Genomic DNA, 115,343 nt, shown 5'->3' on the forward strand with positions numbered 1-115,343 from the left:
ATCAATAACCAATTGAATTTGTTCGATAATTTAACCGGACACTAGTGATGGCAGTTATATCTTCGGCAAACCCAGGCAACGGTCGAAACGTAACCCTGCCCCACTACCCCAGAGCGTCGTGAAGCGACTTGCCCGACATCCCAGATATACCCAGAGACCGTCGCCCCGGAAAGGTGCGAAGCACCTTATCCGGGGTCCAGATTTCCGGCCGGGCATGGATCCTGGATAACCCCCGGATCGAGTCCGGGGCAGGCTTCTCCGCGGTTTCCGGGATGACGGGCGCGCGCTAAAGGGTTTGTCAGTTATATGATTGCCTTTTTTATGGGTATCCCGAATTTACTGTGCCTAGATTCAACTCGTAAGCGCCACTGTTTGAGTTCGGAGAGAGGGGGTGAGCTGGGCTGTTATTCATCCGTTCTCATTCGTGTGGATATCCGCAACGCAAGCCGGGCCACGGCAGGTCCGAGGATGTGGAAATTCAGAAGACCTATTCGGAATAATCCACTTCTGGAAGTCCACAGAGGGTAGGGATATGAGGACCGTACTCGACTAGCCGGCTCCCGGTCTTCATCGATACAGCGGCACGCGTGAATGTCATGTCATCAGTCACAGATTCGCAGCCACCCGGACACATCAAGGAGCGACGAGTGCCAACTTGGAAGTGCGGACCAAGTCGACAGGGGGCAATGATGCGGAGCATCATTCCGCCTTTCCGGCCAGTCGGATAGCTGATTGCAGCGCGCCATCGAGATGCCTGACCCCTGCGTGGCGATTCGTCTGGCCACCAACTGGGGACGCAAGGCTGGCGGCGGGCACAGCACTCAGGTGTTCTGGGGTAACATAGCCTGCCGTACGGCATCGCGGACCGCGTCCGGTCGCTCCATGGGCAGGAAATGGGTCGTTCCGGCGAGGACGTTCACGTCGGCGGAAGGCAACAAGGCGCGCAGGCGCTGGCGCGCCCTTGGCGAGAAGGTAGATGCGCGTTCCGCGGCCAACGCTATCACCGGACACTGCAACCGACGGATGCCGGGCCAGGGGTTGTGTTCGGTACGGGCGAAGGTGGTGCTTTCCCACTCCGGCGCACAGGCCAGACGAACATGACTGCCATGCTGCACGAGGCCGTGCTGGACATAGGCTTCAATCCATGCCTCGGGCCAGGTCTTGAAGCCACCGCGGCCGCGAAAGTTGTCCAGGGCGGCGGCGCGCGAGTCGAACACCCTGCGCCGGCGTGCCGCGCCGGCGGCCAGCGAAAACCGGTGGGACCGGCGTAGCAGCTTGGTCAGCCACAACATCCAGCCCTGCCAGCGATCCATGATCACGGGCTCCGCCAGGATCAGGCCCCGCACCTTGTCCGGCCGTCGGGCCGCGGCCATGATGCTGGTGGTGGCGCCGATGGAATGGCCGGCCAGCCAGATCGGTTCAGCCAGGTTGTCCAGAAAGGCGGTCAGGTCCCGATAGTAGGTTTCCCAGCCGCGGAAAGTCGCGAGATTCGCCGCCTCGGCGCTGGCCCCGTGGCCCCGCATGTCCCAGGCCAGCACATTGCAATCGTCCGCCAGCTCGTCGAGCAGCGGTCTGTACAGTTGTCCATGGAAGCCCGTCGCATGCGCCCAGTGCAGCGTGGGGCGTCCGGCCGATCCCGGCCAGCGCCACAGCACGATTTCCCGGCCGTCCGGGGCCGTGAATCCGTCGCGCTCGATCACGCCGGGGGACTCAGTAGGATTTGGGCAGGCCGAGGACATGTTCACCAATGTAATTGAGCAACATTTCGTTGTTGATTGGCGCGATCTCCATCAGCCGGGCCGAAGGCCATAGCGTGATGATGTCGTAGTCCCTGTCGAAGCCGTAGCCACCGTGGGTTTGCAGCGCAGCCTCGACGGCCTTGACCGCGGCGCGCGAGCCCAGCAACTTGGCCATGTTGGCATGGGCGCCGGCATTGCCGCCCTCATCGAAGGTCGCGGCGGCCTGGATCATCATCAGCCGTGCGGCCTCCAGTTCGGCCTTGGCCTCGGCCAGCCGGTGCTGCAAGGCTTGGTAGCTACCGATAGGCACGCCGAAAGGTTTGCGGTCGTTGGCGTAGGCCACGGCCTTTTTAAGCGCGTAGTTACCCATGCCCACGGACATGGCGGTAACCAGCAGGCGTTCCGAGTTCAGCGCCTCGAACATCCCGGCCAGGCCCTGTCCCGGATTGCCGATCAAGCGGTCCGCGCCGAGTTCGACGTCGTCGAAGAAAACCAGGTACTGACGCTCCGGCCAGCCGACGTCAATGTTCAGGGGCTGCAGCTCCACGCCGGGTGCGTCGGTATCCACCACGAACAGCGACATACCCTCGGTGCGGCGCTCGACCTCGCCGGCCTTCTGGGTGCGGGCCACGACCAGCATGCGATCGGCGTCCGCTGCGCCGGAAATGAATACCTTGCGCCCGGTCAGTCGGTAGCCTTCGCCATCCCGCGTCGCCAGCGAGGACATCGCGAAGCTGTTGGTGCCGGCATCCGGCTCGGTGATGGCGAAGCACAGCTTTTCGGCGCCGCTGATGGTTGGTTTGACGAAACGCTCGATCTGATCGGACGTGCCGTGGCGGATGATCGGCACCCGCGCGAAGCCGGTGAGCAACAGCATGGGCAGCACCAGTCCGGCCTCGGCCAGCGCTTCCATCAGCGCGACTAGTTCCACCTGGCCGCCGCCCGTACCGCCCAGTTCCTCGGGGATGGTGATGCCGAGCAGCCCGTATTCGCCCAGCGCCTCCCAGGCCTCCTGCGGGAAGCGATGGTTATCGATGCACTCGCGCATGTATTCCCGGCCAAAGCCTTCACTCACAACGCGGGTGGCCTCGCGAATATCGCGCATGCGCTGGGCAACGCTGGTCTGGTCGAATTCCAATTCGGGCACGGCATCCATTCTATCTTCTCCTCGCGTTTAATCGTCGGGGGTGAACAAATTGCGCTTGCCGTCGCTGTGTACGCGGCCCGTGCGATTGAGAAACTCCTCGTTGGTCATGGCATCGAGCAGGCCCGTTTCGGCGGGCGTGTTGGCGACAAAGCGCCGGCCATCGTCCAGCCGTCCCAGGACGATGCCCTGAACCGGCTGGTCGGCGCGGTCGTGCATGACGGTGTAGCTCTCGATGCGGCCATTGCCTTGCGCCTGTTCTGCGACATCGACGACGGGGCCGGCGTCGATCTCTGCTTGCAGACCGGCCTCGTCGATCGGCCGCCAACCGCCGGCCGGGGGCCGTCCGCCGTAGAGGCCCAGCGAATGCTTGCTCATATACCAGCCTACGCCACTGACCAGTCCGGTGGCGCTTCGGTCGGCGCGGATGCGGGCCATGATCTCGGCGATAGCATGGGTGCAATAGTTGTTGCCGGGTCCGCCGTGGTAAGCCAGCCCGCCCGTGACCGTCAGCGGCCGGGAATCTTCGGGCGCGATGCCCAGCGCGTCGCGGGCCATCTGCACCGCGCTGGGGAAACAGCTGTACAGGTCAAGGTGATCGACAGCGTCGATGGCCAGCCCGCTGGCCGCGAGCAACCGCTCGGCGCAGGCGGCGATAGCCGGCGAGCGGGACAGATCCGCCCTTTCGGACACCCACCAATGGTCGTGCGCGTTTGCGGCGGCCAGGGGGTAGACCCAGCGCTCGGGGTCGATGCCCAGGTCCCGGGCCTTGGCCGCGGACATCATCACCAGCGCGGCGGCCTGATCCACCGCGATGATGGCGTTCATGCGCTTGGTGTAGGGGGCGCCGACCATGCGGTTTTTCGGTGTGCGCTCGGCGATGTCGGCCGCCGAAAGCGGCTCACGGCGCCAGGCCTGCGGATTGTTCACCGCGACGGCATTGAGCCGGGCATACAATTCGCCCAGCATCTGTCGGTGCTCGATTGGGCCATGGCCGTAGCGGCCGCGCAGGGCCTGCTCGAACAACGGATAGATCTGGATGGGCAGTTCCAGCCCGTGGCGTTGTTCGGTCGCATTGGTCGGCTCGCGGTCGTCGCCGAGCAGCCGCGGGCCCTCGCCGGTCGCGTTGTCGATCACCCCGGACAGGCCGGCGCCCTTGCCGCGCATCTGCGTGGCCAGCGTCTCACCGCCCGCGATCAAGACACAATCGAGCTCACCGGCGGCGATGCGATCCGCGTAATAACCGACCAGCCATTGGCCCATATTCCCGCCGATGGGGGTGTAGAAGCGCTCGCCGGGTCCAATGCCCAGGCACTGCGTCAGGCTGGCCGGCGCATCGGGATAGGCCGGCGCCAGAATGTTCAGGCAGGTCAGTGACTGGATCTGCCCCAGCACGCCGGCCACGCCGCAGTCCGCGGCCGCGGCCCGGGCAGCCTCGGCGATCAAGCCGATCGGCGTGCGCTCGGCATCCGGCTCGCGCGCGGTGATCTGGCCGGCGCCGACGAGTACCGGCGTCGTCCTCTCCCTGTTCGTCATGCTAGTTCTCGTAGCCGTCGATCGGTGGACGGAAAAAGCAGTTGAACCCGTCCGCTGGAAATCGGCGCGCTGGCGCCTTCCTGCCGGCAGGTCACCTGCACCAGACTGGTACGGCGGCCCTGGCGAACAATCTCGGCCCTGGCGAAGGTGGATTGCGCCCGGGCCGAGCGCAGGTAGTCAATGTTGCAGTCCAGGATGCGCGGGCGGCGGGTCCCCGCGTCCTGACTTTGCGCAGCAATACGCGCGGTGATCTCGATAAGCGCCCCGAGCACGCCGCCGTGCAGGGCGGGCAGCATGATATTGCCGATCAGGGCTTCACGGTACGGCAGATGAACCTCCATGCCGGTCTGGCCCTGCTGGATTTCGAGCCCAAGATGGCGGGCGTAGGGGATGCGCTCCAGCATGGCCTGCCAGGCGGTGCCCGCGCTATGATCGGCTCTCGATTCCACCGGATTGGTGATGCCCCTCATGCGCCGTCTTTCCTTTCGTTGATCACCTTGAAGCGTTTGCCCGGGGTATTGCGCATGAAGGTGGCCGTGCCTGTGGCCACCGGCTGCTCCTCTCCCTCGGAGAGGATTTCACAATGGATGAACGCGACCTCGTCGGTGAGATGGCGACAGCAGGCGATCGCCAACAAGGCGCGGTCGCTGGCGGCCGGCCGCAGATAATCCATGCGCAAATCCAGCGTGGCGATCGGTGTCAGCTCCCGAGCCGCGGCGAATACCGCCAGCCCGGCGGCCGAGTCCGCCAGTGAATACAGCACGCTGCTGCAGATTTCCTCTGCGTCATCATCGGCGAGCAGCCACGGCTGCGGGACCAGGCGCATGCGGACCTGATCGGCTTCCACCGCAACCACCTGCAGGCCCAGATCCCGGCTGTGCGGCACTTGCTCGCCGAACTGCCGCGCCACCGCCACGGGATCATTGTCCGGCAAACCGCCTGCCCCGGACATCAGCTCTGCGCCTTTTCCCGTTCGATCTCCACCCCCATGTCGCCCCTGAGTTCATCGGGCGCAGCCAACAGACGCGGATAATGTTTGCGATAAACGGCTTCCAGCTCGGCTAACGGCAGGTCGGCGCGCGGGCCGTGATCGGCCAGATACTGCATGTGGCGACGCCCGGCGGTGTCGAACTCGTGCATCAGTGCATCCTCGCGGCCGTCGAATTCCAGCGCCTTGACGCCGAAGCGTTCGCACAGTTCGATGTTGAACGCCGGGGTGGCCTTGACCCAGCGCCCGCCCAGCCACAACTCGGTATAGCCGTGGTGATAGAAGATGTCGGTTTGCATCAACCTCAGCAGACGTTCACTGGCGAGGTGGTTTTTCACATCCGCCAGACCGATGCGCGCGGGGATACCGGCGGCCCGGGCGCAGGCCGCCAGGAGGCAGGCCTTGGGCACGCAATAGCCTCTGCCCGCGGCCAGGGTGGCGCTGGCACGCAGGTGAACGGGGTCAAGCGAGAACGTGTAGGGGTCGTAGCGGATTTCATCGCGCACCGCATAGTAGAGCCGCACGGCGCGTTGTCTGTCTTCGCCAACCCCGGCGCGGTCTCGGGCAAAGGCCTGAATGGCGGCTTGGCCGCTATCGATGAAATCACCGGGCGCCAGGTAGTCGTGGGTTTCTACATTCATGTGGCCATTCATTCGATTGAGTGCATTGACGGCCATAGCCGAGCGTGGATGAGCGCAGCAAGAGCCAGTTTAAACGTGCTGACAGTAGGCGGGCGGCGGCAGGCCGACGAGGACATTTTTTGCCAATACGAGGTCTGTTCAAGACACTGAGCCATGTTCCGGGGAGCAACTGTTGACCCGGCTAGGATGATGGGCCCGACCGATGCATGGCTCGCAAACTGGCACTTTGCCTGTATTGATCGGGCGGCTGACCGAACCAGCGCTTGAAGGCGCGCCTGAAGCTCGCGGTGTCATGGTAATTCAACAGCGAAGCGGTGGCCTCGATTGACAAGTGACTGTCACACAAATAGCTCACCGCCTGTCGGGACAGGATCTCGTCGCGAATTTGCCGAAAACCGCTGTTTTCTTGTTTGAGCTTGCGCGCCAGGGTGCGTTTGCTCATGAACAGAGAGGCCGCCGCCTCGTCTTCAGTGAGCGTTCCGGGCGGGCGGGACAGCATCATTTTCTTGAGCCGGGTCGGAAAGTCCAAATCACGGGTCTGAAGTCGCGCAAGCATGGATTCGCACTGCTGCAAGGCTAGACGATAGTTTTCATGATTGGCGGAGGCGTTCGGTTTTCGGCACAACGCCATCGGTAATTTGCACACCAACTGATTGCAGCCAAAGCGAATCCGCCCAGGCAAATAGTCCGGGTAGATGGCGTGGTATGCGGGCGCTGGATGGGCGAAACATACTTCGGACTCATACAAGGGCCGACCTACAATAAATTCGCCGAAGTCGAAAAGTACCTTGACCATCGTGTCCGCCAGGCAACGCTCGACATCCTCATCCAGCGGCACCTGGAAATTCACCAGGCATTCCAGGCTATCTTCAACCTGCCGCAAGTGCACTTGAATAAAGCTCGCGCGCGTGGGTAGGAACGTGTGAATCGCCTGCAGCGCGGCGAACAGATCCGGGCTGCTATTGGCGACAAAACCCATCGCACCGTGGGTCGCCGGGGTCAGCCGCGTACCCAGCCGTAATCCGAACTCCGGCTTGCCGGACAATTCCAGTGCATTGCGCAGAATCCGGATCTGCTGGGCCGCGGTGAGCAGGCTCTCCTCGCCCAACAACTGCGCAACGTCGAGCCCGGTGCCGCGCAACAGTCTGGGCAGTTGTCGCGCCGCCAAGCCAAGTTCTCGGGCAATCAGCCGCGAGTAATTCGACGGAATATCGGCTTTGGGGTTTTGCGAACCCTCAGCCTGCTGCGTCGTTGTCATGGGCGCCTCCACGGAGCGCCTAAGTGTCTTTAAATGTCCCCTCACTGTCAAGAAATGTCCTCGTCGGTGTGTCGACGCACTGCCAAGCTTCAGCGTGGATAGCCCTGACAGGAGAGAGGCAGTGGGCAAAATTACTTTTATCGAGCACGACGACACCGAACATGTCGCTGAATTCGAGGCGGGCGCCTCGCTGATGCAAGTCGCAGTTGATAACGCGATCCCCGGCATCGATGCGGACTGTGGCGGGGAGTGTGCCTGCGGCACATGCCACCTCATTGTCTCGGACGAGTGGTTCGACAAGACCGGCACGCCCGGTGATGACGAAGAGCAGATGCTGTCCATGACCCCGGAGCGGGCGAGAACCTCGCGTTTGGGCTGCCAGGTCAAGACCACCGAGGCGATGGACGGCATGACCGTTCGCCTTCCCGAATTCCAGATGTAAGCACTGGAGAACGCCATGTCAACGCAAATCCAAGCAATCGACGCAATCCAGACCCGAGTGGTCAATGCTACCTCCCGGGTGGTGCCTATGCATTGGCAGATCCGGGGGCTGAAGCTGTTGGTGAATGCCAAGAAGAAAATCATCGGCCCGCGGCGGCCCATGCCCAACTTCGTTGAAACGCCCATTCCTGATGTCAGCACACTGGCGCTCGAAGACATCGATCTCAGCAACCCTTTTTTGTACCGGCAAGATCAGTGGCGCGCCTACTTCAAACGGCTGCGTGACGAGGCGCCGGTGCACTACCAGAAGAACAGTGCATTCGGGCCATTCTGGTCTGTGACGCGCTATGAGGACATCCTGTTCGTGGACAAGAACCACGAACTCTTCTCCTCCGAACCGCTCATTGTGTTGGGCGACTTCCCGGAAGGGCTGCCGGTGGAAATGTTCATCGCGATGGACCCGCCCAAGCACGACGTGCAGCGTCGCTCAGTGCAGGGCGTAGTGGCGCCGCGGAACCTGAAGGAAATGGAAGGGCTGATCCGCGCGCGCACCGGGGAGGTGCTCGACAACCTGCCCTTGGACGAAGCCTTTAACTGGGTGTCGGCGGTATCGAAGGAGTTGACGGGCCGCATGCTGGCCACGCTACTGGATTTCCCTTACGAGGAACGTCACAAGCTGATCGACTGGTCGGATCGAATGGCCGGCACCGCAGCGGCGACCGGCGGCGAGTTTGCCGATGAAGAGAACATGTTTGACGCGGCCGCTGACATGGCCTGGTCTTTCTCGCAGCTGTGGCGTGACAAGGAGGCACGCCGCGCGGCGGGCGAGGCGCCTGGTTTTGACTTGATCAGCATGCTGCAGGGCAGTGAAGACACACAGGATATGATCAATCGGCCGATGGAGTTCATCGGCAATCTGGCGCTGCTCATCGTCGGTGGCAACGATACCACCCGCAACTCCATGAGCGGCGGCGTGCTGGCCATGAATCAGTTCCCGGGGGAATTCGCCAAACTGAAGGCAAACCCGGAGCTGATTCCGAACATGGTCTCGGAAATCATCCGCTGGCAAACCCCGCTGGCGCATATGCGCCGGGTCGCCACGCAGGACGTGGAACTGCGCGGTCAGACCATCAAGAAGGGCGACCGCGTGCTGATGTGGTACGCCTCGGGCAATCGGGACGAACGCAAGTTCGAAAATCCCGATGACTTCATCATCGACCGCGAGGGCGCGCGGCACCATATATCGTTCGGCTATGGTATCCACCGTTGCATGGGCAACCGTCTGGCCGAACTGCAACTGCGCATTCTGTGGGAGGAACTGCTCAAGCGTTTTGACAGCATTGAAGTCGTTGACGAGCCAGAACGGGTGCAGTCCAACTTCGTGCGGGGCTATTCCAGGTTGATGGTCAAACTGACGGCAAAAAGTTAACGAAACGTCTGACCAGGATGGCGTCCGAGCAATTCGATTATGTGGTGGTCGGTGCGGGCTCGGCCGGATTGCCATCGCCAACCGCCTGTCCGAGAGCGGCCGCAATCCATTTGTGAACATGCCACTGGGTTTCCTGCAGCTGATGTTCAGCCGCCGCTACAACTGGCAGCTCAATACGGAGCCGCGGCGTCACACGAGCAACGGTGCCGAGGCCGACGGGTTCATCCGGCCCCGCCGGAGGAGGCAATACCCGACCTGCAACTGCACTTCGCGCCCATGCTGTACGCCGATCACGGGCGCAAGCTGAAGACTGCGATGAGCGGTTAGGGCTACGCGACGATGATTTATCGGTCTGCACAGTACCGACCCGTTCGCGGCGCCGCTGATCGACCCCAGCTACATGGTCGAGTCCGTCGACGTCGAGCGACTCGTACGCGGGGTGCACCTGGTGCGCCGGATCCTGGCGCAGCCGACCTTCGCGCCGCACCACGAGGTCGAGATGTCCCCGGCCCGGCACTGCAGAATGACGACGACCTCGCCGCATGGATGCGGCGCAGCGGTGAATCGGCGTATCACCCGGTCGGCACCTGCAAGATGGGCGTCGATCCGCTGGCGGTGGTCGATCCGCGTCTGCGCGTGCATGGCCTGCAACGCCTGCGGGTGGTCGATGCCTCCATCATGCCGACGCTGGTCGGCGGCAACACCAATCAGCCGGCGATCATGATCGGCGAGAAGGGCGCCGCGATGCTGCTTGAGGATGCCGAGCCCCCGGCGGCTGAGCGCCGCGTGCGATAAATCGCGGGGCGTGCTTGACAGCACCATGCCGGCCGACCCGACCTTGTGCTCGTCCCGGTTGGCATTTGGAGGCCTGAACTATCCGATCCCGAGGCACAGCGAAAGAGAGAGGCTATGGCAAAAAAACCGCAAGATGCGACGGTCATCGTTGGAGGCGGGCACGCGGCAGGCACGCTCCTGACAACCTTGCTGCAAAAGAAATATCAACAGGAGGTGGTTCTGGTGGGCGAAGAATCTCATCCACCATACCAGCGACCGCCTCTGTCCAAGAATTACCTGGCAGGAGATGTTGATCAAGAGTCGCTGTACCTGAAACCGCGCTCGGTGTACGAGAACGCGGGCCACCAGTTGCGGCTCGGTGTGCGGGTCGAACAGATCGATCGAGACAACAAGACCATCAGGTTGTCGGATCAGGGCACGTTGAAATACGACCGACTCATCCTGGCCACGGGGTCACATGTTCGACGTCTGAATGCGCCCGGGGCTGACTTGAAGGGCATTCATTATCTGCACGACATAGCTGACTCAGATGCCCTGCGTGATCAATTTTCCCCGGGGCAACGCCTGGTCATCGTGGGTGGCGGCTATATCGGCCTGGAGGTGGCCGCCATCGCCGTAAAGGGAGGTCTCAAGGTCACGGTGCTGGAAGCCGCCGATCGCGTCATGCAACGTGTCACCGGCCCGGAAATCTCGGCATTCTTTCAGGCCAAGCACCGTAGTGCCGGTGTGGAAGTGCGCCTGGACACGGCGGTTATCGGCTTCGAGTCCGATGACGCCGGTCATGTGGCTGGCGTGGCGGTGGCGGACGGCTGCACCGTGCCGGCCGACCTTGTGCTCGTCTCGGTTGGCATCATGCCGGAAACGGCGCTGGCTGAATCCGCCGGTCTGCCCTGTGATGACGGTATTCTCGTCGACGAGTATGCGCGCAGCGACGACCCCGCCGTCCTAGCGATCGGTGACTGTACCCGCCACCGGAATCTTTTCTTCGAGCAGCCCCAGCGGATGGAGTCAGTCGCCAACGCGGTCGATCAAGCCCGTATCGCGGCGGCTACCCTGATGGGAGACTACAAACCCTACGATGCCGTTCCATGGTTCTGGTCGAACCAGTATGACGCACGCCTGCAGATGGCGGGGCTGTCCAAGGGTCATGATGAGCGGGTGGTGCGGGGTAACCCCCAGGACGGGGCATTTGCGGTGTTCTATATGCGCGGAGGCAATCTCATTGCTGTGGACGCGGCAAATATGCCTATAGCTTTTATGGTGGGTAAGAAGCTCATCTACCAACGCAGAGACATCGACGCTGAAGCATTGAGTGATCCCCACGTCGAATTGAAGTCTTTGGTCTGAAGCATGCCAAGACGGCCGTCCGTGACCATGGCGCCCTTCCGCGGCATGGCGGTATTACCTTCTTCTAAACCTTGTGCATCCTTCTAAACCTTGTGCATCGCTCCCTCGACAGCATCGGCTGAGTAAATCGAAGCGTATGCCGATATCCCGTGCGGCCTGGTCCACACTGCTATCTGCATGACGGAAAAAATCAACGGTTCGTACTTGAAATCGGAAATGAATCTTCTTCGCTGGGATATGAGCACTCTTTTCAACATTGTGGCCTGTTTCGTAAGCGTCCGTGCAACGGGGCGTACTCCACGCTGTGTTCCAGTTTACGAGCCGACACCCGCACAGGGAATGGCCACATGCCCTTCGTGGTTTACAGGTTGCATGTCACACTCGGCAAAGCCATCGAGCCCACTCTGCATTCCGGATACCCTGTTTATTGGCGGCACCGGGACGCGACCGGCTGTCCTACAATCGACCGGTCGCCACGAGACGCACAAGCACCGCGAGAACGAGGAGATAACCCATGACCACCGGATTCGTCTGGCACGAGCTCTACATGTGGCACGACACCGGCCGCGCCGCCGGCATCGTGCCGCCCGGCCTGACCGTGCAACCTTACGAGCACGCCGAAAACGAGCACACCAAGCGCCGCTTCAAGAGCCTTCTCGACGTGAGCGGGCTGACGCGCTCGCTGACCTTCGTCGAGCCGCGCCCGGCCACGGTCGAGGAGATCCTGCGGGTACACACCCGCGCCTACGTGGACAAGGTCCGCGGCCTCAACGAGACCGGCGGCGAGGCCGGGCCGTTCACGCCCATGGGCCCGGGCAGCTACGACATCGCACTGCTTTCGGCGGGCGGCGTGATCGCCCTCGCCGACGCCGTGGCCGACGGCAGCGTGGACAACGGCTACGCCCTGGTGCGGCCGCCGGGTCACCACGCCATGCCGGACCTGGGCATGGGCTTCTGCCTGTTCGGCAACGCCGCCATCGCCGGCCGCCACCTGCTCAGCGAACGCGGCCTGGGGCGCATCGCCTACGTCGACTGGGACGTGCACCACGGCAACGGCACCGAGGCCGCCTTCTACGACGACCCGCGGGCGCTGACCATCTCCATCCACCAGGATCGCTGCTTCCCGCAGGACACCGGGGCGGTGACCGACAACGGCAGCGGCAAGGGCGAGGGCTGCAACATCAACGTGCCGCTGCCGCCCGGGTCGGGACGCGGCGCCTACGAGGATGCCTTCGACCGGGTGGTGCTACCGGCGCTCAGGCGCTACCGGCCGGAATTCATCTTCGTGCCCTGCGGCTTCGACGGCGGCGCCTTCGATCCGCTGGGCCGGATGATGCTGTACGCGGAGGCCTACCGCGGCCTGACCGAGCGCCTGTGCACCGCCGCCGCCGAGCTCTGCGGCGGCCGGCTGCTGCTCTGCCACGAAGGCGGCTACAGCGCGCCGTCGGTGCCCTATCTGGGCCTGGCGGTGATGGAGACGCTGACGGGCGAGAGCACCGACATCGAGGATCCGTTCCACGAGTTCATGAGCGGCCTCGGCCAACAGGAACTGCAGCCGCACCAATCGGCCGCGGTGGACGCCGCCGTGGCACTGGTCGAACGGGTGCCCGCGGGCTGACGGGATCAGGTCCCGGCGTAGACCGACGCCGGGACCTCCGGCAGCGTCTCGAAGCCGGGGCGCGCGAACAGGAAGCCCTGGAAGCACGTGATGCCGAAGTCGCGCAGCGCGCGTAGTTCCCCGCGGGTCTCCACGCCCTCGGCGATCACGTCGATCCCCAGGTCGCGGCAGACCTGGAGCACGCCCCGCACGATGGCTTGGCGCCCTCGGTCGCGGTCGATGCCGCGTACGACCGCCATGTCCAGCTTGATCAGATCCGTCTGCAGGTCCGCGAGCAGATTGAGGCCGGAATAGCCGGCACCGAAATCGTCGATCGCGGTCAAAAACCCCTGGCGCTGGTACTCGCGTACGATCCCGCGCAGGTGGGCATGGTCGACGACCTGTTCGCCCTCGGTGATCTCGAAGATGATCCGGTCCACCGGGAAGCCGTGACGCTCGCAGGCCTCCAGGGTCGTGCGGATGCAGTGCTCCGGTTGGTAGACGGCATTGGGCAGGAAATTGATGCTGAGCCGGCCGGGCATGTCCAGTTCCGCCGCCATGCGCACGGCCCGCACGCGGCAGGCCTGGTCGAAGGCGTAGCGGTTGTCGGGACCGATCCGGTCCAGCACCGTCGGCGCCGGCTGGCCGGCCGGGCCGCGCACCAGGGCCTCGTGGGCGTACACGCCACCGGCCTCGATATCCACGATCGGCTGGAAAGCCATCGAGAATGCGATCTCCAGCCCCTCGCCGTCGCGGCAGAGGGGACAGGGTTCCCCGTTGCCGCAGCTCATCGGCCGTCGCCCTCGATCCGTATCGCGGCGCGGACAAGACGCCTCGCGCTCATGGTTTCCTTCACAACCCTTCCCGTCACCAGCACATGTGTCATGATGCCCCGACACGCACGCGGGCATCCAGCCCGGTGAGCGCCAAACAGGCGACTATCTCGCCGGCAACCCCGCCGACCGAGCCAATCAATCCGTCGTCCCGGATACCCGCTCCCCCGTGGTCCCGGACACCCCCTCCCCCGTCGTCCCGGAAAGGCGCTATGCGCCTTATCCGGGACCCAGGGAAACAGTCCAGGCGGGTCACGCCTTCGCGGCTTTGGCTAACCGGCCTGGACCCCGGATATGCGCTGATGCGCATTCCGGGGTGACGGGGCAAGTGGGCGTCACGATTGCCCCTGGAGGCCTCTGCATAACGTCACGAACGAAGGCGGGTTGATCGCCGCCGGAGCGCAAAACCGTGCAAAGGCCACCTCTGGGGTTTGTCGACGACCTAACGCCGTAAAAAAGCCCGCGCCGAGGCGCGGGCCAACGGCAAGGCGACCGCCCGGGCCGGGCGGCCCTGGCACGACCGGTCGTGCGCAGGCTCCTCCTCCAGCCTTGCCTTCGCGTACTACGGGCACGCGGCAGTGATCGGATGCGAATTCACAGAGGGTGTCTACAAAACGTAGCGAGCGAAGGCAGGTTGGGCGCCGCCGGAGCGCAGGGACCGCAGCGTATGCCGCAATACGTGAGGCTCCCGAGCACCGCCGGCGCCCAAGATGCCGAGCGCATTAGTTTTGTAGGCACCCTAGAGTCGCATGCCCAGCTCCTGCCAGTTAGCCGCCAACGTGTCCTGCGCGCTCTGGCGCCCGTCCATGCGCTGGAACCAGGGGCCGAGGTTCTTCAGGCCGGGATCCAGCGGCTGGCCGACGCTGCCGCAGAAGTCCACGCAGCAGTAGAGGATCAGGTCGGCCAGGGACAGGCGATCGCCGCAGATGTAGTCCTTGCCGTCCATGAGCCCGTCCAGCCACTGGAGGCCGTCGCGCGCGCAGGTCTTGAGGCCGTCCGCCGCCTCGGGCAGGCAACGCACACGGTCGCGGAACAGGTCCAGGCCTTCGGCATAGCGGAAGCCGCGATACATGTTCTCGGTGATCTCCAGCTCCACGCGGCGCACCCACATCCGAGTCTGCGCGCGCTCGACGGGGTTCGTGCCGATCAGGGCCGGCGTCGGATGCGTCTCCTCGATGTACTCGCAGATCGCCACGGTCTCGCCGATCACGGTGCCGTCGTCCAGTTCAAGCGCCGGGATCTGGCCGCCCGGATTCTTGTCGGTATAGGGCGGGCGGCGGTTCTCGGCGCTGAACAGGTCCACCGCCTCGGTCGGCAGCTCCACGCCCTTCTCCTGCAGGAACATGCGCACCATGCGGGGATTGGGGCCGGGCGAATCATACAGCTTCATGGGTATCTCCTCGGGCTTCGTTAATTTAATGTTCGTTCAGGACGAATCCGGCAATATACACGCCTGCCACACACGGGCAATCCGAGGACCAACGCGATGACCAACGCCCGACCCGACGCCGAGGATGTGCTTGTCCTGCGTCACGACCGCGAGGACGGCGTCACAACCCTGACGTTGAACCGGCCCGACCGCTTCAACGTGCTCTCCGAGGCAATGCTGGCGGCGCTGCGCGACGCTCTGGACGCCATCGCGGTATCATCCGACGTGCGCGTGGTGGTGATCGCCGGCGAGGGACGCGCCTTCTGTGCCGGGCACGACCTCAAGGAAATGCGCGCCCGGCCCGACGGCGACTATTACCGCTGGCTATTCGCCGAGTGCAGCCGCATGATGCTCGCGATCCGGGACATGCCGCAGCCGGTGATCGCCCGCGTGCACGGCGCCGCCGCCGCGGCCGGCTGCCAGCTCGTGGCCACCTGCGACCTCGCGGTGGCATCGACCGATGCCGTCTTCGGCACCACCGGCATCCGCTACGGCCTGTTCTGCTCCACGCCCGGCGTGGCGCTGTCGCGCAATGTCCCGCGCAAGAACGCCTTCGAGATGCTGGTGACCGGCGATACCGTCGACGCCGCGACCGCCCGCGAGCTGGGCCTGGTCAACCGCGCCGTGGCACCGACCGAGTTGAATGCCGAGATCGACCGCCTGGCCGCCGCCATCCTGGCCCGGCCGCGCGGCGCGGTCGCCTCCGGCAAGCACCTATTTTACCGCCAAGCCGAGCTCGGGCTGGAGGAGGCCTACGCCCTCGCCGCCGAGAACATGGCCTGCGACATGCTCTCGGACGAGGCCTGCGAGGGCATCGACGCCTTCCTGGAGAAGCGCCCGCCGGCGTGGGGACGCTAGCGCGAGGTCAGCCGATCGCCTCCGAGGCGGCCCGGCCGGCGGTGCGCCCCGAGAACAGGCAGCCCCCGAGGAAGGTGCCCTCCAGCGAGCGGTAGCCGTGCATGCCGCCGCCGCCGAAGCCGCTGGCCTCGCCTGCGGCGTACAGGCCCGGCAGCGGCTCGCCGTCAGCCTTCAGCACCCGGCCGGACAAGTCCGTTTCCAGGCCGCCCAGGGTCTTGCGGGTGAGGATGTTCAGGCGCACCGCGATCAGTGACCCGGCCTTGGGGTCCAGCAGCCGGTGCGGCTTAGCCACGCGCGAGACCTTGTCCGCGAAGTAGCGGCGCGCGCCGTGGATGGCCGTGACCTGCAGGTCCTTGGTGTAGGGGTTGGCCATCTCGCGGTCGCGCGCGACCACCTCACGCTCCACCTGCTCCGGGTCCAGCAGCGGCTCGTCGGTGAGCCCGTTCATGCCGCGGACCAGTTCGCCGAGATCGTCGGCCACGACGAAATCCGCGCCATGCTTCTTGAACGCCTCCACCGGCCCCGGCGCACCCGAGCCGATGCGGCCGAGAACCCCGCGCAGGCTCTTGCCCGTGAGATCCGGGTTCTGCTCCGAGCCGGACAGCGCGAACTCGCGCTCGATGATCTTCTGGGTGAGCACGAACCAAGTGTAGTCGTACCCGGTCTGCATGATGTGCTCGAGCGTGCCCAGGGTATCGAAGCCCGGGAACAGCGGCACCGGCAGGCGCCGGCCGCGGGCGTCGAGCCACAGGGACGACGGGCCGGGAAGGATACGGATACCGTGGCGGGTCCAGATGGGATCCCAGTTCTCGATGCCCTCGGTGTAGTGCCACATGCGGTCGCGATTGATCAGATGGGCGCCGGCGTCCTCGGCGATACCGAGCATACGCCCGTCGACGTGGTCCGGCACGCCGTGCAGCATGCGCGCCGGCGGCGCGCCCAGACGCTCGGGCCAGTTCTGCCGCACCAGCTCGGGATTGGCGCCGATGCCGCCGCTGGTGACGATCACCGCCTGCGCCCGCAACTCGAACCCGCCGGTCACCTCGCGGTTGCTGGGAGCCCCGCGCTCGGCGTCGCTGGGTGCCAGCACGTCCCCGCGCACGCCCACGACGGCACCGTTCTCGGTCAGCAGCCCGGTGACCCGGTGGCGGAACTTGAGGGTCGCCCGGCCGGCTTCCTCGGCCGCGCGCACCCGGCGCACGAAGGGTTCCAGCAGGCCGGGGCCGGTGCCCCAGGTGATGTGGAAGCGCGGTACGGAATTGCCCGGGCCGGTGGCATCGTAACCGCCGCGCTCGGCCCAGCCCACGATCGGGAAGAAACCCACGCCCTGCTCGCGCAGCCACGACCGCTTCTCGCCGGCGGCGAAATCCACGTAGGCCTCGGCCCAGCGCCGCGGCCAACGGTCCTCGTCACGGTCGAAGCCGGCGGTGCCCTCCCAGTCCTGCCAGGCGAGGGCGTGCGAGTCGCGGATGCCCATGCGCCGCTGCTCCGGCGAATCGACGAAGAACAGTCCGCCGAAGGACCAGAAGGCCTGTCCGCCCAGGCTCTGTGCCGGCTCCTGGTCGAGTAGGCACACCCGCCGGCCGGCGTCGGCCAGCTCCGCGGCGGCGGTCAGGCCGGCCAGCCCGCCGCCGACCACGATAACGTCGGCCTGTTCGCTCATGGGTTCCCCTCCCCGTCGGTCGTTGGTATGAACGATCTTTGCCGCGATCATGCCTGCCGCGGGCGGCGGGGACCATGGTAAATCCATACGCGGCGGCCACCACGCGGGCTCATGGGGTATTTAGCAAGTTGTCGCGAGCAGGAGGCCGGTTGGGCGCCGAGGTTTCATAGACGCCCTCTCAGAGGGTGTTTACAAAGGGCCCTCCCCTGCAAAGAGGGAGCACCGCCGGCACCCGAGATGCCGAGCGCAGTAGTTTTGTAAACACACTCTCAGGGCACGAGCATGACCGGGACTTGCGCCGCCGCCACCAGACCGGCGGCGCCCTCGCCGTGCAGGAGGGCCGGATGCCCGGCGGACAGGACCAGCACACGCGCGCGCTCGCGCGCGACCCGATCGGCGAGGTCGGCACCGCGGGCGGCGCCCGCCGCCGACACGCGGTGGGGAATGCCGCGTTCCGCCAGCCAGCGCATCGCCGCTTCGCCGTCGTCGCCCGCGCCGGCGGCACCGGCCAGCAGCACTACCGGCTCGTCGGCGGAGAGCCGCAGGGCGACCGCCAGCGGCAACAGCGTCTCGTCGGCCGCGCCGGATGCGACCGCGACCCCCGCGACACCCGCCGCCGGCGGCTCGGCGGGCACGAACAGGACCGGACAGGGCGGCGCCGTCGCGAGTCGGCGGGCGGTGCCGCCGAGGCGCACGCCCCGTGCCGACGACCAGCCCACCCGGCCGACCACCATCCAGTCTCCCGCGGCGGCCCGGGCATGAATCTCCGCGGGCAAGCGGCCGCGGGCCACGTCGAACTCCCAGGTCACCGCCTGCCGGGCCGCCGTCGCCGCCAGGTGCGCGCGCAGCCGGTCGGCACGCTCGCGCAGCCGGACGCTCAACCGATCGGCATCCAGGTGTCGCGCGGCACCGGTCGTCACCCCGATCTCGGTGGCGAACGGAAACCCGGCCGCATGCACGAGATCCAGCTCCTCCACGAACACCGCCTGCGCCGGCACGCGCCGGCGGCCGGCGAGCTCGACCGCGGTCTCCAGCGCGCGCAGGGCGCTTCCGGAGTCGTCCACGAAGGCCAACACGCGCGACCGGTCGGCCATGTCAGTCCCCTGCCCCGGCGCCGTTGCCGTTGCCGTTGCCGTTGCCGTTGCCGTTGTCACGCCGGGCGCGGTCGAAGGCGTCGAGACGTTCCCGCACGCGCCGGTTGAGCGTGCCCTCGGGGAAGACGCCGTTCGTGTCGGGCCCGCCGACGGTCAGGCCGGTGAGCAGGGCCAGGGCCTCGTCGACATGGCGCACGGCATGCACCCGGAAACGGCCCTCGGCCACCGCCTCCCGCACGTCCGCCCGCAGCATCAGGTGGGGCACGTTGCTGGCCGGGATCAGCACGCCCTGGTCGCCGGTCAGCCCCTGCCGGCGGCAGACATCGAAGAAACCCTCGATCTTCTCGTTGACGGCGCCGATCGCCTGGATCCGGCCGTGCTGGTTGATGGAGCCGGTGATCGCCAGGGCCTGGGAGATCGGCGCGCCGGCCAGCGCCGAGAGCAGGGCGCAGAGCTCGGCCGCGGAGGCGCTGTCGCCCTCCACGGGCCCGTAGGACTGCTCGAAGGTCAGGCTCGCCGACAGCGACAGGGACCGCTCGCCGCCGAAGCGCGCGCCCAGGAAACTGCTCAGGATCAGCACGCCCTTGGAGTGGATGGCGCCGCCCAGTTCGATCTCGCGCTCGATGTCGATCACGTGACCGCGACCGGCCCAGACATTGGCGGTGATCCGCGTCGGCCGGGCGAACCGGAAATCGTCCAGATCGTAGGCCGCCAGGCCGTTTACCTGACCGACCGCCGTCCCCGTCACAGCCACCAGCAGGACGCCGCGATCGATCTGGCGGTAGGTCGCGTCGCGCAGCCGGTCGGCGCGGCGGATACGCTCGTCGATCGCGCGCTCGACATCGGCGGCCGTGGTGGGTTCGTGCCCCGCCTCGCGGGCCCAATGATCCGCCTCGCGCAGCAGGTCGGTCAGGGCCTCGGCATTGGCGGTCAGGCGCTCGCCGTCGTCCGCCAGGCGACTGGCGTGCTCGACGATCCGGCCCACGGCCCCGCGGTCCAGGGCCTGCAGCCCCTCGCGCCGCACCAGGGTCGCGAGGAAGCGCGCGTACAGCGGCACGCTGTCCCCGTCCCGCGCCAGATCGTCCTCGAAGTCCACCTGGACCTTGAACAGGCCCGGGAAATCCGGGTCATGGGCGCTGAGCAGGTAATACAGGCTGCGGTCGCCGACCAGCACCACCTTAAGATCGAGCGGCATGGGCTCGGGCTGCAGGGAGACCGTGGACGCGAGGCCGAGCACCCGATCGATCGACTCGATGCGGACCTCGCCGGCCGCCAGCGTGCGCTTGAGCTCTTCCCAAGCCCAGGGCTGCATCAGCACCTTGCGCGCGTCCAGCACCAGGTAACCGCCGTTGGCCTCGTGCAGCGCGCCGGGACGCAGCAGCGTGAAATCGGTGAGCAGGGCACCGTTCTGCACCTGATGCTCGACCCGGCCGACCAGGTGCTGATGGCTCGGCAGGTCGGCATAGACCACGGGCGCGCCCTCGCGGCCGCTGTTGTCGACCAGGGTATTGACCCGGTAGCGGTTCAGGATCGCGTGCATCGCCTGCTGCTGGCCGACACCGGCGAGAAATGGCGCGGCCGGCCGCTCCTGGGCACGAAAGGCCTCGACGTTCTCGATCACGTCGTGCCGCACGGCGTCGAGATGGGCCACGACCTCGGCATGGGGGGCGTAACGGTCCTGGAGCTCGCGGATCAACGGCCCGACCGCGAATTCCGCCATCTCCTGGTTCAGTGTCTTGACGTCCTGGCGCTGCGCGCGCAGCCACTGCGGCATCTGCAGCAGCACCTTGCGCAGCCGTTCCTGCAGCTCGCCGATGGTCTCCTGCCAGCGTTGGCGCTCGGCCTCGTCCAGGCTGCGGAACTTCTCCGGGTCCATCACCTCGTCGCCGTCCCTGGGCGCGAACGTGAACCCTGACGGCGTGTGCAGGAGCGCCACGTTGCGGCGCTCGGCCTCGCGTTCCACCTCGGCGAAGGCCGCCTGCTGACGCTGCTGCAGCGACGACTGCATGTCCTGCAGCCGAGCCTGGTACTCCTCGCTCTCGAACACCGCCGGCACGGCCGACGCGAGTTCCTCGACCAACCGGTCCAAATCGCGCCGCAGCGCCGCGGCCCGGCCCGCGGGCAGCGACAGCAGGCGCGGCTGGGCGGGCTGATCGAAGTTGTAGACGTAGCACCAGTCGTCCGGCACCGGCTCCCCGGCGGCACGCGCCTCCAGCATGCGCCGCACGACCGAATGCTTGCCGGAGCCGCGCGGCCCGAGCACGAACAGGTTGTAGCCGTGATGCCGGATGCCGGTGCCGAAACGCACGGCATCCAGGGCGCGATCCTGGCCGACGGCGGCCCCGAGATCGGCGAGCTCGTCGGTCGTCTCGAAATCCAGCGCACCCGTGTCGCAGGGGCGGTACAGCGCCTCGGGCGCCAAGGGCTCGGTCATCGTCATGGTCCCGGCATGTTTCCGCGGGACCGGCCCGTCACCGATCCCGCCGACAAGGCTACCGCCGATACCGGCACCGCACCAATCGTCCGGCCCGACACGCGCTAAGATGGCGCAACGTCCCGACACGATTCCGGCATGCCCGCGCACGAGCCGACCGGCCCCATTCCGCTGAGCCGCCGCATCTCGCTGCCCCTGCTCGTGCTCTACGGCCTGGGCCAGACCATCGGCGCCGGCATCTATGCCCTGGTGGGCGAGGTCGCGGGCGCGGCCGGCTACGGGGCGCCGCTGTCATTCCTGCTGGCCGCGTTGCTGGCGGCCGTGACCGCCCTGTCCTACGCCGAGCTCTCCGGCCGGTATCCGCGCGCCGCCGGCGCCGCGCTCTACGTGCAGACCGGCCTGGGCTCGGCCCGGCTGGGCGCAGCGACCGGCCTGCTCGTGGTGCTGGCGGGGCTGGTCTCCAGCGCCGCCCTGATCAACGCCTTCATCGGTCAGCTCGCGGCGTTCGTACCGGTGGATCGCACCCTGGCGATCCTGCTGGTCGCGGCCGCGCTCGGCCTGATCGCGGCCTGGGGCATCCTGGAATCGCTGCTGATCGCGGGCCTGGTCACGCTCCTGGAGATCGGCGGCCTGCTGCTGGTGATCGGCGCGGCCTGGCCGGACCTGGCGACCCTGCCCGCGCGCTGGCCGGTGCTGCTCCCGGAGGCGGCGCCGGGCCCGTGGCTGGGCGTGCTCGGCGGCATGCTCCTGGCCTTCTACGCCTTCCTGGGATTCGAGGACATGGTGGACGTGGCCGAGGAGGTACGCGACGTCCGGCGCAACCTGCCGCTGGCGATCCTCGCGACCTTGGGCCTGACTACCGTGCTGTATGTCGCGATCATGGCCGCCGCCGTGCTCAGCCTGCCGCCGTCGGAGCTGGCGGCAAGCGCCGCGCCTCTGGCACGCCTGTACGCCCACCACGCGGGTATCGCGGGGCCCGCGATCTCGATCATCGGCCTGTTCGCGATCATCAACGGCGCCCTGATCTCGCTGATCATGGCCTCGCGCGTGCTCTACGGCCTCAGCCGCCGCGGCCAGCTCCCGGCCTGGCTCGGGCGGGTCCATCCGGGCAGGCGCACACCGGTGCTCGCCACGATCCTGGTCACCGCGATCTGCGCCGTCCTAGCCCTGATCGGGCGCCTGGCGTCGCTGGCGGAAACCACCTCCCTGCTGATGCTCGGCGTCTTCGCCCTGATCAACCTCAGCCTCTGGCGGATCAAGCGGCGGGAGCCGGCGGCGGCATCGGGCCTGCCGGCCTGGCTGCCGCTCACCGGCATGGCGCTCAATATCGGCCTGATCGGTTTCCGGCTGTTCAGCCTGACGACCGGCTGAGCGCGCCGGCGGCGTACAGAATGGGAACGGGTGGCCGATAACAATCCCACGCGCCGTGCGCCATGCCGGCGCTTGCGCGCGTGGCGCGGACCACACCGAACAATTTGCATGGATCGTTGGGCCGGAAGGGCGAACGGTGAGCAAGCATTCGACCGACACGATGGACAGCCCGGCATCGCGGAGCGCCGAGTCGTATTTCCGTGCGCTGCTGGAAACGGCGCCGGACGCCATGGTGATCGTCGACCACAACGGCCGTATCGCGCTGGTCAACACCCAGGTGGAGCGCCTGTTCGGCTATTCGCGCGACGAGCTGGTCGGCGGCACGGTGGAGTTGCTGATACCGGAGCGCTATCGCGGTCAGCACGTGTACCACCGCACGCAGTACCTGCGGCAGCCCAAGACCCGCGCGATGGGCGCCGAGGTGGATCTGCACGGCCGCCGCAAGGACGGCAGCGAATTCCCGGTGGACATCAGCCTGAGCCCGATGACCCTGCCGCAGGGCATCTGGACCACCGCCGCCATCCGCGACGTCACCGATCGCCGGCGCAAGGAACAGCAACTGCGCGCCAGCCACGCCCGGCTGCGGGAGCTCACGCGGCGCCTGGAACAGGAAACGACACGCCTGAAGGACGCCCAGGCCGTGGCCCATATCGGCAGCGGCGAAATGGACCTGCGCAGCGAACGCCTGACCTGGTCCGACGAGATCTACCGGATCTTCGAGGTGCCGCCGGGCAGCCTCAAGCGCTACGAGGATCTGCTCGCGCGCATCCACCCCGACGACCGCGAGGCGACCGACCGCGCGTATCGCGAGTCGATCGAGAGCCACGCCCCGTACTCGATCGTCCACCGCATCGTGATGCCGGACGGCCGCATCAAGCATGTCTGCACTCGCGGCAGCACCTTTTGCGACGATCACGGCCGTCCCCTGCGGTCGGTGGGCACGGTCCAGGACATCACCGAGAGCATGGCGCGCGAGCATGCGGTGCAGGAAAGCGAGACACGCTACCGGCGCCTGTTCGAGACCGCCCAAGACGGCATCCTCCTGATCGACGACGCCAGCGGCCGCGTGCTCGACGCCAACCCCTACCTGACCGACCTGATCGGCTACGACCTGGACGAACTGCTCGGCCGGACGCTCCCGGAGCTGCCCGCCTTCGGCAGCTCGCAGGTGGCCGACGACGTGCTCCGCGGGCTGGCCCATGCCGACTATGCCCGGCACGAAGCCCGGATCATCGCCAAGAACGGGCGCCTGATCGACGTCGAGTGCATCAGCAACCGTTACTGCGTCGGCGGCGACGCCGTCATCCAGTGCAACATCCGCGATATCACGGCCCGCAAGGAGACGGAGCGGTCCCTGGAACGCCTCAACCGCGTGCGGATGGTGCTCAGCGACATCAATACGCTGATCGTGCGCTCGCGCAGCCGGCAGGAACTGTTCCGGGACGTCTGCCGCATCGCGGTCGAGGTGGGCGGCTTCCGGCTGGCCTGGATCGGCCTGGTCGAACAGGACGGCCTGCGGCCGGTCGCGAGCCACGGCGTCGACGAGGGCTACCTCGAGGCACTGGTGTCGCCCCCGGGCGCGACCTGCCACGAAAGGCACGCGCCGACGGTCCGTGCGTACCGCGACCGCACGCGGGTCGTGGTCAACGATATCGAGCACGAGTCCGGCGCGAGCCCCTGGCGGGACGCGGCCCTGGCGCGCGGCTTGCGTTCGGTGCTGGCCTATCCGCTGATCGTCGGCGACGAGGTGGTGGGCGTGCTCGACCTGTACGCGCCGGAGCCGGGTTTCTTCGACGAGGGCGAGCTGAAGCTGCTGGACGTGCTCGCCGGCGACATCGTGTACGCGATGGAATTCATCTGGAACCGCGAGCAGATCGATTACCTCGCCTACTACGACCCGCTGACCCGGCTCGCCAACCGGCGGCTGTTCTCGGAGCGGGTGGAACAGTTCGTGAAGCTGGCGCGGCGCGACGACACCATGGTCGCCGTGCTGATCCTGGACCTGGCCCACTTCAAGTCGGTGAACGACGCCGTCGGCGCGGCCGCCGCCGACCGCATCCTGGAGGAGATGGCGCACCGGGTGGCGGAACTCGTGGGCGGCGAGGACCAGGTCGCGCGCCTGGGCGGCGACCTGTTCGCGGCGGTGGTGCCCCAGCTCAAGGACGCGGGCGACCTGTCGGCCCTGCTGCGCGACAGCGTGCGCGACCACCTGTGCCTGCCCTTCCGCGCCGGAGGTTCGGAACTGCGCCTGTCGGTCAAGATCGGGATCGCGGTATCCCCCGCCGACGGCAGCGATGCCCAGGCCCTGCTCCGGCATGCCGAATCCGCGCTCAAGCACGCCAAGGAAGCCGGCGAGCCGTACATGTTCTACGCGCACGAGATGAGCGAGACCCTCAAGCAGAAGCTCAATCTCGACAGCGAGCTGCGGCGCGCGGTGGAACAGCGCGAGTTCGTGCTGCACTACCAGCCCAAGGTGGACCTGCGGACCGGCACCGTCACCGGCGTCGAGGCCCTGCTGCGCTGGCGGCATCCCACGCGCGGCCTGTTGCCGCCGAGCGGCTTCGTGCCCCTGCTGGAGAAAAGCGGCCTGATCGTGGAAGTCGGCCGCTGGGTCCTGGGCCGGGCGGTGGCGGACTACCGGCGCTGGCGGGCCTGCGGCCTGCACGCGCCGCGCATCGCCGTCAACGTCTCCGCGGCACAGTTGCGGCAGCCGGATTTCGTGGCCCGGGTCGCCGAGGTCGTGGACGACGGCGGCACGCCGGGGGACAGCGGCATCGAGCTCGAGATCACCGAATCCATGCTGATGGCCGACATGGCGCCCAACTTCGAGAAACTGAACACCCTGCGCGAGCTGGGTGTCACCGCCACGATCGACGATTTCGGCACCGGCCACTCGTCGCTGGCCTACCTCGCGCGCCTGCCGGTGGACACGATCAAGATCGACCGTTCATTCATTTCCGGCATGGTCGGCAGCCCGGACATCCGCAACATCGTCACCACCATCGTCTCCCTGGCCCATTCGCTGAACCTGCGCGTGGTCGCCGAGGGCGTGGAGTCGCCGGAACAGGTGTCGCTGCTGCGCGCCCTGCACTGCGACGAGGCGCAAGGCTATCTCTTCAACAAGGCGCTGCCGGAGGAAGAACTGGTCGAACTTCTGCACGCCGGCAGGCCCTACCAAGTGGCATGACCGCCCGCCGGCCGGCCGCGGCCGCGCCTACGGCGCCGTCACCTCGGTGACGCCCTCGCCGTCGACCAGGCGGATGCCGCGATACTCGCAGCGGCCGTGACCGCGCTGGAACAGGCTGTTGGCGATCAGCCAGACGGCCCGGATCTCGCCGGCGGGGGCGCCGAGCGCGCGCACGCAGTCGTCGTGGACATTGCGCGCTTCGGAACGCCACCGGCCGAGACCCGCCGTGCCGGAGCGGATCACGATATGGGTCTCGCGTGCCCGCCAGGTCGGCAGCGGACAGCGGTACACGGTCTCCGGCGGCAACGCCGCGCTCCAGTGCCAGGTGATGTCCTGACCGTTGTCGAACTCCACCGCGATGCTCAGATAGTCGTGCGTCGGGACCGTGTCCTCGGCCAGCGTCGAAGGCAACTCGTCCACCTTCCATTGCCACTCCAGGCGGGTATCGGGACGCAGCGGCAGACGCAGCTCGCGACGCAGGATGCCGACGTCGGCATGGGTATGACAGCGCATACCCCCGTCGGCCGGCGCATAAATCTCCGCCGGCCCCAGGAACCAGAGGTAGCGCCAGTCCGCCGGCGGCTCGATCCGGTCGCGCAGCCGACCGGCCTCGGCGCGGGCCTGCGGGGGCGCTCCCTCGTGGGCGGCCAGGGCGGCGAGTGCCCCGCCGGGATCGACACCCTCGCGCCAGCGCAGCACCAGCACGGTCATGCCACCGGATGTCTTGCGGTACGCCTTCGCGTCGGTCGCGAGGCGACCCTGCCGGTCGGCCCACTCGCCGGGGAAATAGTTGCCCAGATAGAGCCGGCCACCACGCTCGGCGGTCACGGTATGGCCCTCGCGCGTGCCGCGGAAGACCTCGCCGGTCTCGCCGATACGGAACCAGAGCTGGAAGTGCGGCGCCACCCAGATATCCAGCAGACGCGACAGGTAGACCCGGCCGGCGGCGAGGAAGGTCACGGTCTCGCCGGCGGCGAGGTCCAGGCCCGTGTCGAGCCAGGGCAGGCGGTCGCCCGGCACCTCGACGACATGATGCCCGGCGAGCCTGTCGCCGGGCGCCGCCGCCAACCAGCGCTCGCAGCGTTGCCGGAAGGCGGCCCGGTCGGGCGGCGGCTCGACCCGGCCGGCCAGGCGTCGCGCCAGGGCGCGGCCGGCGAAGCGGGCCGTGACGGCGAGCTCATGGGCGATGCGCAGGGGCGACTTCATGGCGATCCTCCGGAAACGGTCCCGCGTGGTCTGCCGGACCTGTTCTCGCAGCGGCCAGCTTACACGCTCGATCGCGGGCCATCCGGATACCGCCGGACGGCCCGGGCCATGACCGGTGGCGCCGCGTGGCGTTATCCTTGCCGTGAACCCCGTGCCAGCATGCCGCCATGCCCGCGCTGATCTACTGGACCATTCCCGTTTTCCTCGCCTTCATCGCGCTCGAGCTGGCCGCGCTCGCCTGGCGCCGGCGGCGGGGCCTGGAAACACGCGGCTACGAGCGCACGGACACGGCGGCGAGCCTGGCCATGGGCGTCGGCAACCTGGTGGTGACGGCCGGGTGGAAGACCGTCGCCGTGGGTCTGCTCTTCGTGGTGTACGAGTTCCGGCTGTTCGAGATCAGTACCACAGCTTGGTGGGCCTGGGCCCTTCTCATTGTTGGCGACGACTTCTGCTACTACTGGTTCCACCGCTTCAGCCACCGCGTGCGCGCCGGCTGGGCGGGCCACGTGAACCACCATTCCAGCACCTACTACAACCTGAGCACGGCGCTACGCCAGTCCTGGACCAGCCCGCTGTTCAAGGTGTGGTTCTACCTGCCGCTGGCGTGGCTCGGCTTCCACCCGCTGATGATCGTGACCGCGCAGGCGATCAGCCTGCTCTACCAGTTTTGGATCCACACCGAGGCCATCGGCCGGCTCGGCCCGCTGGAATGGGTCCTGAACACGCCCTCGCACCATCGTGTCCACCACGGCGCGAACGACGAGTACGTGGACCGCAACTACGGCGGCATCCTGATCGTGTGGGACCGCCTGTTCGGCACCTTCGAGCCGGAGCGGGCGCCGGCCCGCTACGGTCTGCGCAAGACCTTCGACAGCCGCAACCCGTTCCGGATCGCCTTCCACGAGTGGACGGACCTGCTGCGGGAGGCACGCGCGACGCCACGCTGGCGCGACCGGCTGCTGCTCTTCGCCATGCCGCCGGGCTGGCGGCCGCACCGTGAAGACGGCAGCGGCGGCGGGCGGCCACTCAGAGGGCCTCTACAAAACGTCGCGAGCAAAGGTAGGCCATAGGCCGGGATAAGCGAAGAGTTCCCGGCACCCCCGGCGATTCGCCGGAACGGGCCTGGCCCTGCCAAAGTGAACCACAGAGACACAGAGGCACGGAGATAAAAGGGCATGAAGCTTCTTGAAGCTCCCCTGTCCCTGAATCTCTTGTCTCTTTTAGTTGTTGTTGTTCTTTAACTCTGTGCCTCTGTGTCTCTGTGGTTAAAAACTCTTCGCCTCCGTGCGCCTCTGTGGTTTCATCTCACGCCAACCAAAACCTGTGGGCCGGGAGAAGAGAGACGTTCTCGGCATCCCCCGTCGAAGAGGGCGCGCCGCCGGCGCCCAGGATGCCGGGCGCAGCAGTTTTTCAAACGCCCTCTCAGCCGGCGTTGGTGGCTACCGGCATCGCCCGACCCGCGGTCAGCGGCGCGCGCTCGTAGCGGGCCGCGTCGAAACGCCGGGTCATCAGTCGGAACTGCCAGGTGAAGCCCGGCCAGAGGGTGACGTTCTTGCCGTTGGCGTCCAGGTACCAGCTACGGCAGCCGCCGGTGTTCCAGATGGTGCCGGCCAGGCGGGCCTGGAGCCACTCGTTGTACTCGCGCTGGGCCTCCGGGCGCACGTCCAGGAACTTGAGATCCCGCCGCCGCAGGGTGCGCAGGGCGCCCAGGACGTATTCGATCTGGGACTCGATCATGAACACCATCGAGCTGTGCCCGAGGCCGGTGTTCGGGCCGGTCATGAGGTAGAAGTTGGGATAGCCGCTCACGGTGGTGCCCTTGTAAGCCTCGACGCCGTCGGCCCAGGCGTCGACGATGTCGCGCCCGCCGCGGCCGAAGATCATGCCGCGCGGCACCGGCTCGGTGGCCTGGAATCCGGTGCCGAAGATCATCACGTCCACCTCGATCTCGCGGCCGTCGCCGGTGACCAGGCCGGTCTCCGTGATCTCGCGGACACCCTCGGTCTCCAGGTCGACGTTCTCGCGCGACAGCGTCGGGTAGTAATCCTCGGAGATCAGCACGCGCTTGCAGCCCAGGGTGTAGTCGGGCGTGAGCTTCTCGCGCAGCACGGGATCGGGCACCTGCCGGCGCAGGTGGCGCCGTGCCTGGTGCTCCATCAGCTTCATCAGCCGCGGGCTGACCACGAAGCCCAGCACCCGAGCTTCCAGGAACCAGTAGATGAAGCGACGCAGGAACCGCTGCCGTCCCGGCCGGCGCCGGAAACGCTTGCGCATGCGGCGACCGATGGGATGGTCCGGCTTGGGCATGATCCAGGGCGGGGTGCGCTGGAACAGGTGCAGCCGCTGCACGTCGGGCGCGATCTGCGGCACGAACTGGATCGCGCTGGCGCCGGTGCCGATCACCGCCACCCGCTTGCCGGCCAGGTCGCAGTCGTGGTCCCACTGCTGGGAATGGAAGGTCTCGCCCCGGAAGCGTTCGATGCCGGGGATGTCCGGGTAGGCCGGCCGCGTCAACGGCCCCAGGCCGGCGACCACGCTGCGGGCGGTCACGCTACGGCCGCCCGCGCGCAGATGCCACAGGCCGGTGTCCTCGTCGAAGCGGGCCTCGCTCACCTCGCTGTCGAGACGGATGTGGTCGCGCAGGCCGTACTTGTCCACGCAGCGTTCCAGGTAGGCCCGGATCTCCGGCTGCGGCGCGAACAGCCGCGTCCAGTCGGGGTTGGGCTCGAACGAGAACGAGTACAGGTGCGACGGCACGTCGCAGGCGCAGCCCGGGTAATGGTTCAGGTACCAGGTTCCCCCGATCTCGGGCTCGCGCTCGAAGATGACGAAGTCGTCGCGACCCTGCTGCTTGAGGCGGACAGCCATGCCCAGCCCGGCGAAGCCGGTGCCGATGATGGCGATCTCGTGGTCGGGCGCCGCGGCACCCCCGTCCAGGATTTCTTCAGCGATGGCGGCACACATGCGGCGCTCCCCTCTCTATTTTTGACATCATGTGTTGTCACTTTATTTCTGACATCATTTGATGTCAACATTGCCGCATGGCCGCCGATACCGCCCCCAAACGCCGTCGCACCTACCGCGGCGAGAGCCTGCCGCAGCGCCGGGCGCGCCGGCGCGAGACCTTCCTGCGGGCCGGCAAGGCCGTGTTCGGCGACCGCGGCGTACAGGCGGCCACCCTGCGCGGTATCTGCCGCGAGGCCGGGCTCACGGAGCGCTATTTCTACGAGTCCTTCGACAACCCGCTGGACCTGTTCGCCACGGTCTACGACCGCGAACTGGACCGCCTGCGCGAGGTCCTGGCGCGGGCCCTGGCGGATGCGCCGCGCGACACCGAGGCGTTGACGCGCCGGGTGATCACCGCCTACTACGCGCAGCTACGCGACGACCCGCGGCTGACACGCATCCTGATCATCGAGGTGTACGGCACGGTCCGCGACATGCAGCGGCTCTACCGCCGCGGCATCCAGGACTTCGCGGACATGATCCGGGACCTGATCGCGGCGCGGATCGAACCGGACACGGACGACCGGCTCGATCCGGACCTGATCGCGACCTGCCTGGTGGGCGCGGCGATCCACTTGGCGACCCGCTGGTATCTCAGCGATTACGCGGAGCCGCTGGAGACCATCGTGGCCAACTGCATGGCGGTCGTGACCGGCGTCGGGCGGGGCGGCGCGGCGCCCCTGGGCGCGGCCGCCGACGATTGACGCAGATCAACCGCCGCCGCCGGACGCCGGGGGTATAGTCACCGTATTCGATCCCGTGGACCACATGGATGCGTTTGCGCCTTCCCGTCGTCGCCCGCACGCCCGCACTCCCGCCTTTGCTGCTGGGAGCGCTCCTTTGCGGCTGCGCCCTCGCCCCCGAGTACGAAAGGCCCGATCTGCCGGTGCCCGAACGCTTCGAGGACGCCGGACCGGCGACGACGCTCGACGCCACGGCGCTGCCCGGCTGGCGGCGTTTCTTCCCCGAACCCCGGCTACAGGCCCTGATCGCCGCCGCGCTCGAGCACAACCGCGACCTGCGCGTGGCCGTGTCGCGGGTCGCCGAGGCCCGCGCCCAGTTCCGTCTCCAGCAAGCGGCCGAGCTGCCGGAGATCGACGTTTCCGCGAGCGCGATCCGGGGCGAGTTGGCGGACCGGACGGCACCGCTGATCGGCGACACCCGCATCGAGCAGTACAGCGCCGCCCTGGCCGTACCCGCCTACGAACTCGATTTCTGGGGCCGGATCGCGAGCCTCAAGCGCGCGGCGCTGGAACGCTACCTGGCCACGGCCGAGGCCCAGCGGGCGTTCGCGCTGAGCCTGACCGCGCAGGTCGCCGACGCCTACCTCCAGGGCCGCGAGCTGGATGAGCGCATCGAACTCGCGCAACGCACACTGGCCTCGCGCGAGGAATCCTTCCGCATCGCCGAACGGCGCCTGGCACTGGGCGATACCTCGGAGTTGCAACTGCGCCAGGCCCAGAGCCTGCTGACCAGTGCCCGCGCGGAGCTGGCGGCATTGCAACAGGCCCGGGACCGCAACCGGCACGCCCTGCGTCAGCTCGTGGGGACCTGGCCGGCGGACCTGCCGGACGCCAAGTCCCTCGAGTCGCAGGGCATCGTGGGCGACCTGCCGCCCGGCCTGCCCGCCGAGCTGCTGGTGCGGCGCCCGGACCTGCGGGCCGCCGAGGCCCGACTGCGGGCGGCGAACGCCGACATCGGCGCGGCCCGCGCGGCCTTTCTGCCGCAGATCACCCTGACGGGGACCTACGGCACCGGCAGCGACGAGCTCGACGGGCTGTTCGACGCCGGCACCGATTCCTGGCTGTTCGTGCCGCGTCTGTCCCTGCCCCTGTTCGATCACGGCCGCCGCCGGGCCAACCTGGATCTGGCGGCCGCCCGGCGGAACACCGCCGTCGCCGAGTACGAGGCCGCGATCCAGCAGGCCTTCCGCGAGGTCCGCGACGCCCTGTCCAGCCGGTACTGGATCGAGGCGCGGATCGCCGCGCTGCGCGACACGGTGGCGGCGCAGGAGGCGCGGCTGCGCATCGCCGAGCTCAGTTACGAGAACGGCGCGGTGGCCTACCTGGAAGTCCTGGACGCGCAACGCCAACTGTTCGCCGTGCGGCAGACGCTGATCGAGGCCCGCCGGGCGGCCCTGTCCAACGCGGTGGCCCTCTACCTGGCCCTCGGCGGCGGGCCGTACGGTCCGCCCGGCAACGCAGAGAACGCATCATGACCCTGAAACTCGACAACCGTTGGTTGCTGCCCCTCGCAGCGGCGCTGGCGATCGCGGCGCTGGCGGCCTGGGGCTGGCAGCGCCTGCAATCGGACGGACCGGGGCCGGGATTCGCCTCCGGCAACGGCCGCATCGAGGCGGTGTCGGTGGATATCGCCGCCAAGCATCCGGGCCGGGTCGCGGAGATCCTGGTCGACGAGGGCGACTTCATCGAGGCCGGCCGGGTGGTGGCGCGCATGGACACGCTGTCGCTTGAGGCCCAGATCGCCCAGGCCCGGGCCCGCGTGCGGGAGGCCGAAAGCGCCCGCGCCACCGCGGTGTCCCAGGTCGCCCAGCGCCGGGCCGAGCACGCCACCGCCGAGGCCCTCGTGGTGCAGCGCCGGGCCGAGCGCGATGTCGCCGCCAAGCGCCTCAAGCGGGCGCGGGCGCTGCTGGCGGAGCGCGCCACGTCGCAACAGCAGGTGGAGAACGACGAGGCCGCCCTGCAACGGACGGAAGCGACGCTGCGCGCGGCCCGCGCCCAGGTGACGGCGGGCGAGGCGGCGATCGCCGCGGCCGAGGCCCTGGTCGGGCAGGCCGAGGCCTCGATCGAGGCGGCCGAGGCCGCCGTCCGCCAGCTCCAGACCGAGATCGACGACAGCAGCCTGACCTCGCCGCGCGCCGGGCGCGTCCAGTACCGGGTGGCCCAGCCCGGCGAGGTGATCGGCGCGGGGGCGCCGATACTCAACCTGGTGGATCTCAGCGATGTCTACATGACCTTCTTCCTGCCGACCGCCCAGGCGGGCCGCACGGCCCTGGGCGCCGAGGCACGGATCGTGCTCGACGCCGCTCCCGGCTACGTGATCCCGGCGCACGTCTCGTTCGTGGCGGACGTGTCCCAGTTCACGCCCAAGACCGTCGAGACCGAACTCGAGCGGCAGAAGCTGATGTTCCGGATCAAGGCCCGCATTCCACCCGAGCTGCTGCGCAAGCACTTGGCGCAGGTGAAGACGGGCCTGCCCGGCATGGTCCACGTGCGGCTGGACCCGGCGGCGCCCTGGCCCGACCAACTGCGCGTGAATCTGCCGCAATGACCGGGCACGCCGCTGACGCTTCGGCGGAGCCGCCGGCGACGGTCGCCCGGCTCGAAGGCATCGGCCTGCGCTACGGCGATCGCCGGGCGCTGGATGACGTGAGCCTCGAGGTGCCGGCCGGACGCATCGTCGGCCTGATCGGACCCGACGGCGTCGGCAAGTCCAGCCTGCTGAGCCTGCTGGCGGGGGCGCGCCGCATCCAGACCGGACGGGTGACGGTGCTCGGCCACGATCTGAGCGACGCCCGCCAACGGCGCCGCGTGCAGCCCCGCATCGCCTACATGCCGCAGGGCCTCGGGCACAACCTGTATCCGACGCTGTCGGTGGCCGAGAACATCGATTTCTTCGCCCGTTTGTTCGGGCACGGCCGCGCCGAGCGCGCGCACCGCATCGCCGAGCTGACCGCCGGCACCGGCCTGGCCCCGTTCATCGACCGGCCGGCCGGCAAGCTGTCGGGCGGCATGAAGCAGAAGCTGGGTTTGTGCTGTGCCCTGGTGCACGACCCGGACCTGCTGATCCTGGACGAGCCCACCACCGGCGTCGACCCGCTGTACCGGCGCCAGTTCTGGGAGTTGATCGAGCGTATCCGCGCCGACCGCCCGGCCATGAGCGTGGTGGTCGCGACCGCGTACATGGAGGAAGCCGCACGCTTCGACCGCCTCCTGGCCATGGACGATGGCCGGATTCTCGCCGCGGGCACGCCCGCCGAGCTGCTCACGCGCACCGGAACCGACTCCCTGGAAGCGGCCTTCATCGCCCTGCTGCCGGAGGCGAAACGGCGCGGACACGAGCCCCTGCGGATCACGCCGCCGCCCGACGACGGGGACGACAGCCCCGCCATCGAGGCACGGGACCTGACCATGCGATTCGGCGATTTCACGGCCGTGGATCACGTCAGCTTCCGCATCCGCCGGGGCGAGATATTCGGCTTCCTCGGCTCCAACGGCTGCGGCAAGACCACGACCATGAAAATGCTCACGGGCCTGCTGCCCGCGAGCGAGGGCCGGGCCTGGTTGTTCGGCCGCGAGATCGATCCCCACGATCTCGCCACCCGGCGCCGGGTCGGCTACATGTCGCAGTTCTTCTCGCTCTACGGCGAATTGACCGTGCGCCAGAACCTGCGGCTGCACGCGCGGCTGTTCCACGTGCCGCCGGACGAGCTGGACGGCCGGGTGCGGGAGATGGTGGCGCGTTTCGGCCTGGCGAACGTGCTCGACGAGCTGCCCGGATCACTGCCGCTGGGCCACCGGCAACGGCTGTCGCTGGCGGTGGCGACGATCCACAAGCCGGAGATGCTGATACTCGACGAGCCCACGTCCGGCGTCGATCCCGTGGCGCGCGACGCTTTCTGGCGACTGCTGATCGAGCTGTCCCGCGAGGATGGCGTGACCATCTTCATCTCCACCCATTTCATGAACGAGGCCGAGCGCTGCGACCGTATCTCGCTGATGCACGCGGGCCGGGTGCTGGTCACCGGCACACCCGCGGACATCGCCGACCGGCGCGGAACCGACAACCTGGAGGATGCGTTCCTCGCCTATCTCGAAGAGGCCGCGACGGCGCCGGAAACGGTCGCGGCACCACCCCCGGAGACCCGCAAGGCGCAGAACGGGCCCGCACGGCGACCCGGATTCGCGCCGGGGCGAATGCTCAGCTACGCCAATCGCGAGTCCCTGGAACTGCGGCGCGATCCGATCCGGCTGACGCTGGCCCTGGTGGGCAGCCTGATCCTGATGTTCGTGTTCGGCTACGGCATCAGCATGGACGTGGAGGGCCTGACCTTCGCGGTGCTCGACCGCGACCGCACCACCGTCAGCAGCGACTACACCCTGGCCCTCTCGGGATCGCGCTATTTCGTGGAGCAAGCGCCCCTCGAAAGCTACGCCGAGCTCGATCGCCGCATGCGCGCCGGCGAGATCGGTCTGGCCGTCGAAATCCCGCCCGGCTTCGCCCGCGACATCGCGCGCGGGGACCCGGTGTCGGTGGGGGCCTGGATCGACGGCGCCATGCCGAGCCGGGCCGAGACCATCCGGGGCTACGTGCAGGGCATGCACGCGCACTGGCTGGCCGAGAAGGCGCGCGAGACCGGCCACGGCGATGCCCTGGCCGGGCCGGTCAACGTGGAAGTGCGCTTCCGCTACAACCCCGACATCAGGAGCGTCGTGGCCATGGTGCCGGCGACGATCCCGATCCTGCTGATGCTCATCCCGGCCATGCTGGCCGCGCTCAGCGTGGTGCGCGAGAAGGAGCTGGGCTCGATCGTCAATTTCTACGTCACGCCCACCACGCGGCTCGAATTCCTGCTCGGCAAGCAGTTGCCGTACATCGCCCTGTCGATGCTCAGCTTCCTGTCCCTGGTGGCGGTGGCGGTCCTGCTGTTCGGGGTGCCGTTCAAGGGCAGCCTGCTCGCCCTGACCCTGGCGGCGGTGCCCTACGTCATGGCCGCCACCGCCATCGGCCTGTTGATCTCCAGCTTCATGAAAAGCCAGATCGCGGCGATCTTCGGCACCGCCATCCTCAGCATCCTGCCGGCGGTCAGCTTCTCGGGCATGATCGACCCGGTGTCGTCGCTGGAGGGCCTCGGCCGCCTGATCGGCGAGATCTATCCCACCACCCATTTCCTGACCATCTCGCGGGGCGCGTTCTCCAAGGGACTGGGGTTCGCCGAGCTGCTGCCGCAGTTCCCGCCGCTGCTGCTGGCCGTGCCGGTGCTGGTCGGCGCCGCCGCCCTGGCCCTGCGGAAGCAGTACCGATGAGGGGCACGGCCGGCAACATACTGCACCTCGGGATCAAGGAACTGCGGAGCCTGGCCCGCGACCCCGTGATGCTGGTGCTGCTGCTCTACTCGATGAGCGTCGCCATCTACATCGCCGCCACGGCGATGCCCGAAACGCTCAACCAGGCCCCGATCGCGATCGTGGACGACGACCGCTCGCCCCTGTCGGCACGCATCGCGGACGCCTTCTACCCGCCCTATTTCAAGTCGCCCGACCTGATCGACCGTTCCGGGATGGACCGCCGCATGGACCGGGGCCGGGATACCTTCGCGCTGGTCATACCCCCCGAATTCCAGCGCGACGTCCTGGCCGGCGCCCGCCCGACCGTCCAGCTCAACGTCGACGCCACGCGCATCTCGCAGGCCTTCACCGGCGCCGGCTACATCCAGAGCATCGTCGCGGACGAGACGCGCGCGTTCATCGAGCGGCACCACGGCAGCGTGGAACCGCCGGTGGGGCTCAACCTGCGGGCCCGCTTCAATCCGACGCTGGAACACGCCTGGTTCGGGGCCATGACCGAGCTCATCGACAACATCACCCTGCTGGCGATCGTGCTCACCGGCGCGGCCCTGATCCGCGAGCGCGAGCACGGCACCGTGGAGCATCTGCTGGTGATGCCGCTCACGCCGTTCCAGATCATGGTCAGCAAGGTGGCGGCCATGGCGCTGGTGGTCCTGACGGCCGGCGCGGCATCCCTCCTGCTCGTGGCGCACGGGCTGCTATCGGTACCCATCCAGGGGTCCATCACGCTGTTCCTGGCGGGCGCCGGCCTGCACCTGTTCGCGGCCACCTCCATGGGGATTTTCCTGGCGACCATGGCGCGCTCGATGCCGCAGTTCGGCCTGCTGATCATCCTGGTCCTGCTACCGCTGCAGATGCTGTCCGGCGGCGTCACCCCCCGCGAGAGCATGCCGGAGATGATCCGGACCCTCATGCTCGCCGCGCCCACCACGCATTTCGTGTCCCTGAGCCAAGCGGTCCTCTACCGCGGCGCCGGCCCGGGCACGGTCTGGCCACAACTCCTGGCCCTGGCCGCGATCGGCGGCACCCTGTTCACGGTCTCGCTGGCCCGTTTCCGACGGACCATCGGCAGCATGGCCTAGAATCGACGGGGCAGCGTTACCTATGCCGGATCGTAATAGAAATACCCATCCTCGAATTCGCCCGTGACACTACCGTCGCCGGCGGACACCACACGGCCCGAGACCAGCCCCTCGATAACGTCCCCGGCCTTGAGCACTTCCAGATAACAATCGCCCTCGCCGGTCGTGACGGTTTCCAGGCCGGCATCGTATTGCGTGCGAATGTAGGTGCCGGAATCGTCCTCGCTGCACTCGTAACGGCCCACCTCGGCCGGGAAACGCAGGGTCACGGTGCCGCTATACAAGCCGGCCTCCGACAGGGAGGCACTGAACGTCATGAACCCGGCGGCATCCGCTGCGGTCGTCTCGACGTCCTCGGTATGCACCAGCGCCCCGGCGCCGATGTTATAGGTCAGGCCGTTGGCCGCCTCGCCCAGCGCGAGGAAACCCATGTTGATGTGACCGTCGATCCAGCGATAGGTGGTGGTCGCCGCCTGCAGGGCCACAGTGCCGAAATCATCCGCAAGCTCGCGCACACCGCCGTCGACCTCGACGGCCAGATTCAGATCCGTATAGGGCGCAGATCCGTCGCCATCCAGGCGGCCGTCGCTGATATCGGACCGCATGTAATCCAATATCGCGAGCGAGGGCGACGGTTCACTCTCCGCCAGGCTCGCCAGCGCAGCGATCTTGAGCGCATATCGGCCCGGCCCATCGTCGTCGAGCGACCCCGAGGTCGTGCCGGCATCGAATACGGTGGGCGGTGTCAGTTGGCTGCCCAGCTCGGGGGCCAGGCTATGCCGGACTATCGCGTTGACGATCTCGGCCTCGCGCACGGACAAGGGAAACAGATTACGCTGCATCGCGATCCGATGGGCCAGGTCGGTAAGAATGCTCATGGCGAAGTCGCCTTCCGCACGCGGGTACACGGCATAAAGCGAGGCGCCCTCCGGAAACGGCGTCATGGTCAGGGTGCTTTCGTCGAAATACCGGGCATCCCCATCCCCCAGCACCTCGACCACCAGCGGCCCCCGATAGCCGTCGAGAGATACGCCGTCGGAAAGCTGCGCCGTCTCCAGGGTGGTTATCAGAGTGGCGCCGTCGCTGCGATAGAAATTGACCGTGGCATTCTCGAGCCGTCCGAGGGAGGGTGTCACCGTGACTGTGTCCGTACCGCCATCCGCGTCGTCACCCCCCGAGCCGCCACCGCCGCAGCCCGCCACCAACAAAACGGCCAGCCAAAAGTGCCGACTCGCCCCCACAATACGTCCCTGCATCGGTTCCCTCCGTAGATTCCGGGCGACGAAGCCATGCCGGCACACCATCGCTGTCAACTCAGTCGATGATAGCCACGTTCAGCCGCGATGGGAACCGACACGCGGGGCAAAGGTATCCCACCGCCGATCGATTACATAAGTGCCTGATCGGACGAAGCCTGGGGCAATCCTGCGTCAGGCTTAGCGCCGCGCCAGACTGCGGAATAACGCATCCAGCATGGGACGACTGTCCGCGGCCAGGTCGAAGGCGGCGGGGTCCCGCAGCCAGTCGTGATAAAGCCCCTGCATGAACACGTGCACGGTACGCGCGGCCAGCCGGGGCGTCAGACCCGGATGCAGGGCCTCGCGGTTCGCCGGCCGGCCGAAATAGCCCTCGACCGACGACAGGATGCGGGCCAGGTTCTCCGCGTGCGGACGCAGACAAGCCTCGACCTCCGTGACGCGCTCGCAACGGTGCTGGAGAATGGTGTAAACGCGGCGGTATTGGGGGTCCGTGGTCAAGTTGCGCAGCGACCGCTCGCACAGGTGACGCAAGGCCTCGAAAGGCCGCTCCTCGGGCTCCTCCGGCAGACGCTCCACGAGCTCGACCATCGGCATCTGGACCCGGTCCAGCATGGCCTTGAACAGATCGGCCTTGTTCTCGAAGTGCCAATAGAGTGCCCCGCGCGTCACCCCCGCGTCGGCGGCGATCTGTTCCAGGGTGGCGCGGGCCACGCCGCGCTCCAGGAAGACCCGCTCCGCCGCACAAAGCAGTTCGTCGCGCGTCGCCTCGGCCTCGGATTTCGTCTTTCTCGCCATAGCGGGCGATATCGTCCCGGCGTATTTGTCCGATCGTTCAGTATAACGGCACTTTACAGACATACATGCATGTATGTAAATTGAGCTGCTCGCGCAGGGCTTGCCCGCCCCGGCGTGTTACAGGGATGCCACCGCCAGCGGCTCACCCACACCGCACCGGCTCATCATCGGACGAACGAAGACATGACCAGACATCTTCCCGCACTGACCCTGGCCGCGGCGGCGATCCCGCTACTGGCCGGCTGCGGCCAGGCCACGACGGACACCGCGGGCTCGCCCCCGCCGCCCGAGGTCGGCGTGGTCGAACTGCAGCCGCAACGGGTGACTCTCTCGGCCGAGCTGCCGGGCCGCACCGCGGCCTACCGCATGGCCGAGGTGCGACCGCAGGTGACCGGCATCCTGCAGTCGCGTCTGTTCAAGCAGGGCGCCCGGGTCGAGGCGGGCGAGATGCTGTACCGGATCGACCCCAAGCCTTATCGCGCCGCGTATCAGCGGGCCCAGGCGGACCTCGCCAGCGCGCGGGCCACGGTCGGGGCGCTGCGTCAGCAGGCGGCACGCTACGAGTCCCTGGTCGCGGACAACGCGGTCAGCCGCCAGGAATACGACGATGTGAAGGCGGAACTGGACCGGCAACTCGCCGAGGTCCAGGTGGCCGAGGCGGCGCTTTCGACCGCGCGCATCGACCTGGACTACACCGAGGTCAAGGCCCCCATCGACGGTCGCATCGGACCCACGTTGGTCACCGTCGGTGCCCTGGCGACCGCGAACCAGGAACAGGTCCTGGCCCGGGTGACCCAGCTCGATCCCATCTATGTCGATATCCAGCGCTCGGTCGAGGAACTCATGCGCCTGCGCCGGGCCCTGGCCTCGGGCCGGCTGGACAAGGCCGCCCCCGGACAGGCCGAGGTCGAGCTGCTGCTGGGCGACGGCCGGGTCTACGAGCATCCCGGCCGCCTGGAAGTCTCGGACGTGACCGTGAGCCAGGGCACGGGCTCGGTGACCCTGCGTGCCGTGTTCCCGAATCCCGGGGAGGAGCTGCTGCCCGGCATGTATGTCCGCGCCCGGCTCAGCGAGGGCGTGCGCGAGCACGCGATCCTCGCCCCCCAGCAGGGCGTGACCCGCAACGCCCAGGGCGAAGCCACGGCCCTGGTGGTGGACGGCGACGGCAAGGTCGTGCAGCGCCGGCTGGAGGTCGCGCGCGCCATCGACAGCTTCTGGCTGGTCGAGGATGGCCTGGCCGCCGGCGACCGCCTGATCGTATCCGGCCTGCAGAAGATCCGGCCCGGCGCGACGGTCCGGGCCGTGCCCGCCGACATCCCGAACAAGCCCGCGCGCGGCCCCGACCCCGACGATCCGGACGCCGGCCCCGCGCCGTCCGGAAACTAGGCGCGAACAATGGTCAACTTCTTCCTGGCACGACCCGTCTTCGCGTGGGTGCTGGCCATCGTCACGATGCTGGCCGGCGTCATGGCGATCATGATCCTGCCGATCCAGCGCTATCCCACGGTGGCCCCGCCCGCGGTCGAGGTGTCGGCGGACTATCCGGGCGCGTCGGCGGACACGGTCTCCAGCACCGTGGTCCAGGTGATCGAGCAACAGATGACCGGCGTCGACAACCTGCTCTACATGAGTTCGACCGCCGACTCCTCGGGCCACGCGCAGATCACCCTGACCTTCGCCAGCGGCACCGATCCGGACATCGCCCAGGTGCAGGTGCAGAACAAGCTCAAGCTGGCCGAACCGCGGCTGCCGGAGATGGTGCGCCAACAGGGCATCAGCGTGGAGAAGGCCAGCACCAGCTTCCTGATGGTCATGGCATTCGTGTCCACGGACGGCCGGCTGACCAAGCAAGACCTGGCCGATTTCGTGGCCTCGAACCTGGCCGAGCCCATCGGCCGGGTGGCGGGCGTGGGCAGCGTGCAGGTGTTCGGCTCCGAGTACGCCATGCGCATTTGGCTGAAACCCGACGCGCTGGTCGAGTACGGCCTGACGGTGGCGGATGTCGCCGCCGCCATCGAGGCACAGAACGCGCAGGTGACCGCCGGCCAACTCGGCGGCCTGCCGGCGGTCGAGGGCCAGCAGCTCAATGCCACGGTCACCGCCCAGACCCTGTTGAACTCGCCCGGGCAGTTCCGCGAGATCCTGCTCAAGACCCAGCCGGACGGCTCGCGGGTACGCCTGGCGGATGTCGCCCGGATCGACCTGGGCACCGGCGCGGTGCAGATCGACACCTTCTACAACGGTGAGCCGGCGGCCGGCCTGGGCGTCAACCTCGCCCCGGGCGCCAATGCCCTGGCCGTGACCGAGCGGATCAAGGCCCGGCTGGAGGAACTCGAGCCCTATTTCCCCGAAGGCGTCGAGGTCCGCTATCCCTACCAGACGGCGCCGTTCGTGGAAGCCTCGCTGGAAGCGGTGGTTCACACCATCATCGAGGCCATCGTGCTGGTGGTGCTGGTGATGCTGTTGTTCCTGCAGAGCTGGCGCGCGACCCTGATCCCCGCGATCGCCATCCCCGTGGTGTTGCTGGGCGCCTTCGCGGTGATGGCCGCCTTCGGCTTCTCCATCAACATGCTGACCCTGTTCGGCCTGGTACTGGCCATCGGCCTGCTGGTGGACGACGCCATCGTGGTGGTGGAGAACGTCGAACGGGTGATGCACGAGGACGGCGTGGGCCCGATGGCGGCCACGCGCAAATCCATGGGCCAGATCACGAGCGCGCTGGTGGGCATCGGCGTGGTGCTGTCGGCCGTGTTCATCCCCATGGCGTTCTTTCCGGGCTCCACCGGTGCCATCTACCGGCAATTCTCGCTGAGCATCGCGGGCGCCATGGTGCTGTCGGTGCTGGTGGCGCTGATCCTGAGCCCGATCCTGTGCGCGCGCTTGCTGAAACCGCAGCATGAGGACCGCCGGACATTGTTCCAGCGGCTGTTCGGCTGGTTCGAACGGGGCCTGGGCCGGCTGACCCGCGGCTATGTCGCCATGGTGGGCCATACCGCCCGCCATGCCTGGTCCTACAGCCTGCTCTTCCTGGCTATCGTCGGCCTGGCGGCGGTGCTGTTCGCACGCCTGCCCGGCGGTTTCCTGCCGGCCGAGGATCAGGGCTTCGTCGTGGTCCAGTATCAGCTACCCGCCGGCGCGACGCAGCAGCGCACCATCGACACCATGGAGAAGATCAAGAGCTATTTCCTCGGCCGGGACGCGGTACGCGGCATCTTCACCATCGCCGGCTTCAGCTTCTCCGGCCGGGCGCAGAACGCCGGCCTGGCCTTCGTCAATCTCAAGCCCTGGGGCGAGCGCGACCCGGCGACCCAGAGCGCCGGCGCCATCATCCAGCAGGCCAACCAGGACCTGGCCGGTCTCGTGCGCGACGGCCAGGCGTTCGCCTTCAACCTGCCGCCGATCCCGGCCCTGGGCCGGGCGCTGGGCTTCGAGCTGCAATTGCAGGACCGGGGCGATATCGGTCACGACGCGCTGATGCGGGCGCAGGGGCAACTGATGCAGCTCGCCGGCCAGAGCGGAGTGCTGACCAACGTGCGCCCCAACGGCCTGGCCGACAATCCGCGTTACAAACTGGATATCGACCACGCCAAGGCGCAGGCCCTGGGCGTGCCGCTGGCATCGATCAACCAGTTGCTCACCGTGACCTGGGGATCCCGGTACCTCGGCGATTTCCTGCACAACGGCCGCATCAAGCGGGTTTACCTGCAGGGTGACGCCCCCTACCGCATGTTGCCGTCGGATTTCGACGCCTGGTATCTGCGCAATGCCGGCGGCGGCATGACGCCACTGAGCGAACTCACCGACGGTCACTGGACCTATGGCTCGCCGCGCCTGGAGCGCTTCAACGGCGTGCCGTCCCGGCAGATCCAGGGCGAGCCGGCGCCGGGCTACAGCAGCGGCGAGGCCATGGCCGAGATGGAGCGGTTGATGGCCGAGCTGCCGCCGGGCGTGAGCGCGGCCTGGAGCGGCATGTCCTACCAGGAGCGGCAGGCCGGCGCCCAGGCGCCGTTGCTCTATGCCCTGTCGGTCTTGGTGGTGTTCCTGGCGCTGGCCGCCCTGTACGAGAGTTGGACCATCCCGGTCTCGGTGATGCTGGCGGTGCCGCTCGGCGTGCTCGGCGCGGTGTTGGCGGCCATGGTGCGCGGCCTGCCCAACGACGTATTCTTCCAGATCGGCATCCTGACCACGGTGGGCGTGACCGCCCGCAACGCCATCCTCCTGGTGGAGTTCGCGCGGACGCTCGAATCGCAGGGACATGACCTGATCGAAGCGACCCGGGAGGCCGCCCGCGTGCGACTGCGGCCGATCCTTATGACCTCGGTCGCCTTCAGCATGGGCGTGGTACCGCTGGCCTTCGCCAGCGGCGCGGGCGCCACCACCCGCGCCGCCATCGGCACTGCGGTGCTCGGCGGCATGCTCTCGGCCACCGTGCTGGCCACCTTCTTCATCCCGCTGTTCTACGTGGTCGTGCGCCGCATCACGGACAGCACGGGGGCGCGTCCGCGCCGCGGCCGACCGGCCGCGGCCCACGACGCCGGGGAGCACTGACATGCGCCTTCGACACCTGGCCCTGCCGTTTCTCCTGGCCGCACTGGCCGGCTGCACGCTGGCGCCCGACTACCGGCGACCCGCCTCGCCGGTGCCGGCCGACTGGCCCGACGGTCCGGCCTATGCCGCCACCGGCGACGATACCGAGGCGGGCGACACCCTGCCCCCGGCCGAGATCGGTTGGCGCGAATTCTTCGCCGGCGACCCGGTGCTGATCGAGCTGATCGAACGATCGCTGGGCGGCAACCGCGATCTGCGCGCGGCCGTCCTGGACGTACAACGGGTACGGGCCCAATACCGCATCCAGCGCGCGGCGCTGCTGCCGCGGATCGACGCCAATGCCGGCTACACCCGCCAGGAGCAGCCCGCGACCGGCGGCGGCGTGGGCGAGACCGAATACTACGAGGTCAACGCCGGCGTCAGCGGCTACGAACTCGACCTGTTCGGGCGTGTGCGCAGCCTCGAGCGCCAGGCCCTGTACGAGTACCTGAGCACCTACGAGGCCCGGCGCAGCGCCCAGATCGCCCTGATCGCCGAGGTCGCGGATACCTATCTCACGCTCCTGGCGGACCGCGCGCTATTGCGGCTGTCGGAAAGCACGCTGGAGAACCGGCGCCGCTCGCTGGCCCTGATCCGGCGACGGTTCGAGAGCGGCATCGGTTCCGAACTGGACGTGCAGCAGGCGCGCACCACGGTCGAGACGGCCCGGGCGGACCGCGCCCGCTACCGGCGGCTGGTCGCACAGGACCTGAATGCGCTGCGCCTGCTGGTCGGCGGCGAGCTGCCGGCGGGACTGTCGCGTGAGCGCACGCTGGCGGATCTGGACCTGTCGCTGACGGTGCCGGCGGGACTGGACTCGCGCTTGCTCCTGCGCCGGCCCGACGTACGCGGGGCGGAACGCACGCTGCAGGCCGCCAACGCCAGGATCGGCGCCGCGCGGGCCGCGTTCTTCCCCACCATATCGCTCACCGGTAGCTACGGCACCCTGAGCGGCGACCTGGACGGACTCTTCGAATCCGGCTCCGAGGCCTGGCGCTTCACACCCGGCATCTCCCTGCCGATCTTCGATGCCGGAGAACGGCGGGCGAACCTGGACGTGGCCGAACTACGCAAGCGCATCGAGATCGCCAACTACGAGGACGCGATCCAGTCGGCCTTCCGGGAGGTGGCCGATGCCCTGGCCGCCCGCGGCACCCTGGACGAACAGCTCGATGCGCAGGCCGAGCGCGCCCGGGCCGCCGACGCCGGTCTGCGGCTATCGCGCAAGCGCTACGACGCCGGCATCGAGAATTACCTGACGGTGCTGGACTCGCAACGCACCGTCTATACTGCGCGTCAGGACGTGATCGACAGCCGGCGCGCGGTGCTGGGCAACCGCATCGAGCTCTACCGCGCCCTCGGCGGCGGCTGGCGCGAAGTGACGGCGTCCGCGCGGCCCGTCGCCGCCGGCGACTGAGCCCCGGCGCCGCCGCCCCTCAGCCAACGGGGCACCGCTGCCGATACCTGCTGTCTCAGCTTGGATTCCGGTAACGGCGAGACCCAACGGTGCAGCAACGCAGGAAACTCTATTTCGGACTCGCGCTCGCCGCGTTGCTGACCGTCGGATTCGTGGCCACCAGCCTGATCAGCTATTTCGTCGCCCACGACTCGCTCACCGACCGCATCGCCGAGGAGTCGCTGCCCCTGACCAGCGACAACATCTATTCCGAGATCCAGCGCGACCTGCTGCGGCCGATCCTGATCTCCTCGGTGATGGCCCACGACACCTTCGTGCGCGACTGGGCCATCGCCGGCGAGAACGACCCCGAGCGCATCATCCAGTACCTGCGCGAGATCCAGGCCAAGTACGGCACGATCACGGCCTTCTTCGTCTCCGAGAAGACGCGCCATTACTACCACCCCACCGGTATCCTCAAAACCGTGTCCCGCGACGATCCCGGCGACGCCTGGTATTTCCGCGTGCGCGGGATGAACGAGGCCTACGAGGTGAACGTGGACGCCGACACCGCGAACCGCGAGCGCCTGAGCATCTTCATCAACTACCGGGTGTACGACTACGACGGCGACTACATCGGCGCCACCGGCGTGGGCCTGTCGGTGAACGCCGTCACCCGGCTGATCGAGGCCTATCAGCGCCGCTACGGCCGGCGTATCTACTTCATCGATCGCGAGGGCGACGTCACCCTCCACGGCAGCGGCTTCGAGGGGGCGTTCCGCATCCAGGAGCGGCCCGGCCTCGCCCAGCACGCCACCCAGATCCTGACCAGCCCCAGCATGTCGCTGACCTACACCCGGCCCGACGGTCACACGGTGTTCGTGAACAGTCGGCTGGTACCCGAGTTCGACTGGTACCTGCTGGTGGAGCAGACCGAATCCCCGGCCGAGGCGCGGATCCAGAAGACCCTGGTCGTGAACCTGTTGGTGGCGCTGGGCATCACCATCCTGGTGCTGCTGGTCGCCCACTTCACCGTGCGCGGCTACCAGCGCCGGCTGGAGGAAATGGCCACCACCGACAAGCTCACCGGGGCCGCCAACCGCCAGGTGTTCGACATGATCTTCGACCACGAGATCAAGACCGCGCGGCGGCGCGGCAACGAGCCGGTCTGCGTGGTCAGCATCGACATCGACCATTTCAAGCACATCAACGACACCTACGGCCACCAGGGCGGCGACACCGTGCTGCGCGAGATCGCGGCCGTCATCCGCGAGTACATCCGCGAGAGCGACACCCTCTGCCGCTGGGGCGGCGAGGAGTTTCTGGTGCTGCTGGGCGACTGCTCGCTGGCGGCGGCGCGCGAGCGGGCCGAGACCATCCGCAACGCGGTGAAGAACCACCCGATCCGCTTCGGCCGCGACGACATCTTCGTCACCGTCAGCCTGGGCGTGGCCCAGCATCGCGCGAGCGAGGACCTGACCTCGCTGATCCACCGCGCGGACATGGCCATGTACGAGGCCAAGCGCGAGGGCCGCGACCGCGTCCGGCAATAGCCGCCTCCCGCGCCGGACAGGCGCAAATCCGTCCAACGATCCGCTGCCCTGCGTCCAATACACGCCGCCGGGGACCGGCGCATCTTGCCCTCATGCCCCGCGTGCGCGGGGCGGGCAACGACAGAACAGCGGCCCCCGAGGCCGCGGACGGAGGAGATCCATGCAGAAGTCCTACATCATGTCGATGGACGCCGGCGGCACGATGACCGACGTGTTCTTCGTCGACCGTGACGGCAAGTTCGTGGTGGGCAAGGCGCAGACGACGCCGGACGACGAATCCGAGGGATTCGCCCATTCCTGCGCCGACGCGCTCAAGCAGTGGGGCAAGACCCCGGAACAGGTGTTCCCCGAGGTGATCACGGGCATCTACTCCGGCACGTCGATGCTCAACCGCCTGCTGGAGCGCAAGGGCCAGAACCTGGGCGTGATCGTGACCGCCGGCCAGGAGGATTATTTCCGCCTGGAACGGGGTATCCAGACCTACCTCGGTTATTCCTACCAGGACCGGCTCAAGGTGGTGACCCACCGTCACAACGAGCCGATCGTGCCGCGCAGCCAGATGACGGGCGTGCGCGGCCGCATCGACTGCTTCGGCAACGAGGCCATCCCCCTCTACGAGAACGAGGTGCGCGACGCGGTCCGCAAGCTGATCGCGGCCAAGGTGCAGGGCATCGTGGTCAACCTGCTGTACTCGTACGCGAACTCGGCGCACGAGCAGCGGGTGCGCGAGATCGCGCTCGAGGAGATGGCCGAGGCCGGCGTCGAGATCCCCACCTACCTGTCCTCGGACCTGTATCCGGTGATGCAGGATTTCGCCCGCTTGAACACGGTCGCGGTGGAGGCCTACGCGGCCGAGCCCTCGCGCGGCCAGTTCCGCCGGATCGCGGACCGGGTGCAGAACTTCGGCGGCGACACCCAGCTGCGGGTGATGGCATCGCACGGCGGCACCATCTCCATCGACGCCAAGGAGCTCGCGCGCACGCTGATCTCGGGCCCCATCGGCGGCATGGTCGGCGCCCGCTACATCGCCGACAAGCTGGGCGAGAAGAACATCGTTTGCTCGGACATCGGCGGGACCTCGTTCGACCTGGGCCTGATCACCGACGGCGAGTTCACCATGAAGGCGCAGCCGGACATGGCGCGCTTCATGCTCAAGCTGCCCCTGATCGACATCGACTCGGTCGGGTCGGGCACCGGCTCCTACGCCCGGGTCAACCCGGTCTCCAACCGCATCGAGATCGGCCCGGACTCGGCCGGCTCCAAGGTGGGCATGTGCAACCCGCAGGCCAGCGAGACGGTACCGACGCTGTCCGACTGCAACGTCCTGCTGGGCAACCTCAACCCCTACAACTTCCTGGGCGGCGACGTGGTGCTGGACCCGGACGCCGCCTACCGGGGCATCAAGGAGCACATCGCCGATCCGCTCGGGCTCGACCCGTACGAGGCGGCCGAAGGCGTGCTGGAACTGTTCGAGGATCACCTGCGCAACGAGGTGTTCGCCCGCATCTTCGGCAAGGGTTACTCCCCGGACGACTACATCCTGTACGGCTACGGCGGCGGCGGTCCGCTGCACGTCTGCGGCTACACCAAGGGCCTGAAGTTCTCGGACGTCATCGTGCCGGCCTGGGCCGCGGGCTTCTCCGCCTTCGGCTGCGCCTGCGCGGACTTCGAGTACCGCATCGACCGCACGGTGAACGCCGCCTTCCCCGCGTCCGAGATCGATCCGGCCGGCTTCGAGGCCGCTTTCGAGGGCTACGCCAAGCCGGTGAACGCGGCCTGGGCCGAGCTGGAGAAGCGGGTCGCGGACGAATTCGACAAATCGGGCATCGACTCGTCGCAGGTCGAGTTCAAGCACTACGCCCGCGTGCAGTACGTCGGCCAGCTCAACGACGTCGAGGTGCTGGTGGACTTCGACCGCGTCAGCGGCCCCGAGGACATGCAGCAGATCATCGACCGCTTCGAGTACGCCTACGCCAAGGCCTACTCGCGGGCCGCGCGGTCGCCGGAGTTGGGCTACCAGACCACCAATGTCGTGGTGACCGGCACCGTGCCGGTGGAGAAACCGGAACTGCCCGTGGAGGAACTCGCCGGCGAGACCCCGCCGGAGGAGGCCCGCAAGGAAGGCCGCAAGGTGTTCCGGGGCGGCCAGTGGCTGGACGCCGACGTATTCGACATGGACAAGGTGCGGCCGGGCAACCGCTTCCGCGCCGTGACCATCCTCGAATCACCGGCGACCACCCTGGTGATCCCGCCGGGCTTCGAGGCCTACCTCGACGAGCACCGCCTGTTCCACCTGAAGGAAACCAAATAACCGGGCGCGACCGGAGGAGAGAGTCATGAGTCAACCCGCTGAGCAATTGAAACCCCGCCCGATCGGCTGGGACGGCAAGACACTGAAGGAGATGACCGAGGAGTCGGCGCGGCTGTTCGAGGAGACCGGGCGCTATTACGGCGTCGAGGATCTGACCCTGCTGCGCGAGCAACCGATCCTGTACGAGAAGATCTTCTCGCGGCTGCGCGGCGGCCTGGTGAACGCCCGCTCGACCGCCCTCAACATCTCGGCCTCGCCGATCGTGCGCGAGCTGGGCGAGCTGTCCTTCGCCCTGTACACGCCGGAGGGCGATTCCATCGCCCTGTCCACCGGCATCATCGTGCACGTGCACACGATGTCGGACGCGATCAAGTACATGATCCGCAACAACTACGAGGAAGTGCCCGGCATCCGCGAGGGCTACGTCTTCTGCAACAACAACTCCATGATCGGCGACGTGCACACCGCGGACGTGCACACCATCATCCCGATCTTCCACGAGGGCGAACTGCTGGGCTGGGCCGCGGGCGTCACCCACGAGGTCGATGTCGGCGGCATCAATCCGGGCTCCATGTGCTACGGCCACGCCGACCGCTACGGCGACGGCATCCTGGTGTCCTCGGAACTGGTGGGCGAGAACGACGAGTTCTACGAGCACTACCTGCAGCGCTGCCGCGAGTGCGTGCGCGGCGAGATGTACTGGGTGCTGGACGAAAAGACCCGCCTGACCGGCGCGCAGATGGCCCGGCGCCAGTTGCTGCGCACGGTCGAGGAGGTCGGCGTCGACACCTTCAAGACCTTCATGCGCGAGGCCATCGAGGAAGGCCGCCGCACGTTCCTGGAGCGCAGCAAGCTGATGCTGGTGCCCGGCCGCTACGAAGCCCCCAGTTTCACCGATCTGCCGTGGCAGGACGACGTCAACGTCCACAACAACGCCCGCAAGGACATGATGATGCACGCCCCGCTGTCGATGACGGTCAAGGGCGACGGCCAGGTGGAGATGTCCTTCGAGGGCGCCAACAAGTGGGACTACCACTCCTTCAACTGCGCGCCGTCGCCGATGCAGGGCGCCATGTGGGTGCAGCTCACCCAGACCCTCTGGAACTCGGACAAGATCAACGACGGCGCCTATTTCGCCACCGACCTGAAGCTGCCCTACGGCTCCTGGGCGAACCCGGACTGGGAGAAGGTATCCACCACGCTCACCTGGTTCTTCCTGATCCCGGGCTGGTCGGGCATGATCCGGTCGCTGGGGCGCTCCTATTTCGCCCGCGGCTACCTGGAGGACATCTCCGCCAGCTATTGCACGTCCTGGAACCTGATGCAGGGCGGCGGCCCCAACCAGTACGGCGTCGACGGCGCCTTCACCAACTTCGAGGTGTCCTGCGGCGGCACCGGCGCCCTGTACGTCAACGACGGGCAAACCGCTTGCGCCGCCATGTGGAACCCCGAGGGCGACATGGGCGAGGTCGAGTCCTGGGAGTCGATGGAGCCGCTGCTGTACCTGGGGCGCGGCGTCAAACCCAGCACCGGCGGTCCGGGCAAGTACCGCGGCGGCACCGGATCGGAGGCGGTGCGGATGCTGTACAACGCGCCGTACCAGACGATCTTCAACGGCGGCGAGGGCCACACCTTCTCCAGCTACGGCATCTTCGGCGGCTACCCCGGCTGCTCGGGCTATCGCCACAACATGCACGGCACCGACATGCGCGAGCGCATCGCCCGCCAGGAGGAACTGCCGACGCTGGACGGCGATCCCGAGGACAGCGGCATCAGCGCCCGCTGCAATGCCGAGGTCGAGAACTTCGACATGAAGGCGATCCAGGGACCGAAGCAGTTCGAGGAATACGATGTCTACCTGAGCATGAACCGCGGCGGCCCCGGTCTCGGCGACCCGCTGGAGCGCGACCCCGCGGCCGTGGTGGCGGACATCAACGCGGGCGAGGTCCTGGCGCGGTTCGCGCGTTCGCTGTACGGCGTGGAGATGGACCGCGGCGAGGACGGCAGCTATGTCCTGGACGCGGCGAAGACCGAACAGACCCGCCAGGCCATGCGCCAACAGCGGCTGGATCGGGCCGAGGACGCGAAGGACTTCTTCGACCGCCAGCGCCAACGGGTGCTGGACAAGGACTTCATCAAGCCGGTCCGCGACATGTACAAGTCGTCCATGGACCTGTCCGCGGAGTGGAACGAGAAGTTCCGCGAGTTCTGGGACCTGCCGGCCGACTGGTCGCTGTAAGCGCCGAGGAGAGACAGCCATGAGCACCTATACCATCGACCAACTGCGCCAGCTCAAGAACGGCACCATCGACGCCTACTCGCTGCACGACATGCAGTCCCACTTCAAGGACCCGGACCGGTTCTTCAAGATGCTGCAGGTCTGGCAGGAGAGCGTGGACTGGGACGACGAGATCATCCTGCCGCTGGCCGAGCACCTGTTCGTGGTGCGCAAGCCCGACGGCAAGCGGATCATCAAGTCGACCTGGGGCCACGAGTACTGCGAGGCGCACGAGAACTGGAAGCTCCACGCCAAGGTCTTCGTGCGCAACTCGGAGGCGCAGTTCGACGAGATCTATCCCCGGAAGATGGCCTGCCACCCGGACTGGATGGAAATCCGCGAGTACTACGACCCGATCAGCGGCGTGTTGCTGGAAGTCGAGGCGGTGCCGCCCGGCTACCCGGCGGTGCACGACTTCAAGCCCGATATCGACACCTTCTACCGGGACTGGCTCGGGCAACCGCTGAACTGATACGCCGGCCGCCCGCGTCCCCGGCGCTCCGGCACCGGGGCCGCGGCTTGTCGGTACGCTTGGCATCCCCACGGTACCTGCGTATATTCGGGACAGGGTTATTGGACATGCTCGCGCCCGCGCGCGTCGGCACCGTTCGTCGTGCCGCGGTCCGGGCCAGGACGTTCCCATGACCGACCCGATCAAACCGGAACAATTGCCCCGCTGGGTGCCGGGAGAAATCACGCTCGACAGCGGCGCCCTGGGCTGGCAAGGCATGTACCTGCGGGGCTACCGCTACGGCCCCTCGGATGTGCCGGTGCCGCCGATGCAGGACTACATGATCGTGGTCTACGGCCGCGGCGTGACACCCATGGCACGCCAGTGCGACAACCGCTGGCGCAACGAGCGCGTGGCCCCCGGCGACGTCTCCCTGCTCACCCACCGCGTGCACTCGCACTGGCGCTGGAGCGAGGGCATCGAGGTCAACCATCTCTACCTGTCGCCGGCCGAGCTGGCCCGCGTGGGCAGCGACGTCTTCGACCGCGACATCGAGGACGTCGAGCTGTTCGACGTCCTCAAGGCCGACGATCCCTGCCTGGCGCACATGGTCTGGAACCTGGCCGCCGAGGCCAGCGGCCCCGGCGTCGGCGGCCGTCTGTACGCCGATGCCGTGATGCTGCAGACCTGCGTGCATGTGCTGCGCAACTACGCCAACGTCGTGTTCCGCACCCGCGACCGGGCGGGCGGGCTGTCGCCCCGCCAGCGGCGGCAGTTGCTGGAATACATGCGCGAGAACCTGGGCGCCGCCATCACCCTGGCCGACCTGGCGGCGGTCGCGGGACTGAGTCTCTACTGTCTCGCCCGCCGGTTCCGGGCCGAGTTCGGCATGCCGCCGCACGAGTTCCTGGTACGCGAGCGCCTGGACGCCGCCATGCGCCTGCTGCGGCGCGGCGACCTGCCGCTCAAGGCCGTGGCCGCCCAGTGCGGCTTCTCCGACCAGAGCCACATGACCCGAGTCTTCCGTCGACTGACGGGCATCACGCCCGGCCGCTACCGCAGCGAACAGCGCCAGGCGCCGTAACCCACCCGGACGACCGCGCCGACGGCTCCACCTTGCCGCCCCGCCGGGAATCGCGCCTCAATCCCTCCTCCAAGGAATGCCGACAGGCGCCCGAGCGGGCGCGTTGCCGGATTGCAGCCGTATCCGCCGGACCGGGCGGAACACCGTCTTAATGATTCAGAAATCATCGACTGACCGCACCCTCGCATCATCCGTGGTATCCGGCTGTCGCTATATTTCCAAGCAATAACAAATTATTGCGACCGCGGTTGACACGGGCTTGTTAATGATAATATTGTCATTTAAAAGCGGGCCCAGGAGGAGATACCGTGACCCGGAAAATGCATCTGAACGCCTTTACCCAGTGCTCCATCTGCCACCATTCGAAGGGGCAATGGAAGCATCCCCTGGATCGGACCTCCACCGGGTACCGCGACGTCGGCTACTGGGTGGACCTCGCGCGAACGCTGGAACGGGGCTGCTTCGACAGCCTGTTCCTGGCCGACGTGCACGGCACCTACGATGTCTACAAGGGCTCGCGCGAGACCGCCGTCAAGCACGCCGTGCAGATACCGGGCAACGACCCCACGGTGATCATCCCGGCGATGGCCCATGCCACGTCGCACCTGGGCTTCGCCTGCACCTACAGCACCACTTACTTCCCGCCGTACCAGACGGCCAAGCTGTTCTCGAGCCTGGACCATCTGTCCGACGGCCGGGTGGCCTGGAACGTGGTGACGTCCTATCTCAACGACGCCAACAAGAATTTCGGCATCACCGAGCCGCTGCCGCACGACCAGCGCTACGATCGCGCCGACGAGTACATGGATGTGGTCTACAAGCTCTGGGAACATTCCTGGGAGGAGGACGCGATCGTGCGCGACGTTGAGGCGGACACGCACACCGACCCGGCCAAGGTGCACGAGATCAACCATGTCGGCGAGTGGTTCAACGTGCCCGGACCACACATGTGCGAGCCCTCGCCGCAGCGCACCCCGGTGATCTTCCAGGCCGGTCAGTCCGGCCGCGGCAACGAGTTCGCGGCGCGGCACGCGGAGGCCATCTTCTGCATCCACCCGAACACCGAGCTGGCGGCGCCCGGGGTGAAGTCGGTGCGCGAGGCGGTGGCCGCCGAGGGCCGGGCGCCGGACGACGTCAAGATCATCCAGGGCGTGGCGGTGATCGTGGCGCCCACCGACGAGGAGGCGCGGCTCAAGGAACGGACCTGCCGCCGTTACGCCAGCCCGGAAGGCGTGCTGGCGTTGTTCAGCGGCTGGGCCGGTATCGACATGTCGGAGTTGGCCTCCGGCAAGAACCTCGAGGAATACGAGTCGAACGCGATCCAGGGCGTGCTGAGCTTTTTCAGCAAGATCGCGCCCGACCGCGAATGGACCGTCGACGAGATCGGCGAGTTCATGGCCATCGGCAGCCTGATGCCGAAGATCGTCGGCAGCCCGGCGACGGTCGCCGACGAGCTGGAACGCTGGATGGCGGAGGCCGACGTGGACGGCTTCAACGTGCATGCCGTGACCCAGCCCGCCGGGTTCGAGGACTTCGTGGACCTGGTCGTGCCCGAGCTGCAGCGCCGGGGACGGCTGCGCACGGACTACGAGGGCAGCACCCTGCGCGAGAGCTTTTTCGGCGCCGGCCGCCGGCGGCTGCCCGAAACCCATGTCGCGCACCGGGCGCTTCCGCCGTGGCGGAAAGCCGGCGCCTGAGCGCGTCGCCGTTGAACTCGCGGCCCGGCGGCTTATGATGTCGGCAACGTCACAGCGGAACCCAGGATTCGATGCCAGCGCCGAAGCGACGGGTGCGCCTGTCCCAGGAAGAACGCCGGGCCCAGCTCATACGATGCGCCGTCAAGGTGGCCGCCGCGAAGGGGCTGGGCCGCTTCGTGCACGCGGACGTGGCCCGCGAGGCCGGGGTGTCGGTCCCCACCGCCTTTCTCTACTTCCGCAACCGCCAGGCCCTGCTGACCGCGGTGATCGAGGAGGTCGACCGCTTCTACATGCGCATGGCGCGCGAGCATCACAACTCGGGCGCGTCGCCGCTGGAAGCCGTATGCGATCACCTCCGGCACTTCGGCGATTCCGTGGACGAGGAGCCCGACTACGCCATGATCTGGCTCGAATGGAGCACCCTGGTCCGCAACGACTTCGGACTCTGGGACGCCTTTCTCGACTTCCACGAACGCGTGATCCGGATCCTGGCCCGGTCCATCCGACGCTGCCAGAGGGAAGGCACGGTGCCGGCCAGCATCTCGGCACCCGACAGTGCCCGCCTGCTGACGGCCTCGTCCCATGCTCTCGCCCAGCTCAAGTTCATGAAGCGCAACCGGCGGATCGTGCAGCGCTATATAGACCAATCCCTGCAGATGGCCTTGCAGCGGCAATCCTGATCTCCGACTCCGGGGCCCGGAGATGAGCGCGGCTCACGGCAACGCCGAGCGCGAGCGGCCCGCCTGGATCCTGCCGGTCATCGTGCTGTCGCAGTTCGCGGCGACCTCGCTCTGGTTCGCCGGCAACGCGGTCCTCCCGGACCTCCAGGCGAGCTGGGGCCTGCCGGCCACCGCCGTCGGCACCGTCACGGCCGCCGTCCAGATGGGCTTCGTGGCCGGAACACTGTGCTTCGCCATCCTCAGCGTCTCCGATCGCCACCCGCCGCCGACGGTTTTCCTGTGCTGCGCCCTGGCGGGCGCCGCCTGCAACCTGGCCATCCTGGCGATGCCGGCCGGGCTGGGGCCGCTGCTGGCGCTGCGTTTCGCCACCGGTTTCTTCCTCGCCGGCATCTATCCGGTGGGCATGAAGATCGCGGCATCCTGGTACCGGGACGGACTGGGCCGGGCCATCGGCTACCTGGTCGGCGCCCTGGTCGTGGGCACGGCATTCCCGCACCTGCTGCCGGGCCTGAGCGCCGGACTCGATTGGCAACGTGTCTTGATCACGGTGTCGGCGATCGCCGCCGCGGGCGGGCTGGCGATCTACCTCCTGGTACCCGCGGGACCGTACCTGCCGGGACGGACCCGTTTCGACATCCGCGCGATCCCGCGCATCTTCCGGTCCCGCGACCTGCGTTCCGCCGCCTTCGGCTATTTCGGCCATATGTGGGAGCTGTATGCCTTCTGGGCGTTCGTCCCGGTCGCGCTCGCCGCGTACGCGGCGAAGACCGGCCTGCCCGACCTCAACGTGCCGCTGTGGTCCTTCGCGGTGATCGCCGCGGGTGCCGCCGGGTGCGTCGTCGGGGGTCTGATCGCGCGCCGCAGGGGCAGCGCGCCGGTGGCGTTCTTCCAGCTCGCCTGCTCCGGGCTCGCCTGCCTGATATCGCCCCTGTTGTGGCATGCGCCGCCGGCCGTTTTCCTGGTCTTCCTGCTGTTCTGGGGCGTCACGGTGGTCGGGGATTCGCCCCAGTTCTCGGCCCTGACCGCACAGACGGCGCCGCGCGAATACGTCGGCACGGCGCTTACCATCGTCAACTGCATCGGCTTCACGATCACCGCGGTCAGCATCCAGGCACTGACGCTGCTGAGCACGGTCCTGGACCCCGCGTTCCTGTTCCTGGCGCTCCTGCCCGGACCACTTTTCGGGCTCGCCGCCAGCCGCCGTCTCCTGTGACCGGGTCCGGCCGGGCCGATTGACCGACCGCCCATTTCCTGATATTTCTATCATTAAAGCGCAAGCCATGGACAACGACATGCCCGCCGCCGATACGGACCGGTCCCCCGCCGCGGACGATCACCGTCCCGAATCGTCGCATCCTTGCCTGGATGCCGACGGCATGCGCGAATTCGCGGGCCAGTTCGCCACCGGCGTGAGCGTGATAACGGCCTGCGACGCCAGGGATGTCTGCTGCGGGCTCACGGTCAACGCGGTGACCAGCCTGTCGCTGGATCCCCCGCTCTACCTGGCATGCCTGGACAACGACTCCAACACGCTGGCCGCGGTGCGGGACAGCGGCGCGTTCGGCGTCAACCTGCTGCGCGCGGAGCAACGGGACGTGTCCGACCGCTTCGCCGGCAAGGGACCCGACAAGTTCGAGGGCATCGGGTACCGCCGGGGCCATCTCGGCGTGCCGGTGCTCACCGGCACCCTGGCGAGCGCGGTCTGCCGCGTGGCGTATCTCCTGCCCGGGGGCGACCATCACATCGTCGTGGGCACCCCGGAGACCTACGAGGTCGGGGGCGGGCGTCCCCTGCTCTATTTCCGCGGCCGCTATCTCGACGGCGAATCCTGAGCATGCCGATGAAGCGCGCGAAACCGGAAATCCTGAGCGTGGCGACGACGGCCGAGTCGCGGCTGTTCCGGATCGAATCGGTCAATCTGCGTTTCAGCAACGGCCGCGAGGTCGAATTCGAGCGTCTGGCCGGCGGCATGCCCGATCGCCGTGCGGTGGTGATACTGCCGCTGCTCGACGCCGATACCGTGTTGCTCGTGCGCGAATACGCCGTCGGCGTCGAGGACTATGTGCTCGGGCTGCCCCAGGGCATGACCCATGACGGCGAGGATGTCCTGGCCACGGCCAACCGCGAGCTCATGGAGGAAGTGGGCTACGGCGCCCGCCGTCTGCATCGGCTGAGCACGCTGAAACTCGCCCCCAACTGCCTGCCGTACCGGACCGACGTGGTCCTCGCCGAGGACCTGTATCCCCGCCGGCTGCCCGGCGACGAGCCGGAACCGCTGGAGGTCGTACCCTGGCCCCTCGCCCGGCTTCCCGACCTCCTCGGCCACGACGAGATCACCGAGGCACGCAGCGTGGCGGCGCTCTTCCTGGCGCAGGTGCACCTGCAGCAACGGGCATCCGCCGCCACCGGAAGCGACCGTCGGGCAACCGGCTGACGGGATGGGCGACCGGGCGCTTACGCGCCTCGAATATGACAAATATATCATTAAATGGTGCGAGGTGAACGGTGATGGCGGACTTGCATGAGCGGCGGACATCGGCCGGGACCGGCGACACCATCGCCACGGCGGCGATCATCGGCGCGGGGTTCTCGGGATTGGGCATGGCGATCCGGCTGCGGCAGGCCGGGATCGACGATTTCATCGTGTTCGAGCAGTCCGACGACATCGGCGGCACCTGGCACGACAACACCTATCCGGGCGTTGCCTGCGATGTCCCCTCCCACCTCTATTCCTACTCGTTCGAACCCAACGCCGAGTGGACACGGGCCTACGCGCCGCAGCGCGAGATCCACGCCTACCTGCACCGCTGCGCGGACAAATACGCCCTCCGGCCGCATATCCGCCTGGGCACGAAAGTGGTCCGGGCGGTCTTCGACGAGGAGAAGGGTCTCTGGGAGGTGACCGACGACGGCGGCGACCGTTACCGGGTCCGCGCCCTGATAGCGGGCATGGGCCCGTTGTCCGTGCCCTCGTATCCCGACCTGCCCGGACTGCACGAATTCGAGGGTACGTTCTTCCATACCGCCCGCTGGGATCACGACACCTCCCTGGCGGGCAAGCGCGTGGGTGTCATCGGCACCGGGGCGAGCGCGATCCAGGTCGTGCCCGCGCTCGCCGAACGGGCGGCCGGGATCACCGTTTTCCAGCGGTCGCCGCCCTGGATCGTGCCCAAGCCGGACCGCCAGATCACCGAACGCGAGCGCGAGCGTTTCCGCCGCTTCCCGTTCCTGATGAAACTGCTCAGACTCCGGCTCTACTGGCGCTACGAGGCCTTCGCGCCCCGGATCATCTGGACCCACGAGCGTCTCAAGCGGGGCGCCGAGAGAATGGCCCTGGATCATATCGAGCAGCAGGTCGCCGATCCGGCGTTGCGGGCGCGGGTCACCCCGGACTACCGCTTCGGCTGCAAGCGGGTGCTGTTCTCCGACGATTGGTACCCGACCCTGCAGCGCGACGACGTCATGCTGGTCGACCGGGCGGTCGAACGGGTCACGCCGACCGGCGTGGTCACCGCCGACGGTCGCGCACACGACCTGGACGCCATTGTTTCCGCGACCGGCTTCCGGGTCCCCCTGGCGGGGGCGCCCTTCGAGATCCGCGGCCTGGGCGGACGCCTGCTCGACCACGAATGGCGCGAGGGCGCTCAGGCCTACAAGGGCGTCAACGTCAGCGGCTTTCCGAACCTGTTCCTGCTGCTGGGCCCCAACAGCAACGCCGCCCACACCTCCATCCTGATCTGCATGGAGCAGCAGGCGGCGTACATCCTGCGGGCCCTGCGCCTGATGAAGCGGCGCCGGCTCAAGTATCTCGACGTCAAGGCGCCGGCCCAGGCACGCTTCAACGAACGACTGCAACGCCGCCTGGCCCGCACCGTCTGGGAGACCGGCGGCTGCCGCAACTACTACCTGGCGCCCAACGGCCGGAACACCGCCCTCTATCCGGGCTTCAACTGGGAATACGGCCTGCGCATGCGGCGCCTGCGGACCGCGGACTATCGTCTGGTCGCCGCCGGGTCGGCGAGCGGGTCGCAAACGGGGATGCCCGACTCGACCTGACGCCCCCGCCTCAGCCCGCCGCCGGCACGCCATCCCCCGGCGCCGGGACCGGCGCGTCCGGCGCCGGCTCGGTCGGCGAGCCGACCCGCTCCGCGCGGTTGGCGCCGGTCGCCGAGGTCGCGGCATCGGCCGTGCGGAAGGCCACCGCGAAGCTCTCCGCGAAATCCCGCGACTCGATGGTGTCCACGTACCAGAACTCGCCCTGGACGCGCTCGCGGGTGATATCGAGCAGCACGTAACCGTGGCTCTTGGACTCCACGTACTTGATGTGCATGTTCAGCAGGCGCACCGCATCGACGATGGGATCGACCTCGGGCAGGCCGCTGCTGGTCACCGAGGGCGTGACGAACTCCACGCCCACGCTGCCGCGGCCGGTGACCGGACCGTACTGCGTGACATCGCCCGGCGCCGGTGTCAGCTCGCTGACCCACGAGGTGTGGATATCGCCGGTGAGCATGATGTTGTTGCGCAGGCCGCGATTCCGCCACAGCTCGTGGATACGATCCCGGTTGGCGGCATAGCCGTCCCACTGATCGGCGTTGGCGGGCAGGTCCAGCAGGGACAGGTCCACGGTCTCGTTCTTGAGCAGCGTGTTCAGCACCTGGAGCTGCGCGAACATGGTCTGGTTGCCGTACAGGCGCCACTGCGCGGTCGAGGCGGTGAGCCGCCGCGCCAACCAATCCTCCTGCTCGAAGCCCATCATGCTGCGGCCGGGGTCCTGCGCGACGAGGGGGTTGAAGCTCTCCGTGGGCACGTCGCGCCCGAACAACCGCGTTTCCCACACGATCAGGTCCACGAGATTGCCCAGTCGGAATTCGCGAAAGATACGGGTGAGGTCGTTCATGTCCGGCGTGCGGATCGGGATCCACTCGTGGTAGGCCCGGATCGCGGCTGCCTTGCGTACCTCCCAGTCGCCTTCCGAATCGTCGTGGTTGGCGGCGCCGTCGCGATAGCTGTTGTTGGTGCTCTCGTGGTCGTCCCAGACGCAGATCCAGGGGTGCTGGCGGTGGCATTCCTGCAGATCGGGATCCGACCGGTACTGGGCATAGCGGGTACGGTAGTCCCGCAGCGTGACGATCTCGTGGTCCGGGGCATGATCCCGGCCGTCCACACCGGTGCCGCCGTACTCGTAGATGTAGTCACCCAGGTGCATGACCAGGTCGAGGTCCGCGCGCCGGGCCATCGCCCGATAGGCGTTGAAATAGCCGGACCGATAGTCCGAGCAGGACGTGAAGGCGATACGCAGGCGGTCGACCTCCCCCACCGGCAACGTGCGGGTACGTCCGATCGGCGAGTCCACGCCGCGCGCGCGGAACTGGTAGTAGTACGTGGTACCCGGCGCGAGTCCGGCGGGATCGACCTTGACGGTGTAATCCCGGTCGGCGTCGGTGACGGTGCTGCCCATGTACATCACCTGCCGCATGTCCGGGTCCATGCCGATGGCCCAGTCCACGCGCACCGGCAGATCCACGGTGGAGGTCACGCGGGTCCACAGGACCACGCGGTCGGACAACGGATCGCCGCTAGCGACCCCGTGCCGGAAGGCGACTTCGGCCCCGGCGGCACCGGAACCCGAGCCGTCGTTGCAGCCGGACAGCCACGGCAGGACGGCGGCGGTGCCGAGCAGGCCGGCGTCACGCAGGAAATGTCGTCGGGTGGGCGGGCTCACGGTGCGTCCTCGCACATGTCCAAGCCCGGCATCATCCGTGGCGATTGTTACGTCATCTTGTCAGCCTCTTCCTACGAGATGCCATCGGTTCCGGCCGGGTCTCGGTCCTGAACGCGCGTCACGGCCGCGCCACGCTACGACGGAATGGCGTTCGCCGCGGCACAGGATTAGTCTGGACCCGTACGGGTCGCATTCCGACCGGCACTCGACACCGAGGGAGCCATGGGCGAACGAGCGAGCTGGACCGAAACACTGGAAGACGGGGTATCGCACCTTTCGACGGCCTTTCTCGAATACCTTCCCCAGGTGGCCGGCGCGATACTGCTCCTACTGGCCGGCTGGGCGGTGGCGGCGTTGCTGCGGATGGCCACGGTGCGCGCCACGCGCGGCCTGGGCTGGTTCCTGCCGCGGATACTGCCGGGCGCGGCCGGCGTCCGTTCGCGCGGCGTGCTGCGGCCCGGCCTGTTGGGCGGCGTGGTCTTCTGGGTGACGATCCTGGCGTTCGTGGCCGCGGCCGCCCAGGTCCTGGGACTGGCCGTGTTCACCTCCTGGCTGGATGCGGTCTTCGGCCACCTGCCACTGATCGCGCTGGCGGGCCTGATCCTGATCGCGGGCGTGGTGGTCAGCCAACTCGTACGCGAGGCCGTGATCGGTGCCGCCGCCGCGGCCGGCCTGGAGTACAGGGCACTACTGGGTCACGCGGCGCAGGCGGCCGTCGTGGTGGCGGCGGCCGTGATCGGCCTGGATCTGGTGGGCCTCGACATCACCTTCCTGGTGGTGCTCGCGGGCATCCTGATCGGGGCGATATCCGGCGGCGCCGCGCTCGCCTTCGGGCTGGGCTCGCGGACGCTGGTGAGCAATCTCCTGGGCGTACGCGCCATCGGCCATCGCCTCCGGGAGGGCGACGCCATCCGCATCGACGGGATCGAGGGCCGTGTGGTCGAGCTCGGCCGACGCAACATCGTCCTCGAGACCGCCGAGGGCCGAGTAACGGTCCCCGGCCGCTACTTCAGCGAGCATCCCTGCACCCTGCTCATGCGCGAGGACGATCGTGGCTGAGGCGGCGGAGCTGACCTGGCGCTTCCTGCGGCGGCATCCGCAGGCGGCCGCCGAAGTGCTGGAGACGCTGGACGCCGATACCGCCGCGGCTTTCCTGTCGGGCGCACCGCCGCGACTGGCGGCCCCGGTGATGGCGGCGATGCTGCCGTACCACGCCGCTACCTGCCTCGTCCTGACCGACGAAACGTACGCGGTCGACCTGCTGTCGGCGATGCCGACGACGGCCGCGGCCGCCGTGCTCCGGCGGGTGCCGGTCGCCCTGACGAACCGTCTGCTGGAACGGCTGCCGGCGCGCACCACCTTCGCCCTGCGGCTGCTGCTGCGCTACCCCACGACCACGGTCGGTGCATGGATGGAGCCCGACATCACGCTGTTGCCGGCCGGCATCACGGTCTGCGACGCCTGGGACCGGCTGCGGCGCGAGGCCGCCTCGATCGACCGCTTCATCTACATCGTGGACCGCGAGCAGCGCCTGATAGGCCGCGTGGCCAGCGCCGAGTTGCTACGCGCCGACAACGATATGCTCGTCGACCGGCTGGCGGTGACAACGACCGCGAGCCTGGCGGCTCGCGACGACCTCCAGGCCGCGATCGATCTCGACGCCTGGCGCGAATGCGACCCACTGCCGGTGCTGTCCCGCGACCGGCGCCTGCTGGGCGTGGCGCGCCACGCCGCGCTCTACCGCGGCGCGGCGAGATTGGGGGACAGTCACGCCGACACCGTCTTCACGGACGCCCTCATGGCGCTGATGGAGGCCTACTGGACCGGCCTGTCGCGTCTGATCGAGGCACCTTTCTCCCTGTTGCCCCCGGCCCGGCGCGGCGGCAAGTACGAGGAGTAGGACATGACCGCCGAGTACGCCATCGAAACGCTCAACCGCTCCTTCCTGCGCGACTACCCGCGCGAGGCGGCGCGCGAGATCGAGGCCCTACCGCCCGAGAGCGTGGCGCCGGCGTTGGCGGATCAGTCGATCGCGGTGCTGACCCGCGTCTGGGACTACCTGCTGCCCGACGCCGCCGAGAACCTGCTGCTGCAACTGCCGGACGACGTGGCGTCCGGCTTGTTGACGTCCCTGGATCCGGCACGGGCCACGGCCGTGCTCGACCGCCTGGACGACGCCGAACGCGAACGCTACCTGGGCCTGCTCGACAACGCCGTGGCCCGGGAACTGCGCGAACTGCTGGAATATCCCGCGGACAGCGCCGGCCGCATGATGGACGCGCGGGTCATGGCGCTGCGCGGCGAGATGACCGCGGCCGAGGCCCTGGACCGCCTGCGGCGGGCCCGCCGTCCCGGCCGCGTCCGGCTGGTCTTTCTGGTGGACGACGCCGGGCGCCTGACGTCGGCCGTGGACCTGCAGGACCTGGCCACCGCGGAGCCGGACACGCCCCTGCGTGCCCTCGCCCGCCCGGTGGCGACCGCGGCCTCGGCGCTGGACCCCCGCGACGAGGTCGTCGAGCGCCTGGAGCAGTTCCGCAGCGAGGAGCTGCCGGTGCTGGATATCCACGGCGGCCTGCGCGGCGTGATCCGTTCCGAGGTCCTGCTGCAGACCCTGCAGGACGAGACCAGCGCCGACCTCCAGACCATGGTCGGCGTGAGCCGCGAGGAGCGGGCGCTGTCGCCGGTGACCTTCGCGGTGCGCAAGCGCCTGCTGTGGATGGAGATCAACCTGGTGACGGCGTTCCTGGCGGCCTCGGTGGTCGGCCTGTTCGAGAGCACCATCGCCCAGTTCACCGCCCTGGCGGTGCTGCTGCCGGTGGTCGCGGGCCAGTCGGGCAACGCCGGCGCCCAGGCCCTGGCCGTGACCATGCGCGGCCTGGCCCTGCGGGAGATCGGCATGCGCCAATGGCTGCGCCTGCTGTCCAAGGAAGTCCGGGTCGGTATGGTCAACGGCGTCGTGATCGCCCTGACCACGGCGGCCGGCGTCTACGTCTGGAGCGGCAGCGAGGGCTTGGCGCTGATCATCGCGCTTGCCATGGTGCTATCGATGAGCATCGCCTGCGCGGCCGGCGCGATGGTGCCAATCGTGCTCACGCGGCTCGGCCAGGACCCGGCCCAGTCCTCGTCCATCATCCTGACCACGGTGACCGACATCGCCGGCTTCTTCTCCTTCCTCGGCATCGCCGCGCTGCTGGCGGGGCTGTTGCTGGCGGGCTGAGGCGCCGCCGCGATCATCCCGCGGCAAGGCAGGATGACTCGGGACTGGCGGCCCTCGCCCTTCGGGCCAGCGTCGCTGCGCTCCGCTGTTCCGATCCGCTGACGCGGATCGGTCGAACTGCGTGTTTTTTATGGGTCGCAGGTTCGAATGCGACCAACCACCGCAAAGGGGCGTTCTGAGGTAGGAGATCTCTAAAGAATTATGGTGCGCCCGGCAGGATTACTCGGGACTGGCGGCCCTCGCCCTTCGGGCCAGCGTCGCTGCGCTCCGCTGTTCCGATCCGCGGCGCGGATCGGTCGAACTGCGTGTTTTTTATGGGTCGCAGGCTCGAATACGACCAACCAGCCATCGGTGGCTAATCAAAATGGGGAGTCATCGCAAGATTTGGTGCGCCCGGCAGGATTCGAACCTGCGACCTTCGGCTCCGGAGGCCGACGCTCTATCCAGCTGAGCTACGGGCGCGACGCGGGTTGTGCCGAACCGGGGCGCTGCCCGGATCGGGGCCGCAGAGGATACGCCGACGCGCGTTCCACGTCCATCTCGCGGGCGTCACCAAAGCGCCCTCGGAGCCGCACGACACAACCCGTCGATACCCGGCGTCCGCGTAAGCTTCGGACTTCGGTATAAATTTACCTACAAGAAAAGCGACATTTCCCTTATGCGCCGCCGCGCCTGCCGGTACCATAGCGCCCAAAGACCGGCGGCAGGCCGGCATTCCAGTGTGGGAGGATCATCCACGCCGCGAGCGCGGCCCCGCCTTGATCCATGCGGCCGGCATCGGCCATCTCCACCGGAATCGCCCGCGGCAATTGGCGGCGGGACCAACAGACTCGATACGAGAGCACCGGGCTAGCGCCGCCCGAACGGCGGCTATCGTCCGGCACCATCGGAGGGAAAGGGACATGATGACGATGCTCAGGGGGGGACGCGCGTTCGCCCGGATGGCGGCCGCGGCGACGCTGGCGGTCAGCGGCGGCGCCGGCGCCTACAGCTTCGACCTAGGCCCGTTCCAGGGCTCGCTGACCAACAGCGTATCGGTCGGCGCCGCGGTGCGGATGCAGGAACGCGACGACGACCTGATCGGCAAGAGCAACCTGAATCCGGGGCTGTGCCTGCGGCGCAACGACAGCGGCGACGTGGTCGGCAACACCTGCAATTCCACCACCGACCCGTCCCTGAACCAGGCCTACGTCGACGCCCCGGGCGCGTACTCGGTCAACGGCGACGACGGCAACCTGAACTATGACCAGTACGACCTGGTCTCGGCCACCGCCAAGCTGACCTCCGAGCTCAGCATCCGCTGGGGCCGTTTCAACTTCTTCACCCGCGGCCTGGGCTACTTCGACGAGGTCAACGCGGACTTCGACGAGTACCACCCGGACACCACCTTCCAACCCCGCCACACCGAACGGCCGAGCGGGACCGTGGACGTGATGGCCGCGGACGTCGACCTGCTGGACTACTACGTCTCCGGCAGCTTCCCGTTCATCGGCAACCGCGACGTGCTGTTCCGGATCGGCAACCAGGTGGTGAACTGGGGCGAGAGCTCGTTCCTGCTGCTCAACAGCATCAACACCATCAACCCGCCGGACGCCGCGCGTCTGCGCCTGCCCGGCTCGCAGATCGCCGAGGTGTTCAAGCCGCTGGGAATCGCCTCCTTCCAGACCACGATCACGCCGGATCTGACGGTGGAGGCGTTCTACAACTACGACTGGGAGCCGGTGACCCCCGATCCCGTGGGCAGCTTCTTCTCGACCTCGGACGTGGCGGGCGCCACCGACAACCGCTACGCCATGCTGTCCTTCGGCAAGGCGCCCGAGGATCCGGACGCGATCTACGACCCGGGAACCAACCCCTCGATCCCATTGGCGCGCGAGGGCGACCCCACCGGCCTGATCTCCAGTGCCAGCCGCACGGTCTACTTCGAGTCCGCGAACGAGCCCGAGGACGGCGGCCAGTACGGCGTATCGCTGCGCTACTTCGCGCCCTGGCTGAACAACGGCACCGAGCTGGGCTTCTATTTCATGAATTACCACTCGCGCTTCCCGCTGGCGAGCAGCTACGCCGCCGACGAGACCTGCCTCAACGGCGCCACGGGCAGCATCCTCGATCTGCTCGGCTGCGGCGTCGGCGGCGACAAAGGGTTCCTCGGCCTGGCCGAGGAGCCACTGCCGCTGGACACCATGCGCCTGCAGCTCGAATACCCCGAGGACATCCATCTCTACGGTCTGAGCTGGAACACCACCGTCGGCAACTGGTCCTTCCAGGGCGAGTACGCCTACCGGCCGAACCTGCCGCTGCAGATCCACACCACGGACCTGGTGTTCGCCTCGCTGCAGCCGGCGTTCCCGGACAACAACGTCGGCGTGACCGTCAACGGAGAACAAGGGCTTGTCGTGCCGAACAAGCGCGCGGCCGTGCCCGACTACGTGGAGACCCTGTACCGCGGCAACACCGTGACCGCCAACCAGTACATCCGCGGCTACGAGCGCATGAAGGTGGGTCAGTTCGACGCCGCCCTGACCCGCACGATCGGCGGCAGCAACTGGCTGAAGGCCGACCAGGTAATCGTGCTCCTGGAGGCCGGCTTCAATCACGTCATGGATTTCCCGGACAAGAGCGAACTACAGTTCGCCGGCCCCGGCACCAATACCCACGCCAGCGGCGGCGCCGACGGCACCGCCTCCAGCGTCGGTAACGACTCGGCGACCCTCAGCCCGAACGCCCTGCCCTGTACCGACGCCTGCCGCCAGAACCCCACGACCCAGGACGGCGGCTTCGCCGACGACTTCTCCTGGGGCTACCGGTTCCTGGTGGTGCCGCGCTACCAGAACGCGATCTTCGGCGCGAACCTCGCGCCGGTGCTGGGCATCTTCCACGACGTGGACGGAACCACGCCCGGCCCGGGCGGTCTGTTCGTCGAGGACCGCGTGCAACTGATCACGGCCCTGCGCTGGGATTACCAGAACCGTTGGAGCGGCGAGGTTCGCTACACTGCCTACACCACGGTCGGCGACGGCGACGACGAGTTCCACCAGGAGCGGGACCGCGATTACCTGAGCCTGTTCGTGGCCTACGATTTCTAGTCCCTTTGGAGTCCCACATCATGCAATTCCGCAGCCATCGCATCGTCCTGGCCGGCGTCCTCGCGGCGTTCGCGCTGGGCGCGCAAGCCAAGGTGCCCGAGAAAGAGGCCGCCAAGCTGGGCAACGAGCTGACCCCGCTGGGCGCCAAGCGCGCGGGCAACGCCGACGGCACCATCCCGGCCTGGGACGGCGGCATCACCGCCATCCCCGAGGCGGCCAAGCAGGCCGGCTACACCAGCGAGAAGGGCGCCCGCCTGGTCGACCCGTTCCCGGACGACGAGCCGCGCTTCACCATCACCAACGACAACCTGGATCAGTACCGGGACAAGCTGACACCGGGCCAGATCGCGCTGTTCGAGCGCTTCGAGGACTACAAGATGCCGGTCTATCAGACCCGGCGCACGGCGGCCAACGACGAATACATCTACAAGGCCACCAGGGAGAACGCCACGCGTGCCGAGCTGGTCGCGGACGGCGAGGGACTCGAAGGCGCGGCCGTGGGCATTCCCTTCCCCATCCCCCAGAACGGCCGCGAGGTCATCTGGAACCACAAGGTGCGTTACCGCGGCGTGGCGGTCCGGCGCTGGAACAACCAGTTCCCGGTCACCTCGGACGGCGACTTCAACGCGGTGAAGCTGCAGGAGGACGTCTTCTTCCCCTACAGCGCCCCGGGCACCACCCCCGAGCAGGTGGAGCGCAGCAACGTCATCATCTACTTCCTGCAGGTGGTGCGCGCGCCCGCGCGCCTGGCGGGCCAGATCCTGCTGGTGCACGACACCGCCAACCAGGTCCGCGAACCGCGCCGCGCGTGGCTTTACAATCCGGGCCAGCGCCGCGTGCGCCGGGCCCCGAACGTGGCCTACGACAACCCGGGCACCGCCTCGGACGGCCTGCGCACCAACGACCAGCTCGACATGTTCAACGGCGCCATGGACCGTTATACCTGGAAGCTGGAGGGCAAGCGCGAGATCTACGTGCCCTACAACGCTTACCGGCTGCATAGCGGCGACCTCTCGTACGACGACATCTTCAACGAGGGCCACATCGACCAGGACCTGACCCGTTACGAGCTGCACCGCGTGTGGGTCGTGGATTCCTTCGTGCGCGAGGGCACCAGCCACATCTACAAGCGGCGCACCTACTACGTGGACGAGGATTCCTGGCAAATCCTGGCCGTGGATGCCTACGACCAGCGCGACCAGCTCTGGCGAGTGCAGGAAGCCCACCCGATCGTCGCCTACGATCCGGCGTTCTACATCACCACGCTGTCGGCGGGCGAACTGGTCTACGACCTGCAGAACGAGCGCTATCTGGGCATGGCGTTCAACAACGACAGCGAAGAGGTCTACCCGATCGAGGACGAGATCGGCGATCCCGCTCGCTACTTCAACCCGCGCAACATCCAGCGCTTCGCGTTCAAGTAAGCGGACCGACGACGACCCCGGCGCGGTCCGCCGCGCCGGGGTCCGTCATGTGCGGCAGGGGCGAAGGCCGCGGCGTATGGGTTATACTACGCCGCGTTTCGCGCCAGCCGTCTTGAAAGTGGACCCCTATAAATGAGTGCTGATCACGACCGGACATTTGTGCGCACGTTCCTGGCGGTGCTGGGAGCGCTGGTCGCCTTCACCTTCGTCATCATCTTCATCGCCCGTACGATCATGTCGGCCGCCGGCCCCGACGAGATGCTGCCCGAGGAGCGGGCGCGCATAGAGCAGCGGGCCGAGCCGGTATTCGAGGTGGTGACCGATCCCGCCCAGGCACAGAAGGTCGCGCAAGCGTCCGCGCCGAGCGGCGGCGAGGAGACCGCGGCCGAGCCGAAATCCGGCGAAGAGGTCTACAACAGCGTTTGTTCCGCCTGTCATCAGGCGGGCGTGGCCGGCGCCCCGAAAACGACCGACACCGCCGCCTGGCAACAGCGCCTGGACGGCGGCGGCAAGAACACGCTCTACGATCACGCCATCAACGGCTTCAATGCCATGCCCGCGAAGGGCGGCAATCCCGGCCTCTCCGACGAGGAGGTCGAAAAGGCCGTCGATCACATGCTGGAGCAGGCCGGCGTCTAATACCCGCGTCGTTCCGGCACGACAAAGGCCGCCTCCAGGGCGGCCTTTTTCATGGCCATACCGTTCAATCCCCTGTGAATGCGTCACCGGCTAAAGCCGGTGGCTTCAGGTTACGGCTCAAAGCCGGGTCGGTCGGCCATACGGCCGACTTTCCCCTCTCCCCTCAGGGGAGAAGGAACCCAAAATTACCGCCTACAGGCGGGGGATTTACCGATCCCCTATTCATGACTTTAAACCGCAGTCGCCACGCGGCTGCGGGTTTAGCCCATCAGGTCGCTGGCGTCCGGGCCCGACCACGAACGCCCGGTCATGGCCCGGGCCCAGCCTTCCTCGGGCCGGATGCGGCGGCCGCTGAGCTCGCGCACCACGAACCGCACCAGATGCGGCCGGTCGCCGCCGGCCAGGGGCTCGGGCAGGTCGTCGAACCGGGCGCCGTCCGCGCTCTCGAGGTGCCCGCGCGCGATCACGCTCCAGGCCGAACGCCGGTCGGCGTCGACACCGTCCACCTCGAACGTGGCCGCGATCCCGCGCTCGGCAGCGATCTGCTTGACCCCCTCGGCCGTACGGAAGATCACGTCGCCCCCGCGCACGGCGTAGGTGACCGGCAGCACCTCGGGCGCGGGCTCGCCATTGATCGCCACCCGGCCCACGTCGTGGGAGGCCAGCAACTGACGGCAACTTGCCTCGTCGAGATGCGTCAGACGTGACGGTGTCGTGGAATCGCTCATGGCCGCCTCCTGCTGCGGTACGGCTCCACCATAAAAGAGGCGGGGCGACAGTAGAAGGGGCTTATCCCTCGTTGAGCAGCGCCTTCAGACCCGCCAGGTGCGCCCGGCCCCGCTCGCGGGCGTTCTCGGGCTGCGCCCCCGTGCCGCTGCGGCCTTCCCATTCCAGTTCGTCGGCGGGCAGTTCCTCCAGGAAACGGCTGGGCGCGCAGTCCACCGCCGAGCCCTGGCGCTGCCGCTGGCGGCAGAAGGTCAGGCTCAGACTCTTGCGGGCGCGGGTGATGCCCACGTAGAGCAACCGCCGCTCCTCTTCCAGGTTGTCGTCGGCCACGCTGTTGGCGTGCGGCAGCAGGCCCTCCTCGGCGCCCACCAGGTAGACGTGGTCGAACTCCAGGCCCTTGGCCGCGTGCAGGGTCAGCAGGTGGACCTTGTCGCGGTCCGGGGTATCGTCGCGCTGATCGAGAATGTTCAGCAATCCGAGCTGGGCCACCACCTCGTGCAGGTCGCGCGGTTTCCCGGTGTCGTCCTCGCCGCTGCGGGCCAGCCAGGCCTCCAGCTCGTCGACGTTCTCCAGCCGGCGCTGGGCCGCCTTGGGATTGGCGGCGGTCTCGCGCAGCCAGTCGCGATAGCCGATGTCGGCGATCAACTGCCGCAACACGGCGCCGGCGGGTTCGCTCTCGCCGCGGCGCATGAGTCCGCCGGCCCATTCCGTGAATTCCATCAGCCGCCGGCCGCTGCGATCCGGCAGGCGGCCGGCGAGGCCGATGCCGCGCGCCGCGTCGAACAGCGACAGGCCGCGCTCGCCGGCGTAGCGGCCGAGCTGCTCCAGGGTGGCCGGCCCGATCTCGCGGCGCGGCAGATTGATCACCCGCAGGAAGGCCGCGTCGTCGTCGGGATTCACCAGGAGGCGGAGATAGCCGACCAGGTCGCGTACCTCGGCCCGCTCGAAGAAGGAGCGGCCGCCGGACACGCGGTAACCGATACCGCGCTCCCGCAGGACCCGCTCGATCGGCCGCGACTGATGGTTGCTCCGGTAGAGCACCGCGTAGGCGCCGAGATCGTTGCCGGTGCGCACCCGGTGCGACAACAGCTCGCTGACCACCCGCTCGGCCTCGCCCGCCTCGTCGGCGCAGGGCAGCACCCGCAGGCGTTCGCCCGGCCCCAGGGCGCTCCAGAGGGTCTTGTCGAAGACGCGCTCGTTGCCCTCGATCAGCCGGTTGGCCGCATTGAGGATGTAGCCGCAGGAACGGTAGTTCTGCTCCAGCTTGATCACTTGCAGATGCGGGAAATCCCGTGAGAGCTGCGACAGGTTGCCCGGCCGCGCACCGCGCCAGGCATAGATCGACTGGTCGTCGTCGCCGACCACGGTGAAGGCCGCGCGCGGGCCCGTGAGCAGCTTGAGCAACTCGTACTGAGCGCCGTTGGTGTCCTGGTACTCGTCCACCAGGATATAGCCGAACCGGCTCTGCCAGCGCTCGCGCGCCTCCCGGTCCTCGGCCAGCAGACGCACGGGCCGGTACAGCAGGTCGTCGAAGTCCACCGCGTTGTACGCGGACAGGTGCCGCTGGTACTCGCCGTAGGCGCGCGCCGCCCGCGAGGTCGCTTCGTCCTCGGCCCCGGCCATGGCCGCCTCGGGTGACACCAGGGCGGATTTCCAGTTCGAGATCGCGAAACGCGCCGCCTTGCGCAGCTCGGCGTCACGGCCCAGCAGTTCCGCGAGCAGCTTGTCGGAATCCTCGGCGTCGAAGATCGAGAAGCCGGGCTTGAGCCCGACGGCGCGGTGTTCCTCGCGCAGCAGCCGCAGGCCCAGGCTGTGGAACGTGGAGACCTGCAGCCCGGCCGCCTCGCGCGCGCCCATGAGCGCGCTCACGCGGGTCTTCATCTCGCGCGCGGCCTTGTTGGTGAAGGTGACCGCCGCGATGCGGGAAGGCGCAAAGCCGGAGGCGGCCAGATGCGCGATCTTGTGGGTGATCACGCCGGTCTTGCCGGAACCGGCGCCGGCGAGCACCAGCAGCGGTCCGTCGAGGTGACGGACCGCCGCCCGCTGCTGGGGATTGAGTTTCGGGGTCGCTGCCATGGGCGGCGGAGTCTAGCAGCTAGACCTGCTTCAGTAACCGCGCTTGGACCGGTCCAGACGCTTGCCCCCTTTTTGTGCGCTCTCCTTGTCGGCCGCACTGAATTCGGGCATGAAGTCCTTCGTCTCGCGGCCTTTAACATCCTCGGGATCGCGCGCGGCAAGTTCGCCGCAGTTCGCGCCGGCCTCCGCCACCGAGGCTTCCAGTGTCGCCAATTGCTTGGCGATGCGGGGGGCATCGCCGCGAGCACGCGCGACGAGCAGGGCCTCCTGGGCGCTGCGGCTGGCGGACTCGATGCGTGCAAGCGTCTCGCGGCAATCGCCGGCGGCCGATGCCGCCGGCGCGGCGCCGGCCAGGAGTGCGGTCAATAGCAGGGTTCGCATGGTCTTTCACCTGTGTCGTTGTAGGGCCCCGGGAACGGTGCAAGGAGCATACCCGGAACAGCGGGCCCGCGTGACTGGCACGTCGATTGCATTATCCCTCTCGGGTCCGGCCCGAACGCATCGCGATCGAACCGGGCCGCCGGATCGGGACGCTCCGCCGCGACATTGGGCGGCGTCACGGGGTCCGGCGCAGCGCTGGCGGCGAAAGCCTCCGATAGGCGCTTACCTGACACGCAATTTAAGGGAGTACGAGGTAATGAAGACGATGAAGCATTTGGCGGTGGCCGGCCTCCTCGGGGGATCCGTCCTCGTTAGCACGCCCGCCATGGCCGAGCTCACGGGTAACGCCGGCGTGATGAGCGAATACCTGTTCCGCGGCCTGACGCAGGGTGACGGCGCCTCCGTGTACGGTGGTATCGACTACAGCCACGAGTCGGGTTTCTATGCCGGCACCTGGGCGGCGACCATCAACGACTTCGCCACCGGTAGCAACGGCGATTACGGCGGCGGCGGCGCCGGCGCCGAGATGGATTTCTATGCCGGCTTCGGCGGCGAAATCGACGCCCTTAGCTATGACCTGGGCGTAATCTACTACTGGTACTCGGAAGAGGACGAGGTCGACGACCCCAACGAGTCCTACAACACGGTCGAACTTTACGGTTCGGTGGGCATCAGCTACTTCACGCTGTCGACCTACTATGCGCCGGACTCCTATTTCGGCGTCGACGACTCTGCCTACGGCGTCTACGGCTCCGCCAGCTTTCCGCTGAACGACATCCTGGCCCTGGACGCGGCCGTGGGCTACAACGCGGGTGACGGCAATGAGGGCTTGATCGGGACCGGCGAAGACTCCTACATGGAGTACAACCTGGGCCTATCCGCTTCGCTGGACAACGGCTTCGGCTTCGGCTTCGGCTTCGTCACCACCGATATCGACAATGACGACCCGAAGATCGTGGTCGACGCCAGCTACAGCTTCGACCTGCAGTAAATCGCCGCCGCTCAGGCGATGACCTCCGGGGCCGCGTTCGCGCGGCCCCTTTTTTGTGCCCATGGTCAGGACGCCGCGGGCCGATCCAGATCCCGCAAGCCCACGGCCTCCGCCACGTGCGGCGCGCGCACGCGCGGGGATTCCGCGAGGTCCGCGATGGTGCGCGCCAGCTTGAGGATGCGGTGGTAGGCACGGGCCGACAGCCGCAACTGGTCCATCGCCTGTTCCAGCAGCGCCCGGCCTTCGGCGTCCGGCCTGCAGTCACGCTCCACCTCGCCGGGCCCGAGCAGCGCGTTGGGCCGGCCGTGCCGGGCCAGCGCGCGTTCCCGGGCGGCGGCGACGCGGGCACGCACCTCGACGCTGGCCTCCGCCGGCCGCGCGCCGCTCCCCAGGAGCTGCTCCCGCGGCACCCGGGCGACCGGGATATGCATGTCGATGCGATCCAGCAGCGGCCCCGAGATCCGTCGGCGATAACGGACGATCGCGTCCGGGGTGCAGTGACAGCGGCCGGAGGCATCGCCGGCATAGCCACAGGGACAGGGATTCATCGCCGCCACGAGCTGGAACCGGGCGGGAAAGTCCGCCTGGCGGGCCGCCCGCGAGATGGTGATCCGCCCCGCTTCCAGGGGCTCGCGCAGCACCTCCAGCACCCGGCGGTCGAACTCCGGCAACTCGTCCAGAAACAGCACCCCCTGGTGGGCCCGGGTGATCTCGCCGGGCATCGGGCCGGCGCCGCCGCCCACGAGCGCCACACCGGAAGCCGTGTGGTGCGGCGCCCGGAACGGCCGCCGGCCCCAGTCGGCCGGATCGAAGCCACCGCCGGCGACCGAGGCGACGGCCGCGGCTTCCAGCGCTTCCTCCGCGCTCATCGGCGGCAGGATGCCGGGCAGGCGCGCCGCCAGCATGCTCTTGCCGCTGCCCGGCGGCCCGGTCATGAGCAGGGAATGGCCGCCCGCCGCGGCGATCTCCAGCGCCCGTCGGGCCCGGTGCTGACCGCGGACATCGGCCAGGTCGGGCGTGTCCCCGCTATCACCGCCCGGCGTGTCCGGCGGTCGCGCCGCCGCCAGCCCGTCGCCGCCGGACAGGGCGCTGGCGACCTCGGCGAGGTGCCCGGCGCCGTAAGCCGCGCCGTCACCGGCCAGCGCCGCCTCCGCGGCGTTCGGGGCCGGCAGGACGAGGGTCCGATCGAGCGCGGCGGCCCGGATCGCGGCCGGCAGGGCACCGTGCACCGGGCGAAGCTCGCCGGACAGGGACAGCTCGCCCAGGAATTCGCGTTCCGACAGGCCCTCGGACGGTATCTGGCCGGCGGCGGCGAGGATACCCAGCGCGATCGCCAGGTCGAAGCGGCCGCCGCCCTTGGGCAGATCCGCGGGGGCGAGATTGACGGTGATCCGGCGGCTCGGGAAGCGGAAGCCGCTGTTGGCGATGGCCGCGCGCACGCGGTCGCGGCTTTCCTTCACCTCGGTGTCCGGCAGACCCACGATCGACAGCGCCGGCAGACCGCCGGCGATATGCACCTCGACCTGGACCTCGGGCGCCTCGACACCGGTTTGCGCCCGGCTGTGGACAGTGGCCAGCCCCATACGCCTCCCTGCGTGCCGGGGGTTCGTTCCTTCGTTCAGGCCGGGTTATTTAACCACAGAGACACAGAGCGCACAGAGATGAAGAAACCATGATTGATTGGTTCATCGGATAGGCCCAGGCGGGTCAAAGGACCGCGTCGCACCTATCGTGGTCATCCAATGACTTGTTGCTCTGTGCCCTCTGTGCCTCTGTGGTTAGCCTTCCTTGGGATTCACCGCCCGCGCACGCTCCAGTTCCCGGACACGGGTCTCCAGTTCGTCGATGCGCTCGCGGCTGCGGGCCAGCATCTCGCGGGCGGATTCGAATTCCTCGCGACCCACCAGACCGAGACGCGGCAACTGGCTCTGCAGCACCGCGCGGAAATTGCTCTCCAGCTCGCGGCGCACCGGTCCCAGACCGGGCGGCAGCACACGGGCGAGGCGTTCGGCGAGTTCCTCCATCGAGCGGGTGTCGATCACGGCTCTTCCTCCGGTTGCGGGACGCAGTGTCGAACCAACCGCCGCCGGTTGCAAGGCCCCGCGGCGGCGCCACGTCGCGCACCGATTTGGTGCGCACGAATGGGGCAGCCCCGCACGGGCCCGCAGGGGTTGCGGCAAGTCATTGATTTCAAATGTCGTAACGAACGTTGGCACGACGAATGCTTTTAATGCTCCCGCAACCATCAGGCTTGCCCGTCCCGAATGCGGCGCCGAGGCGCACCGGGACCGTGAAAACGCATGACAGGAGTGAACCGATGAAACTGATCGCAGCCGTCATTAAGCCCTTCAAGCTCGATGAGGTGCGCGAGGCTTTGTCCGAGGTCGGGGTGCAAGGCATCACGGTCACCGAGGTCAAGGGCTTCGGGCGCCAGAAGGGTCACACGGAGCTCTACCGCGGAGCTGAATACGTGGTGGACTTCCTGCCCAAGGTGAAGATCGAGGTCGCCGTCGACGACGACGCCGCCGACGCCGCCGTGGAGGCCATTTCCAAGGCCGCCCACACCGGCAAGATCGGCGACGGGAAGATCTTCGTCCTCCAGCTCGAGCAGGCCATCCGCATCCGTACCGGCGAGACCGGCAAGGATGCGCTCTAACTTCGCCGTACGAGGGAGACTATCGTGGAAATCGCAGAACTGAGCTACGCGCTCGATACATTTTACTTTCTGGTCATGGCCGCGTTCGTCATGTGGATGGCGGCCGGCTTCTCGATGCTCGAGTCCGGACTGGTGCGGGCGAAGAACACGACCGAGATTCTCACCAAGAACATCGGTCTCTATTCGATCGCCTGCATCATGTTCCTGATCGTCGGGTACAACCTGATGTATCCGGGCACGACCTTCAACACCTTCATTCCGGGGGTCGACTTCATCCTGAGCGCCGCTGACAACAGCGTCGAGGATGTGACGTCGGGGGCCGACGACGCGCCCTACTACTCCACCCTGTCGGACTTCATGTTCCAGGTGGTGTTCGTGGCAACGGCCATGTCGATCGTGTCCGGCGCGGTCGCCGAGCGCATGAAGCTGTGGGCGTTCTTCGTATTCGCCATCGTGATGACCTCGGTCATCTACCCGGTCCAGGGCTACTGGAACTGGGGCGGCGGCTTCCTGACCGACAGCTTCTCGTACTTCGACTACGCCGGCTCCGGCACGGTGCACCTGTGCGGTGCGGTCGCCGCCCTGGCGGGCGTACTGATGCTCGGTCCGCGCAAGGGCAAGTACCGCGCCGACGGCAGCGTCAGCGCCATGCCCGGCGCCAACCTGCCCCTGGCCACCCTCGGCACCTTCATCCTGTGGCTGGGCTGGTTCGGCTTCAACGGCGGTTCCGAGCTCGCCGTGGCCAGCGTCGAGAGCGCCAACAACGTGGCCCGGGTGTTCGTGAACACCAACATGGCCGCCGCCGGCGGCGTGGTCGCCGCGCTGCTGACCGCGCGGATCATGTTCGGCAAGGCCGACCTCACCATGGCCCTGAACGGCGCCATCGCCGGCCTGGTGGCGATCACCGCCAGTCCGCTGTCGCCGCTGCCCCTGGTCGCGACCGTGATCGGCGCGATCGGCGGTGTCCTGGTGGTGTTCTCGATCGTGACCCTGGACAAGCTCAAGCTGGACGATCCCGTCGGCGCCATCTCGGCGCACGGCACGGCCGGCGTCTGGGGCGTGATCGTGGTGCCCTTCACCAACGGTGACGCGGACTTCGGTTCGCAGATCGTGGGCATCCTGTCGATCGCCATCTGGACCTTCGTGACCAGCGCGATCGTGTGGGGCATCCTCAAGGCGGTCATGGGCATCCGCGTGACCGAGGAAGAGGAAGAGGAAGGCCTCGACGTCAGCGAGTGCGGCATGGAAGCGTACCCCGAGTTCACCTCGGGCGGCGCGCGCCGCACCTCGGCCTAGCGGCCGCAACGGACACCGGGCCCGCCCGCGGGCCCGGTTCCGAGCTCACCGGATCGGCGGTCGCGACAGCGGCCGCCGATCTCGGCGTTTAAGGGCCGGCACAGGCCCGCCGAAAAAACCAAGGGAGCGGCACGAACCGCCCCGTAACGGAGAGTAGCCCATGACAATTCGCAAGCTTTCCGCCCGCGCGGCCCTGGCCGCCGCGGGCTTTCTGCCGTGTACGGCCCTGGCCGCCGAGTCCGCCTCGGCAGCCGATACCGCCTGGATCATGACCGCGACCGCGCTGGTCCTGTTCATGACCCTGCCGGGGTTGTCCCTGTTCTATGCCGGACTCGTGCGCGTGCGCAACGTGCTCTCGGTGCTGATGCAGTGCTTCACCATCGCCTGCCTGGCCTCGTTGCTGTGGTTCGCGGTGGGCTACAGCCTCGCCTTCGAGGGAAGCGGCGCCTGGATCGGCAGCCTCGACAAGGCTTTCCTGGCCGGCGTCGGCCGCGACAGCCTCTCCGGCACACTGCCCGAAAGCGTCTTCGCGATGTTCCAGATGACCTTCGCGATCATCACCCCGGCCCTGGTGGTCGGCGGCTTCGCCGAGCGTTTCCGCTTCTCCGCACTGCTCGGTTTCACCGTGCTCTGGCTGTTGCTGGTGTACGTGCCCGTGACCCACTGGGTCTGGGGCGGCGGCTGGCTCGGCGAGATGGGCCTCCTGGATTTCGCGGGCGGCACGGTGGTGCACGTCACGGCCGGCGTCGCGGCCCTGGTGGCGGCGCTGGTGCTCGGTCCGCGCCGCGGCTTCCCGCGCACCGCGATGCCGCCCCACAACCTGACCATGACCGTCTCCGGGGCGGGCATGCTCTGGGTCGGCTGGTTCGGGTTCAACGGCGGCAGCGCCCTGGCCGCCGACGGCAACGCCGGGATGGCGATCCTGGTGACGCATCTGTCGGCCGCGACCGCCTCGCTGGCCTGGATGGCGGCCGAGTGGTGGCGTTACGGCAAGCCCAGCGTGCTCGGCATCGTCACGGGCATGGTCGCCGGCCTGGGTACGATCACGCCGGCCTCCGGCTTCGTCGGCCCGGGCGGCGCGGTCGTTATCGGTCTGGCGGCCGGTGTGGTCTGTTTCGCCGCCACCAACTTCCTGGAGCGGGTCCTGCGCATCGACGATTCGCTGGACGTGTTCCCGGTCCACGGCGTGGGCGGCATGCTCGGCACCCTGGCGGCGGGTATCTTCGCCTCGACCCAGCTCGGGGTGTTCAGCGGCTACGGCTTCGCCGACGGCATCGACTCCATCGGCGGTCAGCTCGGCGTCCAGGCCGTGGGCGTGCTCGCCACGGCGGCCTACACCGCCCTGCTCACCCTGGCGATCCTCAAGATCCTGAACTGGACCCTGGGCCTGCGGGTCACCGAGGAGCAGGAAACCATCGGTCTCGACATCGCCGAGCACGAGGAACGCGGCTACGACCTGTAGCCGGTATCGCGACCGCCGGGCCGGGCACGGCCCGGCGGTCCCGATGATAGACTCCGGGGTTGCTTCATCGAACAAGCCTAAGGGGGCGACCCATGAAGATGGTGACTGCGGTGATCAAGCCGTTCCGGCTCGACGACGTGCGCGAGGCGCTCGCGGAGGTCGGGGTCCACGGCACCACCATGACCGAGGTCAAGGGCTTCGGCCGGCAGAAGGGGCACACCGAACTGTACCGCGGGGCCGAATACGCCGTGGATTTCCTGCCCAAGGTCAAGCTGGAAATCGCGGTCGCCGACGAACTGGTCGACCGCGTGGTCGAGGCCATCATGGAGTCGGCCAAGACCGGCCAGATCGGCGACGGCAAGATCTTCGTGTCGCCCCTGGACCGGGTGGTGCGCATCCGCACCGGCGAGACCGACGCCGACGCGCTCTAGGGCCCTAGCACCCTAATATGACGGCGAAGGCCATCCTGGTCACGGGCGCCGGTTCCGGTATCGGCCGGGCCGTGGCCCAACGGTTTGCCGAGGCCGGCTGGTTGGTCGGCGCCTACGACGTCGACCCCGACGCCGCGGCCGCCACCGGCGAATGCCTCGCCGGCGGGCGTGGCCACAGCGGGGTGATGGACGTCACCGACGACGCCTCGGTGACGGCGGCACTGGACGAGTTCACCAATATCACCGGCGGCCGCCTGGATGTGCTGTTCAACTCGGCCGGCGTGCTGTCCATCGGCGCGTTCTCGGACCTGCCGCTGGCGCGCCATCTTCGCCACGTCGAAGTCAATCTCGCCGGCCTGATGCGCGTGACGCACGCGGCCTTCCCCGCCTTGCGCGCCACGCCGGGGGCACGGGTGATCAACATGTCCTCGGCATCCGCCGACTACGGCGTGCCCGATTTCGCCACCTACTCCGCCAGCAAGTTCGGGGTGCGCGGCCTCACCGAGGCGCTCAACCTGGAATGGCGCGGGCACGACATCCACGTCTGCGACATGATGCCGCCGTTCGTGCGCACGCCGATGCTCGCGGGCGGCCCCGAGCCCCGGAGCCTCCAGCGCCTGGGCGTGCGGCTGGAGGCCGACGATGTCGCCGCCGCGGTCTGGCGGGCCGCCACCGGCCGGCGCCGCAAGACCCACTGGCCGGTCAGCCGCCACTACCGCCTGCTCTATTACACCGGTCTGCTGCTGCCGCCGTGGCTCAAACGCTTGATCATGCGGACCATTAGCGGGTATTGATGGGGCATGAACCGATTCATCACCGGCATGATCCCGGCTCTCCTGGCGGCCGCCGGCGCCGCCGCCGGCGACGTCTATCGCTGGCAGGGCGCCGACGGCGGCCTGCACTACGGCGATAATCCGCCCGCCGGGAGCGATCCCGAACTCGTCCGGCCCGAGCAACGCGCGTTCGACGTCGGGGACAAGACCCCCGGCCGGGCGGCGACGGCCGGTGCCGCGGACACCGACGACGGGGCGGGACGTACCGAGCGCATCCGCCGAGAGCAGTGTGCCAAGGCGCGGGAACGCCTGGAGAGCTACCGCAATGCCGCCCGCATCCAGGTCCGCGAGGACGACGGCACCCGCGACATGAGCGCCGAGGAACGCGTGCAGGCGATCGCCCGGGCGGAGGCGGACGTGGCCGAACTCTGCGGGGACGGCGAAGACTGAGCCGGGAACTGTACCCGCCGTATTGAACTCGTTTAAGCTGGCTTCCGTGGGGGACCGGCTCGCAACGGAGTCGGCATCATGCCCGGTTGGGCCATACTGTTCCTCAGGGCTTGTTCGTCATCTTCCTGGTGCTGTTCGTCGTCAGCCTGGTCCTGCACCTGGCACGCGGCCGGCGCCCGCCCCTGTAACCCCGCAACATAGGAGACCCGCCATGGAACCGATAGGCGGCCTGCTCGGCCTGCTGATCCTGATCGCGGATATCTGGGCCATCGTGCAAGTGGTGAAAAGCGGCGCGGACGTCGCGATCAAGGTGATCTGGGTTCTGGTGATCGTGGTGCTGCCGGTGATCGGCCTGCTCGCCTGGCTGTTGTTCGGGCCGCGTTAGCGGCCCGGGGAGGCGCGGCCGTCGATACGGCGTAGCGCATCGCGCTCGCGCCAACGCCGCCACGGCGCCAGGAGACCCAGGCTGACCACCAGGGTCGCGGCGCCCACGAGCGCCCGCCCGGGCGGGTGTCGCACCAGGCGGTCGAGGCCGAGATCGTGCAGGGCGGTGACGGGCCGCCGGCCGCCCAGCGGCCGCGCCAACAGGAGCTCCAGGGCGAGGCAGGGCTGCCAGGTCTGCTCCGCCACGAAGCCGCCCACGGCATACCAACGGCGCAGGGCCTCGCGCGCGCCCATCTCCCGCATCAGCCGCCGGATCAGGCGAAAGTAGGGTGTGAGCAATACCCGATCGGTCTCGGCCTGCACGCGATAGACATCCGGCGCCCGCTCAAAGAAAGCGCGGAGGTCGGCAGCGTACAAACCCATGATGATCGCCATCAGCAGGTAGCGCCGCCCGGCACCCTCGCGTTCGAAGCGGCGTGCGGAGGTCGCCAGCCGACCCGGCAACAGGCGCCAGGTACCGTGTTCGCGCACCCGCGCGGCGAAGCGCTGGTCCTCCAGGAACGGCAGCGATTCGTCGAAGCCGCCCAGCGCCCGGAACCACGCGGCCGGGACCATCGTCCCCTGGTCGCCGTTGATGCTGTGGGGCCGGCCGGTGGCGCTCTTGGCCTCCATGTAACGGTAGAGGAAATCGTGGTCCGCGCCCGTGCGCTCGAAGCGCAGGGCGAAATGCCCGGCCGTGCGCCGGTCGGGCCGGGCCCGCAGGGTGTCCAGCGCCCGCCGCAATTGATCGTCCGCGGTCGGCCGGCAATCGGCGTGCAGGAACAACAGCCATTCGCCCGCGGCAACGGCGGCGCCGGCGTTCATCTGCGCCCCCCGACCGCGCGGTGCGGCCACGACCCGCGCGCCGTGCGCCGCCGCGATAGCCGGCGTCGCATCGGTCGAGCCGCCGTCGGCGACGATCGTCTCCAACGCGATCCCGCGCTGCGCGGCCAGCGCCGCCAGCAGCGCCGGCAGGGCTTCCGCCTCGTCCAGGGTCGGGACGACGACCGACAGGTCCGGGCGCGGCATCAGCGGCGGGACGGCGGCCGCCGGGTCAGCCCGGCGCGCACTCGGTCTGCGGCTCGGCGGCCTTCGCGGCCGTCAACCGCTCGCGCAGGAATGCCGGTATCCGCCGCTCCAGCCAGTAGACCGGCCGACCCAGCCGGTCGCCGGCGACGAAACCGACATGGCCGCCCTGTGCGGCCAGTTCCAGCCGCACGTCGGCCGAGAGTCGCGATTCGTCGGGTACCACGTCCGGCGACATGAAGGGATCGTCGCGCGCGTGCAGCACCAGCGTGGGCACCCGGATATCCTTGAGGAACGGGCCGCTGCTGGCGCGGGCATAGTAGTCGGCGGCGCCGTCGAAACCGTGCAGCGGCGCCGTCAACGCCTCGTCGAAGCTGTGGAAATCGCGCAGCCGGGTCAGGTCGGGCAGCTCGAACGGCGGCGTCACGACCGCGAACTTGCGCTCGGCCGCCCGCCGCATGTTACCCAGCAGGTGCCGTTGGTAGGCACGCGAGAGCCCCTGGTTGATGGCGCGTGCGCACAGTGCCAGGTCGAACGGCACCGACACCGCGCAGGCCGTCGTCAGCGGCGCCCGCGATCCACGCTCGCCGAGGTATTTGAGCAGCACGTTGCCGCCCAGCGAATACCCCACCGCCGCCAGCGGCGCCCGCGGGTAGCGCTCGCGCAGGCGTGTCAGCAACGTGGCGAAATCGCCGGTGTCGCCGGAATGGTAACCGCGCGGCAGGCGGTTGGGCTCGTGGCTCGCACCGCGGAAATGCATCAGCAGGCCCCGCCAGCCCAGGCCCCGCAATTCGCGCAACAGGCCGCGCGCATACTTGGATTCGATGGAGCCGGTAAGCCCGTGCAGGATCACCACCACGGGTGTGTCGTCCGCGGCCGTCGCCGGCTCGGGCAGCCAGGCCAGATCCAGGAAGTCGCCGTCGTCCAGCTCCAGGCGCTCGTGCCGCACATCCAGCGGCGCCGGACGGCGCACGACGGAGGCGAACACGGTCTGGGCGTGGGGACTCCGCAACAGGGGATGCGGACGGAATTCGCTGACGACGATCACGCGTTCGGCAAGGTGGCGGAATGTACCTCGCCAGGATACCGCAGACACCCGACCGGACCGTGAACGGCCCGGTCGGGCCGCGGACTCCTCCCCCAATGGAGTTGCCGTACAGGCAGCTCCCTGAGCGGGACGGGTCCGTCCCGCCGTCGATCAAGCGCCGAGGCGCTCGATCGGTCGAAACCGAATCCGGACCGAAGCCGGACTCGGCCTGCCGGCAAAGACACATGCCCTTTCCGGCAGCCCCCCTTGGGCCGGCGTGCCGCGATCCGCCGGTCTCTCCCCCCGACGGCCGTGGCTTATCGTCTGCCGATACCCCCCAGGAAACCGTTGCCGCAGGCCGGCGACCGCCAGGGCGGTCTCTCTCGCCGAATCAACGACCGTATTCCGGTAATCCTGTTTTCAACATATCAGGGAATGTAGGCAATAGACATGGCGCTGAGTAGGTAAATTCTTACTTCGCGACGTGGACAATCCCTTCCAGATGGCCCCGCCCGAGCCGGGCCATCTGTTCCAGGATCCAGTCCCGCTGCTGCCGGACATAGGCATCGGCCGGCGCCGGACTGTAGCGGGTGGGGGCCGGCAGGACGGCCGCCAGGGCCGCGGCCCGGGCAGGCGTCAACCGGTCGGCGGTCACGCCGAAATGATGCCGTGCCGCGGCCTCCGCGCCGAAAACGCGGTCATCGAACTGGGCAATATTGAGATAGACCTCGAGGATGCGGCGCTTGGGCCAAAGCAGCTCCAGCCACACCGTGAGATAGGCCTCGATCCCCTTGCGCAGATAGCTCTTTCCCGGCCACAGGAACAGGTTCTTGGCCACCTGCTGGGTGATCGAGCTGGCCCCGCGGACGCGGCCGCCCCGCGCATTCTCTTCCAGGGCGTCACCGATCGCCGACCACACGAAGCCGTGATGATCGGGAAAGGTCTGGTCCTCGGCGGCGACCGCCGCCAGCGCCAGCGACGGCGCGATCCGGTCCAGGTCGCGCCAGAGATAGCGGACGGACGGCCCCGAGGCGTCGCTTTGCCAGTGCACGCGCAGCATGAACGCCGTGACCGGCGGGTCGACCCAACGCAGGCAGAGAATGGCGGCGGCCGGCGTCAGCAGGAACGCGGCGACGACCGCCGCCGCCAGGCGGGGCCAACGTCGGCGCATCTCGTACGCCCCGGTCCGGGGCTACTCGGCCGGACGCGGCAGATAACGCTCCAGGGTTTCCATGAACCGCTCGCCCGCCGTCGGGATGTCGGTGTCGCTGCGGCCCAGAATCTCGTAGGCGGAGATGCCGGCTTCGCTGTAGAACTCGGCATTGGCGCCGTCGTCGATGGATAGCGCCGCGCCCTCCACCGACACGCCGGCGAACAAGCCCCGGGCACGCGAGTAGGAATAGACCTCCGCATCGAAACGGACGTTGGTCGCGGCGGACGCGCTGCGCCCGACCGGTCCCGCGGCCACCGAAGCGTCGCCGCCCAGGGTGATGTCGCCGCGCGCGATGCGGTCGATACTGCGGCGGGATTTGAAGACCAGGATGATATCGGTGCTGGAGGCGCCGATCTGCCAGCCGACGCTGCCGCCGGTCAGGGACACGAAACTCGGATTGCTCCATTTGCCGTTATCCCGGCGCACGGCCATCACGCCGGTGCCGTGCCGGCCACCGACGATGAAGCTCACCTTGACCACGGAGGGGATCACGGCGATGCCGTAGGCATCCCGGAGCAGGGTCGGCGGGATCGCGTTCTCCGGGATTTCCATGAAATCCCGGAGCACCGTGCGGGCGGTATCCAGCTTTTCCGGGGGGCCCGCGGACACCGCCAGCGGCAGCGCGAGCAACAAGGCGAGGCTCAGGCTACGGATGCATTGCGTCATGTTCGGCACTCCTGCATATCGTCGACGGCCCCTTCGACCCCGGCCCGCTGTCGCGGTTCACGCGCAGCCTACAGCATAACCGGCCGGCCACCTACAACCCGCACACCGCTAGAGTGCCGCCACCGCCTCGTCGATGGGCGTGTCACCGCCGATGCACTCGATCTGCCGACGCATGGCGCTGGGTGCCTCCAGCACCGCGGCCAGCACGGCGGCGGCATCGGCGCGCGGAATCTCGCCATACTCGCCGGCAAGGCTCTCCGCCGCGCGGACCCGCCCGCGCGGCGGCTCGTCGGTCAGCCGGCCCGGCTTGACGATCCGCCAGTCCAGATCCGTGCGCCGCAGGTAATCGTCCGCCGCCTTCTTGGCGCGCAGGTAGTGCCGGAGCTTTTCGGGAGCGGTCTCGATCGCCTCGGTGCGCATGGCCGACAGCATGATGAAGCGCGGCACGCCGGCGGCCACCGCGGCGTCGATCAGGCGCACGGCCCCGTCGCGGTCGACGTCGAGGGTCTTGTCGGGGCCCGTGTGCGGGCCCGAACCGGCACAGAAGAACACCGCATCGCAGCCGGCGACGGCTTCGCCGCAGTCGTCCTCGAGGTCGCCCGTCATCGGTTCGGCCCCGGCCTCGCGCATCGTCGGCGCCTGGACCGGGTCCCGGATCAAGGCCCGCACCGTGTGCCCGCGTTCCACGAGCAACGGCAACAACCGACGCGCCACCTTGCCGTTGGCGCCCGCTACCAGTATCCGCATCGCAAACTCCGGTGGATGTTGGTATAAATACGGAATTGACCGATAGGTTAACAATATCGGGATTCTTAGGTACTGGAGGAGAGATGGGCGACGACTTCGATTACGTCATCGTGGGCGCCGGCTCGGCCGGCTGCATCCTGGCCAACCGCCTCAGCGCGGACCCGCAGACCCGGGTCTGCCTGCTTGAGGCCGGCCCCAAGGACAACCGCCCCTGGGTGCACTGGCCCGTCGGCACCCTGTTCCTCCTGCGCGGCCGCAAGCGCAACTGGCAGTTCGATACCGCCCCCCAGGCCGAGCTGGGCGACCGCGAGCTGTACTGGCCCCGCGGCCGGATGCTGGGCGGCTCGTCGAGCATGAACGGCATGATCTATATCCGCGGTCACGCCCGCGACTACGACCACTGGGCGGAGCTGGGCAACCGCGGCTGGGGCTGGAACGACGTGCTCCCCCTGTTCAAGCGCGAGGAATGCTTCGAGGGCGGGGCCAACGACTATCACGGCGGCGAGGGCACCCTCCGCGTATCCGGCCCGCGCTACGTGAATCCCCTCTCCGAGGCCTTCGTGGCGGCCTGCGGCGAAGTCGGCATCCCCCACAACGACGACTTCAACGGTCCCGTCCAGGAAGGCGCCGGCTACTACCAGGTGACCATCCACGAGGGGAAACGCTGGAGCAGCGCCCGCGCCCACCTGACCGACGACGTCCTGGCCCGCCCCAACCTCACCGTGCTCACCGGCGCCCATGCGACCCGGGTGCTGTGCCGCGAGGGCCGCGCCACCGGCGTCGCCTACCGCCAGCGCGGGCGCGACCTGGAAGCCCGCGCCCGCCGCGAAGTGATCGTGGCGGCAGGCGCCGTGCAGTCGCCGCAGCTCCTGATGCTGTCCGGGATCGGCCCGGCCGCGGAACTCACGCCGCACGGCATTCCGCTGGTGCGCGAACTACCCGGCGTGGGCGGCAACCTCCAGGACCACCTGGACATCATGATCAACGTGCGCTCGCGAACCCGTCACTCGTTCGCCATCGCCGCGTCCGCGGTGCCCCGCGACACGCTGCACATGCTGCGCTACGCCTTCCGCAAGCGCGGGCTGTTCTCCTCCAACATCGCCGAGGCCGGCGCCTTCGTGCGCACGCGCGAGGATCTCGAGGTCCCCGACGTCCAATACCACATGATCTGCGCCCTGCTCGAAGACCACGGCCGCAAGCTGCATTACGGCTACGGCTACTCGCTGCACTGCTGCCCGCTGCGCCCGTATTCGCGCGGGCGCATCGGCCTGCGCAGCGCCGACCCCATGGCCTATCCCAACATCGACGCCGGCTATCTCAGCGACGACCGCGACATGGAGACCATGCTCGCCGGTCTCCGGATCGGGCGCCGCATCCTCGGTGCCACCCCCTTCGACCGCCACCGCAAGCGCGAGATCGCGCCCGGCGAGGAGGTGCAGGACGAAAGCGCCCTGCGCGAATTCGTGCGCCAGCGCGCCGAGACCATCTACCACCCGGTGGGCACCTGCAAGATGGGCCACGACGACATGGCGGTGGTCGACGACCGCCTCCGGGTGCACGGCCTCGAGGGGCTGCGGGTGGCCGACGCCTCGATCATGCCCACCCTGGTCGGCGGCAACACCAACGCCGCCTCGATCATGATCGGAGGCAAGGCTGCGGACATGATCCTGGAGGAACGCCGCGCCACGGACACACCGGAGCCCGCCGCCGCGGCCGCCGCCGGCTGAGACGTTCAACACCGCGTGACGCCGCCTCGTGCGCCCCACGGCGGGAAAGCCCGCACCCGCCGTGGGGATCACGTTCCTGGCGCCGACCGCAGCGCGAATTGGCGCAGCTCTGGAACGAAAGCCGTAGCCAAGCTACGGCTTGAGAGAAGAGCAAGCCAAGCGCATCGCCCCGAGAGGCGGAGCGGGGCCCCGCCGCGCAGCGGTGGGGTGCGACCCTCGGCGGGGCAAATCCGCCCTGTGTTGTCGCGAAGCGATATTCCGCCCGCCGGCGGTCGCATCCCGGCTACGCCGGGAACCCTGCTCCTCGCCTCGGGCGGACAGGGCAAGTCAGGTACGTGATAGCACGAGACAGCGATACCGGCCCGCAGGCAGGACGGGCATTGGGCGACCGCTTCAAATTTGTTTGACCTCCCAGCGTGACGCTGCCTCGTGCGCCCCACGGCGGGTGCGGGCTTGCTTAGAAGACCGGGCGGGCCGGATAGGCCCGCCCGGAAGCCGCGATTTGGCGGGAGAGGAGCCCAAAGGATGCGGGCCCGGGATTGCGACGGAATGACGTCGCCGGCCGCACACCCTTTTCGCTCGCCCATGGGATTGCAAATCGCGTGCCACCCATGACGGCCCGTATTACCGTGCCCGGGCGCCCTGCGCCGGGCCATTTCGGTGCGGCTGCACCGGCATCGCACCCAGCCGGCGGGCGGAATCAGGCGCGGGCAGCGGCCTGACGGGCCAGGATACGGTTGAGAATCACGCTGACGCCGATCGCCGCGACGCCGAGCACGGCCCCCACGGCACCGTTGTAGGCCAGCGTGCCGGTCATGGCGGCCACCCCACCCAGCATCGCGCCCAGGCCCTGCCCCAGAAAGACCGCCGAGGCGTTCAACGCCAAGGCGAGGTGGGCATGCTCGCCGGCCTGCTCGACCAGGCGGTACTGCTGCAGGGGCATGAAGGCAAAGCCCGGGAAGGCGGAAAAGAAGAGCACGGCCGCCACCGCGATACGGCTCGCCGTGCCGTGCCCGAGCGGCGCCGCCAGCGAGTAGCCAGCCGTGGCCAGGGTCATCATCACGAGAAAGATCGTGGCCATGCGCGCCGGATCGATGCGGTCGGCCAGCGTGCCGCCGACGTAGGTACCCGCGATGGCCGCGAAGCCGAATACCAGCAGCAGGCCGCCGATGGCGTCGTCCGCCAGGCCGGTCAGTTCGGAAAGCACCGGGCCGATGTAGCTGAATACGCTGAACCCGACCGCGATCGCCAGCACCGTGAGCACCAGGATCGGCGTGATGCCGGGCTCGCGCAGCACGGCGAAGGCCCCGAAACCGCCGTGCGTGGCGCCGGGCACCGGCGGCAGCACGCGATAGACCGCCGCCGCGGCCACCCAACTCAGGCCGCCCAGGCCCAGGAACATGGCGCGCCAGCCCGCCAGTGCGCTGACATAGGTGCCCAGCGGGATGCCCAGGGCGAAGGCCACGGTGATCCCGCCCATCACCAGGGCCAGCGCGGCGCCGCGCCGGTCCAGCGGCGTCAGACCCGCGCCCACCGCGAGCGCGATCGGGGTCGCCAGGGCCGCCGACAGGGCGCAGAGGACGCGACTGAGCAGCAGGACGCCGAAATCCGGCGCGACCGCGGCCAGCAGATTGGCCGCCCCGAATGTCACCAGCGCGGCACAGAGCAGCCCCCGTCGCGGCAGGCGCGCGGTGGTCGCCGCCAGCAGCGGCGCGGCCACGGCGTAGGCGATGGCGAACGCCGATACGAGCTGTCCGGCTACGCCCACCGAGACGCCCAGGTCGACGGCCATGGGGTTGAGCACCCCGGTCACGAAGTACGTGGAGGTACCGAGCACCAGCGTCGCGCAGGCCAGCGTGAGTGTGATTCGGTTCATGCTTCGGCGATCCTTATGGCGCGGTCGCGGGCCGTAGCTTGCCACGATATGCGTCCGCGGCCATGCTGCGCGGGTTCCCATCGCCGACAGGGGCCCCGTCATGATCCGACCCGCCGTTCTGGATCGACTGCTGTGGCGCATCCCGACCGACTTGCCGCCGCACGCCCAGACCCGGACCGTCGAGACGCACGGCAGCCGACTGCGCGTTCGCGATACCGGGGCCGGCAAGCCGGGCGTGGTCTTCATCTGCGACCCGCCGAACACCGTCGAGCACTACGACGACCTGATCGCCGAGCTCGGCGGCAACTATCGATTGCTGATCCTGGAATTGCCCGGCTTCGGCTTTTCCCGCGCCGACGATCTCGATGCCGTTACCTTCGCGGGCAGCGTGGCCGCCGTGGAGTCGGCCCTGGCGGCACTCGCGCCGGGGCCGGTCGTGCTCTGCGGACCCTGCGTCGGCGGTTTCGTCGCCGCGGCGGTTGCCCGGCGCGGGCGAATCCCGGTCGCCGGGCTCGTGCTCATGCAGACCCCGGACACCGAGGGCATGCGTGCCTGGACCGCGCGGATGGACGCTCGGGGCCATTTGCGCCGCCCCTGGCTGGGGCAACTCCTGACACGCCTGACCGCCAAGCGGCTGACGGCGTTATGGTATCGCTATGCCGTGGGCCGGGACACCGACCCGCGGCCGCTCGCCGATACGGCACTCGCCGTGCTGGAGCGGGGCGGCGCCTATCCGCTGGCCACCATGTTCCAGCTTTGGAGCCGGGACATGACGGACCAGCCGGTGGCTTGCCCCACCCTGGCGATCTGGGGCGAGCAGGACCGCAGCCACAAATACACCGACCGCGAGTCGTCGCGGCGACACGCGCCCGATGCGACGCTATGCCGCTTCGAGAATTGCGGCCACTTCCCCGATCTCGAGAATCCCGCCCGCTTCGCGGCGACCGTGCGGCCGTTCCTGGATACTCATCTCGGCAAATTCTAGAATAATATTCTATTCAATCGCCGGGACATGAGCATGAGCAGAAACACCTCCGAGCGCCGCGACCGTATCCTGGCGGCCGCCCTGCAATGCTTCAACGAGAAAGGAGTCGAAGCTACCGGCATCGGCGAGATATGCACCCGATCGGGTGCCAGCATCGGCAGTGTGTATCACCACTTCGGCAGCAAGGAAGGCATCGCTGCGACGCTACTGGCGGAAGGATTGCGTAGCAACACGCACCAGCTCGAGGAACGCCTGGAACGGACCCGTGGCGCCCAGCCGGGTATTCGGGCGGTCGTGGCGTCGCTAATCGACTGGATCGCCGCGCACCCCGATTGGGCGCGCTTCATCTATACCGTGACCCACGGCAGCCTGAACCAGGCCGGCGGCGCGGAACTTCGGACAGCCAACGATTATCACGCGCAACTGATCGAGCGCCACTTCGGACCGCATATCAAGGCCGGCGAGTTCCGCCGCCTGCCTAGCGAGTGTCTCGCCTCAATCGTCGTCGGACCGGTACACGACTTCGCGCGCCGGTGGCTGGGCGGGCAGATCTCGGGGGATATCAGGGACTACATCAACGTATTCGCGAACACAGCCTGGATATCCGTGCGCAACCCCCGCCAAGCATAACCGGCCGCGCCGGTTTGCATCGCACCCTCCATTGATCATCGCGTCAGCTCGCCGGGCGAAGCCGCCCGGCATCATTGCGACGGCGTCGAATAGAGCCCCGCTATCGCGCCTCTTTTCTTGACAAGTACTAGAATATTATTCTAGAAATATATTCTAGAACGTGCGATCACCTTAACCCATGCGGATCGCCGCCCGGATTCCGGAAATCAAGGAGAGAGACATGGCTCATGCCGCAACTTCCACGGCGCCCGGCAGCTACATGCTGCCGCCGCGTCAGGCCGAGATCCGCGGACAGGCGGAAACGTTGGCCGCCCATTTCGCCGAGCGCCAGCGCGAGATTCGACGGCACCCCTTCGAGCACGGCGAGCTGCATCCCGAGCTTTGGGCCGAGATCCGGGAACGGGGCTGGCCGGGCTTGCTCGTGCCGCCGGACCAGGGCGGGTGCGACGGCGGATTGTGGGGCATGGCCCTGGTGCTCGAAACGCTTGCCGCGTCCAATCTGGTCCTGTGGATGCCCGTGCTCACGGCCGCGATCGGACATGCCATTGCGCAAGTCGGTCCGGATACCGCGCGCGAACGCTGGCTCGAGCGCATCGCCGCCGGGGAGACGCTATTGGCCCTCGCCGCGACCGAGCCCGAGTGCGGTCACAATCTGTTCCGCGTTCAAACCACGGTGCGCCCGGCGGGCGATGGGTTCGTGGTAGACGGGGTGAAAGCGGTCACGTCCGGTATCGACCTCGCGGAGCGCGTTCTCGTGTTCGGACGGACGCCGGGCGAAAAGGAGGGCGATAAAGCCGGATTCACTGCGGTACTGATCGATCCCGAAGCTGCGGGCGTGGGATACGAGGAGTTGCCCATGCGGGGCCGTGAGGGCGTGCGACAGTTCCGACTGACACTCGACGGCGTGCGGGCGCCGGCCGAGGATCTCGTCGGCGGCACGGGCGGGGGCCTGCAGGTCCTGTGGCCATTCACCCACGTGGAACGGCTGCTCACGGCAGCGCTGTGTCTCGGCACCGCGCGCTACTGCCTGTCGCGTGCACTCGCTCGCGCCAAGGAGAGAACGATCTTCGGCAAGACCCCCATTGGCGCCGAGCAGGCGATCCAGCATCCACTGGCCCGGCTCTCGGCCCGCCTGGATGCGGCACAATTGCTCGTGTACAAGGCCGCGGCGGATTTCGACGCCGGGGGCGATCTCCTGACCATCGCGGGCGCGGCCAACAAAGCGAAGGTGCTCGCGTCGGACCTAGTCTACGATGCCGCCGACCACGTCGTGCAGACCCTGGGCGCGCCCGCCTGGGACGAGCGCGAGGGGATATTGGACGTCTTTCTGGACGCGCGCCTGTCACGGGCCGGGCCGGTCTCCCAGGAACTGGCTCTCAACTTCATCGCCCAGCACGTGCTGGGGCTGCCCAGTCACCGCTGAGAGGAGGCGCGAGACCACTCCCGGCGCATTGCGCGAGCCGTCGATAACGGCTCAGCGCAATGGCCGGCACCGAATGGGTTGGCGTCAGCGCGTGACCGCCAGGGCCACGCCCTGGCCGCCGCCGATGCACAGCGTGGCCAGGCCGCGCGAGACGTCGCGCTTGATCATCTCGTGGATCAGGGTCACCAGGATGCGGCAGCCGGAGGCGCCGATGGGATGGCCCAGTGCGATGGCGCCGCCGTTGACGTTGACCCGGTCCAGGTCCCAGCCCAGCTCGCGGGTGACCGCCAGCGACTGGGCGGCGAACGCCTCGTTGGCCTCGATCAGCTCGAGGTCGCCGACCTCCCAGCCGGCGCGCTTGAGGCAGCGCTTGGTCGCCGGCACCGGACCGATGCCCATGATCGCCGGGTCCACCGCGGCGTTGGCGTAGGCCGCGATCCGCGCCAGCGGCGTCAGACCCAGCTCGGCGGCCTTCTCGGCGGTGGTGACCAGCACCGCGGCGGCGCCGTCGTTGATGCCGGAGGCATTGGCCGCGGTCACGCTGCCGTCGCGCTTGAAGGCGGGCTTGAGCTTGGCCAGGCCCTCGGCGGTGACGCCGGCGCGCGGGAACTCGTCACGGGCGAAGGACACGGGATCGCCCTTCTTCTGCGGCACCTCGACCGGCAGCACCTCGTCCTCGAAGCGGCCGGTCTTCAGGGCCTCCTCGGCGCGCTGCTGGGAGCGGGCCGCGAACTCGTCCTGCTCGGCGCGGGAGATGTCGTACTTGGCGGCCAGATTCTCCGCCGTGATCCCCATGTGGTAATCGTTGAAGGCGTCCCAAAGGCCGTCGTGGATCATGCTGTCCACCAGCTTGGCGTCGCCCATCTTGGTGCCGGTGCGGGAATTGGGCAGCACGTGCGGCGCCGCCGACATGTTCTCCTGGCCGCCGGCGACCACGAGCTCGGCGTCGCCCAGGGCCACGGACTGGGCCGCCAGCATCACCGCGCGCAGGCCGCTGCCGCAGACCTTGTTGATGGTCATCGCGGGCACCGACTCGGGCAGGCCGGCCTTGATCGAGGCCTGGCGGGCGGGGTTCTGACCGCAGCCGCCGGTCAGCACCTGACCCATGACGACTTCGTCCACCGTCTTGGGCTCGATGCCCTGCTCGGCCAGCAGGCCGCGGATCACGTGCGCGCCCAGATCGGCCGCCGGAACCCCGGCCAGGGTACCGCCGAAGGCGCCGATCGCCGTGCGCTTCGCCGCCGCTATGACCACCTCTCGCGTCATTTCGTTCTCCAAATCCGAAACAGGATTGTCCTACAATTTGGCGCCACTATACCGCAGCGGACTGGCTTACAGAAGGAAAGCGCGCAGGGAAGGCCGCCTAAGACAGTCAACCACAGAGACACAGAGCGCACAGAGAAAATGAAGCGCGCGCAGGACGCGATGGCCAGAAGGAAAAATTGAATGCTTCCTGCGGCCCTTCAGGTTATTTAACTCTTAACACTCTGTGTTCTCTGTGCCTCTGTGGTTGATGATTTTCAATGCCCGGACGTCTGGAGCTGCTCCAGGATCTGCGGGTTCTCCAGGGTGGAGGTGTCCTGGGTGATCTCCTCGCCGCGGGCCACCGAGCGCAGCAGCCGGCGCATGATCTTGCCGGAGCGGGTCTTGGGCAGGCCGTCCGCGAAGCGGATCTCCTCCGGCTTGGCGATGGCGCCGAGTTGCTCGGCGACCCAGCCGCGCAGTTCCTCGGCAAGCCCCTCGGCCCCGCTGTCGCCCTTGAGGATGACGAAGGCGATGATCGCCTCGCCCTTGACCTCGTGCGGCCGGGAGACGACCGCCGCCTCGGCGACCGCGCTGTGCGCCACCAGGGCCGACTCCACCTCCATGGTGCCCAGCCGGTGACCGGAGACGTTCACGACGTCGTCGATGCGGCCGAGGATGCGGAAATAGCCCTCGTCGTCGCGCTCGGCGGCGTCGCCGGCGACGTAGACACGATCGCCGAACTTGCCGAAATAGGTCTGCTTGTAGCGGTCCGGATCGCCCCAGATGGTCCGCAGCATGGAGGGCCACGGCTCCTTGATCACCAAGTAGCCGCCCTTGTCCGACTCGGTCACGCTCTCGCCCGACTCGTCGACGATGTCGGCGGCGATGCCCGGCAGCGCGTGCGTGCAGGAGCCCGGCTTGGTGGCGGTCACGCCCGGGATCGGCGCGATCATCTGAGCGCCGGTCTCGGTCTGCCACCAGGTATCCACGATCGGGCAGCGCTCCTTGCCGATCACCCGGTGGTACCACATCCAGGCCTCGGGATTGATGGGCTCGCCCACGGTGCCGAGCAGGCGCAGCGAATCCAGGCTGTGCCGCTCCGGCAGTTCCTCGCCCAGCTTCATCAGGGCCCGGATGGCGGTGGGGGCGGTATAGAACACGCTCACCTTGTGCTCATCCACCATCTTCCAGAAGCGGTCGCCCTCGGGATAGGTCGGCACGCCCTCGAACACCACCTGGGTGGCGCCGATCGCGGTGGGGCCGTAGGTGATGTAGGTGTGGCCGGTGATCCAGCCGACGTCGGCCGTGCACCAGTGGACGTCGTTCTCCTGCAGGTCCATCACCCACTTGTTGGTGACGATGCTGCCCAGGAGATAGCCGGCGGACGAGTGCTGGATGCCCTTGGGCTTGCCGGTGGAGCCGGAGGTATAGAGGATGAACAGCGGGTGCTCGGCCTCCACCCATTCCGGCTCGCAATCGTCGCCCTGGCCGGCCTCGGCGTCGGTCCACCAGATATCGCGGCCGTCCTGCATCCGGACGTCGAGGCCGCCGCGCTTGTGCACGATCACGGTCTCGATGGAATCGCAGCCGTCGGCCAGCGCCTTGTCCGCGACCTCCTTGAGGGGCACGGCCTTGCCGCCGCGGTAGTTGCCGTCGGCGGTGATCAGCATGCGCGCCTGGGCGTCCTCGATCCGGTCCTTCAGCGACGGCGCGGAAAAGCCGCCGAACACCACCGAGTGGATCGCGCCGATACGCGCGCAGGCCAGCATCGCGACCACGGCGTGGGGGCCGTTGGGCATGTAGATGACCACGCGGTCGCCCTTGCCGATGCCCTTGGCCTTGAGGGCGTTGGCGAAACGGCAGACCCGCGCGTGCAACTCGCGGTAACTGATGTGCTCGACGTCGCCCTCGTCGCCCTCGAAGATCAGCGCGGTCTTGTCGCCGCGGGTCTCCAGGTGCCGGTCCAGGCAGTTGTAGGCGACGTTGAGCTTGCCGTCCGCGAACCACTTGAAGAACGGCGCCTCGCTGTCGTCCAGGGCCTGCGTGAACGGCTCGTGCCAGTCGATCTCCTCGCGCGCGAGATCCGCCCAGAAGCCGACATGGTCGGCCGCCGCCTTGTCCCGCAGCGCCTTCAGATCCTCGGGCTTGAGGCGGGCGCCGGCGGTGAAGGCGGACGGGGGCGGGAAGCTGCGGTTCTCGCGCAGGACGGATTCGATGCTGTCTTGCGCCATCTCTTCTCCTCCGGTTATCTCGATATGCACGCCAGGATAGTCAATGCCGGGCACTGCGTCATCCGACGAAAGTCGTAGTCGCGCGTCCGGCGGATCGATGATCTTGCCAGCTTAATGCCAATCATTCGCATTCAGGGACGGGCTGCGGCATAATGGCCGGCCACTCGTCAGCAAGCGGACACCGTTATGAATGCCCAGGCCCTGCCCTCCTTCGACCTGTTCGCGGCAGGCGAACTGCTCGCGCTCGGAGGCCCGGTCGTCGGCGTCCTGGCGATCCTGTCGGTATTCGCCCTGGCGATCGTCCTGCTCAAGTGCTGGCAATTCCACAGCGTGCGGATCGGCGACCGCGACTTCGTCGAGCCGACCCTGGACGCCTGGCGCGCCGGCCGCACCGACGAGGCGCTGGCCGAACTCGCGCGCCGGCACAACCCCATCGCGGCGACCCTGAGCGTGGTCCTGCGCGGGCGCCGCGCGGGCATCGCCGAGACCACGGTCCGCGAGGAGGCCGCGCGCGTGGGCGCGCTGCATCTCGCCGAGCTGCGCGGTTACCTGCGGCCCCTGGAGCTGATCGGCACCCTGTCGCCGCTGCTCGGCCTGCTCGGCACCGTCCTGGGCATGATCGAGGCCTTCCGGGCGCTGGAGAGCGCCGGCAACCGGGTCGATCCGGCGATCCTGTCGGGCGGCATCTGGGAAGCCCTGCTCACCACCGCCATCGGCCTGATCGTGGCGATCCCCGCGGTGGCCGCATTCAACTGGCTGGAGCGGCGCATCGAGCGCCTGCACCAGGACATGCAGGACGCCGTGACCCGGGCGTTCACCGTCGAGGCCTTCGGCCCGCAGGAAACGGTGTCGAGCGAACCCGCCGGGGTCGCCGCCCATGCACATTGACATCCCGGCACGCCGCCGCGCCGTGATCGGGCTCACGCCCCTGATCGACGTGGTCTTCATCCTGCTGGTGTTCTTCATGCTGGCCTCCAGTTTCCTGGACTGGCGCGCCATCGATCTCGCCACCGGTACCGGCGACGCCGACCCGGACTCGCCGCCGCCCGCGGTGGTGCGCGTGGACGCGGCCGGCGGCCTGCATTACGAGGGTCGGGCGCTGGCGCCGGAAACGCTCGCCGAACGCCTGCGGGCGCGACTCGCCGCGGGCGATGTGTCGTCGGTGGTGGTCCGGCCCGGGGCCGGTGTGGACCTGGCCACCGCCATCGACGCCCTGGACACGCTGACCGGGGCCGGCGTCGAGGCGCTGGCCCTCGGCCGCGGCGGGGACGGCTGAGCCATGTACCTGCCGCAGCCACGCCAGCGCCAGGGTATCGAGGAAAACATCCTGCCCATGATCAACGTGGTGTTCCTGCTGCTGATCTTCTTCATGATCGCCGGCGCCATGTACAAGCAGGACGCCTTCGCGGTGGATCCGCCCGCCACCCGCCATGCCGCCGAGGGCGAGCCCGTCGCGATGGTGGTGGCGGTGGCCGCCGACGGCCGCCTGTCGCTCGACGGCGATCTGGTCGACGAGCCGGCCCTGCTGGCGCGGGTGCGCGAGTGGCACCGGGCGCACCCGGACGAGATCCTGCGCATCAAGGCCGACGGGCGGCTGCCGGCGGACGATCTGATGGCACTGCTGGAGCGACTGCGCGGCACCGGCGTGCCCGAGGTCCGCCTGCTGACGCTGCACGAGCCCGGACGGTGAGGATCGGTGCCCGACACTGGCTGGCGGCCCTGCTGGTCGCCGGTATCGTGCACGGCGCGCTTTTCGTGCGCTATCAGGGTGTCGCCGAGCCGGCCGCCCAGGACCCCGGGGCACGGGCGGTGCGGATCGCGCTGGCGCCGGTCACGGCGGAGAATCCCGAACCCGAGGCCGAGCCCACGAAGGAGCCGGATCCCCGACCCGAACCCGAACCGGAGCCAGAACCAGAGCCGGAACCCGAACCTCAGCCGGAGCCGGAACCCGAACCCCGGCCGGAACCGGAACCCGAGCCCGAACCGGACCCCGAACCGACCCCGACCCCGAGCCCGGTGCCCGACCCCGAGCCCGCGCCGTCGCCGCCACCGCCCGAGAGCGAGCGGGCGTCGTCCCCGCCACCGCCGGCCGAAAGGGTCGCGGAGCATGTCGAGAAGGGGTCGACCGGCGGCCTGGCGAAGGCGCCGCCGGATTACCACAGCCGCCTGCGGGCATGGCTGGAGCGCAACAAGGAATACCCCCGGCGCGCCAAACGGCTGGGCCAGGAAGGCACGGTCACCCTGCACTTCGTGATCGACCGCGAGGGTCACGTGCTGGAATGGGAGATTCGGGAGTCTTCGGGCTACCGCCTGCTGGACGACGCCGTCGCTGAAATGATCCAGCGCGCCGACCCGGTACCGGCCGTGCCGGCGGAGGTCCGGGGGGACCGGTTCCCCTTCCTGATCCCCTTCGAGTTCAGGCTCCGCTGATATAATGCCCGCACGTACCGCCATGCTCCGCGCCCGCCGGCGCCGGGGCATTCGCCCATCCCGACCGTCGACGACGCATGAGTAACCTGCGACGAGAGCGCGTGCTCTCCGTACATCACTGGAACGACAGCCTGTTCAGCTTCACCACCACGCGTGATCCGGGCCTACGCTTCGAAAGCGGCCAGTTCATCATGGTGGGACTGATGGTCGACGGCAAACCGCTGATGCGCGCGTATTCCTTCGCCAGCGCGGCCTGGCAGGAGGAGTTGGAGTTCTTCAGCATCAAGGTGCCGGACGGCCCGCTGACCTCGCGTCTGCAGCACCTGGAGGTCGGGGACGAGGTCCTGCTGAGCAACAAGCCGACCGGCACGCTGCTCATCAGCGACCTGCGGCCGGGGCCGCGCCTTTACCTGCTGGGCACCGGCACCGGTCTGGCGCCGTTCCTGTCGATCATCAAGGATCCCGAGACCTACGAACGGTTCGAGCGGGTGATCGTCGCCCACGGCGTGCGTCACGTCGACGATCTCGCCTATCGCGACTACATCGAGAACGAGTTGCCCAATCACGAATTGCTGGGCGACATCGTGTCGCGGCAACTGCTGTATTACCCGAGCGTCACCCGCGAGCCGTTCCGCAACGAGGGGCGGCTGACGGACGCGATCGCCTCCGGTCGGATGCAGGAAACCCTGGGGCTGCCCGCGTTCGGCCCCGAGGAGGACCGGGTCATGCTCTGCGGCAGCCCGGGCATGCTGGCCGATTTCCGGCGCATGCTGGACGAGCGCGGTTTCCGCGCCTCCAAGCGGATCGGCGATATCGGCGACTACGTCTTCGAACGGGCCTTCGTCGAGCACTGACGCCCCGCGCACGCGCGTCAGTCGTCCTCGGACGGTCGCTTGATCCGGCTCTCCAGCTTCGCCTTGAGTTCGCGGGCATCGTAGATGTCGGCGCGGCCCTCGGCCGGACCGATGTCGGGGCCGACCATGATCTCCGCCACCGAACGGTAGCGGTTGTCGGCACGGGCGTTGGTGACACCCACGCTGGTGCCGAAGAAGGGATCGCCCCAGAAACCGCCGACGCCCAGGCCGCTGTTGATGCCGCTGTAATCGGTCACCGCCTCGGTGTCCCGCGAGACCAGCCGGAAGTAGTCGTAGCCGGCGTCGAGGGCGACCTCGGCGGCACGGTAGAGCACGTAGGTCTCCACCGTCTCGCGCGGCGTGTTGCTGTTACCGGCGAAACTGACGCGGTAGCGATCCGATGTCAGGCCGATGTCGCGATACCCGAAGTCCTCGGCCCCGGGAGCGGCCCGATAGGGCGTGCTGGTCGCGCACCCTGCCAGGAACAGGGCGGCGAGCAACGCCGAGAGCGCGATCTTCCAATGCATGGGACTCACCTCCCGTATCCGCGTCTGGCGGTACGTGTGTCTGTTTGGACCACCACGCGGCGCCGATGTTCAAGGCCCGGCGCCGCGGGCGTCCGGTCTCAGATCGGTACGCCGGCCGTCGAGATGGAGATGCACCGTCTCGATACCCGACACCCGCCGGGCCGTGTGCCGGATCTGGATCGCGGCGCGGGGATCGTCGCAGGTGCCCCGCAGGCCCGTGAGCGTGCCGGTCAGGTACACGTGCACGGCGTTCCCCTCATGGTCGACCCGCGCCAGCCGGAGTGTATCGCGCGTGCGCGCCAGGAAATGGCGGTGGCCGCGCACGCGCTCCGCCCGAAGGGCGAACAGCCGTTCCAGCGCCGCGGTCACGGGCGGTTCTCCGGCCGGTACCCGGAACGTCTCGTAGACCACCGTATCGCAGCCGGCATCCGGCTCGGCATCCGCGACGGGCGTCTCCAGGAAAGCGAGCTCGACCAGCCGGGTATCGTCGGGCGCCCGGTCGTTGCCGTCGCAGCCGGCGGCCAGGAGCGCGAGCGCGAGTGGCGCCGCGACCCGCCGCACCGTCATCCCAGGCGCCCGACCAGATGGTTGTCCCAGTGGCGGCGCTCGGCGGTGATCACGCGGCGCGCCCGGCCGTCCGGCGCCAATCGCGCGAGCTGGCCCGTGCCGGTGGTGATCATGAAGCCCTCGCCGTCCGGCGCCAGGTTGGCGCCGCCGGGATCGCGCAACCGCCTGGCACCCCGGAACTCGGCCCGGTCGGCGTCCCAGAAGGTGACGAGATCGCCGCGCGGGCAGGTCACGGCCGCCGTGCCGCTGGCGGCGTGGATGCAGATGCTGGCGGTGTAGCCCCGCATGCCGCGCTGTTCGGCCAGCGGCGCCAGGGCGGTTTGAAGGGTGTCGCCGCGGCGGTGAAAACCCACCAGCGGCACCCGGTCGGTGACCGGGCCCTGATACTGCATCGCCACGCCCACGCGGGCGTCGCGCGTGACCCAGAGATGGCGCACGGAGAGCTGGTGGTGCGGCGGTCGCACCCGCTCCAGGAGCGTGCCGTCCTCGCGGTCCAGGTAGACCAGCGACGGCTGCATGGTATCGAGGTTCAAGGCCTCGCGCGGGCTGTCGGGATGGGTCCGGATACCGCCGTTGGCGACCACCAGGGTGCGGCCGTCGGGCAGGAGCCGGACATCGTGGGGGCCGATGCCGTGGCTGGGCAGCTCGGCGATGCGGCGGTCGGCGGCCATGTCGTACACCCCGATCGCACCGCGCGCGTTGTCGTAGTCGTTCTCGCTGGCATAGAGCAGCCGTCCGTCCGGCGAGAACGCGCCGTGACCGTAGAAATGCCGGCCCGGCGCCGCCTCCCTGGTCCGCGCGATGCCGCCCGCGGCGAGATCGAGCTGCCAGGCCGCGCGGCCCGGCCGGCGCGCGAAGAACATCGCCGAGGTACCGTCGGGTGCCACCGCCACGCTGTGGGCGCGATCCTCGACCGGGGCCCGTGCCAGCTCGCGGCCGTCCGCGGCCAGGGCCGCGATGTAGTGCCGCCCGGCGCCGTCGTCCACCGCGGAGAAAAACACGGCCCGGGCGTCCCCGCCCGCGGCCCGACGCCAGAGCCAGGGGACCGCCGCGCCGGCGGCCACCGCGCCCATGCCCAGGATCGTCCCTCGTCTCGTTATCATCACGGCCTCCTGAATTACCCAAAGCCCGCCGTGATGGGCGGGCCTTCGCAGACTGACGAGGCTCGCAGCAAACCTCGTGACGCGCCTGGAGCACTCGTCGTAGCAGCGCTACGGCGAGCGTGAAGGCCCGGCGAGGCGCCGCGAGAGGCCGTCAGATGCGTAGGACCACCCATCCCGGCAGGTTCAATCACCGTCGTTGAAGTTGAAGCCCAAGGGCACATCCAATTGCTTGGGCAAACGCTCACCGAGGAGGTCGCCCAGCTCGCGTGTGGCGGTCAGCAGCTCGCGGTAACCATCCAGACCCTCTCGCTTTTGCAGTGCCTGGTAGAACGGCGTCTCCAGACTGCCCGCCAGGGATTCGGCCCGCGCCAGCGCGGCCAGGGTCTCATCGGCCAGGGCCCGCCCGGCCTCGCCGTGGCGCGTCCGCAGCAGGGCCGCGATGCCGCCGCGGCCGTCGGCGGTGAACAGGGTCTCGATGCCGGCCAGGTTGTCACGGATGTTGGCCAGGGAACGGCCGGAACGCCGCGACTCCACCCGCAGCGGCTGCGGCTCGCCCTCGCTGCGGGCGCCCAGCGGCCAGGCCAGCTTGCTGGCGTTCATGTCCTGGACGGTCTCGGCGAGGCTGCCGACCACGGCGGCCAGGGCGGCTTCCGCGTCGGCGAATACCGCTTCCTCGCCGTACTCGGTCAGTGCCGTCGCGTAGCCGCCGCCCTCGGGCGACCAGGCCCGCGCCAGCTCCGCGGTCGTGGCGGCGACGGCGGCGGTGACCGCCCGCAGCATCGCGCAACGTCGGACCTCGGACTCGAAGGCCGGCAAGGCGTCGCCGTCGTCGGGATACAGCAGATACTCGACGGCGGGGAGGCCCTGGACCGCGACCGACCCGGCGCTCACGCGGTCGGCATCGATCGCGCCGTCACCGTCGATCAGGGCCCGCGTCTGGGAGGCCACCAGGTCGCGCGGGTCCGGCCAGAACTGCATGCGGTAGTCACGGCTGGCCTGCCGGACGGGACCGAAACGCACCGGCTGGACCCGCATCCAGGCCGCCATGGTCGCATCCCAGGCTTCGCGGGCGGCCCTCAGGCCTTGCCTGTCGGGCGCCTCGCAGAAGCCGCCGGCGGCCGATTGCAGACTGTCCGCGGCGGCCGCCAGGGCCCGGTAATCGGCGACGATGGTCGCGGCCGTGTCCGACAGCGCGGTCACGCGCGGATTCTGGCCGCAGCCGGCCAGGACCGCCGCGGCGCACAACAGCAGGACGGCCCTCACAGCGACCTCAGGAACGCCATCAGGGCCTCGCGCTCGTTCTCGCTCATGTCTTTCACCTCGTCGCGTGCGGCGGCCGCCTCGCCGCCGTGCCAGAGCACCGCCTCCAGCAGGTCGCGGGCGCGACCGTCGTGCAGGAAACCGGCCTCCGGGGACACGGTCTTGGCCAGACCGACGCCCCAGAGCGGCGGCGTCCGCCATTCCCGTCCGCCGGCCTCGAACTCCGGCCGATGGTCGGCCAGCCCCTCGCCCATGTCGTGCAGCAGGAGATCGGTATAGGGATAGATGGTCTGCCCGGAAAGATAGGGCGCATCCGGGTCGTGACCGGTCGTGTGTCGGGGGGTGTGACAGCCCCCGCAGCCGCTGGCCATGAACAGGCGCCGCCCCTCGCGCACCCGCGGGTCGTCCATGTCGCGGCGGGCCGGGACCGCCAGGTGGCGCGAGTAGAACACGACCTCGTCCATGATCTCGGCGGAAACCTCGGGTTCGCCGCCGTTCGGGGCCTCGGCGCAGGCGGTCTGCGCGGCGGTGCAGTTGGCGGTCGGGAAACGCTGCGAGGTCAGGCCGATGTCGCCCACGAAGGCGGCCGCCGCCTGCTGGCGCACCGTGGGCTGGCCGGCCTTCCAGCCGAAACGGCCGAGCGCGGCGCGGTCGGCGGCGAAATCCCAGACCGTGTTGGCCCGGCCCGAGATACCGTCGCCGTCGGCATCGCCGGGATCGGCGGCGGCACGGATATCGGCCTCGGGGATCAGCCCGAGCAGGCCTAGACCGATCATGGGCGGCGCCACCCGCGCGGACGTCATCAGATCGTCGCCCGGCTCGCCGTAGCCCGGCCCGGCGATGCGCAGACGCGGCTCGCGCAGCTCGACCCCCGTGCCGTCCGCCAAGGTCACGGTGCGGGTGTCGTACCGGACCTCGACCCGACCCTCGGCGGGCACGCCGGGAATACCGCGGTCCTGGAGCTGGCCGCCGTAGACCGGATGCGGCACGGCGCCGAACTTGCCCACCATCTCGGCGTCGGCCTCGGTGGCCGGCACCGAGAGCCGCACCAGCATGGACAGGGCGTCGTCCTCCGGCCCGCGCGGGGCGTGGCCGCGCCCGTCCTTGATGTGGCAACCCTGGCAGGTGTTGGTGTTGTAGAGCGGCCCCAGACCGTCACGCGCCGCGGTGCTGGCCGGCGCGATCACCCACGGCTGCTTGAAGAAGGCGTTGCCGACGAAGAACCGGTCGCGCTCGGCGACCGGGATGTTCGCGGCCGGCAGCGAATAGGCCTCGCGGTCCGCGCGGAAAACCGTGGTCTCGCCGCCCGGGCGCGCCGGATCGCCACCGGCATCCGTGTCGCCCGACTGGCCGCAGGCCGCCAGACTGGCGGCCAGGACGGCGGCGGCGATGCGAAACGGGGCCCGCAAGATCAGAACGGGTGTCCGGCCGTTTCCGGGCGCAGCTCGCCGAGACCCAGTGCCTGCGCGGCCCGCTGGGTCGCCTCCGCCACGCCGACCAGTGCGTCGATGGCGGCGCGGATGCGCCGGTTGCCGGCCTGGTTGCCCGGCGCGATCATCTGGTCGAAGCGTTCACCCTCGCGACCCGCCTCGTAGATGGCGCGCAGGCGCTCGCCGGCGTCCGTCATCGCCCCGTCGACGGACGCGGCCGCCTCGGCACTGCGGGCGCGCAGCAGACCGGCGATCGCGGGACCGGTCAGCTCGTTGCCTTCGATGCCCCGGTAGTGGCCGCGGTAGACATTCCGGATGCCCACGAAATTGTAGTAGTGGGAGGCATGGGTGTTGTCCGAGAAGCAGTCGTGCTCGTCCTCGGTGGAATTCGCGATCAGGGCCACGCGCATGCGCTCGCCCGCCAGCTCGCCCAGGGCCAGGCTGCCCATGCCGAACAGGATCCGCCGCAGCGCCTCCTCCGCCGGCAACGCGAGGAACTCGGCGCGGTAATTGTCACCCTCGGCCGGGGCCCACTGTCCGGTCATGTATTCGAGATCCCGGACCAGCAGGTCCATGGCCGCCCGCAGGTACGCCGCGCGTCGGCGGCAATGCGCCACGGGGGCCTCGCGCTTGCCGTCGGTGCAGACGCCGGCCTCGGCGACGTAATCGGTATACGGGCGCTCGCCGGCACCGGGCCCGGTACCGTTGAGGTCCTGCCCCCAGAGCAGGAACTCGATCGCGTGATAACCGGTGGCGACGTTGGCCTCCGAGCCGCCGATCTCGTTCAGGCGCGCCAGCAACTCGGGCGTCAGCGAGGAGACATCCACGGCTTCGCCGCCGACCTGGATCTCGCGGCTCGCGATCAGGTTCGCGCGGGCCGCCGGATTGCCCTGCTCGTGCACATAGTCCGGGGCGACGTAATCGATCAGGCCCTCGTCCAGCGGCCAGGCGTTGACCTGGCCTTCCCAGGCGTCCACCGGCGGATTGCCGAAGCGGAACACCTCGCTCTGCATGTACGGAACCCGGGCCGCGCGCCAGGCCTCGCGGGCCGCATGCAGGGACTCGGGACCGGGCTCGTCGAGGAAGGCACGCACCCGCTCGCGCAGGGTGCGCGCCGCGGCGAGGCTGTCCCCGTAGACCGCGTGCGCCATGTCGGCGTAGTGCGCCGCCACCGCCTCGGGCGCCGGGCCGTCCGCCTCGCCGCGCGGCCCCACCCACCAGAGCAGGACACAGAGGGCGAGAACCAGCAGGGCGACGAGACTGAAACGGCTGAGGCGGGACATGAAGGACTCCGGAATGCGGGGCTGCGATTTTATTAAGAATGATTATTATTCACAAGCTGCCGCGAGCGATGCCGCATTCAGAACCTGCCGGGCGGGCGGCGGTTACGCCAATAGGTGATCATGCCGAAGCCGAAGGCCATGCCGCCCAGGTGGGCGAAGTGCGCCACCCCCGCCTGGGTACCGGTCACGCCGAAGAACAGCTCCAGGGCGCCGTAGCCGATCACCAGCCATTTCGCGGTCATGGGGATGGGCGGGAACAACAGCATCACGCGGGCGTTGGGGAACATCATGCCGAACGCCAGCAGGATGCCGAACAGCCCGCCGGAGGCCCCGACGGTGGGCACCGCCTCGCCCGGGTTCATGAGTTGCAGGGTCACGAGCTGGGTAATGCCCGCGCCCACGACGCAGACCAGGTAGTACACCAGGAACCGCTGCTGGCCCCAGACCTGCTCGACCACGCGCCCGAACATCCAGAGCCCGAACATGTTGAAGAACAGGTGCCCGAAACCGCCGTGCAGGAACCCGTACGTCAGCAACTGCCACACCTGGAAGGCCGGGGCGCCGTAGCCGCCGTCCAGGGGCCACAAGGCGAAGTTGATGAGCATCGACTCCATCGCATACATCTGCGCGAGGAACCCGAGACCGTTGGCGATCAGCAGCCACTTGATCATGGGCGGTATGGCGGTGACGGCGAAGGGGTCCTGGCGCATGACGACGGTGACGACGGTATGGCGGCGTGAGCATACCGCATCGCGGGGCCGCTTCGCTTCGTGGCCTTGATCGGTTAGGGTCGACGGGTCTGATTCGAGCCAGGGGGAGTCGCATGAGCAAAATGAGCAAGATCGCCCGATTCGGCGGTCCCCGGGACCAGCGCAATGCGCTCGGCATGATCGTGCACCCGGTGGTTTTCTATGCCTCCGCGGCGCTCATCATCGGCATCGTCTTCCTGACGATCCTCAATACCCAGCAGATCGACACCCTGTTCTCCAGCATCCAGGAGGGCATGTCGAACTACTTCGGCTGGCTCTACGTCCTGGCGATGAACCTGTTCCTGGTATTCACGGTGTTCCTGGGCTTCTCCCGCTACGGCAACATCCGGCTGGGCGGCCCGGACGCCGAGCCCGACTTCTCCATCTGGGGCTGGTTCGCCATGCTATTCTCGGCCGGCATGGGCATCGGCCTGCTGTTCTTCGGCGTCGCCGAGCCGATCTACCACTACGGCAACAACCCCCTGGGCGCGGATCAGAACGGTCTCGCGGCGCGGGACGCCATGACCATCACCTTCTATCACTGGGGCCTGCACGCCTGGGGCGTGTACGCCATGGTCGGCCTGTCGCTGGCGTTCTTCGGCTTCACGCGCAACCTGCCGCTGACCATCCGTTCGGCCTTCTACCCGATCCTGGGCGACCGGGTCCGCGGCTGGCTGGGCAACACCATCGATACCGTGGCGGTGGTGGCCACGCTGTTCGGCGTGGCGACATCGCTGGGTCTGGGCGTGCAACAGGTCTCGGCCGGCCTGGAGTACCTGTTCGACATCGAGCAGACCACGACGGTGATGGTGCTGCTGATCGCCGGGATCACCGGCATGGCGACGATCTCGGTGGTGCTGGGCCTGGATGCCGGCATCCAGTCGCTGTCCAAGCTCAACATCGTGCTCGCCGGCCTGTTGATGTTCTTCCTGCTGGCCGTGGGCCCGACATTGTTCCTGCTCGACAACTTCGTCCAGAACCTGGGCAACTACATCCAGCGCCTGCCGTCCCTGGCCTTCTGGACCGAGGGCCTGCGCGGCGAGGAGGAGGCCGGCTGGCAGAATAGCTGGACCATCTTCTACTGGGCCTGGTGGATCGCGTGGTCGCCGTTCGTGGGCATGTTCATCGCGCGCATCTCGCGCGGCCGCACCATCCGTGAATTCATCACCGGCGTGCTGCTGGTGCCGGTGGTCGTGAGCTTCCTGTGGCTGACGGTGTTCGGCGGCACCGCCCTGCACAACGAACTGTTCGGACCCGGCACCATCGCCGCGGCGGTGAGCGACAGCCTGGACACCTCGATCTACGTGCTGTTCGAAGGCTATCCCCTGGCGATCGTGACCTCGGTCCTGGCGATGATCGTGGTGATCGTGTTCTTCGTCACCAGCTCGGACTCGGGATCCTTCGTGATCGACATCATCACGTCGGGCGGCCACGAGAACCCGCCGGTGGGTCAACGCATCTTCTGGGCGCTGCTCGAGGGCGTGGTCGCGGCCGTGCTGCTGGTGGCCGGCGGTCTCGGCGCCCTGCAGACCGCCTCCATCACCGCAGGCCTACCGTTCGCGATCGTGTTGCTGGTGATGTGCTACAGCCTGATCAAGGGCCTGCGTCAGGAATACGTCCAGTTCGGCAGCATCTACGAGCGGCAGGCCGACCCGACGACCCCGGACCGGGAGACACACTGATCGGCCCGGAGGCCGCCCCCGGACCGGTCTAATCGCCGGTCCAGGGTGCCGGCTCGCCCCAGGCGGCGCCGAAGACGAAGCCGGACTGCGGCCGCCTCTGCCGCGGCCGCAGGTCCCGCTCGCGCAGCTTGTCCGTGAGCGTCTCCGGGGATGCGCGGTAGCCGATCGCCAGGGCGGTGAAGGCATCGTAGCCGTCGGGGATCGCCATCGCCTGCCGGGCCGTCTCCGGCTCGATCCCGATCATCTGGTGCACATGGAGCCCGCGCGCGGCGGCCTCGAACGTGAGGCTCGCCGAGGCCGCGCCGAGATCGTGCTCGGCGGCCCGGTTGGGTTCGCCATTGCCCTCGAAACGGCGCGCGACCACGCCCAGCGCCAGGACCGGCGCATCGACCGCCCAGGCGCGGTTGCCCGCTACCAGGCAATCCGCCAGACGCGCATGCGCCCGCGGCTCGTCCCGGGTCGCGACCAGATACCGCCAGGGCTGTTCGTTGTAGCTGGACGCCGCCCAGCGGGCCGCCTCGAACAGCGCCGCCAGGTCCGACGCCGGCGGCATGCGGGCAGTGAAGCCGTAGGGGCTCCAGCGTCCCGCCAGCAACGGGTGGATGGCGTGGTCGGCGTCCGCTTGCTTGGCATCATCAGCGTTCATGGCGCACCTCAGCCATGCAGTTTGTGGGCGATACCGGCGACGTGCCGCCCCTGGAATCGCGCGATCGCCAGTTCGGTGTCACTGGGCTGGCGGCTGCCGTCACCCCCGGCCACGGTCGCCGCGCCGTACGGGCCGCCGCCCCGGAACTCGGACAAGTCGGTGAGCTCGGGGATGCTATAGGGGACGCCGACGATCACCATCCCCTGGTGCGCCAGGGTGTGCCAGAAGGACGTGATGGTGGTCTCGTTGCCGCCGCCGGTACCGGTGGAAGTGAACACGCTGCCGACCTTGCCGACCAGCTTGCCGCCGGCCCACAGACCGCCGGTCTGGTCCAGGAAATTGCGCATCTGGGCGGCCATGTTGCCGAAGCGCGTCGGCGTCCCGAACACGATCGCGTCGTAGTCCGCGAGCTCGCCCGGCTCGGCCTCCGGGGCCGCCTGGTCGAGCTTGGCCCCGGCCTTCTCCGCCACCTCGCGCGGCATAAGCTCCGGGACCCGCTTGACCGCGACCTCGACCCCCTCGACGCCGCGGGCGCCCTCGGCGACCGCGGCGGCCAGGGTCTCCACATGACCGTACATCGAGTAGTAAAGCACCAACAGCTTGCTCATGATCCCGCCTCCGAATCCGGGCGCCGCCGATTCGCGGCTCTCGCCGCAGCCAACCGTTCAGCGCCGTTAATGTTACAACTCAAGATATATCGGTATTTTCGGAGATGAAAGCGGAATTTTTTGGCATACTCATTCAATAAATTCGAACGAACCGTGAAGCGCCGTGCTCGCCGGTCTCAGTCTCGACGCCCTGCGCACCCTGGACGCCATCGATCGCGGCGGCAGCTTCGCCGCGGCGGCGACCGAATTGCACCGAGTGCCCTCGGCGGTCTCCTACACCGTTTCGCGCCTGGAACGCGACCTGGGGGTGACGATATTCGACCGCAGCGGTCACCGCGCCCGCCTGACCGCGGCCGGACGGCTGCTCTTGGAGGAGGGCCGGCGCATCCTGGTGGCCGGCGACGAGCTCGCCGCCGCCGCCCGGCGCCTGGCCGAGGGCTGGGAACCCACCCTGCGCATCGCCGTGGACGGCCTCATCGACAGCGCGAGGCTATGGCCGCTGCTGGCCGATTTCACGGCCGCCCACCCGCGGGTGGACGTGCGCCTTCTGGACGAAGTGCTCGGCGGTACCGCGGAAGCCCTCGTCGACGGTCGCGCCGATCTGGCAATGGGCCTGTCCGAACGTCCCGCGGCCGGCATCTCGACGCGGCCGATCGGCGATGTCGACTTCGTGTTCGCCGCCGCCCCGCACCACCCGATCGCGGCCGAGCCGGCACCCCTGACGGCGGCGGCCGTGCGCCGCCACCGGGCGATCGCCGTCGCCGATTCCTCGCGCCGCAGCACGCCGCTGACCACCGGCCTGCTGGACGCCCAGCCGCGCCTGACGGTGGACTCGATGGCGGCCAAGATCGATGCCCAACGCCGCGGCCTGGGCATCGGCTTCCTGCCGCGCCACCGCGTGCGCCACCTGCTCGACAGTGGCGAGTTGCTGGCACTGGACCTGGCCGAGCCGCGCCCGCCGAGCCGGCTCCACCTGGCCTGGCGCACCGAGGCCGGCGGCAAGGCCCTCGCCTGGTTCCTGGACCGTCTCCGACGGCCCGCCGAACTCGCCGCGCTGCTCGCATCCGCGGACTGAGCGCCGGGCCCGCGGCCTGTCATGTTCCCGACATGAAAGTGTCATAGTCTGGCGCGAAACCAGTCGCCCGAGAGTCCGCCCATGCCTTTCCGACCCCTTGCCGCGGCCCTGCTCGCCGGCACCCTGTTCGGCACCGCCGGTTGCGCGGCCCGCATCGACCATGAGCTGGCGACGGCCGGCGCCGACAGCGCGCAGGTGATCCTGCCGGCGCACATCGTCGCCGTGTCGGTGGACGACCGCACGCTCAACGAGTCCACCTATGTCTTCGATAGCCGCGAGACACGGCTGGCGCTGCCTCCCGGCGAACACCGCCTGCGCCTGCGTTACATGGACATGCTCCCGGAAAACGACGGCCGCCAGGCCGACGACGTCAAGGTCTACTCCGAGCCCGTCGCCCTGGAGGCCACGCTGGCGGCCGGCACCGACTACCGGGTGGCCGCCGAGCGGCCCGCCACCCTGGCGGAGGCGCGGCGCTTCGCGGCGGTGCCCGTCATCGAACTGACGGCGGCCGACGGCCGTGTCCTGGCCGCCGCCGAGGCACCGCCGCCCAGGCCCGCGGCGCCGACTGCGCGCGGCGGCGGCACGGCGCCCGGTGCGCTCGAGATGCTGGAGTTCTGGTGGCAGCGCGCCGATGCCGCCGAACGCCGACGTTTCCTGGAGCGCCACGCGGCGCCCTGACCGGCCCCGGCCCTTGGGGGGTGTCTACAAAATCAACCGGCATGAGTGAGCCGTCTGGCCATTGGTTGGCGGGATATGAAACCACAGAGGCGCACGGAGGCGCGCAGAGGTTCTTGATGGGCGCCCTGGATCGTGTCCGGAGCAAACTTTCGTGCCGGACCCGGTTTCCAGGCAATCCCTGGGCCTCGATAGCCGCTGTCGCGGCTTCCGAGACAACAGTCATTGTCCTCTTTGTCCCTCTGTGCGCCTCTGTGGTTGATTTTCTGGCTGGCCGCTTGCCGAGGCGCTTTCCGCCGTCGTGCTCTTTGGCAGGGGAATGCCGGGAACGTGTCGCTTATCCCGGCCTACGGTCTGCATTCGCCCGCTACGTTTTGTAAACCCCCTCTCAGCCCCGCGCGATCAAGCGCAGCCCCCGCCGCCAGGCCAGGCCGCCGGCCACCAGGCCGGCGGCCGTGGCGGCGGCGAACACGCCGCCCAGGCTACCCCACGCCGCCGCGAGCCAGGCCAACGGCACGTACAGCACGAAGGTCCGCAGCGCCATGAGAGCGGTCGCCGCCAACGGCCGGCCGGCGGCGTTGAGGGCCGCGTTCACGCAGATCAGGACACCGTAGCCGGTGAAGCTGACCGGCACCAGCCACAGGTACAGCGTGGCCGCGCCGACGGTCTCCGGGTGGTCGTCGAACAACGCGGCGAGGCTCGGCGCTGCCAGCGCCAGCAGGCCGGCCACCAGCACGCCGTAACCCAGGCAGAAGACCGCCGCGCCGCGCAACGCGCGCGCCACCCGGTCCACGTGACCGCCGCCCCAGTTCTGGCCCACGACCGGACCGAGCCCCGCGGTCAGGGCAAGCAGCGGGATCAGCGCGAAGGCCTCGATCCGGGTGGCAACCCCGAAGCCGGCCACGGAGGCCGGCCCGAACCGGGCCACCAGGGCCGTGATCACGGCCACCGCGATCGGGTTGACCATGTTGGTGGCCGCGGCCGGCAGCGCCACGTGGAGGATCTCGCGCGCCGAGCGCCATAGATGCCCCGGCCGCGGCCAGCGCCAGGCGATCAGCCGCATGCGGTAATGCAGGATCGCGAGCGCCAGCACCAGCGTCGTGGCGCGCGCGGCCAGGGATGCCACGGCCGCGCCCTGGATACCCATCGCCGGCACCGGCCCCCAGCCGAAGATGAACAGGGGGTCGAGCAGGATGTTGAGCACGGCCGCCGCGGTCATGATCGCGCTGGGCAGACGCGCGTCGCCGCAGGCCCGGATGGCGTTGTTGCCCACCATCGGCACCACGATGAAGGGCATGCCCAGGTACCAGATCGTCATGTAGTCCGCGATCAGGACGCGGGTGGCGGCATCCGCGCCCAGCGCGGCGAACAGGGGATCGATAGTGGCCAGACCGAGGGCCACGAAGGCCAGCACGATCAGGGTCGCCAGCACCAGGCTGTCCGTGGTCAGGCGGCGGACCTCGTCCTCGCCGCGCGCCCCGATGGCCCGCGACAACACCGAGGCCACGCCGATCCCGAGCCCCAGGGCCAGGCTCATCACCGTCATCACCACGGGGAAGGTGAACGACAGCGCCGCGAGGGGCCCGGTCCCGAGCTGGCCCACGAAATAGGTGTCGGCGACGTTGAAGGAGATCACGGCCAGGATGCCCCAGGCCATGGGCACCGACATCGCCGCCAGGTGGCGGGTGACCGATCCGCTGGTCAGACGGGCCCGCGAGCCGGTCTCGCCCGGCGTGTCCCCGGCCGGCATCAGGCGACCCCGGCGCCGGGACGGGGGTAGTGGGAAACGGGTCGGGTCATGCCGGATCGGACACCATTCGCGCAACTGCCGGCATCCGGGCGGGCATGCCACGGCCGGCCGGCGAGAGGATACACGAAGCCCGCACGGAACCCCGCCCCTCAGCCGGGCCGATGCCGGCGCAGACGCCGCGAGAGCTTGGCCCGCCAGGCCCGGACGATGGCGAAGGTCCGCGGGTGCCGTCGGCGTGCATGGTCCAGCAGCCGCTGTATGAACGGCGAATAGGGCGCCAGCAGAAACCCGGCGACGAGCAGGAACAGGATCCCCTGGAGCACCGGCAGCACCAGCCCCAGCAGGCCCAGGAACAGCATCACCACGCCCGCGGTCACCCGCAGGCCGTCCCGCCAGGTCAGCACGGGGCGCGCGGTCATGCCCACGTCCCGCCCGGCGACGAGGCGGGCATGTCCTCGTCGCTCCCTGTCACCCCCGACGGCCGGCCGTGACGGGGCGTCGCCCGCTCGGGGTGCGTGGCGGCACGTGATTCAAGTAGGGTAAGAAACGACCTAGAAAAAGATAAGGGAGAGTCCGCGATGCCCACACGTCTCGTCGGCGGCGCGGTCGCCGCCATACTGCTCTCGCCGGCCGCGCTCGCGGCCCCCTCCGAGCGGGAGGCCCTGCGGGAAGAGCTGGACGCTCTCAAGGAACGCGTACAGGAGCTGGAAAAGCGTCTCGCGGAGACCGAGACGGAGGCGGAACGCGCCGGCGAAAGGGCCGCGGCGGCCGCGCCCGATATCCAGGTCGGCGGCGCCCTGCGCTTCCAGCTCCAGCGACGCGGTGGCGACCCCAACGACCGCGCCACGGCCGGCGAGATCGACATCGACACCTTCCGGCTCAATTTCGATGGCGAGATCAAGGACATCGTGTTCTCCGCCGAGTACCGTTTCTACCCGACCTTCGACAACGCGCATTTCATTCATCACGGCTGGCTCGGCTACGACTTCGCCGAGCATTGGCAGGGCCGCCTCGGCATCATGCAGGTGCCGTTCGGCATCCAACCCTACGCCTCGCACAACTTCTTCTTCTCGTCCAACTATTACGTGGGCCTGGAGGACGACTACGACACGGGTGTGAACTTCCTATACCGCCGCGGCCCCCACGATCTCCAGCTCGCGTTCTTCAAGAACGACGAGTACGCGGGCGGCGGCGGCTTCAAGCGCTATTCCTACGACCCGCTCAACATGATCTACCGTGGCACGGTCGCCGGCGAGGCGGTCACCGACAAGGTGGCCATCGAGGAAGCCAACACGCTCAACCTACGCTACGCCTACACTCTCGGCCAGGGCACCACCGCCGCCTCCGAGATCGGCGTGTCGGCCCAGGCGGGCCAGATCTACAACGGCCTGACCCAGGATACCGACGGCCATCACTGGGCGGGGGCGCTGCACCTCAACGGTGACTACGGTCCCTGGAATCTGATGCTGCAGCTCGCACGCTACGAGATCGAGGCCGACCTGCCGGGCGACCGCGCGTTCACCGATGACATGGGCAACACCGGTACGATCCGCCTCGACGAGGACATCGTCGGCACCGGCGCCTACGCATTCGAGTACACGATGCCGGCGGAGGCCTGGACCTACCTGTTCAATGTCGCGTACACGCAGAAAGTGGCGATCGGCCCCATCTCGGAGCTGACTTATTACAACGATTTCACCTACGTAGACAAGGATGACCCGCGCCTGGAGGCGACCGTCCAGAACGTTTCGGGCATGTCGATCCTGGCCGGGGCCTTCTTTACTTATGTAGACTTCGTGCTGGGCAAGAATCAGCCGTTCACCAACAGTTACGTGAACAGCGGGGGATTCGGCGGCGCCCAGATGACCGATCTGGGATCGGCGTCCGCCGACGACTGGAACACCCGGTTCAACATCAACGTCGGCTACTACTTCTGACGTGGCCGACTCGCGAGCGCGGCCGGGACCGCGCCCGCATCAAGCTCCCGCCGATCGGCCGTCGTTGCGGCCAGCGTTATTTTCGCGTTGCAGATTGCAACCGATTTGAACGCCACCGCGGCGGCGCACTATAGTCGTACGAATACCTATACGTAGCCGCCGCGACGATCGGGAGGAGCCCACTTCACGGTAATCTTGGAGCGTCAAAGGCATGAGTGACAAAGACCAACCCATCCTGGACCCGGAACAGGAACAGGACTTCGGCCACGATCCCCTGGAGGTCCGGGACTCGGACCACTACCAGGAGGAATACGTCGGTTCCTTCGTCGAACGCTGGGACGACCTGATCGACTGGGAGCGTCGGGCCAGCAGCGAAGGCGATTTCTTTATCCAGGTCCTGCGTGACTACGGTTGCGAGAACGTCCTGGATGTGGCCACCGGCACCGGCTTCCACTCGGTGCAGCTACTCAAGGCCGGCTTCAACGTGGCCAGCCTCGACGGCAGCGCCCACATGCTCGCCAAGGCGTTCGAGAACGCCCGCGAGCGGGGTATGGTGCTGAACACCGTGCTCGGCGACTGGCGCTGGCTGAGCAAGACCGTGGTCGGCCGCTACGACGCGGTGATCTGCCTCGGCAACTCCTTTACCCACCTGTTCGCCGAGCACGGCCGGCGGCGGGTGCTGGCCGAGTTCTATTCGGTGCTCAAGCACGACGGCATCCTGATCCTGGACCAGCGCAACTACGACGCGCTGCTCGACGGCAAGAGCGAACCCAGCCACTCGTACTACTACTGCGGGCAGAACGTCATCGCCGAGCCCGAGCACATGGACGAGGGCCTCGCCCGCTTCCGCTACGAGTTCCCCGGCGGCGACGTGTTCCACCTGAACATGTTCCCGCTGCGCCGCAATTACACCCGCGAGCTCATGCATCAGGTGGGCTTCCAGCGGATCGAGACCTA

Annotated in this window: 96 protein-coding genes, 1 tRNA gene, 1 other RNA gene and 1 pseudogene (1 of these 99 running past the window's edge); 56 read left to right on the plus strand and 43 right to left on the minus strand. The window is 68.4% G+C overall.

Annotation, left to right across the window (positions count from 1 at the left end; genetic code table 11):
* Positions 1 to 821: 821 nt before the first annotated feature.
* The 7 genes from PC39_RS11435 to cypR form a co-directional block, all read right to left on the minus strand.
* A complete protein-coding gene (locus PC39_RS11435; protein WP_353253524.1) occupies positions 822 to 1,739 on the minus strand; it encodes an alpha/beta fold hydrolase in 918 nt (305 codons plus the stop codon).
* Positions 1,711 to 2,895: an acyl-CoA dehydrogenase family protein gene (locus PC39_RS11440; protein WP_353253525.1), complete on the minus strand. Its 1,185-nt coding sequence runs from the start codon at positions 2,893 to 2,895 to the stop codon at positions 1,711 to 1,713. The genes PC39_RS11435 and PC39_RS11440 overlap by 29 nt, the downstream gene beginning before the upstream one ends.
* Before the next feature lie 18 nt (positions 2,896 to 2,913).
* Entirely contained in the window at positions 2,914 to 4,419 is a 1,506-nt protein-coding gene (locus tag PC39_RS11445) for an acetyl-CoA acetyltransferase (protein WP_353253526.1), read from the minus strand.
* Positions 4,416 to 4,889, minus strand: a complete 474-nt coding sequence (locus PC39_RS11450) for a PaaI family thioesterase (RefSeq protein WP_353253527.1) — start codon at positions 4,887 to 4,889, stop codon at positions 4,416 to 4,418. Before PC39_RS11450 ends, PC39_RS11445 begins: the two co-directional genes overlap by 4 nt.
* A complete protein-coding gene (locus PC39_RS11455; RefSeq protein WP_353253528.1) occupies positions 4,886 to 5,371 on the minus strand; it encodes a PaaI family thioesterase in 486 nt (161 codons plus the stop codon). Before PC39_RS11455 ends, PC39_RS11450 begins: the two co-directional genes overlap by 4 nt.
* A complete protein-coding gene (locus PC39_RS11460) occupies positions 5,371 to 6,084 on the minus strand; it encodes a transglutaminase-like domain-containing protein (protein ID WP_353253529.1) in 714 nt (237 codons plus the stop codon). The genes PC39_RS11455 and PC39_RS11460 overlap by 1 nt, the downstream gene beginning before the upstream one ends.
* Before the next feature lie 145 nt (positions 6,085 to 6,229).
* Positions 6,230 to 7,306, minus strand: a complete 1,077-nt coding sequence (gene cypR / locus PC39_RS11465) for a transcriptional regulator CypR (RefSeq protein WP_353253530.1) — start codon at positions 7,304 to 7,306, stop codon at positions 6,230 to 6,232.
* A 121-nt stretch (positions 7,307 to 7,427) separates the two neighbouring features.
* Here cypR and PC39_RS11470 point away from each other — a divergent pair, with 121 nt between their 5' ends.
* The 5 genes and pseudogenes from PC39_RS11470 to PC39_RS11490 all read left to right on the plus strand — a co-directional run bounded on the left by PC39_RS11470 (position 7,428) and on the right by PC39_RS11490 (position 12,936).
* A complete protein-coding gene (locus tag PC39_RS11470; protein ID WP_353253531.1) occupies positions 7,428 to 7,748 on the plus strand; it encodes a 2Fe-2S iron-sulfur cluster-binding protein in 321 nt (106 codons plus the stop codon).
* A gap of 87 nt (positions 7,749 to 7,835) precedes the next feature.
* Positions 7,836 to 9,176, plus strand: coding sequence for a cytochrome P450 (locus tag PC39_RS11475; RefSeq protein WP_502950880.1), 1,341 nt, complete (start codon positions 7,836 to 7,838; stop codon positions 9,174 to 9,176).
* Between the two features lie 193 nt (positions 9,177 to 9,369).
* Positions 9,370 to 9,971, plus strand: a pseudogene (locus PC39_RS11480) (GMC family oxidoreductase); the annotation flags it as partial.
* A 114-nt stretch (positions 9,972 to 10,085) separates the two neighbouring features.
* Positions 10,086 to 11,318, plus strand: a complete 1,233-nt coding sequence (locus PC39_RS11485) for an NAD(P)/FAD-dependent oxidoreductase (RefSeq protein WP_353253533.1) — start codon at positions 10,086 to 10,088, stop codon at positions 11,316 to 11,318.
* Positions 11,319 to 11,832: 514 nt separating this feature from the next.
* Complete coding sequence (locus tag PC39_RS11490) at positions 11,833 to 12,936, plus strand: histone deacetylase-like amidohydrolase (protein WP_353253534.1); 1,104 nt, start codon at positions 11,833 to 11,835, stop codon at positions 12,934 to 12,936.
* Positions 12,937 to 12,941: 5 nt separating this feature from the next.
* Here PC39_RS11490 and PC39_RS11495 read toward each other — a convergent pair whose 3' ends face one another.
* The 3 genes from PC39_RS11495 to PC39_RS11505 all read right to left on the minus strand — a co-directional run bounded on the left by PC39_RS11495 (position 12,942) and on the right by PC39_RS11505 (position 15,138).
* On the minus strand, positions 12,942 to 13,706 hold the full coding sequence (locus PC39_RS11495) for an EAL domain-containing protein (protein ID WP_353253535.1): 765 nt from the start codon (positions 13,704 to 13,706) through the stop codon (positions 12,942 to 12,944).
* Positions 13,707 to 14,352: 646 nt separating this feature from the next.
* A non-coding RNA gene (locus tag PC39_RS11500) (sX9 sRNA) lies at positions 14,353 to 14,429 on the minus strand.
* A gap of 58 nt (positions 14,430 to 14,487) precedes the next feature.
* Positions 14,488 to 15,138, minus strand: a complete 651-nt coding sequence (locus tag PC39_RS11505) for a glutathione S-transferase family protein (RefSeq protein WP_353253536.1) — start codon at positions 15,136 to 15,138, stop codon at positions 14,488 to 14,490.
* Between the two features lie 96 nt (positions 15,139 to 15,234).
* On the opposite strand from PC39_RS11505, the gene PC39_RS11510 reads away from it, so the two are divergent.
* Positions 15,235 to 16,035, plus strand: a complete 801-nt coding sequence (locus tag PC39_RS11510) for an enoyl-CoA hydratase (protein WP_353253537.1) — start codon at positions 15,235 to 15,237, stop codon at positions 16,033 to 16,035.
* A gap of 7 nt (positions 16,036 to 16,042) precedes the next feature.
* On the opposite strand, the gene PC39_RS11515 is transcribed toward PC39_RS11510, so the two are convergent.
* The 3 genes from PC39_RS11515 to PC39_RS11525 all read right to left on the minus strand — a co-directional run bounded on the left by PC39_RS11515 (position 16,043) and on the right by PC39_RS11525 (position 21,232).
* The gene (locus tag PC39_RS11515; RefSeq protein ID WP_353253538.1) at positions 16,043 to 17,698 is read right to left on the minus strand and encodes an FAD-binding dehydrogenase; all 1,656 of its coding nucleotides are present in this window, start codon (positions 17,696 to 17,698) and stop codon (positions 16,043 to 16,045) included.
* Between the two features lie 269 nt (positions 17,699 to 17,967).
* Positions 17,968 to 18,792: a universal stress protein gene (locus PC39_RS11520; RefSeq protein ID WP_353253539.1), complete on the minus strand. Its 825-nt coding sequence runs from the start codon at positions 18,790 to 18,792 to the stop codon at positions 17,968 to 17,970.
* 1 nt (position 18,793) lies between these two features.
* Positions 18,794 to 21,232: a Lon protease family protein gene (locus PC39_RS11525; RefSeq protein ID WP_353253540.1), complete on the minus strand. Its 2,439-nt coding sequence runs from the start codon at positions 21,230 to 21,232 to the stop codon at positions 18,794 to 18,796.
* A gap of 132 nt (positions 21,233 to 21,364) precedes the next feature.
* On the opposite strand from PC39_RS11525, the gene PC39_RS11530 reads away from it, so the two are divergent.
* The gene (locus PC39_RS11530) at positions 21,365 to 22,597 is read left to right on the plus strand and encodes an APC family permease (RefSeq protein ID WP_353253541.1); all 1,233 of its coding nucleotides are present in this window, start codon (positions 21,365 to 21,367) and stop codon (positions 22,595 to 22,597) included.
* Positions 22,598 to 22,733: 136 nt separating this feature from the next.
* Complete coding sequence (locus PC39_RS11535) at positions 22,734 to 25,784, plus strand: EAL domain-containing protein (RefSeq protein WP_353253542.1); 3,051 nt, start codon at positions 22,734 to 22,736, stop codon at positions 25,782 to 25,784.
* A 27-nt stretch (positions 25,785 to 25,811) separates the two neighbouring features.
* Here the strand turns inward: PC39_RS11535 and PC39_RS11540 are convergent, their stop codons facing one another.
* On the minus strand, positions 25,812 to 26,990 hold the full coding sequence (locus PC39_RS11540) for a DUF3047 domain-containing protein (RefSeq protein ID WP_353253543.1): 1,179 nt from the start codon (positions 26,988 to 26,990) through the stop codon (positions 25,812 to 25,814).
* 167 nt (positions 26,991 to 27,157) lie between these two features.
* On the opposite strand from PC39_RS11540, the gene PC39_RS11545 reads away from it, so the two are divergent.
* Complete coding sequence (locus PC39_RS11545) at positions 27,158 to 28,060, plus strand: sterol desaturase family protein (RefSeq protein WP_353253544.1); 903 nt, start codon at positions 27,158 to 27,160, stop codon at positions 28,058 to 28,060.
* A gap of 352 nt (positions 28,061 to 28,412) precedes the next feature.
* On the opposite strand, the gene PC39_RS11550 is transcribed toward PC39_RS11545, so the two are convergent.
* A complete protein-coding gene (locus PC39_RS11550) occupies positions 28,413 to 29,954 on the minus strand; it encodes a flavin-containing monooxygenase (RefSeq protein WP_353253545.1) in 1,542 nt (513 codons plus the stop codon).
* A gap of 77 nt (positions 29,955 to 30,031) precedes the next feature.
* Between PC39_RS11550 and PC39_RS11555 the strand changes: the two genes are divergently transcribed.
* The 5 genes from PC39_RS11555 (at position 30,032) to PC39_RS11575 (ending at position 37,167) form a co-directional block, all read left to right on the plus strand.
* Positions 30,032 to 30,700: a TetR/AcrR family transcriptional regulator gene (locus PC39_RS11555; protein WP_353253546.1), complete on the plus strand. Its 669-nt coding sequence runs from the start codon at positions 30,032 to 30,034 to the stop codon at positions 30,698 to 30,700.
* A 68-nt stretch (positions 30,701 to 30,768) separates the two neighbouring features.
* Entirely contained in the window at positions 30,769 to 32,214 is a 1,446-nt protein-coding gene (locus PC39_RS11560) for an efflux transporter outer membrane subunit (RefSeq protein WP_353253547.1), read from the plus strand.
* On the plus strand, positions 32,211 to 33,287 hold the full coding sequence (locus PC39_RS11565) for an HlyD family secretion protein (protein WP_353253548.1): 1,077 nt from the start codon (positions 32,211 to 32,213) through the stop codon (positions 33,285 to 33,287). Before PC39_RS11560 ends, PC39_RS11565 begins: the two co-directional genes overlap by 4 nt.
* The gene (rbbA, locus tag PC39_RS11570) at positions 33,284 to 36,043 is read left to right on the plus strand and encodes a ribosome-associated ATPase/putative transporter RbbA (RefSeq protein WP_353253549.1); all 2,760 of its coding nucleotides are present in this window, start codon (positions 33,284 to 33,286) and stop codon (positions 36,041 to 36,043) included. The genes PC39_RS11565 and rbbA overlap by 4 nt, the downstream gene beginning before the upstream one ends.
* On the plus strand, positions 36,040 to 37,167 hold the full coding sequence (locus tag PC39_RS11575) for an ABC transporter permease (RefSeq protein ID WP_353253550.1): 1,128 nt from the start codon (positions 36,040 to 36,042) through the stop codon (positions 37,165 to 37,167). Before rbbA ends, PC39_RS11575 begins: the two co-directional genes overlap by 4 nt.
* 20 nt (positions 37,168 to 37,187) lie before the next feature.
* On the opposite strand, the gene PC39_RS11580 is transcribed toward PC39_RS11575, so the two are convergent.
* Both PC39_RS11580 and PC39_RS11585 read right to left on the minus strand, forming a co-directional pair.
* Positions 37,188 to 38,303: a hypothetical protein gene (locus tag PC39_RS11580; RefSeq protein ID WP_353253551.1), complete on the minus strand. Its 1,116-nt coding sequence runs from the start codon at positions 38,301 to 38,303 to the stop codon at positions 37,188 to 37,190.
* A gap of 300 nt (positions 38,304 to 38,603) precedes the next feature.
* On the minus strand, positions 38,604 to 39,221 hold the full coding sequence (locus PC39_RS11585; protein WP_353253552.1) for a TetR family transcriptional regulator: 618 nt from the start codon (positions 39,219 to 39,221) through the stop codon (positions 38,604 to 38,606).
* 183 nt (positions 39,222 to 39,404) lie between these two features.
* Between PC39_RS11585 and PC39_RS11590 the strand changes: the two genes are divergently transcribed.
* From PC39_RS11590 to PC39_RS11655, 14 genes are all read left to right on the plus strand, one after another.
* Entirely contained in the window at positions 39,405 to 40,607 is a 1,203-nt protein-coding gene (locus tag PC39_RS11590; protein ID WP_353253553.1) for an efflux RND transporter periplasmic adaptor subunit, read from the plus strand.
* A 9-nt stretch (positions 40,608 to 40,616) separates the two neighbouring features.
* On the plus strand, positions 40,617 to 43,769 hold the full coding sequence (locus PC39_RS11595) for an efflux RND transporter permease subunit (RefSeq protein ID WP_353253554.1): 3,153 nt from the start codon (positions 40,617 to 40,619) through the stop codon (positions 43,767 to 43,769).
* Between the two features lies 1 nt (position 43,770).
* The gene (locus PC39_RS11600) at positions 43,771 to 45,225 is read left to right on the plus strand and encodes an efflux transporter outer membrane subunit (RefSeq protein ID WP_353253555.1); all 1,455 of its coding nucleotides are present in this window, start codon (positions 43,771 to 43,773) and stop codon (positions 45,223 to 45,225) included.
* A gap of 89 nt (positions 45,226 to 45,314) precedes the next feature.
* Positions 45,315 to 46,757 carry a sensor domain-containing diguanylate cyclase gene (locus PC39_RS11605; protein ID WP_353253556.1) on the plus strand — a complete coding sequence of 481 codons (1,443 nt, stop codon included), beginning with the start codon at positions 45,315 to 45,317 and terminating at the stop codon, positions 46,755 to 46,757.
* 160 nt (positions 46,758 to 46,917) lie between these two features.
* Positions 46,918 to 49,068 carry a hydantoinase/oxoprolinase family protein gene (locus tag PC39_RS11610; RefSeq protein ID WP_353253557.1) on the plus strand — a complete coding sequence of 717 codons (2,151 nt, stop codon included), beginning with the start codon at positions 46,918 to 46,920 and terminating at the stop codon, positions 49,066 to 49,068.
* 25 nt (positions 49,069 to 49,093) lie between these two features.
* A complete protein-coding gene (locus PC39_RS11615; protein WP_353253558.1) occupies positions 49,094 to 51,307 on the plus strand; it encodes a hydantoinase B/oxoprolinase family protein in 2,214 nt (737 codons plus the stop codon).
* A gap of 19 nt (positions 51,308 to 51,326) precedes the next feature.
* Positions 51,327 to 51,818, plus strand: a complete 492-nt coding sequence (locus PC39_RS11620) for an acetone carboxylase subunit gamma (RefSeq protein ID WP_353253559.1) — start codon at positions 51,327 to 51,329, stop codon at positions 51,816 to 51,818.
* A 169-nt stretch (positions 51,819 to 51,987) separates the two neighbouring features.
* Positions 51,988 to 52,881, plus strand: coding sequence for an AraC family transcriptional regulator (locus tag PC39_RS11625; RefSeq protein ID WP_353253560.1), 894 nt, complete (start codon positions 51,988 to 51,990; stop codon positions 52,879 to 52,881).
* A 308-nt stretch (positions 52,882 to 53,189) separates the two neighbouring features.
* Positions 53,190 to 54,578, plus strand: coding sequence for an LLM class flavin-dependent oxidoreductase (locus PC39_RS11630; RefSeq protein WP_353253561.1), 1,389 nt, complete (start codon positions 53,190 to 53,192; stop codon positions 54,576 to 54,578).
* Between the two features lie 71 nt (positions 54,579 to 54,649).
* Complete coding sequence (locus tag PC39_RS11635; protein ID WP_353253562.1) at positions 54,650 to 55,258, plus strand: TetR/AcrR family transcriptional regulator; 609 nt, start codon at positions 54,650 to 54,652, stop codon at positions 55,256 to 55,258.
* Between the two features lie 22 nt (positions 55,259 to 55,280).
* A complete protein-coding gene (locus PC39_RS11640; RefSeq protein WP_353253563.1) occupies positions 55,281 to 56,471 on the plus strand; it encodes an MFS transporter in 1,191 nt (396 codons plus the stop codon).
* A gap of 79 nt (positions 56,472 to 56,550) precedes the next feature.
* Positions 56,551 to 57,090, plus strand: coding sequence for a flavin reductase family protein (locus PC39_RS11645; protein WP_353253564.1), 540 nt, complete (start codon positions 56,551 to 56,553; stop codon positions 57,088 to 57,090).
* 8 nt (positions 57,091 to 57,098) lie between these two features.
* A complete protein-coding gene (gene nudE / locus PC39_RS11650) occupies positions 57,099 to 57,692 on the plus strand; it encodes an ADP compounds hydrolase NudE (RefSeq protein WP_502950878.1) in 594 nt (197 codons plus the stop codon).
* A 74-nt stretch (positions 57,693 to 57,766) separates the two neighbouring features.
* Entirely contained in the window at positions 57,767 to 59,314 is a 1,548-nt protein-coding gene (locus tag PC39_RS11655; protein ID WP_353253566.1) for a flavin-containing monooxygenase, read from the plus strand.
* A 10-nt stretch (positions 59,315 to 59,324) separates the two neighbouring features.
* On the opposite strand, the gene PC39_RS11660 is transcribed toward PC39_RS11655, so the two are convergent.
* The gene (locus PC39_RS11660; RefSeq protein ID WP_353253567.1) at positions 59,325 to 60,983 is read right to left on the minus strand and encodes an alkaline phosphatase D family protein; all 1,659 of its coding nucleotides are present in this window, start codon (positions 60,981 to 60,983) and stop codon (positions 59,325 to 59,327) included.
* A gap of 222 nt (positions 60,984 to 61,205) precedes the next feature.
* Here PC39_RS11660 and PC39_RS11665 point away from each other — a divergent pair, with 222 nt between their 5' ends.
* The 3 genes from PC39_RS11665 to PC39_RS11675 are packed head-to-tail and all read left to right on the plus strand — an operon-like array spanning position 61,206 to position 64,200.
* Positions 61,206 to 62,042: a mechanosensitive ion channel family protein gene (locus tag PC39_RS11665; RefSeq protein ID WP_353253568.1), complete on the plus strand. Its 837-nt coding sequence runs from the start codon at positions 61,206 to 61,208 to the stop codon at positions 62,040 to 62,042.
* Positions 62,035 to 62,883 (plus strand): magnesium transporter MgtE N-terminal domain-containing protein, encoded by an 849-nt coding sequence (locus PC39_RS11670; protein WP_353253569.1) that lies wholly within the window; start codon positions 62,035 to 62,037, stop codon positions 62,881 to 62,883. Before PC39_RS11665 ends, PC39_RS11670 begins: the two co-directional genes overlap by 8 nt.
* Before the next feature lie 3 nt (positions 62,884 to 62,886).
* A complete protein-coding gene (locus PC39_RS11675) occupies positions 62,887 to 64,200 on the plus strand; it encodes a magnesium transporter (RefSeq protein WP_353253570.1) in 1,314 nt (437 codons plus the stop codon).
* Between the two features lie 385 nt (positions 64,201 to 64,585).
* On the opposite strand, the gene PC39_RS11680 is transcribed toward PC39_RS11675, so the two are convergent.
* Positions 64,586 to 64,662, minus strand: a tRNA-Arg gene (locus PC39_RS11680).
* 440 nt (positions 64,663 to 65,102) lie between these two features.
* Here PC39_RS11680 and PC39_RS11685 point away from each other — a divergent pair.
* The 3 genes from PC39_RS11685 to PC39_RS11695 all read left to right on the plus strand — a co-directional run bounded on the left by PC39_RS11685 (position 65,103) and on the right by PC39_RS11695 (position 69,349).
* Entirely contained in the window at positions 65,103 to 67,286 is a 2,184-nt protein-coding gene (locus tag PC39_RS11685; RefSeq protein WP_353253571.1) for a DUF1302 domain-containing protein, read from the plus strand.
* A gap of 20 nt (positions 67,287 to 67,306) precedes the next feature.
* Positions 67,307 to 68,710, plus strand: coding sequence for a DUF1329 domain-containing protein (locus tag PC39_RS11690; RefSeq protein ID WP_353253572.1), 1,404 nt, complete (start codon positions 67,307 to 67,309; stop codon positions 68,708 to 68,710).
* 132 nt (positions 68,711 to 68,842) lie between these two features.
* Positions 68,843 to 69,349: a c-type cytochrome gene (locus tag PC39_RS11695; RefSeq protein WP_353253573.1), complete on the plus strand. Its 507-nt coding sequence runs from the start codon at positions 68,843 to 68,845 to the stop codon at positions 69,347 to 69,349.
* A 260-nt stretch (positions 69,350 to 69,609) separates the two neighbouring features.
* Here PC39_RS11695 and PC39_RS11700 read toward each other — a convergent pair whose 3' ends face one another.
* From PC39_RS11700 to PC39_RS11710, 3 genes are all read right to left on the minus strand, one after another.
* Entirely contained in the window at positions 69,610 to 70,077 is a 468-nt protein-coding gene (locus PC39_RS11700; RefSeq protein WP_353253574.1) for a pyridoxamine 5'-phosphate oxidase family protein, read from the minus strand.
* A gap of 61 nt (positions 70,078 to 70,138) precedes the next feature.
* Positions 70,139 to 72,151 (minus strand): UvrD-helicase domain-containing protein, encoded by a 2,013-nt coding sequence (locus PC39_RS11705; protein WP_353253575.1) that lies wholly within the window; start codon positions 72,149 to 72,151, stop codon positions 70,139 to 70,141.
* 30 nt (positions 72,152 to 72,181) lie between these two features.
* On the minus strand, positions 72,182 to 72,532 hold the full coding sequence (locus PC39_RS11710) for a hypothetical protein (protein WP_353253576.1): 351 nt from the start codon (positions 72,530 to 72,532) through the stop codon (positions 72,182 to 72,184).
* Positions 72,533 to 72,797: 265 nt separating this feature from the next.
* On the opposite strand from PC39_RS11710, the gene PC39_RS11715 reads away from it, so the two are divergent.
* The gene (locus tag PC39_RS11715; RefSeq protein ID WP_353253577.1) at positions 72,798 to 73,523 is read left to right on the plus strand and encodes a TorF family putative porin; all 726 of its coding nucleotides are present in this window, start codon (positions 72,798 to 72,800) and stop codon (positions 73,521 to 73,523) included.
* A 65-nt stretch (positions 73,524 to 73,588) separates the two neighbouring features.
* On the opposite strand, the gene PC39_RS11720 is transcribed toward PC39_RS11715, so the two are convergent.
* Positions 73,589 to 75,106: a YifB family Mg chelatase-like AAA ATPase gene (locus PC39_RS11720; RefSeq protein ID WP_353253578.1), complete on the minus strand. Its 1,518-nt coding sequence runs from the start codon at positions 75,104 to 75,106 to the stop codon at positions 73,589 to 73,591.
* Positions 75,107 to 75,301: 195 nt separating this feature from the next.
* Positions 75,302 to 75,565 (minus strand): accessory factor UbiK family protein, encoded by a 264-nt coding sequence (locus tag PC39_RS11725; protein ID WP_353253579.1) that lies wholly within the window; start codon positions 75,563 to 75,565, stop codon positions 75,302 to 75,304.
* A 275-nt stretch (positions 75,566 to 75,840) separates the two neighbouring features.
* On the opposite strand from PC39_RS11725, the gene glnK reads away from it, so the two are divergent.
* The 7 genes from glnK (at position 75,841) to PC39_RS11760 (ending at position 80,976) form a co-directional block, all read left to right on the plus strand.
* Positions 75,841 to 76,179 (plus strand): P-II family nitrogen regulator, encoded by a 339-nt coding sequence (glnK, locus tag PC39_RS11730; protein ID WP_353253580.1) that lies wholly within the window; start codon positions 75,841 to 75,843, stop codon positions 76,177 to 76,179.
* 21 nt (positions 76,180 to 76,200) lie between these two features.
* Positions 76,201 to 77,475: an ammonium transporter AmtB gene (locus PC39_RS11735; RefSeq protein ID WP_353253637.1), complete on the plus strand. Its 1,275-nt coding sequence runs from the start codon at positions 76,201 to 76,203 to the stop codon at positions 77,473 to 77,475.
* Positions 77,476 to 77,635: 160 nt separating this feature from the next.
* On the plus strand, positions 77,636 to 78,937 hold the full coding sequence (locus PC39_RS11740) for an ammonium transporter (RefSeq protein WP_353253581.1): 1,302 nt from the start codon (positions 77,636 to 77,638) through the stop codon (positions 78,935 to 78,937).
* 92 nt (positions 78,938 to 79,029) lie between these two features.
* Positions 79,030 to 79,368, plus strand: coding sequence for a P-II family nitrogen regulator (locus tag PC39_RS11745; protein WP_353253582.1), 339 nt, complete (start codon positions 79,030 to 79,032; stop codon positions 79,366 to 79,368).
* Positions 79,369 to 79,385: 17 nt separating this feature from the next.
* Complete coding sequence (locus PC39_RS11750; protein ID WP_353253583.1) at positions 79,386 to 80,162, plus strand: SDR family oxidoreductase; 777 nt, start codon at positions 79,386 to 79,388, stop codon at positions 80,160 to 80,162.
* A gap of 6 nt (positions 80,163 to 80,168) precedes the next feature.
* Complete coding sequence (locus PC39_RS11755) at positions 80,169 to 80,591, plus strand: DUF4124 domain-containing protein (RefSeq protein ID WP_353253584.1); 423 nt, start codon at positions 80,169 to 80,171, stop codon at positions 80,589 to 80,591.
* Between the two features lie 211 nt (positions 80,592 to 80,802).
* Positions 80,803 to 80,976 carry a PLDc N-terminal domain-containing protein gene (locus PC39_RS11760; RefSeq protein WP_353253585.1) on the plus strand — a complete coding sequence of 58 codons (174 nt, stop codon included), beginning with the start codon at positions 80,803 to 80,805 and terminating at the stop codon, positions 80,974 to 80,976.
* On the opposite strand, the gene PC39_RS11765 is transcribed toward PC39_RS11760, so the two are convergent.
* From PC39_RS11765 to PC39_RS11785, 5 genes are all read right to left on the minus strand, one after another.
* Complete coding sequence (locus tag PC39_RS11765; RefSeq protein WP_353253586.1) at positions 80,973 to 82,043, minus strand: TIGR04283 family arsenosugar biosynthesis glycosyltransferase; 1,071 nt, start codon at positions 82,041 to 82,043, stop codon at positions 80,973 to 80,975. The two genes, PC39_RS11760 and PC39_RS11765, sit on opposite strands and share 4 nt — an antisense overlap.
* A 25-nt stretch (positions 82,044 to 82,068) precedes the next feature.
* Complete coding sequence (locus tag PC39_RS11770) at positions 82,069 to 83,088, minus strand: hydrolase (protein WP_353253587.1); 1,020 nt, start codon at positions 83,086 to 83,088, stop codon at positions 82,069 to 82,071.
* A 451-nt stretch (positions 83,089 to 83,539) separates the two neighbouring features.
* Positions 83,540 to 84,238 (minus strand): monofunctional biosynthetic peptidoglycan transglycosylase, encoded by a 699-nt coding sequence (gene mtgA, locus PC39_RS11775; RefSeq protein WP_353253588.1) that lies wholly within the window; start codon positions 84,236 to 84,238, stop codon positions 83,540 to 83,542.
* Between the two features lie 21 nt (positions 84,239 to 84,259).
* On the minus strand, positions 84,260 to 84,946 hold the full coding sequence (locus PC39_RS11780) for a lipid-binding SYLF domain-containing protein (protein ID WP_353253589.1): 687 nt from the start codon (positions 84,944 to 84,946) through the stop codon (positions 84,260 to 84,262).
* A 108-nt stretch (positions 84,947 to 85,054) separates the two neighbouring features.
* Positions 85,055 to 85,693 carry an SDR family oxidoreductase gene (locus tag PC39_RS11785; protein ID WP_353253590.1) on the minus strand — a complete coding sequence of 213 codons (639 nt, stop codon included), beginning with the start codon at positions 85,691 to 85,693 and terminating at the stop codon, positions 85,055 to 85,057.
* An 83-nt stretch (positions 85,694 to 85,776) separates the two neighbouring features.
* Here PC39_RS11785 and PC39_RS11790 point away from each other — a divergent pair, with 83 nt between their 5' ends.
* Positions 85,777 to 87,420, plus strand: a complete 1,644-nt coding sequence (locus PC39_RS11790; protein WP_353253591.1) for a GMC family oxidoreductase — start codon at positions 85,777 to 85,779, stop codon at positions 87,418 to 87,420.
* Between the two features lie 700 nt (positions 87,421 to 88,120).
* On the opposite strand, the gene PC39_RS11795 is transcribed toward PC39_RS11790, so the two are convergent.
* On the minus strand, positions 88,121 to 89,296 hold the full coding sequence (locus tag PC39_RS11795; protein ID WP_353253592.1) for an MFS transporter: 1,176 nt from the start codon (positions 89,294 to 89,296) through the stop codon (positions 88,121 to 88,123).
* A gap of 100 nt (positions 89,297 to 89,396) precedes the next feature.
* On the opposite strand from PC39_RS11795, the gene PC39_RS11800 reads away from it, so the two are divergent.
* The 3 genes from PC39_RS11800 to PC39_RS11810 all read left to right on the plus strand — a co-directional run bounded on the left by PC39_RS11800 (position 89,397) and on the right by PC39_RS11810 (position 92,334).
* Positions 89,397 to 90,281 carry an alpha/beta fold hydrolase gene (locus PC39_RS11800; protein ID WP_353253593.1) on the plus strand — a complete coding sequence of 295 codons (885 nt, stop codon included), beginning with the start codon at positions 89,397 to 89,399 and terminating at the stop codon, positions 90,279 to 90,281.
* Positions 90,282 to 90,314: 33 nt separating this feature from the next.
* Complete coding sequence (locus PC39_RS11805; protein WP_353253594.1) at positions 90,315 to 90,911, plus strand: TetR/AcrR family transcriptional regulator; 597 nt, start codon at positions 90,315 to 90,317, stop codon at positions 90,909 to 90,911.
* 178 nt (positions 90,912 to 91,089) lie between these two features.
* Complete coding sequence (locus tag PC39_RS11810; protein WP_353253595.1) at positions 91,090 to 92,334, plus strand: acyl-CoA dehydrogenase family protein; 1,245 nt, start codon at positions 91,090 to 91,092, stop codon at positions 92,332 to 92,334.
* A gap of 84 nt (positions 92,335 to 92,418) precedes the next feature.
* Here the strand turns inward: PC39_RS11810 and PC39_RS11815 are convergent, their stop codons facing one another.
* Together PC39_RS11815 and acs are read right to left on the minus strand one after the other, a co-directional pair.
* Complete coding sequence (locus PC39_RS11815) at positions 92,419 to 93,600, minus strand: acetyl-CoA C-acetyltransferase (protein WP_353253596.1); 1,182 nt, start codon at positions 93,598 to 93,600, stop codon at positions 92,419 to 92,421.
* Between the two features lie 254 nt (positions 93,601 to 93,854).
* Positions 93,855 to 95,810, minus strand: a complete 1,956-nt coding sequence (gene acs / locus PC39_RS11820) for an acetate--CoA ligase (RefSeq protein ID WP_353253597.1) — start codon at positions 95,808 to 95,810, stop codon at positions 93,855 to 93,857.
* A 186-nt stretch (positions 95,811 to 95,996) separates the two neighbouring features.
* Here acs and PC39_RS11825 point away from each other — a divergent pair, with 186 nt between their 5' ends.
* The 5 genes from PC39_RS11825 (at position 95,997) to PC39_RS11845 (ending at position 99,094) form a co-directional block, all read left to right on the plus strand.
* Complete coding sequence (locus PC39_RS11825) at positions 95,997 to 96,698, plus strand: MotA/TolQ/ExbB proton channel family protein (protein WP_353253598.1); 702 nt, start codon at positions 95,997 to 95,999, stop codon at positions 96,696 to 96,698.
* A complete protein-coding gene (locus tag PC39_RS11830; protein WP_353253599.1) occupies positions 96,688 to 97,086 on the plus strand; it encodes an ExbD/TolR family protein in 399 nt (132 codons plus the stop codon). The genes PC39_RS11825 and PC39_RS11830 overlap by 11 nt, the downstream gene beginning before the upstream one ends.
* A 3-nt stretch (positions 97,087 to 97,089) precedes the next feature.
* The gene (locus tag PC39_RS11835) at positions 97,090 to 97,500 is read left to right on the plus strand and encodes an ExbD/TolR family protein (RefSeq protein WP_353253600.1); all 411 of its coding nucleotides are present in this window, start codon (positions 97,090 to 97,092) and stop codon (positions 97,498 to 97,500) included.
* The gene (locus tag PC39_RS11840; protein WP_353253601.1) at positions 97,497 to 98,240 is read left to right on the plus strand and encodes an energy transducer TonB; all 744 of its coding nucleotides are present in this window, start codon (positions 97,497 to 97,499) and stop codon (positions 98,238 to 98,240) included. The genes PC39_RS11835 and PC39_RS11840 overlap by 4 nt, the downstream gene beginning before the upstream one ends.
* A gap of 77 nt (positions 98,241 to 98,317) precedes the next feature.
* Positions 98,318 to 99,094 carry a ferredoxin--NADP reductase gene (locus PC39_RS11845; protein WP_353253602.1) on the plus strand — a complete coding sequence of 259 codons (777 nt, stop codon included), beginning with the start codon at positions 98,318 to 98,320 and terminating at the stop codon, positions 99,092 to 99,094.
* 17 nt (positions 99,095 to 99,111) lie between these two features.
* Here the strand turns inward: PC39_RS11845 and PC39_RS11850 are convergent, their stop codons facing one another.
* The 7 genes from PC39_RS11850 to PC39_RS11880 form a co-directional block, all read right to left on the minus strand.
* A complete protein-coding gene (locus tag PC39_RS11850) occupies positions 99,112 to 99,621 on the minus strand; it encodes a CC0125/CC1285 family lipoprotein (protein ID WP_353253603.1) in 510 nt (169 codons plus the stop codon).
* A gap of 69 nt (positions 99,622 to 99,690) precedes the next feature.
* Positions 99,691 to 100,188: a hypothetical protein gene (locus PC39_RS11855; protein ID WP_353253604.1), complete on the minus strand. Its 498-nt coding sequence runs from the start codon at positions 100,186 to 100,188 to the stop codon at positions 99,691 to 99,693.
* On the minus strand, positions 100,185 to 101,291 hold the full coding sequence (locus PC39_RS11860) for a DUF1513 domain-containing protein (protein WP_353253605.1): 1,107 nt from the start codon (positions 101,289 to 101,291) through the stop codon (positions 100,185 to 100,187). The genes PC39_RS11855 and PC39_RS11860 overlap by 4 nt, the downstream gene beginning before the upstream one ends.
* 183 nt (positions 101,292 to 101,474) lie before the next feature.
* Entirely contained in the window at positions 101,475 to 102,554 is a 1,080-nt protein-coding gene (locus PC39_RS11865) for an imelysin family protein (RefSeq protein ID WP_353253606.1), read from the minus strand.
* Positions 102,551 to 103,960, minus strand: a complete 1,410-nt coding sequence (locus tag PC39_RS11870; protein ID WP_502950879.1) for a di-heme oxidoreductase family protein — start codon at positions 103,958 to 103,960, stop codon at positions 102,551 to 102,553. The genes PC39_RS11865 and PC39_RS11870 overlap by 4 nt, the downstream gene beginning before the upstream one ends.
* A gap of 2 nt (positions 103,961 to 103,962) precedes the next feature.
* Complete coding sequence (locus tag PC39_RS11875; protein ID WP_353253607.1) at positions 103,963 to 105,264, minus strand: imelysin family protein; 1,302 nt, start codon at positions 105,262 to 105,264, stop codon at positions 103,963 to 103,965.
* A gap of 77 nt (positions 105,265 to 105,341) precedes the next feature.
* Positions 105,342 to 105,974, minus strand: coding sequence for a rhomboid family intramembrane serine protease (locus PC39_RS11880; RefSeq protein ID WP_353253608.1), 633 nt, complete (start codon positions 105,972 to 105,974; stop codon positions 105,342 to 105,344).
* A gap of 122 nt (positions 105,975 to 106,096) precedes the next feature.
* Here PC39_RS11880 and PC39_RS11885 point away from each other — a divergent pair, with 122 nt between their 5' ends.
* Entirely contained in the window at positions 106,097 to 107,695 is a 1,599-nt protein-coding gene (locus tag PC39_RS11885) for a BCCT family transporter (RefSeq protein ID WP_502950881.1), read from the plus strand.
* Positions 107,696 to 107,723: 28 nt separating this feature from the next.
* Here the strand turns inward: PC39_RS11885 and PC39_RS11890 are convergent, their stop codons facing one another.
* Both PC39_RS11890 and wrbA read right to left on the minus strand, forming a co-directional pair.
* A complete protein-coding gene (locus PC39_RS11890) occupies positions 107,724 to 108,341 on the minus strand; it encodes a nitroreductase family protein (protein ID WP_353253610.1) in 618 nt (205 codons plus the stop codon).
* An 8-nt stretch (positions 108,342 to 108,349) separates the two neighbouring features.
* Positions 108,350 to 108,949 carry an NAD(P)H:quinone oxidoreductase gene (gene wrbA / locus PC39_RS11895; protein WP_353253611.1) on the minus strand — a complete coding sequence of 200 codons (600 nt, stop codon included), beginning with the start codon at positions 108,947 to 108,949 and terminating at the stop codon, positions 108,350 to 108,352.
* 163 nt (positions 108,950 to 109,112) lie between these two features.
* On the opposite strand from wrbA, the gene PC39_RS11900 reads away from it, so the two are divergent.
* A complete protein-coding gene (locus tag PC39_RS11900; RefSeq protein ID WP_353253612.1) occupies positions 109,113 to 110,024 on the plus strand; it encodes a LysR family transcriptional regulator in 912 nt (303 codons plus the stop codon).
* 81 nt (positions 110,025 to 110,105) lie between these two features.
* Entirely contained in the window at positions 110,106 to 110,702 is a 597-nt protein-coding gene (locus tag PC39_RS11905; RefSeq protein ID WP_353253613.1) for a DUF2057 family protein, read from the plus strand.
* A 385-nt stretch (positions 110,703 to 111,087) separates the two neighbouring features.
* Here PC39_RS11905 and PC39_RS11910 read toward each other — a convergent pair whose 3' ends face one another.
* Both PC39_RS11910 and PC39_RS11915 read right to left on the minus strand, forming a co-directional pair.
* Entirely contained in the window at positions 111,088 to 112,449 is a 1,362-nt protein-coding gene (locus PC39_RS11910) for an MATE family efflux transporter (protein WP_353253614.1), read from the minus strand.
* A gap of 149 nt (positions 112,450 to 112,598) precedes the next feature.
* Positions 112,599 to 112,868 carry a hypothetical protein gene (locus PC39_RS11915; RefSeq protein WP_353253615.1) on the minus strand — a complete coding sequence of 90 codons (270 nt, stop codon included), beginning with the start codon at positions 112,866 to 112,868 and terminating at the stop codon, positions 112,599 to 112,601.
* 159 nt (positions 112,869 to 113,027) lie between these two features.
* On the opposite strand from PC39_RS11915, the gene PC39_RS11920 reads away from it, so the two are divergent.
* Together PC39_RS11920 and PC39_RS11925 are read left to right on the plus strand one after the other, a co-directional pair.
* Positions 113,028 to 114,386, plus strand: a complete 1,359-nt coding sequence (locus PC39_RS11920) for a carbohydrate porin (RefSeq protein WP_353253616.1) — start codon at positions 113,028 to 113,030, stop codon at positions 114,384 to 114,386.
* A 211-nt stretch (positions 114,387 to 114,597) separates the two neighbouring features.
* Positions 114,598 to 115,343 carry the 5' portion of a glycine/sarcosine N-methyltransferase gene (locus PC39_RS11925; RefSeq protein ID WP_353253617.1) on the plus strand. It continues 88 nt past the right edge of the window, so only the first 746 of its 834 coding nucleotides appear in the window; it begins with the start codon at positions 114,598 to 114,600; its stop codon lies beyond the right edge, outside the window.

This window comes from Salinisphaera sp. PC39 (assembly GCF_040361335.1).
Taxonomy (GTDB): domain Bacteria; phylum Pseudomonadota; class Gammaproteobacteria; order Nevskiales; family Salinisphaeraceae; genus APNM01.

Bases quoted from the DNA above. Each gene is read 5' to 3' on its own strand.
- PC39_RS11475 (WP_502950880.1), top strand. From the start codon at position 7,836: ATGCATTGGCAGATCCGGGGGCTGAAGCTGTTGGTGAATGCCAAGAAG.
- PC39_RS11635 (WP_353253562.1), top strand. From the start codon at position 54,650: ATGCCAGCGCCGAAGCGACGGGTGCGCCTGTCCCAGGAAGAACGCCGG.
- PC39_RS11885 (WP_502950881.1), top strand. From the start codon at position 106,097: ATGAGCAAGATCGCCCGATTCGGCGGTCCCCGGGACCAGCGCAATGCG.
- PC39_RS11835 (WP_353253600.1), top strand. From the start codon at position 97,090: ATGTACCTGCCGCAGCCACGCCAGCGCCAGGGTATCGAGGAAAACATC.
- PC39_RS11690 (WP_353253572.1), top strand. From the start codon at position 67,307: ATGCAATTCCGCAGCCATCGCATCGTCCTGGCCGGCGTCCTCGCGGCG.
- PC39_RS11590 (WP_353253553.1), top strand. From the start codon at position 39,405: ATGACCAGACATCTTCCCGCACTGACCCTGGCCGCGGCGGCGATCCCG.
- PC39_RS11435 (WP_353253524.1), bottom strand. From the start codon at position 1,739: ATGTCCTCGGCCTGCCCAAATCCTACTGAGTCCCCCGGCGTGATCGAG.
- PC39_RS11545 (WP_353253544.1), top strand. From the start codon at position 27,158: ATGCCCGCGCTGATCTACTGGACCATTCCCGTTTTCCTCGCCTTCATC.
- PC39_RS11860 (WP_353253605.1), bottom strand. From the start codon at position 101,291: ATGATAACGAGACGAGGGACGATCCTGGGCATGGGCGCGGTGGCCGCC.
- PC39_RS11565 (WP_353253548.1), top strand. From the start codon at position 32,211: ATGACCCTGAAACTCGACAACCGTTGGTTGCTGCCCCTCGCAGCGGCG.
- PC39_RS11530 (WP_353253541.1), top strand. From the start codon at position 21,365: ATGCCCGCGCACGAGCCGACCGGCCCCATTCCGCTGAGCCGCCGCATC.
- PC39_RS11800 (WP_353253593.1), top strand. From the start codon at position 89,397: ATGATCCGACCCGCCGTTCTGGATCGACTGCTGTGGCGCATCCCGACC.
- PC39_RS11665 (WP_353253568.1), top strand. From the start codon at position 61,206: ATGGGCGAACGAGCGAGCTGGACCGAAACACTGGAAGACGGGGTATCG.
- PC39_RS11640 (WP_353253563.1), top strand. From the start codon at position 55,281: ATGAGCGCGGCTCACGGCAACGCCGAGCGCGAGCGGCCCGCCTGGATC.
- PC39_RS11655 (WP_353253566.1), top strand. From the start codon at position 57,767: ATGGCGGACTTGCATGAGCGGCGGACATCGGCCGGGACCGGCGACACC.
- PC39_RS11485 (WP_353253533.1), top strand. From the start codon at position 10,086: ATGGCAAAAAAACCGCAAGATGCGACGGTCATCGTTGGAGGCGGGCAC.
- PC39_RS11625 (WP_353253560.1), top strand. From the start codon at position 51,988: ATGACCGACCCGATCAAACCGGAACAATTGCCCCGCTGGGTGCCGGGA.
- PC39_RS11855 (WP_353253604.1), bottom strand. From the start codon at position 100,188: ATGACGGTGCGGCGGGTCGCGGCGCCACTCGCGCTCGCGCTCCTGGCC.
- PC39_RS11715 (WP_353253577.1), top strand. From the start codon at position 72,798: ATGAAGCATTTGGCGGTGGCCGGCCTCCTCGGGGGATCCGTCCTCGTT.
- PC39_RS11525 (WP_353253540.1), bottom strand. From the start codon at position 21,232: ATGACGATGACCGAGCCCTTGGCGCCCGAGGCGCTGTACCGCCCCTGC.
- glnK (WP_353253580.1), top strand. From the start codon at position 75,841: ATGAAACTGATCGCAGCCGTCATTAAGCCCTTCAAGCTCGATGAGGTG.
- PC39_RS11685 (WP_353253571.1), top strand. From the start codon at position 65,103: ATGATGACGATGCTCAGGGGGGGACGCGCGTTCGCCCGGATGGCGGCC.
- PC39_RS11700 (WP_353253574.1), bottom strand. From the start codon at position 70,077: ATGAGCGATTCCACGACACCGTCACGTCTGACGCATCTCGACGAGGCA.
- PC39_RS11550 (WP_353253545.1), bottom strand. From the start codon at position 29,954: ATGTGTGCCGCCATCGCTGAAGAAATCCTGGACGGGGGTGCCGCGGCG.
- PC39_RS11645 (WP_353253564.1), top strand. From the start codon at position 56,551: ATGCCCGCCGCCGATACGGACCGGTCCCCCGCCGCGGACGATCACCGT.
- PC39_RS11575 (WP_353253550.1), top strand. From the start codon at position 36,040: ATGAGGGGCACGGCCGGCAACATACTGCACCTCGGGATCAAGGAACTG.
- PC39_RS11805 (WP_353253594.1), top strand. From the start codon at position 90,315: ATGAGCAGAAACACCTCCGAGCGCCGCGACCGTATCCTGGCGGCCGCC.
- PC39_RS11515 (WP_353253538.1), bottom strand. From the start codon at position 17,698: ATGAGCGAACAGGCCGACGTTATCGTGGTCGGCGGCGGGCTGGCCGGC.
- PC39_RS11850 (WP_353253603.1), bottom strand. From the start codon at position 99,621: ATGCATTGGAAGATCGCGCTCTCGGCGTTGCTCGCCGCCCTGTTCCTG.
- PC39_RS11910 (WP_353253614.1), bottom strand. From the start codon at position 112,449: ATGCCGGCCGGGGACACGCCGGGCGAGACCGGCTCGCGGGCCCGTCTG.
- PC39_RS11750 (WP_353253583.1), top strand. From the start codon at position 79,386: ATGACGGCGAAGGCCATCCTGGTCACGGGCGCCGGTTCCGGTATCGGC.
- PC39_RS11815 (WP_353253596.1), bottom strand. From the start codon at position 93,600: ATGACGCGAGAGGTGGTCATAGCGGCGGCGAAGCGCACGGCGATCGGC.
- PC39_RS11510 (WP_353253537.1), top strand. From the start codon at position 15,235: ATGACCAACGCCCGACCCGACGCCGAGGATGTGCTTGTCCTGCGTCAC.
- PC39_RS11585 (WP_353253552.1), bottom strand. From the start codon at position 39,221: ATGGCGAGAAAGACGAAATCCGAGGCCGAGGCGACGCGCGACGAACTG.
- PC39_RS11520 (WP_353253539.1), bottom strand. From the start codon at position 18,792: ATGGCCGACCGGTCGCGCGTGTTGGCCTTCGTGGACGACTCCGGAAGC.
- PC39_RS11505 (WP_353253536.1), bottom strand. From the start codon at position 15,138: ATGAAGCTGTATGATTCGCCCGGCCCCAATCCCCGCATGGTGCGCATG.
- PC39_RS11440 (WP_353253525.1), bottom strand. From the start codon at position 2,895: ATGGATGCCGTGCCCGAATTGGAATTCGACCAGACCAGCGTTGCCCAG.
- PC39_RS11760 (WP_353253585.1), top strand. From the start codon at position 80,803: ATGGAACCGATAGGCGGCCTGCTCGGCCTGCTGATCCTGATCGCGGAT.
- PC39_RS11445 (WP_353253526.1), bottom strand. From the start codon at position 4,419: ATGACGAACAGGGAGAGGACGACGCCGGTACTCGTCGGCGCCGGCCAG.
- PC39_RS11790 (WP_353253591.1), top strand. From the start codon at position 85,777: ATGGGCGACGACTTCGATTACGTCATCGTGGGCGCCGGCTCGGCCGGC.
- PC39_RS11845 (WP_353253602.1), top strand. From the start codon at position 98,318: ATGAGTAACCTGCGACGAGAGCGCGTGCTCTCCGTACATCACTGGAAC.
- PC39_RS11765 (WP_353253586.1), bottom strand. From the start codon at position 82,043: ATGCCGCGCCCGGACCTGTCGGTCGTCGTCCCGACCCTGGACGAGGCG.
- PC39_RS11600 (WP_353253555.1), top strand. From the start codon at position 43,771: ATGCGCCTTCGACACCTGGCCCTGCCGTTTCTCCTGGCCGCACTGGCC.
- PC39_RS11615 (WP_353253558.1), top strand. From the start codon at position 49,094: ATGAGTCAACCCGCTGAGCAATTGAAACCCCGCCCGATCGGCTGGGAC.
- PC39_RS11740 (WP_353253581.1), top strand. From the start codon at position 77,636: ATGACAATTCGCAAGCTTTCCGCCCGCGCGGCCCTGGCCGCCGCGGGC.
- PC39_RS11745 (WP_353253582.1), top strand. From the start codon at position 79,030: ATGAAGATGGTGACTGCGGTGATCAAGCCGTTCCGGCTCGACGACGTG.
- PC39_RS11490 (WP_353253534.1), top strand. From the start codon at position 11,833: ATGACCACCGGATTCGTCTGGCACGAGCTCTACATGTGGCACGACACC.
- PC39_RS11455 (WP_353253528.1), bottom strand. From the start codon at position 5,371: ATGTCCGGGGCAGGCGGTTTGCCGGACAATGATCCCGTGGCGGTGGCG.
- PC39_RS11705 (WP_353253575.1), bottom strand. From the start codon at position 72,151: ATGGCAGCGACCCCGAAACTCAATCCCCAGCAGCGGGCGGCGGTCCGT.
- PC39_RS11905 (WP_353253613.1), top strand. From the start codon at position 110,106: ATGCCTTTCCGACCCCTTGCCGCGGCCCTGCTCGCCGGCACCCTGTTC.
- PC39_RS11675 (WP_353253570.1), top strand. From the start codon at position 62,887: ATGACCGCCGAGTACGCCATCGAAACGCTCAACCGCTCCTTCCTGCGC.
- PC39_RS11795 (WP_353253592.1), bottom strand. From the start codon at position 89,296: ATGAACCGAATCACACTCACGCTGGCCTGCGCGACGCTGGTGCTCGGT.
- cypR (WP_353253530.1), bottom strand. From the start codon at position 7,306: ATGACAACGACGCAGCAGGCTGAGGGTTCGCAAAACCCCAAAGCCGAT.
- PC39_RS11555 (WP_353253546.1), top strand. From the start codon at position 30,032: ATGGCCGCCGATACCGCCCCCAAACGCCGTCGCACCTACCGCGGCGAG.
- PC39_RS11560 (WP_353253547.1), top strand. From the start codon at position 30,769: ATGCGTTTGCGCCTTCCCGTCGTCGCCCGCACGCCCGCACTCCCGCCT.
- PC39_RS11620 (WP_353253559.1), top strand. From the start codon at position 51,327: ATGAGCACCTATACCATCGACCAACTGCGCCAGCTCAAGAACGGCACC.
- PC39_RS11495 (WP_353253535.1), bottom strand. From the start codon at position 13,706: ATGAGCTGCGGCAACGGGGAACCCTGTCCCCTCTGCCGCGACGGCGAG.
- nudE (WP_502950878.1), top strand. From the start codon at position 57,099: ATGAAGCGCGCGAAACCGGAAATCCTGAGCGTGGCGACGACGGCCGAG.
- PC39_RS11825 (WP_353253598.1), top strand. From the start codon at position 95,997: ATGAATGCCCAGGCCCTGCCCTCCTTCGACCTGTTCGCGGCAGGCGAA.
- PC39_RS11920 (WP_353253616.1), top strand. From the start codon at position 113,028: ATGCCCACACGTCTCGTCGGCGGCGCGGTCGCCGCCATACTGCTCTCG.
- PC39_RS11720 (WP_353253578.1), bottom strand. From the start codon at position 75,106: ATGGGGCTGGCCACTGTCCACAGCCGGGCGCAAACCGGTGTCGAGGCG.
- mtgA (WP_353253588.1), bottom strand. From the start codon at position 84,238: ATGCGCCGACGTTGGCCCCGCCTGGCGGCGGCGGTCGTCGCCGCGTTC.
- PC39_RS11755 (WP_353253584.1), top strand. From the start codon at position 80,169: ATGAACCGATTCATCACCGGCATGATCCCGGCTCTCCTGGCGGCCGCC.
- wrbA (WP_353253611.1), bottom strand. From the start codon at position 108,949: ATGAGCAAGCTGTTGGTGCTTTACTACTCGATGTACGGTCATGTGGAG.
- PC39_RS11450 (WP_353253527.1), bottom strand. From the start codon at position 4,889: ATGAGGGGCATCACCAATCCGGTGGAATCGAGAGCCGATCATAGCGCG.
- PC39_RS11460 (WP_353253529.1), bottom strand. From the start codon at position 6,084: ATGGCCGTCAATGCACTCAATCGAATGAATGGCCACATGAATGTAGAA.
- PC39_RS11695 (WP_353253573.1), top strand. From the start codon at position 68,843: ATGAGTGCTGATCACGACCGGACATTTGTGCGCACGTTCCTGGCGGTG.
- PC39_RS11880 (WP_353253608.1), bottom strand. From the start codon at position 105,974: ATGCGCCAGGACCCCTTCGCCGTCACCGCCATACCGCCCATGATCAAG.
- PC39_RS11595 (WP_353253554.1), top strand. From the start codon at position 40,617: ATGGTCAACTTCTTCCTGGCACGACCCGTCTTCGCGTGGGTGCTGGCC.
- PC39_RS11810 (WP_353253595.1), top strand. From the start codon at position 91,090: ATGCGGATCGCCGCCCGGATTCCGGAAATCAAGGAGAGAGACATGGCT.
- PC39_RS11830 (WP_353253599.1), top strand. From the start codon at position 96,688: ATGCACATTGACATCCCGGCACGCCGCCGCGCCGTGATCGGGCTCACG.
- PC39_RS11915 (WP_353253615.1), bottom strand. From the start codon at position 112,868: ATGACCGCGCGCCCCGTGCTGACCTGGCGGGACGGCCTGCGGGTGACC.
- acs (WP_353253597.1), bottom strand. From the start codon at position 95,810: ATGGCGCAAGACAGCATCGAATCCGTCCTGCGCGAGAACCGCAGCTTC.
- PC39_RS11780 (WP_353253589.1), bottom strand. From the start codon at position 84,946: ATGACGCAATGCATCCGTAGCCTGAGCCTCGCCTTGTTGCTCGCGCTG.
- PC39_RS11875 (WP_353253607.1), bottom strand. From the start codon at position 105,264: ATGTCCCGCCTCAGCCGTTTCAGTCTCGTCGCCCTGCTGGTTCTCGCC.
- PC39_RS11785 (WP_353253590.1), bottom strand. From the start codon at position 85,693: ATGCGGATACTGGTAGCGGGCGCCAACGGCAAGGTGGCGCGTCGGTTG.
- PC39_RS11890 (WP_353253610.1), bottom strand. From the start codon at position 108,341: ATGAACGCTGATGATGCCAAGCAAGCGGACGCCGACCACGCCATCCAC.
- PC39_RS11710 (WP_353253576.1), bottom strand. From the start codon at position 72,532: ATGCGAACCCTGCTATTGACCGCACTCCTGGCCGGCGCCGCGCCGGCG.
- rbbA (WP_353253549.1), top strand. From the start codon at position 33,284: ATGACCGGGCACGCCGCTGACGCTTCGGCGGAGCCGCCGGCGACGGTC.
- PC39_RS11610 (WP_353253557.1), top strand. From the start codon at position 46,918: ATGCAGAAGTCCTACATCATGTCGATGGACGCCGGCGGCACGATGACC.
- PC39_RS11540 (WP_353253543.1), bottom strand. From the start codon at position 26,990: ATGAAGTCGCCCCTGCGCATCGCCCATGAGCTCGCCGTCACGGCCCGC.